The 113,392-nt window shown below is 55.2% G+C and carries 117 protein-coding genes and 1 tRNA gene (2 of these 118 only partly in view); 72 read left to right on the forward strand and 46 right to left on the reverse strand.

The window, feature by feature from the left end:
* From SYNCC9902_RS11110 to SYNCC9902_RS11150, 9 genes are all read left to right on the forward strand, one after another.
* Window positions 1-584, forward strand: partial view of an acyl-CoA desaturase gene (locus SYNCC9902_RS11110; RefSeq protein WP_011360928.1) — the 3' portion only. 340 nt of this gene lie to the left of the window's left edge; 584 of the gene's 924 nt are visible here — the last part of the coding sequence; its start codon lies beyond the left edge, outside the window; its stop codon occupies window positions 582-584.
* Between the two features lie 259 nt (window positions 585-843).
* The gene (rplI, locus tag SYNCC9902_RS11115) at window positions 844-1,302 is read left to right on the forward strand and encodes a 50S ribosomal protein L9 (protein WP_011360929.1); all 459 of its coding nucleotides are present in this window, start codon (window positions 844-846) and stop codon (window positions 1,300-1,302) included.
* 61 nt (window positions 1,303-1,363) lie between these two features.
* The gene (gene dnaB, locus SYNCC9902_RS11120; protein WP_011360930.1) at window positions 1,364-2,779 is read left to right on the forward strand and encodes a replicative DNA helicase; all 1,416 of its coding nucleotides are present in this window, start codon (window positions 1,364-1,366) and stop codon (window positions 2,777-2,779) included.
* Window positions 2,780-3,020: 241 nt separating this feature from the next.
* Entirely contained in the window at window positions 3,021-6,476 is a 3,456-nt protein-coding gene (locus SYNCC9902_RS11125) for an Ig-like domain-containing protein (protein ID WP_011360931.1), read from the forward strand.
* Between the two features lie 272 nt (window positions 6,477-6,748).
* Window positions 6,749-7,714 carry a helix-turn-helix transcriptional regulator gene (locus SYNCC9902_RS11130; RefSeq protein WP_011360932.1) on the forward strand — a complete coding sequence of 322 codons (966 nt, stop codon included), beginning with the start codon at window positions 6,749-6,751 and terminating at the stop codon, window positions 7,712-7,714.
* 7 nt (window positions 7,715-7,721) lie between these two features.
* The gene (mnmG, locus tag SYNCC9902_RS11135; RefSeq protein ID WP_011360933.1) at window positions 7,722-9,647 is read left to right on the forward strand and encodes a tRNA uridine-5-carboxymethylaminomethyl(34) synthesis enzyme MnmG; all 1,926 of its coding nucleotides are present in this window, start codon (window positions 7,722-7,724) and stop codon (window positions 9,645-9,647) included.
* Window positions 9,648-9,671: 24 nt separating this feature from the next.
* Window positions 9,672-10,370 (forward strand): pilus assembly protein PilZ, encoded by a 699-nt coding sequence (locus tag SYNCC9902_RS11140; protein WP_232179226.1) that lies wholly within the window; start codon window positions 9,672-9,674, stop codon window positions 10,368-10,370.
* A gap of 14 nt (window positions 10,371-10,384) precedes the next feature.
* On the forward strand, window positions 10,385-10,966 hold the full coding sequence (locus tag SYNCC9902_RS11145) for a chorismate lyase (RefSeq protein ID WP_011360935.1): 582 nt from the start codon (window positions 10,385-10,387) through the stop codon (window positions 10,964-10,966).
* 90 nt (window positions 10,967-11,056) lie between these two features.
* Window positions 11,057-11,515, forward strand: coding sequence for a hypothetical protein (locus SYNCC9902_RS11150; protein WP_011360936.1), 459 nt, complete (start codon window positions 11,057-11,059; stop codon window positions 11,513-11,515).
* Here the strand turns inward: SYNCC9902_RS11150 and SYNCC9902_RS11155 are convergent.
* From SYNCC9902_RS11155 to SYNCC9902_RS11165, 3 genes are all read right to left on the reverse strand, one after another.
* Window positions 11,480-12,001: a DUF1269 domain-containing protein gene (locus SYNCC9902_RS11155; RefSeq protein WP_011360937.1), complete on the reverse strand. Its 522-nt coding sequence runs from the start codon at window positions 11,999-12,001 to the stop codon at window positions 11,480-11,482. The two genes, SYNCC9902_RS11150 and SYNCC9902_RS11155, sit on opposite strands and share 36 nt — an antisense overlap.
* Before the next feature lie 47 nt (window positions 12,002-12,048).
* A complete protein-coding gene (locus SYNCC9902_RS11160; protein ID WP_011360938.1) occupies window positions 12,049-12,549 on the reverse strand; it encodes a hypothetical protein in 501 nt (166 codons plus the stop codon).
* A gap of 114 nt (window positions 12,550-12,663) precedes the next feature.
* Entirely contained in the window at window positions 12,664-13,227 is a 564-nt protein-coding gene (locus tag SYNCC9902_RS11165) for a SprT family zinc-dependent metalloprotease (RefSeq protein WP_011360939.1), read from the reverse strand.
* Window positions 13,228-13,271: 44 nt separating this feature from the next.
* Here SYNCC9902_RS11165 and SYNCC9902_RS11170 point away from each other — a divergent pair, with 44 nt between their 5' ends.
* Genes SYNCC9902_RS11170 through SYNCC9902_RS11185 form a run of 4 tightly spaced genes read left to right on the forward strand, consistent with a single transcriptional unit; the run spans window position 13,272 to window position 17,035 of the window.
* Complete coding sequence (locus tag SYNCC9902_RS11170) at window positions 13,272-13,694, forward strand: membrane protein (RefSeq protein ID WP_011360940.1); 423 nt, start codon at window positions 13,272-13,274, stop codon at window positions 13,692-13,694.
* On the forward strand, window positions 13,687-15,729 hold the full coding sequence (ligA, locus tag SYNCC9902_RS11175; protein ID WP_011360941.1) for an NAD-dependent DNA ligase LigA: 2,043 nt from the start codon (window positions 13,687-13,689) through the stop codon (window positions 15,727-15,729). Before SYNCC9902_RS11170 ends, ligA begins: the two co-directional genes overlap by 8 nt.
* A gap of 14 nt (window positions 15,730-15,743) precedes the next feature.
* Window positions 15,744-16,859: a TIGR00341 family protein gene (locus tag SYNCC9902_RS11180; protein WP_011360942.1), complete on the forward strand. Its 1,116-nt coding sequence runs from the start codon at window positions 15,744-15,746 to the stop codon at window positions 16,857-16,859.
* Window positions 16,856-17,035 (forward strand): hypothetical protein, encoded by a 180-nt coding sequence (locus SYNCC9902_RS11185; RefSeq protein ID WP_011360943.1) that lies wholly within the window; start codon window positions 16,856-16,858, stop codon window positions 17,033-17,035. The genes SYNCC9902_RS11180 and SYNCC9902_RS11185 overlap by 4 nt, the downstream gene beginning before the upstream one ends.
* Here SYNCC9902_RS11185 and SYNCC9902_RS11190 read toward each other — a convergent pair.
* Genes SYNCC9902_RS11190 through SYNCC9902_RS11205 form a run of 4 tightly spaced genes read right to left on the reverse strand, consistent with a single transcriptional unit; the run spans window position 17,032 to window position 20,213 of the window.
* The gene (locus tag SYNCC9902_RS11190) at window positions 17,032-17,652 is read right to left on the reverse strand and encodes a TVP38/TMEM64 family protein (protein WP_011360944.1); all 621 of its coding nucleotides are present in this window, start codon (window positions 17,650-17,652) and stop codon (window positions 17,032-17,034) included. The two genes, SYNCC9902_RS11185 and SYNCC9902_RS11190, sit on opposite strands and share 4 nt — an antisense overlap.
* 1 nt (window position 17,653) lies before the next feature.
* Entirely contained in the window at window positions 17,654-18,442 is a 789-nt protein-coding gene (locus SYNCC9902_RS11195; protein WP_011360945.1) for an ABC transporter permease, read from the reverse strand.
* Window positions 18,442-19,239, reverse strand: coding sequence for an ABC transporter permease (locus tag SYNCC9902_RS11200; protein WP_011360946.1), 798 nt, complete (start codon window positions 19,237-19,239; stop codon window positions 18,442-18,444). Before SYNCC9902_RS11200 ends, SYNCC9902_RS11195 begins: the two co-directional genes overlap by 1 nt.
* Window positions 19,239-20,213, reverse strand: coding sequence for an ABC transporter ATP-binding protein (locus tag SYNCC9902_RS11205; protein ID WP_041425588.1), 975 nt, complete (start codon window positions 20,211-20,213; stop codon window positions 19,239-19,241). Before SYNCC9902_RS11205 ends, SYNCC9902_RS11200 begins: the two co-directional genes overlap by 1 nt.
* A 132-nt stretch (window positions 20,214-20,345) precedes the next feature.
* On the opposite strand from SYNCC9902_RS11205, the gene SYNCC9902_RS11210 reads away from it, so the two are divergent.
* Window positions 20,346-21,419: a mechanosensitive ion channel family protein gene (locus SYNCC9902_RS11210; protein ID WP_011360948.1), complete on the forward strand. Its 1,074-nt coding sequence runs from the start codon at window positions 20,346-20,348 to the stop codon at window positions 21,417-21,419.
* A 66-nt stretch (window positions 21,420-21,485) separates the two neighbouring features.
* Here SYNCC9902_RS11210 and SYNCC9902_RS11215 read toward each other — a convergent pair whose 3' ends face one another.
* Entirely contained in the window at window positions 21,486-24,230 is a 2,745-nt protein-coding gene (locus tag SYNCC9902_RS11215) for a valine--tRNA ligase (protein WP_041425590.1), read from the reverse strand.
* Window positions 24,231-24,317: 87 nt separating this feature from the next.
* Between SYNCC9902_RS11215 and SYNCC9902_RS11220 the strand changes: the two genes are divergently transcribed.
* Both SYNCC9902_RS11220 and SYNCC9902_RS11225 read left to right on the forward strand, forming a co-directional pair.
* Window positions 24,318-25,568 (forward strand): extracellular solute-binding protein, encoded by a 1,251-nt coding sequence (locus tag SYNCC9902_RS11220; protein ID WP_011360950.1) that lies wholly within the window; start codon window positions 24,318-24,320, stop codon window positions 25,566-25,568.
* Window positions 25,565-26,860 (forward strand): mechanosensitive ion channel family protein, encoded by a 1,296-nt coding sequence (locus tag SYNCC9902_RS11225; RefSeq protein WP_011360951.1) that lies wholly within the window; start codon window positions 25,565-25,567, stop codon window positions 26,858-26,860. Before SYNCC9902_RS11220 ends, SYNCC9902_RS11225 begins: the two co-directional genes overlap by 4 nt.
* Window positions 26,861-26,994: 134 nt before the next feature.
* On the opposite strand, the gene SYNCC9902_RS11230 is transcribed toward SYNCC9902_RS11225, so the two are convergent.
* Window positions 26,995-27,645 carry a 2OG-Fe(II) oxygenase gene (locus SYNCC9902_RS11230; RefSeq protein ID WP_011360952.1) on the reverse strand — a complete coding sequence of 217 codons (651 nt, stop codon included), beginning with the start codon at window positions 27,643-27,645 and terminating at the stop codon, window positions 26,995-26,997.
* Window positions 27,646-27,647: 2 nt separating this feature from the next.
* Complete coding sequence (locus SYNCC9902_RS11235) at window positions 27,648-28,118, reverse strand: hypothetical protein (RefSeq protein ID WP_011360953.1); 471 nt, start codon at window positions 28,116-28,118, stop codon at window positions 27,648-27,650.
* Between the two features lie 61 nt (window positions 28,119-28,179).
* Between SYNCC9902_RS11235 and SYNCC9902_RS11240 the strand changes: the two genes are divergently transcribed.
* The 7 genes from SYNCC9902_RS11240 (at window position 28,180) to SYNCC9902_RS11270 (ending at window position 31,761) form a co-directional block, all read left to right on the forward strand.
* The gene (locus SYNCC9902_RS11240; RefSeq protein ID WP_006173546.1) at window positions 28,180-28,437 is read left to right on the forward strand and encodes a hypothetical protein; all 258 of its coding nucleotides are present in this window, start codon (window positions 28,180-28,182) and stop codon (window positions 28,435-28,437) included.
* Between the two features lie 6 nt (window positions 28,438-28,443).
* Window positions 28,444-29,349, forward strand: coding sequence for an oxidoreductase (locus SYNCC9902_RS11245; protein ID WP_011360955.1), 906 nt, complete (start codon window positions 28,444-28,446; stop codon window positions 29,347-29,349).
* 184 nt (window positions 29,350-29,533) lie between these two features.
* A complete protein-coding gene (locus SYNCC9902_RS11250) occupies window positions 29,534-29,938 on the forward strand; it encodes a Fur family transcriptional regulator (RefSeq protein ID WP_011360956.1) in 405 nt (134 codons plus the stop codon).
* Window positions 29,935-30,672, forward strand: a complete 738-nt coding sequence (locus SYNCC9902_RS11255) for an MBL fold metallo-hydrolase (RefSeq protein ID WP_011360957.1) — start codon at window positions 29,935-29,937, stop codon at window positions 30,670-30,672. The genes SYNCC9902_RS11250 and SYNCC9902_RS11255 overlap by 4 nt, the downstream gene beginning before the upstream one ends.
* A gap of 64 nt (window positions 30,673-30,736) precedes the next feature.
* Window positions 30,737-30,973, forward strand: coding sequence for a chlorophyll a/b-binding protein (locus SYNCC9902_RS12205; RefSeq protein WP_009788649.1), 237 nt, complete (start codon window positions 30,737-30,739; stop codon window positions 30,971-30,973).
* Between the two features lie 44 nt (window positions 30,974-31,017).
* Window positions 31,018-31,200, forward strand: coding sequence for a hypothetical protein (locus SYNCC9902_RS11265; protein WP_156771131.1), 183 nt, complete (start codon window positions 31,018-31,020; stop codon window positions 31,198-31,200).
* A 285-nt stretch (window positions 31,201-31,485) separates the two neighbouring features.
* Window positions 31,486-31,761: a hypothetical protein gene (locus SYNCC9902_RS11270; protein WP_041425225.1), complete on the forward strand. Its 276-nt coding sequence runs from the start codon at window positions 31,486-31,488 to the stop codon at window positions 31,759-31,761.
* Between the two features lie 246 nt (window positions 31,762-32,007).
* Here SYNCC9902_RS11270 and SYNCC9902_RS11275 read toward each other — a convergent pair whose 3' ends face one another.
* Complete coding sequence (locus SYNCC9902_RS11275; protein ID WP_041425227.1) at window positions 32,008-32,817, reverse strand: class I SAM-dependent methyltransferase; 810 nt, start codon at window positions 32,815-32,817, stop codon at window positions 32,008-32,010.
* A 541-nt stretch (window positions 32,818-33,358) separates the two neighbouring features.
* Between SYNCC9902_RS11275 and SYNCC9902_RS12615 the strand changes: the two genes are divergently transcribed.
* The gene (locus tag SYNCC9902_RS12615) at window positions 33,359-33,592 is read left to right on the forward strand and encodes a hypothetical protein (RefSeq protein WP_041424958.1); all 234 of its coding nucleotides are present in this window, start codon (window positions 33,359-33,361) and stop codon (window positions 33,590-33,592) included.
* Between the two features lie 76 nt (window positions 33,593-33,668).
* On the opposite strand, the gene SYNCC9902_RS11285 is transcribed toward SYNCC9902_RS12615, so the two are convergent.
* A tRNA-Val gene (locus tag SYNCC9902_RS11285) sits at window positions 33,669-33,740 on the reverse strand.
* A 71-nt stretch (window positions 33,741-33,811) separates the two neighbouring features.
* Here SYNCC9902_RS11285 and SYNCC9902_RS11290 point away from each other — a divergent pair.
* Together SYNCC9902_RS11290 and mazG are read left to right on the forward strand one after the other, a co-directional pair.
* Window positions 33,812-34,318, forward strand: a complete 507-nt coding sequence (locus SYNCC9902_RS11290; RefSeq protein ID WP_011360961.1) for a metal-binding protein — start codon at window positions 33,812-33,814, stop codon at window positions 34,316-34,318.
* A gap of 29 nt (window positions 34,319-34,347) precedes the next feature.
* A complete protein-coding gene (gene mazG, locus SYNCC9902_RS11295) occupies window positions 34,348-35,160 on the forward strand; it encodes a nucleoside triphosphate pyrophosphohydrolase (RefSeq protein ID WP_011360962.1) in 813 nt (270 codons plus the stop codon).
* Between the two features lie 6 nt (window positions 35,161-35,166).
* On the opposite strand, the gene arfB is transcribed toward mazG, so the two are convergent.
* Both arfB and SYNCC9902_RS12815 read right to left on the reverse strand, forming a co-directional pair.
* Window positions 35,167-35,607, reverse strand: coding sequence for an alternative ribosome rescue aminoacyl-tRNA hydrolase ArfB (gene arfB, locus SYNCC9902_RS11300; RefSeq protein ID WP_011360963.1), 441 nt, complete (start codon window positions 35,605-35,607; stop codon window positions 35,167-35,169).
* 34 nt (window positions 35,608-35,641) lie between these two features.
* On the reverse strand, window positions 35,642-35,827 hold the full coding sequence (locus SYNCC9902_RS12815) for a hypothetical protein (protein WP_041425229.1): 186 nt from the start codon (window positions 35,825-35,827) through the stop codon (window positions 35,642-35,644).
* A 244-nt stretch (window positions 35,828-36,071) separates the two neighbouring features.
* On the opposite strand from SYNCC9902_RS12815, the gene speE reads away from it, so the two are divergent.
* The 13 genes from speE (at window position 36,072) to SYNCC9902_RS11370 (ending at window position 50,025) form a co-directional block, all read left to right on the forward strand.
* The gene (speE, locus tag SYNCC9902_RS11310) at window positions 36,072-36,911 is read left to right on the forward strand and encodes a polyamine aminopropyltransferase (RefSeq protein ID WP_011360964.1); all 840 of its coding nucleotides are present in this window, start codon (window positions 36,072-36,074) and stop codon (window positions 36,909-36,911) included.
* 11 nt (window positions 36,912-36,922) lie between these two features.
* On the forward strand, window positions 36,923-37,786 hold the full coding sequence (speB, locus tag SYNCC9902_RS11315) for an agmatinase (protein ID WP_011360965.1): 864 nt from the start codon (window positions 36,923-36,925) through the stop codon (window positions 37,784-37,786).
* Between the two features lie 60 nt (window positions 37,787-37,846).
* Window positions 37,847-38,026 (forward strand): hypothetical protein, encoded by a 180-nt coding sequence (locus SYNCC9902_RS12620; protein ID WP_041425230.1) that lies wholly within the window; start codon window positions 37,847-37,849, stop codon window positions 38,024-38,026.
* A gap of 127 nt (window positions 38,027-38,153) precedes the next feature.
* Window positions 38,154-39,251: a glycine cleavage system aminomethyltransferase GcvT gene (gene gcvT, locus SYNCC9902_RS11325; protein ID WP_011360967.1), complete on the forward strand. Its 1,098-nt coding sequence runs from the start codon at window positions 38,154-38,156 to the stop codon at window positions 39,249-39,251.
* 49 nt (window positions 39,252-39,300) lie between these two features.
* Complete coding sequence (gene aspS / locus SYNCC9902_RS11330; protein ID WP_011360968.1) at window positions 39,301-41,133, forward strand: aspartate--tRNA ligase; 1,833 nt, start codon at window positions 39,301-39,303, stop codon at window positions 41,131-41,133.
* Window positions 41,134-41,229: 96 nt separating this feature from the next.
* Entirely contained in the window at window positions 41,230-42,363 is a 1,134-nt protein-coding gene (locus SYNCC9902_RS11335) for an RpoD/SigA family RNA polymerase sigma factor (protein ID WP_011360969.1), read from the forward strand.
* Window positions 42,364-42,429: 66 nt separating this feature from the next.
* Window positions 42,430-44,079, forward strand: a complete 1,650-nt coding sequence (locus SYNCC9902_RS11340) for a CTP synthase (protein WP_011360970.1) — start codon at window positions 42,430-42,432, stop codon at window positions 44,077-44,079.
* Entirely contained in the window at window positions 44,076-44,693 is a 618-nt protein-coding gene (locus tag SYNCC9902_RS11345) for a 7-carboxy-7-deazaguanine synthase QueE (RefSeq protein ID WP_011360971.1), read from the forward strand. The genes SYNCC9902_RS11340 and SYNCC9902_RS11345 overlap by 4 nt, the downstream gene beginning before the upstream one ends.
* 49 nt (window positions 44,694-44,742) lie before the next feature.
* Window positions 44,743-45,600 (forward strand): NAD(P)-dependent oxidoreductase, encoded by an 858-nt coding sequence (locus SYNCC9902_RS11350; RefSeq protein WP_011360972.1) that lies wholly within the window; start codon window positions 44,743-44,745, stop codon window positions 45,598-45,600.
* A 56-nt stretch (window positions 45,601-45,656) separates the two neighbouring features.
* Complete coding sequence (queC, locus tag SYNCC9902_RS11355; protein WP_011360973.1) at window positions 45,657-46,337, forward strand: 7-cyano-7-deazaguanine synthase QueC; 681 nt, start codon at window positions 45,657-45,659, stop codon at window positions 46,335-46,337.
* Window positions 46,334-47,638 (forward strand): anthranilate synthase component I family protein, encoded by a 1,305-nt coding sequence (locus SYNCC9902_RS11360; protein ID WP_011360974.1) that lies wholly within the window; start codon window positions 46,334-46,336, stop codon window positions 47,636-47,638. The genes queC and SYNCC9902_RS11360 overlap by 4 nt, the downstream gene beginning before the upstream one ends.
* Window positions 47,629-48,441, forward strand: a complete 813-nt coding sequence (locus SYNCC9902_RS11365; RefSeq protein WP_011360975.1) for an aminotransferase class IV — start codon at window positions 47,629-47,631, stop codon at window positions 48,439-48,441. The genes SYNCC9902_RS11360 and SYNCC9902_RS11365 overlap by 10 nt, the downstream gene beginning before the upstream one ends.
* 27 nt (window positions 48,442-48,468) lie before the next feature.
* Window positions 48,469-50,025, forward strand: coding sequence for an APC family permease (locus tag SYNCC9902_RS11370; RefSeq protein ID WP_011360976.1), 1,557 nt, complete (start codon window positions 48,469-48,471; stop codon window positions 50,023-50,025).
* Here SYNCC9902_RS11370 and SYNCC9902_RS11375 read toward each other — a convergent pair.
* Window positions 50,022-50,813 (reverse strand): HAD-IIB family hydrolase, encoded by a 792-nt coding sequence (locus tag SYNCC9902_RS11375; protein WP_011360977.1) that lies wholly within the window; start codon window positions 50,811-50,813, stop codon window positions 50,022-50,024. The two genes, SYNCC9902_RS11370 and SYNCC9902_RS11375, sit on opposite strands and share 4 nt — an antisense overlap.
* Window positions 50,810-52,537 carry an alpha-amylase family glycosyl hydrolase gene (locus tag SYNCC9902_RS11380; RefSeq protein ID WP_011360978.1) on the reverse strand — a complete coding sequence of 576 codons (1,728 nt, stop codon included), beginning with the start codon at window positions 52,535-52,537 and terminating at the stop codon, window positions 50,810-50,812. Before SYNCC9902_RS11380 ends, SYNCC9902_RS11375 begins: the two co-directional genes overlap by 4 nt.
* Before the next feature lie 69 nt (window positions 52,538-52,606).
* On the opposite strand from SYNCC9902_RS11380, the gene SYNCC9902_RS11385 reads away from it, so the two are divergent.
* Both SYNCC9902_RS11385 and SYNCC9902_RS12215 read left to right on the forward strand, forming a co-directional pair.
* Window positions 52,607-53,884 carry a glycosyl transferase gene (locus SYNCC9902_RS11385; RefSeq protein ID WP_011360979.1) on the forward strand — a complete coding sequence of 426 codons (1,278 nt, stop codon included), beginning with the start codon at window positions 52,607-52,609 and terminating at the stop codon, window positions 53,882-53,884.
* A 293-nt stretch (window positions 53,885-54,177) separates the two neighbouring features.
* Window positions 54,178-54,447, forward strand: a complete 270-nt coding sequence (locus tag SYNCC9902_RS12215) for a DUF1830 domain-containing protein (protein ID WP_011360980.1) — start codon at window positions 54,178-54,180, stop codon at window positions 54,445-54,447.
* On the opposite strand, the gene urtE is transcribed toward SYNCC9902_RS12215, so the two are convergent.
* From urtE to ureE, 8 genes are all read right to left on the reverse strand, one after another.
* Entirely contained in the window at window positions 54,397-55,107 is a 711-nt protein-coding gene (gene urtE, locus SYNCC9902_RS11390) for an urea ABC transporter ATP-binding subunit UrtE (protein ID WP_011360981.1), read from the reverse strand. The genes SYNCC9902_RS12215 and urtE overlap by 51 nt on opposite strands.
* The gene (urtD, locus tag SYNCC9902_RS11395) at window positions 55,104-55,859 is read right to left on the reverse strand and encodes an urea ABC transporter ATP-binding protein UrtD (RefSeq protein WP_011360982.1); all 756 of its coding nucleotides are present in this window, start codon (window positions 55,857-55,859) and stop codon (window positions 55,104-55,106) included. Before urtD ends, urtE begins: the two co-directional genes overlap by 4 nt.
* On the reverse strand, window positions 55,856-56,983 hold the full coding sequence (urtC, locus tag SYNCC9902_RS11400; protein WP_011360983.1) for an urea ABC transporter permease subunit UrtC: 1,128 nt from the start codon (window positions 56,981-56,983) through the stop codon (window positions 55,856-55,858). Before urtC ends, urtD begins: the two co-directional genes overlap by 4 nt.
* A gap of 4 nt (window positions 56,984-56,987) precedes the next feature.
* Entirely contained in the window at window positions 56,988-58,142 is a 1,155-nt protein-coding gene (gene urtB / locus SYNCC9902_RS11405; protein ID WP_011360984.1) for an urea ABC transporter permease subunit UrtB, read from the reverse strand.
* Between the two features lie 97 nt (window positions 58,143-58,239).
* The gene (gene urtA, locus SYNCC9902_RS11410) at window positions 58,240-59,535 is read right to left on the reverse strand and encodes an urea ABC transporter substrate-binding protein (RefSeq protein ID WP_011360985.1); all 1,296 of its coding nucleotides are present in this window, start codon (window positions 59,533-59,535) and stop codon (window positions 58,240-58,242) included.
* A 111-nt stretch (window positions 59,536-59,646) separates the two neighbouring features.
* Entirely contained in the window at window positions 59,647-60,252 is a 606-nt protein-coding gene (gene ureG / locus SYNCC9902_RS11415; protein ID WP_011360986.1) for an urease accessory protein UreG, read from the reverse strand.
* On the reverse strand, window positions 60,252-60,923 hold the full coding sequence (locus SYNCC9902_RS11420) for an urease accessory protein UreF (protein ID WP_011360987.1): 672 nt from the start codon (window positions 60,921-60,923) through the stop codon (window positions 60,252-60,254). Before SYNCC9902_RS11420 ends, ureG begins: the two co-directional genes overlap by 1 nt.
* A complete protein-coding gene (gene ureE / locus SYNCC9902_RS11425) occupies window positions 60,920-61,402 on the reverse strand; it encodes an urease accessory protein UreE (RefSeq protein WP_011360988.1) in 483 nt (160 codons plus the stop codon). Before ureE ends, SYNCC9902_RS11420 begins: the two co-directional genes overlap by 4 nt.
* Window positions 61,403-61,501: 99 nt before the next feature.
* On the opposite strand from ureE, the gene SYNCC9902_RS11430 reads away from it, so the two are divergent.
* Genes SYNCC9902_RS11430 through ureC form a run of 4 tightly spaced genes read left to right on the forward strand, consistent with a single transcriptional unit; the run spans window position 61,502 to window position 64,801 of the window.
* Entirely contained in the window at window positions 61,502-62,437 is a 936-nt protein-coding gene (locus SYNCC9902_RS11430; RefSeq protein WP_041425232.1) for an urease accessory protein UreD, read from the forward strand.
* An 18-nt stretch (window positions 62,438-62,455) separates the two neighbouring features.
* On the forward strand, window positions 62,456-62,758 hold the full coding sequence (locus tag SYNCC9902_RS11435; RefSeq protein WP_009788618.1) for an urease subunit gamma: 303 nt from the start codon (window positions 62,456-62,458) through the stop codon (window positions 62,756-62,758).
* Window positions 62,759-62,767: 9 nt separating this feature from the next.
* The gene (locus SYNCC9902_RS11440) at window positions 62,768-63,088 is read left to right on the forward strand and encodes an urease subunit beta (protein WP_011360990.1); all 321 of its coding nucleotides are present in this window, start codon (window positions 62,768-62,770) and stop codon (window positions 63,086-63,088) included.
* 3 nt (window positions 63,089-63,091) lie between these two features.
* The gene (gene ureC, locus SYNCC9902_RS11445) at window positions 63,092-64,801 is read left to right on the forward strand and encodes an urease subunit alpha (RefSeq protein ID WP_011360991.1); all 1,710 of its coding nucleotides are present in this window, start codon (window positions 63,092-63,094) and stop codon (window positions 64,799-64,801) included.
* A 90-nt stretch (window positions 64,802-64,891) separates the two neighbouring features.
* On the opposite strand, the gene SYNCC9902_RS11450 is transcribed toward ureC, so the two are convergent.
* From SYNCC9902_RS11450 to SYNCC9902_RS12975, 7 genes are all read right to left on the reverse strand, one after another.
* Window positions 64,892-65,566: a DUF1028 domain-containing protein gene (locus tag SYNCC9902_RS11450; RefSeq protein ID WP_011360992.1), complete on the reverse strand. Its 675-nt coding sequence runs from the start codon at window positions 65,564-65,566 to the stop codon at window positions 64,892-64,894.
* Window positions 65,563-66,813: a Zn-dependent hydrolase gene (locus SYNCC9902_RS11455; RefSeq protein WP_232179228.1), complete on the reverse strand. Its 1,251-nt coding sequence runs from the start codon at window positions 66,811-66,813 to the stop codon at window positions 65,563-65,565. Before SYNCC9902_RS11455 ends, SYNCC9902_RS11450 begins: the two co-directional genes overlap by 4 nt.
* 130 nt (window positions 66,814-66,943) lie before the next feature.
* Window positions 66,944-68,968, reverse strand: coding sequence for an asparagine synthase (glutamine-hydrolyzing) (asnB, locus tag SYNCC9902_RS11460; protein ID WP_011360994.1), 2,025 nt, complete (start codon window positions 68,966-68,968; stop codon window positions 66,944-66,946).
* Window positions 68,969-68,976: 8 nt separating this feature from the next.
* The gene (locus SYNCC9902_RS11465; protein WP_041425233.1) at window positions 68,977-70,092 is read right to left on the reverse strand and encodes an aspartate/ornithine carbamoyltransferase family protein; all 1,116 of its coding nucleotides are present in this window, start codon (window positions 70,090-70,092) and stop codon (window positions 68,977-68,979) included.
* Between the two features lie 169 nt (window positions 70,093-70,261).
* Window positions 70,262-70,414 carry a hypothetical protein gene (locus tag SYNCC9902_RS12820; RefSeq protein ID WP_198001741.1) on the reverse strand — a complete coding sequence of 51 codons (153 nt, stop codon included), beginning with the start codon at window positions 70,412-70,414 and terminating at the stop codon, window positions 70,262-70,264.
* Window positions 70,411-71,835 (reverse strand): sodium:solute symporter family protein, encoded by a 1,425-nt coding sequence (locus tag SYNCC9902_RS11470; protein WP_011360997.1) that lies wholly within the window; start codon window positions 71,833-71,835, stop codon window positions 70,411-70,413. Before SYNCC9902_RS11470 ends, SYNCC9902_RS12820 begins: the two co-directional genes overlap by 4 nt.
* Complete coding sequence (locus SYNCC9902_RS12975) at window positions 71,825-71,950, reverse strand: hypothetical protein (RefSeq protein ID WP_255346176.1); 126 nt, start codon at window positions 71,948-71,950, stop codon at window positions 71,825-71,827. Before SYNCC9902_RS12975 ends, SYNCC9902_RS11470 begins: the two co-directional genes overlap by 11 nt.
* 209 nt (window positions 71,951-72,159) lie before the next feature.
* Here SYNCC9902_RS12975 and SYNCC9902_RS11475 point away from each other — a divergent pair, with 209 nt between their 5' ends.
* From SYNCC9902_RS11475 to SYNCC9902_RS11485, 3 genes are read left to right on the forward strand one after another with little or no spacing between them, the layout of a single operon-like run.
* The gene (locus SYNCC9902_RS11475; protein WP_011360998.1) at window positions 72,160-73,668 is read left to right on the forward strand and encodes a circularly permuted type 2 ATP-grasp protein; all 1,509 of its coding nucleotides are present in this window, start codon (window positions 72,160-72,162) and stop codon (window positions 73,666-73,668) included.
* A complete protein-coding gene (locus tag SYNCC9902_RS11480; protein WP_011360999.1) occupies window positions 73,662-74,645 on the forward strand; it encodes an alpha-E domain-containing protein in 984 nt (327 codons plus the stop codon). Before SYNCC9902_RS11475 ends, SYNCC9902_RS11480 begins: the two co-directional genes overlap by 7 nt.
* Entirely contained in the window at window positions 74,630-75,532 is a 903-nt protein-coding gene (locus SYNCC9902_RS11485) for a transglutaminase family protein (RefSeq protein WP_011361000.1), read from the forward strand. Before SYNCC9902_RS11480 ends, SYNCC9902_RS11485 begins: the two co-directional genes overlap by 16 nt.
* Here the strand turns inward: SYNCC9902_RS11485 and SYNCC9902_RS11490 are convergent.
* Window positions 75,520-76,011: a hypothetical protein gene (locus SYNCC9902_RS11490; protein WP_011361001.1), complete on the reverse strand. Its 492-nt coding sequence runs from the start codon at window positions 76,009-76,011 to the stop codon at window positions 75,520-75,522. The two genes, SYNCC9902_RS11485 and SYNCC9902_RS11490, sit on opposite strands and share 13 nt — an antisense overlap.
* A 381-nt stretch (window positions 76,012-76,392) precedes the next feature.
* On the opposite strand from SYNCC9902_RS11490, the gene SYNCC9902_RS12220 reads away from it, so the two are divergent.
* Window positions 76,393-76,569, forward strand: coding sequence for a DUF4278 domain-containing protein (locus tag SYNCC9902_RS12220; protein WP_011361002.1), 177 nt, complete (start codon window positions 76,393-76,395; stop codon window positions 76,567-76,569).
* A gap of 450 nt (window positions 76,570-77,019) precedes the next feature.
* On the opposite strand, the gene moaA is transcribed toward SYNCC9902_RS12220, so the two are convergent.
* Both moaA and SYNCC9902_RS11505 read right to left on the reverse strand, forming a co-directional pair.
* Window positions 77,020-78,057 carry a GTP 3',8-cyclase MoaA gene (moaA, locus tag SYNCC9902_RS11500; protein WP_011361003.1) on the reverse strand — a complete coding sequence of 346 codons (1,038 nt, stop codon included), beginning with the start codon at window positions 78,055-78,057 and terminating at the stop codon, window positions 77,020-77,022.
* Window positions 78,054-78,647, reverse strand: coding sequence for a molybdenum cofactor guanylyltransferase (locus tag SYNCC9902_RS11505; protein WP_071818442.1), 594 nt, complete (start codon window positions 78,645-78,647; stop codon window positions 78,054-78,056). The genes moaA and SYNCC9902_RS11505 overlap by 4 nt, the downstream gene beginning before the upstream one ends.
* Window positions 78,648-78,909: 262 nt before the next feature.
* Here SYNCC9902_RS11505 and SYNCC9902_RS11510 point away from each other — a divergent pair, with 262 nt between their 5' ends.
* Window positions 78,910-80,451 carry an MFS transporter gene (locus tag SYNCC9902_RS11510; protein ID WP_011361005.1) on the forward strand — a complete coding sequence of 514 codons (1,542 nt, stop codon included), beginning with the start codon at window positions 78,910-78,912 and terminating at the stop codon, window positions 80,449-80,451.
* Window positions 80,452-80,533: 82 nt separating this feature from the next.
* Window positions 80,534-82,765: a nitrate reductase gene (locus tag SYNCC9902_RS11515; RefSeq protein ID WP_011361006.1), complete on the forward strand. Its 2,232-nt coding sequence runs from the start codon at window positions 80,534-80,536 to the stop codon at window positions 82,763-82,765.
* Here SYNCC9902_RS11515 and SYNCC9902_RS11520 read toward each other — a convergent pair.
* Window positions 82,746-83,213: a nitrate reductase associated protein gene (locus SYNCC9902_RS11520; protein ID WP_041425594.1), complete on the reverse strand. Its 468-nt coding sequence runs from the start codon at window positions 83,211-83,213 to the stop codon at window positions 82,746-82,748. The two genes, SYNCC9902_RS11515 and SYNCC9902_RS11520, sit on opposite strands and share 20 nt — an antisense overlap.
* Before the next feature lie 299 nt (window positions 83,214-83,512).
* Here SYNCC9902_RS11520 and SYNCC9902_RS11525 point away from each other — a divergent pair, with 299 nt between their 5' ends.
* The 5 genes from SYNCC9902_RS11525 to SYNCC9902_RS11545 all read left to right on the forward strand — a co-directional run bounded on the left by SYNCC9902_RS11525 (window position 83,513) and on the right by SYNCC9902_RS11545 (window position 87,180).
* Complete coding sequence (locus SYNCC9902_RS11525) at window positions 83,513-83,827, forward strand: hypothetical protein (protein WP_011361008.1); 315 nt, start codon at window positions 83,513-83,515, stop codon at window positions 83,825-83,827.
* A gap of 40 nt (window positions 83,828-83,867) precedes the next feature.
* Window positions 83,868-84,563, forward strand: a complete 696-nt coding sequence (locus SYNCC9902_RS11530) for a carbonic anhydrase (protein ID WP_011361009.1) — start codon at window positions 83,868-83,870, stop codon at window positions 84,561-84,563.
* On the forward strand, window positions 84,563-85,045 hold the full coding sequence (gene moaC / locus SYNCC9902_RS11535) for a cyclic pyranopterin monophosphate synthase MoaC (RefSeq protein ID WP_011361010.1): 483 nt from the start codon (window positions 84,563-84,565) through the stop codon (window positions 85,043-85,045). Before SYNCC9902_RS11530 ends, moaC begins: the two co-directional genes overlap by 1 nt.
* Complete coding sequence (gene glp, locus SYNCC9902_RS11540) at window positions 85,029-86,279, forward strand: molybdopterin molybdotransferase MoeA (RefSeq protein WP_011361011.1); 1,251 nt, start codon at window positions 85,029-85,031, stop codon at window positions 86,277-86,279. Before moaC ends, glp begins: the two co-directional genes overlap by 17 nt.
* 61 nt (window positions 86,280-86,340) lie before the next feature.
* Entirely contained in the window at window positions 86,341-87,180 is an 840-nt protein-coding gene (locus tag SYNCC9902_RS11545; protein ID WP_011361012.1) for an NAD-dependent epimerase/dehydratase family protein, read from the forward strand.
* On the opposite strand, the gene SYNCC9902_RS11550 is transcribed toward SYNCC9902_RS11545, so the two are convergent.
* On the reverse strand, window positions 87,177-87,623 hold the full coding sequence (locus SYNCC9902_RS11550; protein WP_011361013.1) for a molybdopterin synthase catalytic subunit: 447 nt from the start codon (window positions 87,621-87,623) through the stop codon (window positions 87,177-87,179). The genes SYNCC9902_RS11545 and SYNCC9902_RS11550 overlap by 4 nt on opposite strands.
* Window positions 87,616-87,912: a MoaD/ThiS family protein gene (locus SYNCC9902_RS11555; RefSeq protein WP_369776152.1), complete on the reverse strand. Its 297-nt coding sequence runs from the start codon at window positions 87,910-87,912 to the stop codon at window positions 87,616-87,618. Before SYNCC9902_RS11555 ends, SYNCC9902_RS11550 begins: the two co-directional genes overlap by 8 nt.
* On the opposite strand from SYNCC9902_RS11555, the gene moaB reads away from it, so the two are divergent.
* Entirely contained in the window at window positions 87,899-88,432 is a 534-nt protein-coding gene (gene moaB, locus SYNCC9902_RS11560; RefSeq protein ID WP_011361015.1) for a molybdenum cofactor biosynthesis protein B, read from the forward strand. The two genes, SYNCC9902_RS11555 and moaB, sit on opposite strands and share 14 nt — an antisense overlap.
* Here moaB and cobA read toward each other — a convergent pair.
* The gene (gene cobA / locus SYNCC9902_RS11565) at window positions 88,410-89,204 is read right to left on the reverse strand and encodes a uroporphyrinogen-III C-methyltransferase (protein WP_011361016.1); all 795 of its coding nucleotides are present in this window, start codon (window positions 89,202-89,204) and stop codon (window positions 88,410-88,412) included. The genes moaB and cobA overlap by 23 nt on opposite strands.
* Complete coding sequence (locus tag SYNCC9902_RS11570; protein ID WP_011361017.1) at window positions 89,192-89,854, reverse strand: hypothetical protein; 663 nt, start codon at window positions 89,852-89,854, stop codon at window positions 89,192-89,194. The genes cobA and SYNCC9902_RS11570 overlap by 13 nt, the downstream gene beginning before the upstream one ends.
* Before the next feature lie 27 nt (window positions 89,855-89,881).
* Here SYNCC9902_RS11570 and SYNCC9902_RS12915 point away from each other — a divergent pair, with 27 nt between their 5' ends.
* From SYNCC9902_RS12915 to SYNCC9902_RS11585, 4 genes are all read left to right on the forward strand, one after another.
* Window positions 89,882-90,097 carry a hypothetical protein gene (locus SYNCC9902_RS12915; protein ID WP_071818419.1) on the forward strand — a complete coding sequence of 72 codons (216 nt, stop codon included), beginning with the start codon at window positions 89,882-89,884 and terminating at the stop codon, window positions 90,095-90,097.
* A 254-nt stretch (window positions 90,098-90,351) separates the two neighbouring features.
* A complete protein-coding gene (locus SYNCC9902_RS11575) occupies window positions 90,352-91,893 on the forward strand; it encodes a ferredoxin--nitrite reductase (protein ID WP_011361018.1) in 1,542 nt (513 codons plus the stop codon).
* 273 nt (window positions 91,894-92,166) lie between these two features.
* Window positions 92,167-93,054 (forward strand): formate/nitrite transporter family protein, encoded by an 888-nt coding sequence (locus SYNCC9902_RS11580; RefSeq protein ID WP_011361019.1) that lies wholly within the window; start codon window positions 92,167-92,169, stop codon window positions 93,052-93,054.
* A gap of 6 nt (window positions 93,055-93,060) precedes the next feature.
* A complete protein-coding gene (locus SYNCC9902_RS11585; RefSeq protein ID WP_011361020.1) occupies window positions 93,061-93,783 on the forward strand; it encodes a HEAT repeat domain-containing protein in 723 nt (240 codons plus the stop codon).
* A gap of 65 nt (window positions 93,784-93,848) precedes the next feature.
* On the opposite strand, the gene cynS is transcribed toward SYNCC9902_RS11585, so the two are convergent.
* Window positions 93,849-94,289 carry a cyanase gene (gene cynS, locus SYNCC9902_RS11590; protein ID WP_011361021.1) on the reverse strand — a complete coding sequence of 147 codons (441 nt, stop codon included), beginning with the start codon at window positions 94,287-94,289 and terminating at the stop codon, window positions 93,849-93,851.
* A gap of 200 nt (window positions 94,290-94,489) precedes the next feature.
* Between cynS and SYNCC9902_RS11595 the strand changes: the two genes are divergently transcribed.
* Together SYNCC9902_RS11595 and SYNCC9902_RS11600 are read left to right on the forward strand one after the other, a co-directional pair.
* Complete coding sequence (locus SYNCC9902_RS11595) at window positions 94,490-94,654, forward strand: hypothetical protein (protein WP_011361022.1); 165 nt, start codon at window positions 94,490-94,492, stop codon at window positions 94,652-94,654.
* A gap of 78 nt (window positions 94,655-94,732) precedes the next feature.
* Entirely contained in the window at window positions 94,733-95,803 is a 1,071-nt protein-coding gene (locus SYNCC9902_RS11600) for an anthranilate phosphoribosyltransferase family protein (RefSeq protein ID WP_011361023.1), read from the forward strand.
* Here SYNCC9902_RS11600 and SYNCC9902_RS11605 read toward each other — a convergent pair.
* Window positions 95,770-96,231, reverse strand: a complete 462-nt coding sequence (locus tag SYNCC9902_RS11605) for a GNAT family N-acetyltransferase (RefSeq protein ID WP_011361024.1) — start codon at window positions 96,229-96,231, stop codon at window positions 95,770-95,772. The genes SYNCC9902_RS11600 and SYNCC9902_RS11605 overlap by 34 nt on opposite strands.
* 46 nt (window positions 96,232-96,277) lie before the next feature.
* On the opposite strand from SYNCC9902_RS11605, the gene SYNCC9902_RS11610 reads away from it, so the two are divergent.
* From SYNCC9902_RS11610 to SYNCC9902_RS11625, 4 genes are all read left to right on the forward strand, one after another.
* Window positions 96,278-97,510 (forward strand): tetracycline resistance MFS efflux pump, encoded by a 1,233-nt coding sequence (locus tag SYNCC9902_RS11610; RefSeq protein WP_041425599.1) that lies wholly within the window; start codon window positions 96,278-96,280, stop codon window positions 97,508-97,510.
* A 46-nt stretch (window positions 97,511-97,556) separates the two neighbouring features.
* A complete protein-coding gene (ppk1, locus tag SYNCC9902_RS11615) occupies window positions 97,557-99,698 on the forward strand; it encodes a polyphosphate kinase 1 (RefSeq protein ID WP_011361026.1) in 2,142 nt (713 codons plus the stop codon).
* Window positions 99,699-99,890: 192 nt separating this feature from the next.
* Window positions 99,891-100,877, forward strand: coding sequence for an RpoD/SigA family RNA polymerase sigma factor (locus tag SYNCC9902_RS11620; RefSeq protein WP_011361027.1), 987 nt, complete (start codon window positions 99,891-99,893; stop codon window positions 100,875-100,877).
* Window positions 100,878-100,882: 5 nt separating this feature from the next.
* The gene (locus tag SYNCC9902_RS11625; RefSeq protein ID WP_011361028.1) at window positions 100,883-101,533 is read left to right on the forward strand and encodes a diacylglycerol/polyprenol kinase family protein; all 651 of its coding nucleotides are present in this window, start codon (window positions 100,883-100,885) and stop codon (window positions 101,531-101,533) included.
* Between the two features lie 65 nt (window positions 101,534-101,598).
* Here SYNCC9902_RS11625 and SYNCC9902_RS11630 read toward each other — a convergent pair whose 3' ends face one another.
* Complete coding sequence (locus SYNCC9902_RS11630; RefSeq protein ID WP_011361029.1) at window positions 101,599-102,654, reverse strand: 3-deoxy-7-phosphoheptulonate synthase; 1,056 nt, start codon at window positions 102,652-102,654, stop codon at window positions 101,599-101,601.
* Window positions 102,655-102,751: 97 nt separating this feature from the next.
* On the opposite strand from SYNCC9902_RS11630, the gene acnB reads away from it, so the two are divergent.
* Both acnB and SYNCC9902_RS11640 read left to right on the forward strand, forming a co-directional pair.
* The gene (acnB, locus tag SYNCC9902_RS11635; RefSeq protein WP_011361030.1) at window positions 102,752-105,334 is read left to right on the forward strand and encodes a bifunctional aconitate hydratase 2/2-methylisocitrate dehydratase; all 2,583 of its coding nucleotides are present in this window, start codon (window positions 102,752-102,754) and stop codon (window positions 105,332-105,334) included.
* An 8-nt stretch (window positions 105,335-105,342) separates the two neighbouring features.
* A complete protein-coding gene (locus SYNCC9902_RS11640) occupies window positions 105,343-106,725 on the forward strand; it encodes a ClC family H(+)/Cl(-) exchange transporter (protein WP_011361031.1) in 1,383 nt (460 codons plus the stop codon).
* A 208-nt stretch (window positions 106,726-106,933) separates the two neighbouring features.
* Here SYNCC9902_RS11640 and SYNCC9902_RS12980 read toward each other — a convergent pair whose 3' ends face one another.
* Window positions 106,934-107,056 carry a hypothetical protein gene (locus SYNCC9902_RS12980; RefSeq protein WP_255346177.1) on the reverse strand — a complete coding sequence of 41 codons (123 nt, stop codon included), beginning with the start codon at window positions 107,054-107,056 and terminating at the stop codon, window positions 106,934-106,936.
* Between SYNCC9902_RS12980 and SYNCC9902_RS11645 the strand changes: the two genes are divergently transcribed.
* Window positions 107,022-108,557, forward strand: coding sequence for a B12-binding domain-containing radical SAM protein (locus SYNCC9902_RS11645; RefSeq protein WP_232179306.1), 1,536 nt, complete (start codon window positions 107,022-107,024; stop codon window positions 108,555-108,557). The genes SYNCC9902_RS12980 and SYNCC9902_RS11645 overlap by 35 nt on opposite strands.
* Here SYNCC9902_RS11645 and SYNCC9902_RS11650 read toward each other — a convergent pair.
* Both SYNCC9902_RS11650 and purU read right to left on the reverse strand, forming a co-directional pair.
* Window positions 108,493-109,728: an O-antigen ligase family protein gene (locus SYNCC9902_RS11650; RefSeq protein WP_049749465.1), complete on the reverse strand. Its 1,236-nt coding sequence runs from the start codon at window positions 109,726-109,728 to the stop codon at window positions 108,493-108,495. The genes SYNCC9902_RS11645 and SYNCC9902_RS11650 overlap by 65 nt on opposite strands.
* A gap of 52 nt (window positions 109,729-109,780) precedes the next feature.
* Window positions 109,781-110,638 carry a formyltetrahydrofolate deformylase gene (purU, locus tag SYNCC9902_RS11655; RefSeq protein ID WP_011361034.1) on the reverse strand — a complete coding sequence of 286 codons (858 nt, stop codon included), beginning with the start codon at window positions 110,636-110,638 and terminating at the stop codon, window positions 109,781-109,783.
* A 69-nt stretch (window positions 110,639-110,707) separates the two neighbouring features.
* On the opposite strand from purU, the gene psbQ reads away from it, so the two are divergent.
* Window positions 110,708-111,157, forward strand: coding sequence for a photosystem II protein PsbQ (gene psbQ, locus SYNCC9902_RS11660; RefSeq protein WP_011361035.1), 450 nt, complete (start codon window positions 110,708-110,710; stop codon window positions 111,155-111,157).
* Window positions 111,158-111,189: 32 nt separating this feature from the next.
* A complete protein-coding gene (locus tag SYNCC9902_RS11665; protein ID WP_369776188.1) occupies window positions 111,190-112,236 on the forward strand; it encodes an NAD(P)/FAD-dependent oxidoreductase in 1,047 nt (348 codons plus the stop codon).
* 61 nt (window positions 112,237-112,297) lie between these two features.
* Here the strand turns inward: SYNCC9902_RS11665 and dnaK are convergent, their stop codons facing one another.
* Window positions 112,298-113,392, reverse strand: the 3' portion of a protein-coding gene (gene dnaK, locus SYNCC9902_RS11670; protein WP_011361037.1) for a molecular chaperone DnaK. Its footprint extends 825 nt past the window's final position; only the last 1,095 of its 1,920 coding nucleotides appear in the window; the start codon falls outside the window, past its right edge; it ends in the stop codon at window positions 112,298-112,300.

Genomic DNA, 113,392 nt, shown 5'->3' on the forward strand with positions numbered 1-113,392 from the left:
GCTGCCAGCAAGGGCCGATCACCTGGGCCGGTCTGCATCGCCACCACCACAAGTTTTCCGACACGGACGCGGATCACCACAACAGCCATCGAGGCTTCTGGTGGAGCCATATGGGCTGGATGTTTGAAACGATTCCTGCCATGCAGGCAATCCCGCGCCTCAGCGGCGACCTCAGCAGCGATCCCTATTACCGCTGGCTCAACCGCAATTTTCTTTACCTGCAATTTCCTCTGGCGTTTCTGCTGTTTGTGATCGGCTCCATCACTGGCGCTGGAGGGTGGGCCTTAGTGCTTTGGGGCATCCCCTTAAGACTCGTGCTCGTTTATCACGTGACCTGGCTTGTGAACTCCGCAACGCACTGCTGGGGAACCATTGCCTACGACAGCGGCGATGCTTCCCGCAACAACAAATGGGTGGCGGCCCTCACCTTTGGCGAGGGTTGGCATAACAACCATCACGCCTTCCCTCACTCCGCATGCCACGGACTCCAGAAAGGACAGATCGACCTCACCTGGGAACATATCCGCTTGATGCGAGCTCTCGGGCTGGCCAAAAACATCCGCCTACCCATCAAGCCTGCATAACAAGAGCCAGAGACGGTGCGCTACTTAAATCACATCAGTGAGTAAATATTCATACCCTTCAATTAATAAACAAACCGTTCAACTATTGAACGGAAGCAACTTTTGTGGCGGGCAATCAACTGCCTAACTATTGAACTAGATCGAGAATCATCTGCTTTTTGTTGAGGAGATCCAAAAGCCCAAGCTTTCGATCCATCAACGGAACAGCTGAGGTCGTAATATTCCGGATCGCCCCGTAGTCGTTGTCGGTCGCAGTCCCATGCCCAAACGCGTACAAGTCGTTCTGAACGAGGACATCCTCAGCCTCGGCAAGGACGGAGATCTCGTGGACGTAGCCCCTGGCTATGCCCGGAATTTCCTGCTGCCCTTCGGCAAAGCTGTTCCCGTCACCCCTGCAGTGATGAAGCAGGTGGAGCACCGCCGTGCCAAGGAAGTTGAGCGTCAAGCGGCCCTGAAACAGGAAGCCCTGAACTTCAAGACAGCTCTCGACACCATCGGTCGCTTCACCGTGAAGAAGCAGGTTGGCGAAGACAACGTGCTGTTCGGCACCGTGACCAACGGCGACGTCGCTGAAGCGATCGAAGAGTCGACCAAGAAGGAGATCGATCGCCGCGACATCCTGGTGCCTGAAATCCACCGCACCGGTAAGTACACCGTGACGGTGAAGCTTCACAGCGAAGTGACCGCCGAAATCAACCTCGAAGTGGTGAGCTACTGATTTACCGCGAATCGGCTCGGTTCAGCCAGAGTGGGATCACTCTTAGCTGCACCTTGCCGCCATGGTGAGCGCCCCCCAGCCAGACAACGACGAATCGCCCAAAGGGGGACGCTCGGGTTACGGACGAGATCGCCGCAACCAAGAGCCGAGTTTTGAAGGCCTCCCCGATTCGGTCCCACCCCAGAACATTGAGGCCGAAGAAGCGGTATTGGGTGGGATCTTGCTCGACCCAGACGCCATTGGCCGGGTTGCCGACATCCTGCAACCTGAGGCGTTTTACCTCAATGCCCATCGGGAGATGTTCCGCACGGCCTTGATGCTGCATGGCCAGGGCAAGCCCACCGACCTCACCTCGATGACCGCCTGGCTAGCGGACACGGGATCACTTGAAAAAGTCGGTGGCAATGGCCGACTGATTGAACTGGTGGAGCGGGTGAGCTCCACAGCTTCAATCGAGCAAGTGGCACGACTGGTGATGGACAAGTTCCTTCGCCGCCAGTTGATCCGTTCGGGCAATGAAGTGATCAAGCTGGGCTTCGATCAAAGCCTGCCGATGGAGCAGGTGCTCGATCAAGCCGAACAAACGATTTTTGCCATCAGCCAGGAAAAACCCTCCAAAGGGCTCACCCCCACCGCCGAAATCCTCACCCAAACCTTCGAAGAAATCGAAAGCCGCTCCCTGGGCACCTCGGTGGCGGGCATCCCGGTGAACTTCTACGACCTGGATGCGATGACCCAGGGCCTGCAGCGCAGCGATCTGATCATCGTCGCCGGCAGGCCGGCGATGGGTAAAACCTCAATCGTGCTGAACCTGGCCAAGAACGTGGCCCAACTGCACGATCTTCCCGTTTGTGTGTTCAGCTTGGAGATGAGCAAGGAGCAGCTCACCTACAGATTGCTCTCGATGGAAGTGGGCATCGAAGCCGGGCGACTGCGGACCGGGCGACTGCAACAGGAGGAATGGCCCCTCCTCGGCCAAGGCATCAACACCCTCGGGCAACTGCCGATCTACATCGATGACAAACCCAACTCCGGTGTGCTGGAGATGCGATCGCTCTGCCGACGGCTGATGGCCGAACAGGGCAAGGAGCTGGGCCTGGTGGTGATCGATTACTTGCAGCTGATGGAAGGATCCACCCCCGACAACCGGGTGCAGGAGATCTCGCGGATTACGCGAGCCCTGAAGGGAATGGCCCGGGAACTGAACGTTCCGGTGATTGCGCTCTCCCAGCTCAGCCGTGGCGTGGAATCACGGACGAACAAACGACCGATGCTGAGCGACCTGCGGGAATCGGGATCGATTGAGCAAGACGCCGATCTGGTGTTGATGATTTACCGCGACGAGTACTACAACCCGGAAACCCAAGATCGCGGCATCACCGAAGTGATCCTCACCAAACACCGCAACGGCCCCGTCGGCACGGTGAAACTACTGTTCGAGCCCCAGTTCACCAGGTTCCGAAATCTGGCGGCGTAATAACTGCAGCACGATGAACGCAGCCATACTCAACACATTGGCCGATATGCAGACACAAGCTTTTTAGAGCTCGGTTGTTATCAGGTACAGACGAAAAAGTTTTCGAACTGAACTATCAAGCCGACCAAAGCCGAACAGGAATGCTCGATTTGGACCTTAGGTCGAGCCTAAATGCTCGATTTGGCCCCTCAATGCAGCAGCAATCTCCAAAACTGAGAGTTGCCTGTGAAGTCGATGAGACATGCCCGCCAGCACTTGCGTCGTTGCTGAAACCGGTAATGCAAAAGAAGCCGAAAGTGTTTCTTATTTAACACACGGCGCAACGAATGCAAATACTGATCAAATACAGCACATAACAAGCAGCCTCAAGGCACCTAGAGACAACGAAACAAATCACCGACGAAAACAAACAAGCCCTCTCGTTGCGACCAATCACAACATCAACGATGTTGACTGGCTGCAAGGCCTAAATGAACAGATCGCCTGGATCGAAGGTGATCCAATTCACGAAATATCGAAACAACTCAATCAGAATAAAAAAGCAGGAAAAACGATCGATGAGCTGCACATTGTTGCCCACGGCAGCAATGGTGAAGTCAAACTCGGAAATACATTCCTCACCAAACAATATCTAGAAGAGTCTTCTCTTCTCCTACAGGAGTGGAAAGTTGAAGCCATTTATTTATGGAGCTGCGAAGCAGGACGCAACACAGAACTCATCAAAACGCTGGGCAAAATCACGGGAGCTGATGTTTACACAAGCAAAAGCGAGATCAACAGCAAGCAACCCAACCTTTCATCCAGCACAGGAAAAGAGGCATCACTTGAGGCACTGATTGGCATAGCAAGGCTCAATCGATGGAGCGGGGCGCTGGCAAGCACACAAGTTCTTGATGCCAACTTTCAACAACTGAATTTCGATCACAACAATTACAACACATCCTTCAATAATCCGTACGGAAGCGCAACAGCAGGAGATGTAGTCCTATTTAAAAATGTAATCACAATCGGCGGTCAAGTCGTCGACGCTCTTTACACAGTAGGCAGCATTAGCTCAGACATAGGCATAACTTTTGTCGACTATGGAGGACTTGATGCTACATACATTTCCAGCTATTTCCCTACATCTTCAACTTCAGACCACCTGATTGAAGCTACAATTAGTTTTTACGAAGGCGGTACATTTACAGGCTCCGGAACAGGTAACAGAGTCACCCTTGAGAACGTTGCACTCAACACATATGACATCGATCTGAAGCAGTTTCAAGTATTTAAGGATTTTAATTCCTACGAATTAGCCGCCGGATCAAATACAAATCTTGACGTCACAGTACAAAGCGACGGATCAGTCAAATTCCAAGATACGTCGCTTGCAAATATCAATCCTAATGGAACAGACGATAGGGGCCGAGCTCGGGTTTATTACGACGCAATTGATACATTTGAGATTGCCATGGGCACACCTCTTAATACCAACGTAGTATTTTTCTTAGACTTTAGTGTTGGACCCTCCTGGACAGGGGACACCACAACAACAGATACTCCAGCAGCAAACTTCACCTGGAGCACCCGCAATTTAACTGAAGCGTCAGCAAATGTTGGCTCATTTACTGAAACAGCCACCATTACCTTTAACCATCCAGGGTCAACGATTTTCGCTGGATCCAATGGCGACACTATCACTCATAGTGCGACAAATGTTCCAGCAGGACTGACCACTGTTGTTACACGCGCATCCGACACAACAGCAACGATCACGGTCACCGGGAATGCTACTAACCACACGACATCCGATGACTTAAGCAACATCGAGCTGGAATTTGAGAACAGCGCATTTGTTGTTGGTTCTGTAGGAGCTAGTTCAATTACCGATGCACGAATCACCAATTTCGGCCTGAGCTTTATTGATGACACAACTCGGCCCACCATCGCCATCACCGATGACGATGCCGATAACTCCTTAAGCGCTGGTGAGTCATCCACACTCACCTTCACCCTCTCAGAAGCATCCACTAATTTCGTTGAAGCCGACGCCACTGTTACCGGTGGGGCCCTTTCCAACTGGACCGCTGTTTCCAGCACCGTTTACACCGCCACTTTTACGCCCACAGCAGACAGCACCACCAACGGCGTCATTCACGTCGCTAACGATAAATTCTCTGATGCTGCCAGCAACACCAACCAAGACGAAGACGACGCCAACAACACCGTCACCTTCACCGTTGATACCACCCGGCCCACCATTGCCATCACCGATGACGATGCCGATAACTCCTTAAGTGCTGGTGAGTCATCCACACTCACCTTCACCCTTTCAGAAGCATCCACTGATTTCGTTGAAGCCGACGCCACTGTTACCGGCGGCGAACTCTCCAACTGGACTGCTGTTTCAAGCACCGTTTACACCGCCACTTTTACACCCACAGCAGACAGCACCACCAACGGCGTCATTCACGTCGCTAACGACAAATTCTCTGATGCTGCCAGCAACACCAACCAAGACGAAGACGACGCCAACAACACCGTCACCTTCACCGTTGATACCACCACAACTCCTTCTCCTTCGCCTTCTCCTTCGCCTTCGCCTTCTCCATCGCCATCCCCTTCGCCGACTCCTTCTCCCTCAGCGACGCCGACTGCTGAAATTGAATCAGCATCAGAGAGCGCAGGAGATGTTTATCTCCTCCTCGATACCTCCACGTCCATGCGCCACAGCGAGGGTAAAGATCACAGCAAATTCCAATGCCTGTTAGCCCTTGAAGCATTCGCACAAGATGCCGAACGCGCTGGCTATCAGTTTCAACGCCGCGACACCAACAGCACCATCACATCGACGCAATTACTCCAAACCCTGGCCAATCAAACCAGCACACAAGCAATTCAAGAGCTGGATAATTACACCATCATTGATAACCCAAATGATTCAAATACTGCCGATGATCTCAACATTAATCTGATTACTTACGACTACCACGTCCAACACAACACCTTCATCCTTTCCCCCACAAATCCCAGCAGCGGCATCGATACAATGCAATCGATCCTGTCGCTCAAAATGGCAGGGCAAGTGCATGGAAATTCAATAAAAAACAACTCCAAATGGAAAGAACTTGGCCTGCCTGATCCCAATCGGTTTGACCTCCACAAAGGCCGTTCGGACAGGCCTTCCAACCTCTATGCCGGCACAGAATTACTCGGCGCCTTGGAAGGGCTCAACTATCTCCTCAACAACAAAGCCAACGACACCAGCCGGCGCGATCAATCCACCAAAATCTCCCTCATTCTCGATGGCAGGCCAGAACGACGCAGCTGGTGGGACACCAGAACGAACTCCGCTTCTGACTCCATCACCGGCCAGGCCATTCCGCTGCCCGAAAGCCTCGGCAAAGAAGACATCACCACATCAGGCCTGCTCTACGACAACAAGGGCAACCCGCATTTTTTCAAGAATAATCAGGGCCAATGGCAGTGGAAGGCGATGCAAAACGATCTCAATGCCGCCCTCGATCGCCTAGCCACTTACTCAACAGATCCCACCACGATCCAGGTGAATGCCTATGGCCTGAACAACACCGACAGCACCTCCCTCAACGCCACTTATCAAGACCTCTTCTCCAACCAAAGCTTCGACAACTCGTCCAGCAGCTGGAGTTACGCCCACCAAATCATCAACTCGCTGGGAGATATCAACTTCTAAGACAAACATGTTTAACAACTAAGAGGACAGGCATAATCTTCTTCAATAACAATAAACCCATTCAATACTTGCAGAAGGAAAAACATTTTCCATGAATCCTCGAAACAAGCCGCAAGCTAAACTACATATTAACTACTAAAATTATTGCTAGGCTCGTCGCTAAAATAAAGGATCATTCTTAATAGCCCCTGCAAACTTAATTCAAGCCATCTTTCTTTGGCTCTGCGTTATCACACTCTGGGTTCACAAAAAAGCCATCAAAACAATATTCAGTGAAAGTTCTCGACGCCACATTCCGAAGCTGCGCTGATCTACAGGAGCTCTTTCAGCCCGTTTCCCCCGACCTGAGCGCCCTTCAATTGAGCGAGGGCCCGTTAAAAGGTCGACTGCAAATCCTCAACCTCGGTTCATTTCGTCTCACCTTGCTTGAGACCAACCAAGCAATGTTTCTGAGTGGCACGAGGCGGCCCCTGCCATGCACCATTGCTATTCCCCTAAGCGACCCACAATCTGCTGACCCCATACGCGCCCAGGGAGTCGACATGCCATGGCCTGGACTAATGGGATACAACCATCAATTGCGTGACTTTGATCTACGACTGGCAGCGAACACCCCATTGGCTTCAGTGATTATTTCAAAGGAGCACTTACATGAGCGCCATCAACAACGCAAAGCTGGGGACCTCCCTCTGGAGCGCTGGGAACGCAGCAATCAACTGGAACTCTGCGAACCAATTCGCACACAACTACGCACACAACTGGGCGACATAGTTGACAACCAAAGCAGCAGACATATGAATAAAGCAACCGATCAACTGATCGACACTATTTTTCAGGCATTTCAAAGTCTAAATGCACGCACATTGCCAATTGCCAAGCGGCAAACACGCCATGCCGCAGCGATCGAACTCCTGCACTGGTGCTCTAATAATCCATCCAAAAATCTCACCATCACAGAGCTCAGTGACGTGCTCTATCAATCCCGAACATCCTTGTTCAACGGATGCCAGGATCATTTCGGACGGACGCCAACAGAACTACAACGGTGCATTCGACTTGATCTCGTACGCCAGCTTTTGCTGAATCCAAAGCGCAGCGATGCTTTGAAGTTGAAGGGCGTCGGGGCGATCGCAACTCACATGGGCTTTACCAGCCGCAGCCATTTCGCCCGCCGCTACAAGCAGCAATACAACGAGCTCCCGCAAAACACCTTGAGCCAAGGCAGCACCTGCGGATAATGAAGGCATGAGCTTCACTGCCGCCCCCACTGAATCCTTCGATGTGATCGTCGTTGGCGGTGGCCATGCCGGATGTGAGGCGGCCATCACCACGGCACGCCTGGGCTTGAACACTGCTTTGTTCAGCCTCAATCTCGACCGCATCGCTTGGCAGCCCTGCAACCCTGCCGTCGGTGGACCCGCCAAAAGCCAGCTAGTGCATGAAGTGGATGCCCTTGGGGGCGTGATCGGCCGCCTCGCCGATGCCACCGCAATTCAAAAGCGCACTCTGAATGCCAGCCGCGGCCCCGCCGTCTGGGCCCTACGCGCACAAACCGATAAGCGGTTGTACTCCAGACAAATGCTGCAACTTCTGCAGCACACGCCCAACCTGGCGCTCCGTGAAGCGATGGTGACCGGCCTCGAGGTGGAAGGAGAAGAGGAGCAACAACGCATCCAGGGCGTTCGGACCTACTTCGGAAGTGTGTATGCCGCCCAAGCCGTTGTGCTCACCGCCGGCACCTTTCTCGGTGGCCGCATCTGGGTGGGGCATCAATCGATGGCCGCAGGCCGTGCCGGGGAACAGGCTGCAGAGGGGCTCACTGAAACCCTGCAAGGCCTCGGCTTCCACACCGATCGCCTCAAAACGGGTACTCCTGCCCGGGTGGACCGGCGCAGCATTGCCCTCGATCAACTGGAGGAGCAGCCCAGCGATGCCGCCGACCGCTTCTTCTCCTTTGATCCCGCCGCCTGGGTGAGCGGTGAACAGATGAGCTGCCACATCACCAGAACAACGGCAGAAACGCACCAGCTCATCCGCGACAACCTTCATCTCACTGCCATCTACGGCGGAGTGATCGACAGCAAGGGCCCCCGCTACTGCCCCTCGATCGAAGACAAAATCGTTCGCTTTGCCGACAAAGAGAGCCATCAGATCTTCCTTGAGCCGGAAGGGCGCGACACACCTGAGATCTATGTGCAGGGCTTCTCCACCGGCCTACCGGAGCCGATCCAATTGCAATTGCTGCGCAGCCTGCCCGGCCTCGAACAAGCGGTGATGCTGCGGCCCGCCTACTCCGTTGATTACGACTACCTACCCGCCACCCAACTCAAACCATCCCTCGAAACGAAACGGGTGAGTGGGCTCTTCAGCGCCGGCCAGCTCAACGGCACTACCGGTTACGAGGAAGCCGCGGCCCAGGGCCTGGTGGCGGGGCTCAACGCCGCCCGCTTAATCGGTGAGCAAGACCCCGTCTACTTCCCCCGAGAGGGCAGCTACATCGGAACAATGATCGACGATCTGGTGAGCCAAGACCTGCGTGAGCCCTACCGCGTGCTCACCAGTCGAAGTGAATACCGCCTGATCTTGCGGGGCGACAACGCCGACCGGCGGCTCACCCCGCTGGGTCGTGACCTCGGACTGATCGACGACCGGCGTTGGCAATTGTTTGAGGAGAAACTCCAAGCGATGGATGCTGAGAAAAAACGGCTGGAATCCACACGGCTCAAGGTGAGTGATCCCATCGCACCAACCGTGGAGGAAGAAACCGGTGCACCAATCAAGGGTTCGATCACCCTGGCGGACCTACTCCGCCGCCCAGCGATGCATGCCGCCGATCTCGTGCGCCATGGCCTCGCTGATGGCGACCTGCCGCTTCCCGTACGAGAAGGCGCAGAGATCGACATCAAATACAGCGGTTATCTCCAGCGGCAGCAACAACAAATCGACCAGGTAAAGCGCCAAAGCCAACGCAAACTTCCAAGCGATTTGAACTACACCAACATCGGAACCCTCTCCAATGAGGCCCGCGAAAAGCTCAGCGCCATTCAGCCGACCACCCTCGGCCAGGCCAATCGCATTCCGGGCGTCAGCCAAGCCGACATCACCGCCCTCTTGATGTGGCTGGAACTTCAAAAGCGCCAGCCCCTCGCCCCCACCACGCAAGCTCGATAGCTTTGGGGTCCTCAAAGTTCTGCTTTGGCCGCTCGCCATCCCACATCCCACGCCTATTGGACACTGCGTGCGGAGCAGGTGATGGGTCGCGTTTTCGATAACCCATCAAGATCAACGCACCAAAATTTCCCGAGCAATCGCCACCTCGTGCCCGTGGAGGTTGCCGTCCACGAACCCATCCAGCCCCTGCCACATCCGATAACTACTCAGGTGGCACCTCAAGCTGCACCGCATGTGGCAGCGCAAGGCTCGCGATGGCAAACACCCCTCCTAACTGGCATTGCCGTAGCTGGATTGATGAGCAGCGGATGGCTGCTCTTTGATCTACAACGCTCCGCTCGCACACTCGAGCGAGAACGCAACGTGGCACTGATCGAACGGCTGCGCACCACCGAAAAAGCCATTCCTCCAACACCTGAGCCAGCGACAGTCGATCGCCTGGAGCCGCTCACCCTGCCCATCCAATCCCTGCCGATGCCACCTATTGGCCTCGCACCCTCTGAGAGCACACCGATCGCGCCGCTCCCCGTGCTTACCGGAGTAATGCAAAGCCCGGGTGGGCGCAGTTCCGCCATCTTCCAAATCAACAATGCTTCGGTTTCCGCCGAAATTGGCGAGAGCCTGGGAAGCAGTGGCTGGACACTGGCATCCGTCGGAGCGTCGAGCGCCGTGATTCGCAACAACGGACAAGAGCGCACGCTGTCGGTGGGAGGCGTGTTCTGAACACACCATCCCAATTGCTTGCATCACCTCGTCACCTTTGGCAAGCACCCGCAGCCACCGTTCTGGCCGGGGATGGACCACGGCAGCTGCCTGGCCCATGGCGGCTGATGCTGCTGGGGGATGGCAGCCCAACACGCCATCTCCGCTTGCTCACTGGTGAGCCCGTCGCCATCGACCTCATCGCGATGGAAGCCGAACAAGGCGACCATCCCGGCGCTCCTGCAGAGGTGCAGGAATTGCAAGCGCCTCTCCTACGCCGCCAGGTTTGGCTCACCTGCGGCGGTACACCGCTGGCTTGGGCTGAAAGTTGGTGGAATCAAGCTGAAGCGGAACTGCACCTCCAAGACCGCAATCAGCCAATCTGGAAAAGCCTCACCCAGGGACGATCCGAACTCTTTCGTGAGGTCGATGGTCTTGCCCTCGTTGAAGCGGATTGGCTGGACGAAACCTTTGGCTATCGCGGACCCTTTTGGAGTCGCCACTACCGCTTCTTTCGAAGTGGAACAGCGCTCACGGTGATCCGAGAAGTGTTTAGCCCGCAGCTTGAAACATGGCTGGGCTCCACCCTGCGCCAAGAACTTCAAAGGAGTTCATGAACAAATCTCCCGTTATGTAGGGATTTGTTTTTCACAACTTGCAGCTTTAGAGGTGATGAACACCATTGGCAAAGTTTGTTTCACCGTGCCATGGGGAACAGCACAACCTGGATCAGCCTCAACGACCTGGGGCGTTTTTATGGGATCTCCGCCATTCATTGCGGAAAGATCCTGCATCAACACGGCTGGCGTGATCGCCGCGGCCAGCCCAGCGACGACGCCATCAATGCTCAGGCCGCCAGACATCTTGGCCCCCATGGCCAAACGCAAAGCGTTGTTTGGAACCAAGCACTCTGCAGGGAGTTATTCGAAACCAAGGGGCTTCAGCCCGTGAGCCTCAGTCGTCAGATTGATCAATGGAGCCAATTTCTGGAAGCCATGCAATCGGGCTCCCCTTCCATTGCCTCCACAGCAGATCAAATGGCTGAAGACATGCCAAGCGAGCTGGTCGACGGCGTAAACCAACAACTCGCGGAACGGGGGTGCTCCTTTCGGGTTCCCCCCCACTCCCCATCAGGCGAGACGAAGGGCCTCAGCTTGTTGGGCTGATGTTTTGATCAGTTCCCGCAATTTGTCCTCATCGACATGGCTGAGGCTGGTCTTGACCAGCCGGGCATGGGGAGCATGACTGCGCAAACTTTCCACCACACGGTCAGGGGTTCCCTCACGCACAAGTAGTGCCAGAGCAGCACTGCCCTTCGGCAAGGTTTCACCCAGTTCTTTTAGGAACTGATCATTGATGCCGATATCGCTCAATGCACCTGATGCCGCTCCGGCACCAGCCCCCACAGCCAAGCCCACCAACGGGTTGAGGAACAGCAAGCCAATCAACATCCCCCAAAAACTGCCGCTCGCCGCCCCTGCTGCTGCAAGGTTGATCGCTTGTTTCAAATGAACATGGCCATCCTCGCCATGTTCCAAAACACAGGCGTCTTCAAGCGCGATCAAGTGCTGCTGCTGGATCGTGACCAACTCTCGACGAACCTGTTCGGCTTCCTCCACGTTGGGGAAACCGATCACAATCAAATCGCTCATCAAGGCGCGTTGAACTGCCTCAAGCTTGGCAACGCCAAGGAGCGATGTCAGGCTCTGCGACGACTCGAACGGGGCAAACCCCTCCGGGGGGAAGGTGGCTGATCTTGCGGCTCCCCTTGTGGAGAAGACCGCTGAGCCGGATCGCGCTGCCAGCGCTGGACCTGAAACAGGTCGTCATCGGGCCAGTCGTCAGGTGCTGAAGACTCTGCAACCGAAGGGGCTGCTGTTGGGGGTGGCTGGAACGCTGCAGACGGTGTCGACCGTTGACGCGACCGACGCGAAATGGCCTGCAGCGGTTGTTTCCGACGGGCCTTGGGCTCAGCGCTCTCCTGCCATGGCTCCCTCCAATCGTCGTCCTCTTCCAACAACCAATCCACCTTGTCTCCGACCCAACGTCCAACCGAATCGAGGTCTAGACCTGGACGACGTTGCCCCGGACGACGTCCGGCCACTCCATCAACAAGCTGACGTCCGGTTTCAAGCCACTGATCCAAACGGCGATCACGAGATTCTCGAGACCGCTCCAGACGTTCGTAACGCTCCTCCATACCGCGAGATTAACGACGCCTGCGGCGCAGCCAATGCTCCCGGCGGAGTCCGATCAACGCAATCGCAACGCCACTGCACTCAAGAGTGAGCCAAAAAACGTCCATTCAGCCCCATCACTCCACAGGCTCATAGTGCAACAAACAACTGGGATGCCAACGCCCCCCGTGATGCTGATTGCAACACGATCGGCAGGCCGCATGACGGGTGCGGCGGCGGCAAGGGGTCCGTCGCTTGCAGCTGGCACAAACCGCCATCCACCGCGGCGGCCGGACCGGGATCGGGTAGTTGTGACGCACGCTCACCTGAAAGCGGCTCTGCGCAGCATTGATCGCTGCCATTTGAGCCCGAAACAAGGGGCCATGGCTTTCGCGGCGGCGCTGCACCAAATCCACCCAGGCATGAATCATTTCATGGCACAACGTGCTTTCCGTGGCCTCCTGTGGCAACGGCTCCAGCACGGGCCGAGATAACACGATTTCACTTCCACGCCCCTCTCCAACCCCTGGTCCCCGCCGGTAATAGCCAGCGGTGCGGCTCATGCGGCCATCACTCCAACGCACCGCCGTCAGAGGCTGTCCGGCACGAACAAGAACACCCGAAAAGTGCTCACGGTTCAACCGATGAAAAAGGGGCAGCAAGGGCTGCAGTGGCACGGGGGAGATCCGAATTCGCGCCATCCTGCCGCGGTCAGTCAGACTCAGCCGTGCTTTGAAGGGTGGTCATGGAACTGGGTCTTGTACGCGACATTGGCATTAAGGCCTTACTAGCCGGAGGCGGATCCCTCCTGCTCTTCTGGATTTACACCGCGGTCAAGCTCGTCCTCAGCGCCCGTGGCATTAACCCGCTGATCAAACAGTTCTTCACGCAGGTGGCTGCCGGTCGCATCGATGCGGCTTACCTCCTCACCACCAAGGCCTACCGCCAACACGTGACGCGCCAGCAATTCATCCGTTTCCTAGCGGATCTGAAACTGAACAAATTCAGAAACCTCAAATCTGGACGTCCACGCATCCAGGAGGGCGATGTGATCCTCACGGTGAAGCTCAAAGCGGAAACCGGCGACGACGAAATGCCGCTCGACTTCACCTTCACGAAGGTGGATGACAACTGGCGCATCGCCCGCATTAACCGGGTCAATGCCTGATCAGAGCGAACGGGCTACGGAACTGCGCAACCTGCTGAACACGGCAGCCCATGCGTATTACGTGCTCGATACGCCAACCATGGAAGACGCGGTCTACGACCGCCTGTACCAAGAGCTGCTGGAGCTCGAGCAAAACACCCCGAGCCTAAAAACCGCCGACAGTCCCACCCAAAGGGTGGGAGGCGCCCCCGCCGAGGGCTTCACGAGCGTCGAGCACCGCATCGGACTGCTCAGTCTCGACAACGCGTTCAATCGCGACGATCTCAGCGCCTGGAATGAACGGCTACTGCGCGCGATCGATCGCCCCCTCGGCAGCCCACTGGACTTAGTGAGTGAGCTGAAAATCGATGGCAACGCGCTTGCCCTCAGTTACCGCAACGGGGTTCTCGAACGGGCAGCCACAAGGGGAGACGGCCAACGCGGCGAGGAGATCACCGCCAACGTGCGCACCATCAGCGCAATTCCGCTCCGCTTGCGGCTCGACAATCCACCGGAGTGGGTGGAGATTCGCGGTGAAGCCTTTATCCCAGACAACACGTTCGCCGAGATCAATGCGGAACGGGAGTCGCGCGGTGAAGCTCTGTTTGCCAACCCCCGCAACGCCTGTGCCGGAACACTGCGTCAACTCGATCCCAAAGTTGTGGCAGCGCGACGCTTGGACTTTTTCGCCTACACCCTGCACCTCCCAACCCAAGAGCAACCAGCCAGCCAATGGGATGCCCTGACATGGCTTGAGAACGCAGGATTTCGCGTGAATCCCAACCGAGCCCTCTGCGCCGATCTTGCGGACATCAACCGCTTCTCCGACCACTGGGAGCAGGCGCGGCATGACCTTCCCTATGCCACCGATGGCGTGGTGGTGAAGCTGAACAACTTGGTGCTCCAAGACGAAGCTGGCTTCACCCAAAAATCACCACGCTGGGCGATCGCCCTGAAATTTCCAGCGGAAGAAGCGCCAAGTCGTCTGCTTCGAGTTGTGGTGCAAATTGGCCGCACGGGCGTGATCACCCCCGTCGCGGAATTCGAACCCGTCGCTTTGGCTGGCACCAGCGTGAGCCGCGCCACTCTCCACAACGCCGATCGGATCGCTGAACTGGATCTTCATCTGGGCGACACCATCGTGGTGCGCAAAGCCGGTGAAATTATTCCCGAAGTGGTGCGGGTGCTGCCTGAACTCCGACCCAGCAGTGCCACCCCGGTGCAGCTGCCGGAACACTGCCCCGAATGTGGATCAAACCTGGTGCGGGAAGGCGATGAAGTCGCCACCCGATGTGTGAACAGCAGCTGTCCGGCAATCCTGCGGGGCGGTCTACGGCACTGGGTGAGCAAGGGCGCCCTGGATGTGGACGGCCTCGGCAGCAAGCTGATCGAACAGCTCGTCGACCAAGGCTTGGTGCGTTCGATTGCGGATCTGTATCGACTCGATGCAGCACTCCTGGGCAGCCTCGATCGCATGGGCGAACGCAGCGCCAACAATTTGATTGAAGCCCTGAAGCTGTCCCGACAACGATCGTGGGCCCGGCAGCTGTACGGCTTAGGCATCCATCACATCGGCGAGGTGAGCGCAAAAGCGATCACCGCAGAATTTTCAGATTCCAACAGCTTGATGGAGGCCGCCTGCACCGCCCCCGAACGCATCACTGCGATTTATGGGATCGGAACAGAACTGGCCCAAAGCCTGCAGCAATGGTTTTCCAACCCAGCGAACCAACATTTGCTCGACGATCTCCGCAGCCAAGGGTTTCGCTTCGCGCTGGATGACAACGACCCAGGACGTCTTGGCGCTGCCGCATCCGAACAACACCTCAAAGGCCTCACCTTCGTTCTTACGGGCACCTTGCCGACCCTTTCCCGTTCCGAAGCCAAGGAACGCATTGAAACCTGTGGAGGAAAAGTATCTGGCTCCGTGAGCAAAAAAACCGATTACCTCGTTGCCGGCGAAGAGGCCGGGAGCAAACTCACCAAAGCCACAACACTGGGCATCAAAATCCTCGACGAAGATCGCCTTCAGGCGATGCTGAAAGATTCTCCATAAGCGTTTCATTGGGAATGCAAAGTCTTTTGAGTGACGTCCTCAACAACCTCTCGGGTGAATGGAGACTCAACCTCGAAACTCAAGTTCCGCGAAATGATGTTTATCGAAGCCGCATTGCATCGTCAAAACCATCGCTTGGTTTTTTCCTACTGCTGATCTGTTCAGCCGTGATTGCCACGTTGGGACTGATCTCAAACAGCACTGCTGTCGTGATCGGCGCGATGATTGTTGCCCCCTTGATGGATCCAATTCTGAGCCTGGCTTTTGGCCTCGCCATTTCAGACCAAAGGCTGATCAAACGTTCAGCGATCACCGTCGCAATCGGCGTCATCACCGTTGTCGGTACAGCCACTCTTTTTGCCTGGCTTCTCGATGCCAGTGAAGTGAACCGTGAGATTTACAGCCGCACAGCACCGAACTTGATCGATCTGGGGATTGCCGTTGCGGCAGCGATCGCCGGAGCATTCACCCTGACCCGTGATCGACTGTCGAATTCGATTGCCGGTGTCGCCATTGCTGTTGCCTTAGTTCCCCCTCTTTGTGTCTGTGGAATCGGGTTGAGCATGGGTCCGGAGGTGATCGCGGTGTTTGGGCGAGGGAGCGTGGCTGGCCTCAGCAATCAGGTTTCAGAGGGATCATTTTTATTATTTCTGGCCAACTTGATCGGCATCACAGTTGCCAGCCTGATGGTGTTTTTAGTGCAACGCTATGGCTCCATTCGTCGCAGCTGGCGCAACCTATTAGTTTGGCTCGGCTTACTTGGATTGTTGTGCATCCCATTAGCTTCAGCCCTGCAAGACTTCAGCGTGCGTCAAAGCCTTGACGCCCAATTCTCAAACTTCAAAGCAGGTCGAATCAAACAATTTAAGGTGACAAAAAACAACCCTTACATATGGCAAAAAGTAAAATTGCTCTACAGCAATGTACGGGTTGCTGACAATGATGCGACTGTGGAGCTTGTGCTGAATGCTCAAGAAGGATTACTAACACCAGCTGTGATCAATGATCTCCAGCAGCGCATTGTCACCCGCTCTAAAAAGGAACATGGCATCGATGACATCAGCATCAACATCAGCGTGATTCCCAATCAAGTTTTTAAATACAACTTCTCGGAAGTCGAATCACCATGAATGAATTCAAGGTCGATCAATGGATCAAAACCGATTGTGGTCGGGCCAAATATGCCGATCTCTCGAGCCGTCGTGGGCTGGCAGCGAAGCTCCGCCTGGGTTGGTTTGTCTTAATCGCGTCGCTACGGGATTGGTCTCTTCCCAACCCTGATGCTCCCCCCGCTCCCAAGGATTAGAGGTCTGCTTCTTGGTCGGCCAAGGCCTTCCGAGCGGCACGACCCGCGAGCCAAACCACGGCCAGAGTGGCAAGCACGCCAACAATTCGCAGAACCCAAGCACCTGGAGACGTTTCTCCAGCTAACACCTCACCGAATCGGGCCGCGTCGCCCGCCAAAGCGCCAAGCGCGCAAAACAACACGGTGCCGGGCAGGATCGCAACCAATCCAATGGTGTAGTCCCGCAAGCTCACATCACTGAGGCCATAGGCCAGGTTCAACAAGGAGAAGGGAAACGCCGGCGACAAGCGGGTGAGCATCACCAATTTGAGCCCCTCGCGACTCACCCCTTTTTCAATCGCCTGAAGCTTGGGAAAGCGCTCCAGACGAGCACTCGTCCAATCCCGTAACCAATGGCGACCGATGAGGAAGGCAGCTTCTGCCCCCAAACAGGCGCCAATGAACACAATCAAGCTTCCCCACCAGGTGCCGTACAGCACCCCCGCCAGCATGGAGGCCCAAATCCCTGGGAGGAGCAGCGTCACCCAAAGGGCATAAACCGGAATAAACACCACTGCTCCCAAGGGAGAGCGCAGGAACGGCAAAACCAGATCCAGCCAATGGGACCAATCAGGCATCTCAACTCGAGGCAGAGGTGTAGTGACGCAAAGCAAACAACCAGAACGCCCTCGCCGAAACGAAGAAGCCACAGGCGAGAGCCAAACCCAACAACAGCATCGGTGCTGCAACACGACCCAGCAACAGCTCCGCCGGAACCGTGGTGAGAAAGGCCACTGGCAACACAAACGTGAACAGCAACCGCAGCGTGGCTGGATAGGCACTGAGTGGATATCGCCCCGCAGCCAACACGGCCCGTAGCACCTCTGTGGCGTTCCAGGTTTTGACAAACCAAATGCTGGTGGCGGCGATCAGGAACCACAGGGAGTACAAGATCACGCCCCCGGCCAGCACCATCACCAACACGGTCAGCAGTGCAGGCAGGCTGAGCACCACCCCTGCCTGGAGGCTGCCCCAGATCAGGAGCGCCAGCCCCAGGCCAATCTCCGGGAGCCCCGCCGGAGAGAGCGTGCGCAACGAGAGCCAGAACTGGCTATCGATCGGCTTGAGCAGTACGAAATCCAGGGTGCCCTCGCGCACATGGGTGACGATCGCGCCGAGGTTTGGGCGCAGCCAGGTGGTGGCCATGCCGTCAAACACGGTGTAGAGACCCTGCACCATCAGGGCCTGGGCCCAGCTCCAGCCCCCAAGGGTCTGATCGGGGCCATAGAACAACGAGAGCAAAAACAGACTGCCGCTGAGGCTCATGGCCACCGCCAGCAGCTCAATCAGCACATTGGCTTGATACTCCAACTGCACCGCGACGGCCGTGCCCCAGAAACGCCGCAATGTTTGCCAGTACCGCCGCATCAGGCCCCCATAGCGCTGTAACGACGCACGCCAGCCCGCCAGAGCAGCAGCACTAGCGGCAACAACAAGGCGATCCAGGCCAGCTGCGCCCCGAAACCAGCCATCAGGTCCACCGGCTGCCCAGCTAGCACCCGAGCCGGAAAGTCGATCAGATAAGGGAAGGGCGTCCACTGGGCAAAAGCCCGCACCTCCGGCGGGAACGCCGTGAGCGGCGCCAAAAGGCCGGAGAGGAAGACAAAAGGAATGAACTGAAGCCGCTCGAGGGCGCTGGCCTTTTCACTCCAGAAGCAAAGGGCCGCAATCAAGCTCTGAAACAGGAAAGCAATCGCAAAGGCCAGCCAGGTGGCCAGCCAGGCCAGCAGGAACCCACCAAGAGAAGGCAGCCAGAAGGCCTGGGGCTGCACCACAAAGAACACTGCAGCGATCAGGGCCGCGAAGGGCAGACGCGTGAGCTGCTCACCCAGGTGGGCCGCCACATACCGCCAGAGCGGGTGCAGAGGTTGCAGCAGATAGGGCGACAGCCGGCCGAGAAGAGCGTCCTCCTCGAAGGCGTAGACCACCCAAACCACCGTGAACTGGCGGACCAGATAGGCGCTGAGAAAGTAGCGATCAAGGGCCACACCATCGAGCCCCAAGCCGGTGCGGGCCTCACTGCCACTCCAGACGCTGAGCATGATGAAGGGCAGCACACCGGAGAGTGCCCAGAGGGCGATCTCAGCGCGGTACTCGAGCATGTGGGCGTACTGGGATCCCAACAGCACCCGAACAATCCGCCGGTTCAGCCCAAAGATCCGCATCAAACGCGCCCCTGACGGAACAGGTCGCCGATCAAGGCATCAATCGGAGGGTCGTTGACCTCAAGATCGACAACAGGGAAGCGATCGAGGAGGGCGGCGACCACGCTGGTGAGCTCATCCCGGGCAACCCGCAGATGAACCGATGATCCCTGCAAACTCTCCAAACGCCCTAAACCAACCAAGGCATCGGCCGTAACGGGGTGCTCCAGTTCAAGCCGCACCTCCCGTTCCGGCGCAAGAGCAAGGGTGAGCTGATCCAACGGGCCATCGTGAAACAAGGAGCCCTGGTGAATCAGCAGCACCCTGGGGCAAAGCGCCGTGATGTCTGCCATGTAATGGCTTGTGAGCAACACCGTTGCACCAGTGCGGCGGTTGTAATCAGCCAGAAACTGCCGCACCCGTGCCTGGGCATTCACATCCAGCCCCAAGGTGGGTTCATCGAGGAACAACACCTCGGGCTCATGCAACAAGGCAGCTAGAAGCTCTGCCTTCATGCGTTGGCCCAACGACAACTTTCGAACCGGTCGGGTGAGCTCCTCCCCGAGTTCAAGCAAATCAGCCAAAGCATTGATCCGACGCTGGGCGAGCTGATCGCTGATCCCATACACCGCCGCATTCACCCTCAGCGAATCCATCGGCGGAAGATCCCAGAGCAGCTGCTGCTTCTGCCCCATCACAAGGGTGATCCGACGCAGGAACTCCGCCTGGCGTCGTTGCGGCCGGTGCCCCGCAACCTGAACACTCCCGGAGCTGGGGTGGATCAAGCCACAAAGCATTTTCAATGTGGTGGTTTTGCCGGCGCCATTGGCCCCCAGGAAACCCACCATCTCGCCGGGCGCGATCTGAAACGACACGTCTTGCACGGCCACCACATCTCTGGTGCGGCGCCGAACGAAATGACGCAAGGTGCCTGCCAGACCGGGCTGTTTCTCGGCAACCCGGTAAATCTTGCTGAGCCCTTCGACCTCGATCAAAACGGGGGCCAAAGCAATGTCTCAACGCTACGGGAGAACAGCACCCGAGATCGATCGTTATCTAAAAGGATCGATCTGATCTTGTTGATCCAAATCGGCACACTGAGCACAGCAATGACGCAGTAATAGCCAATGCGAAAACAGCTCGTTGGAGATCTGGACTTCCTGCACTCAAACATCGGAGTCATCGAAGGAACCATCGGATTACTGCTGATCTGGCTGGCCCTTGCCCTAATCGAACGACGCGGTCGGAGCCTCGGACAATTAATCGCCAAATCCATCCGTCAACCGCTGCTCCTGGGACTGAGTGCGTCCCTCTATCTGGGCTGGCTAGGGCAACAAATTGCCAAAAATGTCACTTGGTTAGACGGCAGCAATGCGCTGAAACTATCTGCAGCCATCACGGTGATCGCGGTCATGTGGGCGATCCATCGCCTCGGCCATGCCCTGATGGAAACCCGGCGCTTTGAGAGCTGGCTTCAAATGGATGATGCGAAAGACCGGTCAATGGCCGTCAGCTTTCTCAGCCGCATCTTCACAATCTTGATCGTGATCATTGGTGTTGGCGCACTGATGCTCACCTTTGGTGTGCCGGCCACAGCCCTTGCCGCCCTTGGTGGGGGCGCCGGCGTCGGCCTGGCCTTTGGCACGCAAAACATCACTCAAAATTTCTTCTCTGGGTTCATGTTGTTTTTCAACCGTCCATTTAAGGAAGGAGATTGGATCAGCACAAACGGAATGGAAGGAACTGTTGAAAATATCGGTTGGTATCACACACGTCTACGCACATTTGATCGGCGACCGATGTATATCCCTAATTCGGTATTTGCCACCAACAGCATCACAAATCCGGGGCAAATGTACAACCGTCGAATTTTGGCAAATATTGGCCTGAGATACGAAGATCTCCCCGTGATGAACACCGTGACCAAGCAAATACGCGATCTACTGAAGACCCATCCCTCCATCGATCAAGATCAAATAATCTTGGTTCACTTCAACTCCTGGGAAAGCTCATCCCTCAATTTACAGATTTATTGTTTTACTAAAACCACGGCTTGGCAAGAATATCTTGATATTCAGCAAGAAGTATTCCTGCAAATTGCATCCATCGTGCAAGCCAACAATGCCGATTTTGCCTTCGACTGCACCACGCTCTATCCCGCACCAGAGCTGAAGCCAGAGCAGGTCTTTCCATCGTCCTAAGTAGCACTGATGGGTACTTATTTCCCATGCATGCAGCTCAAAAACAGAACGACAAACAAACGATGATTAACGCAAATCCGCCAGCCGTTTGCGTGCGAGCGCAGCCTGAGCCTCTGCGTCCGCAAGATTGGCTTTGCATTCCGCCACCACCTCTGGTGGCGCCTTATCCGCGAAATTGGGATTGCCCAGGCGACCAGCCAAACCCTTGATCTCCTTTTCAGCTTTACTGATATCTTTTTCCAACCGGCCCGCCAACGCTTCTAAATCCACCAAACCCTCAATCGGCAGTAACACCTGCAGTTCGCCACTCACCCCAGCCAACGCTTTCGCCACCGGAGCCGCTTCCGCTTGAGCGGGCGTCATCACGTCAACGGAATCAGCACGGGTCAAAGCAGTGATATCGGCCGTGCCCTGCTCCAACACAGCCTTTAGATCTGCACGGCTCGTGACGAAACGCACCGGCACGGATTGCGAAGGCTTCAGCCCAGCCACGGCCCGTAAGTTGCGCACCACACGGATGGCAGCAATCAGCTCAGCGAATGCCCCCTCCAACGCATCATCCAGCGATGTCTCATCCATGGCCGGCCAAGGTTGCAAGGCCAACAAAGTTGCCTCCCCCTCTGCCGTAACGCTGTGCCAAAGCTCCTCCGTGAGATGGGGCATCAGCGGATGCAGCATCAAGTGCATTTGGCTAATCACCTTGGCCAGCACTTGCTTCGCCGTGCGCTGATCCGCCAACGCCTCCGCTGAGGGGTTCTCACCAGGGTTGAGCCGGCGCTTGCTGAGCTCGAGATACCAATCGCAGACGTCGTTCCAGGCAAACTCGTACAGCCCTTTTGCCGCTTCGCCCAGGGCATAACTGCCGTATCGCCCCGCCGTTTCTCGGTTCACCCGAGCCAAGCGCGACAGGATCCAGCGATCCGCCAGCTGCAGGGCAGCGGGGTCGGGATCCCCAAGCTGGGCGGGGGTTTCGCCGCCCAGGTTCATCAGCGCAAAGCGGGTGGCATTCCACAGCTTGTTGGCGAAGTTGCGGGAGGCCTCCACCGTCGCGGACGTGTCCTTTTTCCGGTCGTAATCGAGGCGGATGTCCTGACCAGCCCCAGCCACTTCCCGCACCAAAGCAAAGCGCAGGGCATCGGTGCCATAGCGCTCAATCAGCAACAACGGATCGATGCCATTGCCAGCGCTTTTGCTCATCTTGCGGTTCTGTTCATCCCGCACCAAACCATGGATATAAACATCTTTAAACGGCATTTCACCGGTGAAAGCGCCGGCCATCATCGTCATCCGGGCCACCCAGAAAAAGATGATGTCGAAGCCCGTCACCAGGGTGCTGGTGGGGTACCAACGGTTCAAATCAGGGGCATTGGCATCCGGCCAACCCAGGGTTGAAAACGGCCACAGCCCGCTGGAGAACCAGGTGTCGAGCACGTCTTCGTCCTGCTCGATCTGCGCAGCCGCTCCATACTCCGCCTTGGCTTTCTGCAGTGCTTCGGCTTCATCCCGAGCCACCACATAAGGCGTGGTGTCCGTGTATTTGCCGTCGGTCTCACTGATCACAAACCAGGCCGGAATGCGGTGGCCCCACCAGAGTTGGCGGCTAATGCACCAGTCGCGGATATCGGTGAGCCAGTCGCGGTACACCTTCTCCCAGCGGTCTGGCAGGAAGCGCGGATCCTGCTCGGCGAGCGCCTCCCGACAACGGGCAGCCAAAGGCTCCGTTTTCACAAACCACTGGGTGGAGAGCAACGGCTCCACCGGCACCTTGCCGCGCTCCGAATGGGGAACACTGTGGCGGTACTCCTCCACCTTCACCAACAACCCTTCCGCTTCGAGTGCAGCAACGACGGCTTTCCTTGCCTCGAAACGATCTAAACCTTCAAACCGGCCCGCGGCGGCATTCATCGTGCCGTTCTTCCGCATCACGGTGATCTGCGGAAGATCATTCCGCTGGCCGATTGCGAAGTCATTGGGGTCGTGGGCCGGCGTCACCTTGACGCAGCCCGTCCCAAAGTCTTTTTCAACATGGTCGTCAGCGACGATCGGAATCTGGCGACCGACAAACGGAAGATCCAGGGTTTGTCCCACAAGGTGGGAATAACGCTCGTCGGTGGGATTCACGGCCACCGCCGTGTCACCCAGCATCGTTTCGGGGCGCGTGGTGGCCACTTCTAAAAAGCCATCCCCACTGCTGAGCGGATAGCGGAAATGCCAAAGATGGCCATCCACCTCTTTCATCTCCACTTCCAGATCACTCACTGCCGAGCCGGACGCCGGGCACCAATTCACGAGGTATTCACCCCTGTAGATCAGGCCCTGCTCGTGCAGCCGCACAAAGGCTTCCTTCACCGCCTCACTCAAGCCCTCATCCAGGGTGAAGCGTTGACGCTTCCAATCAACGGAATAGCCCAGACGACGCAATTGGCCAACGATGCGGCCGCCACTCTCTGCTTTCCACTGCCAGGCCCGCTCAAGAAAAGCCTCACGACCCAAGTCGTGGCGTGTCTTGCCTTCCTCTTTGAGTTGCTTCTCAAGGATGCTCTGAACCGCAATCGAAGCGTGGTCTGTACCCGGGAGACACAGAACGTTTTTGCCAGCCAACCGCTGGTAGCGGACGATCGTGTCGATGAGGGCCGTATTAAAGGCATGGCCCATATGAAGGCTTCCGGTGACATTTGGCGGCGGAATCACCACCGCAAATGGTTCACCCTCCGCAGCTGGGTCCGGATGGAATGCCCCCTGCTCCTCCCAGGCCTTTTGCCAGCGGGCTTCTGTACCCACCGGGTCATACGTTTTGGCCAGTTCGGGCACGGAAGCAATGCATTGCTTTGTCCATGCTCGCAAAACCCTGTTCTGCCCTAACCAACGCAACTAGGATCGATTCATCAATTGAGCGCCATGCATCCAATCCGGATTCGACATCTGGCTTTGGGAATCACGCTGGCAGCGCTCACATCCGGCTGCGGCAATTGGCGCCCACCGGTTGTGATCACTGTGGTTCGCACGATCGACAATTCAGAAACAGTGTCCGCGGAGGACTACGAACGTCTTCGTGAGATCACGGAAGAAGCGATTGATCACATCAAAAGCGTTGATCCAGCGATCCGTCCTCAGCTGACGCTGTCGTCTCAGAAAAACTTCGTTGAAGAGATTGAGGGTCAAACCCGCAGTGGCTTTGGCCCGGATCTTCTGATCACCGATAGCGATACGGCATTGGAGCTCTACCAGCGCAACTTGGTGGATCCGATTCAACTTGACCCGGAAGATCGCGCTGATACGCCGAGCTATCTATTCGACCTAGTCACAAGTCAAGACGGCCAACTGGTGGGCCGTCCAGTGAACCAATTCGTACAGCTGGCCTGCTTCAACAAGGAGCGCATGGCCTCACCTCCCATGACTCTGGAGGAGATGGAAAAAGAGAGCGATGACAATAACTTTGGTATGGCGCTTCAACTCAAGGATTTGTTCTGGAGTGCCGAATCCTTCGACGCCGGGGAGGCCATGGAAGCCGCCCTCTCGAAGCTGCCCCCCAATACTGAGCGTCAGGCCAACGTGACCAACTGGCTGCGCTGGCTCGAAAAAGCCAGTTATCAGCAAAACATTCGTTTCCTCAACGACCAGCGCAGCCTCCGCGATGCCTTGATCAGTGGTGAGCTGGACTGGATCACCTGCTGGAGCAGCAGCCTGCGGGACCTTCGACAACAAATGCAAGGCAAGTTGGCTCTCGCTCCGCTCCCAAAAGGTCCTTCCACGCAACGCAAAGCCACCACCAAATTGCAGGTTTGGTCGCTGGGACGCAATTCCAGTCGGAACCAACGCGAAAAGGCTTTGGTGATGATCGACTTCATCAGCAAACCTTGGGCCCAAAAAACCTATGCCCTGGCAGGGCGTAACTCGTTACCCGTCAATCGCAAGGCCGCCAAAATCGTGGCCGCCAAAATTCCCGGTGGAACGGAAGCATTGGTGATGTATGCCAAGCAATCGCTTACAGAAAACGCCGCCAAAGGGCAATCCAAAGCGCGTGTGTTCCGCGATCCAGAGCGGTATGAAGCCATTTCAGAGGCTTTGCTGGACACCATCTACGACGTCAGCTCTCCAGAGGAATCGAGCCAACACATCCTCAAAAGCTTGCGGGAGAGCGATTCATGATCACCGAAATCACCGCTGAAACCACCGCCTGGCTGGGCTACTTGCAGCGCGGATCCGTGCTCCTCCAGGTGGGACTGTTCGTTGCAGCCCTAAGCAGCGAATCCAGGGTTAAACGCAAACTCAGCACTCCTCTAATCGCCAGCCTCAACCCTCTGATCGTGCCGGGGGTGCTCTTTCTCAGCGCCACCAGCCTGACCCTGGCTGGAGTCACCGCAGGCTATCTGCAGTATCTGGCCCTGATCTGGCTGATCTGGCGCTGCGTGGAACCCACCAAGCAGTTAATCAACGGCCGTTTTCCAAAGGTCCCCGTCGAAGAAATCGACAAGTCGTTCTTCCGACCCATCCTGCTGGTGGTGTCGATCCTCACCTTTTTCCAGATGCTGGGAAGCCGGGAATCGCTGTCGTTGATCTCCATTGGCGATGTTTTCGGAGTCACACTCACCATCGGCAAATTGTTCACGGCATTGGTGATCGTTTATCTCGTCATCACCATGGCCAGTCGCCCTGCCTCATTCGCAGCTTGGCTTGGGGGGGGCTTTTTTGGGATCAAACCCCAGGGGCGCAAGGCACTGGAGGTAATTCTTCGCTACTCGGTGATCGGCATCGGAGTAATTGGGGTGGCCTATTACATCGGCATCAATGGCACCGCTCTGGTGGCCGTTGCCGGTGGCCTATCGGTGGGAATCGGCTTCGGGATTAAAGAAATTATCTCCAACTTCATCAGCAGCCTCTGGCTGTTGTTCGAAGGTTCCGTACGTCCAGGCGAAATCCTGATGATCAACGGTGACCCCTGCACCGTCCGAAAACTGGGGTTACGCGCCACCCAACTACGCCGAGGTCGTGATGGTGCCGAACTCCTAATTCCCAATCAAAACTTCTTCACTCAAGAGGCCGAGTCGTACACCGCAGAAGAAACATCCCGACGTGATGTGGTGGCGGTGGGAGCTGCCTATCACCACGAACCGAAGCAGGTGATTGCCATTTTGGAAGAGGTGGCCCGACAGCACGAGAAGGTTCTGCAGTACCCACCACCAGCAGCCTTCACCGTTGATTTCGCTGATTCTTCGATCAACTACAAGTTGCTGTTTTGGGTGCGAAATCCCCTGGAAGCCTTCGCAGTCGGGAGCGATCTGCGCCAAGCGATCTGGAATGCTTTTGACGAAAACGGCATTGGCATTCCGTTCCCACAGCGGCAGGTATACCCAATGGAATGGCCCCCGTCCAAAGAGCAATCCCTTCGCCTTGGCGATGCACGCCATCAATTACAAAGCGAAGCCGAAGAGGCGGACTAAATCGATCCAACCAATAAAAAATTCTTAGGAATTACTAAAAAATCACTAAATAACAGTCCATACAATTGATGCGCTAGGTGCTCACAATTTTGAATCTCAATACTGCATCAAAATAATTAAAAGCCAATCATTTTCTATTGCATAGGAGGGCTAGGTACTGCGCCCTTTGCTAAGCGCTGGATATAACTTTGACGTGCCCCCGCATTGATCCAACCAGTCGCAATTGTCTTGCTGAACGTTTGATTGACTCGTCCACGATGAATGTGGGATGGACCTGCCGGAAAAATCACTAATTTGCCTCGTACGGCCGGTTCATGATGCTTCTGCCAATGGAATTCTGTGCCCGCTTCCTCGACTGAGTTGCAGTACAAAATCCAAGCCAACACACGATGAACGGGTTCAGTTGCTTCATCACTCATCGTCCAGTCGCAATGCCACCGTTTAAACCCCTCTCCAGGCGCGTAGCGCTGCAAATTAAAGATCGGCATCACAAACAACTCTTGGTCCGGACAAACGGAACGGAAGAGAGGCCGTTCTTGGAGGTAGCGCTCTAATCCCGCAGCGACTCCACGCAGGATCACATCGGATAAGGCAAAAGCATCGAGATCAGTTTTATCAATGGCCACCAAACTGATATCCGTCGACACTTTGTCTGGTTCCTCTCCACCCCCAGAACCAAAGGCCACCCCAGGCCGTTGCAGATCCGTACGGCGATCGAAAAATGCCATCACGCCATCAGCGACCGCTTCAAAGCCAGCGTTCTGATAACGAGCAATGAGGTCCATGGCTAAGGGGATTCAGAGCGTTTCCAAGGGATCGCTACCACTCCATCAAGAGCTTGCCAGCGACTGCGATCGGCGCTGACCAACTCCAACAGATCAATGCGCTCAAGGGCACGGGTGAGACGTTCTGGCGCAAGAACCGATGGATCCTGAGGTGCCTGGGACAGCACCAACACCTGAGCATCAGCTGGATCCGCCAAAACGTGAAGCTCCAGATCGGCCAACTCGCGTTCAAAAAATGAACGGCGTAGTCGCGTAGTGATCCGTTCACCCAGCGACTGAGCGAAGTGCTCAAAGTTGTCTTTATCGCTGGAAAGCCCGCAATTCAGGGCCAGCCAAATCATTAATTTGGCCCAACTATCCACGGTCCATAGCGGTTGAAAGCTGAGTCGGTGCTGACGAATCAGCTCGATCAGAGCGAAGTCGACCAGGGTTCCCTGCAGCTGATCGGAATCCGGAAGGCTCATACCGAACATCTGCTGGGGACATCTTCCCTCTTGAAGGTCAAACTGGGTGTGCGAACGATTGGCTCAGACCATGGCCCTGGACCTCAACGATCCCGAACTCGAGTTCTCGGATCTGGTGTACGCCTACCAGAGTTGGGTAATGGCCGTCATCAATGACGAAAAACTCGAGGGTGAAGACAAGCTGCTCACCGACGACATCACGGAGGATGCGCTTAATTCCATGCGTTTCTTGCCTGGCGAAGTCACCAGTGCGATCGAAACTTCCCTCGCGCGCGTTTACGACGTTGATCCTGATGAGCTAGCCGAACTGCTCTTCCCGGAAGACTGACGCCCTATGGGATGGACGGTTGACGACATGCCCTCCCAGGAGGGCCGCATTGCCGTAGTGACCGGAGCCAATATTGGCCTCGGACTAGAGACCACCCGCGCCCTCGCACAAAAAGGCGCGACGGTGGTCATGGCTTGTCGAAGCAAAAGCCGAGGCGAAGCAGCTCGTCGTCAATTGCTTGACGAAGGCCTGACTGGTCTTGATCTGTTGGAGATGGATCTCGCCGACCTGCGCTCCGTTGAGCGGGCCATTGACGTTCTGAGTGATCAATACGGCCATCTTGATCTGCTGCTCAACAACGCCGGCGTGATGGCACCGCCACGCCAATTAAGCCCCCAAGGCCATGAGCTGCAATTTGCCGTCAACCATTTGGGCCATATGGCCTTAACGCAGGGCTTATTGCCACTGATGGCATCTCAAACAGATGCCCGGGTCGTGAGTGTCACCTCCGGCGCCCAATACTTCGGGGCCATCCGCTGGGACGACTTGAGCTGGGCCAAGGGCTACGACCGCTACGGCGCCTACGGCCAAAGCAAGTTGGCCAACGTGATGTTTGCTCTTGAGCTGCACAACCGTCTTCAAAGCGAGAACAGCTCGGTGAAATCCCTCGCGGCGCACCCCGGCATCGCACGCACCAATTTGCAACCGGCAGCCCTCGCCAGTGGTGGCAACCGTTGGGAAGCAATGGCCTACCGGTTGATGGATCCGCTCTTCCAAAGTGCAGGCATGGGGGCGTTACCTCAACTCCATGCCGCCACAGCTGCGAGCGCACAAAGCGGTGAGCATTACGGGCCTTCCCAACTTGGCGGCCTGCGCGGTTCACCGGGTCAATGCCGGATCGCACCAACAGCCTTGGATCCAAGCAAGCGACAAAGATTATGGGACCTGAGCGATCAGCTCATTCGTGCCTGATTCCGTTGAGAACCGGCAATGCCTTGCACCCTTTGCCATGGGACGGCTTAAGCGGTCGGCCGACCCCACGTGATCGGCTTTTGCCAAACCAACGTCGTCGGAATCGGTGGATCAGCGCGATGATTCTGACCTGGCACTTGTTGGCGCCCAACCCCTACCCGTTGGTTGGTAGCCACGTAACTCCATGACTGCTCCCTCCCCTTCCACCAACGCTCGCCAGCAGGTGCTCCTACAGGCGCTGCAGGCGAGCCACGATGAAATGAGTGGCCAACAGCTGCACCGGAGCTTGAACGAAGACCACACCATGGGGCTCGCGACGGTGTATCGCAATCTCCGCCAATTGCATCAACGGGGTTTGGTGCGATGCCGACACCTACCCAACGGTGAAGCCCTCTATGCCCCTGTCGAACGGGACCGACACCATCTCACCTGCGTTGATTGCGGCGTCACCAAAGCGCTGGATCACTGCCCAATCCACGACATCGAAGTGCCCAAAGACAGCCGAGGAGACTTCGATCTTCTGTTTCACACGCTTGAATTCTTTGGACTCTGTAGCGCTTGCCGCACCCGGCAGCATTCCTCGCAATGACACTGGCCACCACTTATTTCGGCGCAAACGGCTGGCTCCTGGAATTCGATGACCTTCGGGTGCTTGTGGATCCATGGCTGCAGGGAAGCCTCAGTTTCCCCCCAGGCGGTTGGATGCTGAAAGGTGAACTGCCTGAGCAACGGCCAGCCCCCGACCATCTCGACCTCCTGCTCCTCACCCAAGGGCTCGCCGATCACGCCCATCCCGAAAGCCTTGATCTTTTGCCGCGCACCCTGCCGGTGATTGGATCGGTCGCAGCAACACAAGTGGTGAAAAAGATGGGCTTTGAAACCGTTCAAGCCCTGAAACCCGGTGAATGCACAACCCACAAGGGACTCACGGTTCGTGCAACCGCTGGCGCTCCTGTGCCAACGGTGGAAAACGGATATCTGCTCGAGCATGCATCGGGATGCCTCTACCTGGAACCCCACGGCTTTTTGGATCCTGCCCTACCTCCCCAACCCCTCGATGCCGTGATCACACCCATGGTGGATTTGGGACTACCAGCTCTTGGCGCCTTCGTAAAAGGGTGCAGCGTGGTGCCACAGCTGGTGGAGCGCTTCCAGCCTTCCACCGTGCTAGCGAGCACATCCGGCGGAGACGTGCGCTTCAGCGGTGCCCTCACTGGACTTCTGCAAATGCAAGGGTCTGTCGCCAGCACCGGAGCGACGCTGCCAGACAGCAGCCAATGGATTGATCCAACGCCGGGAGAGCGGCTTGTGCTTAAGGGCTAAATATCGCGAGAGGGGGAATCACCAGAAATGGGTTTACAATTCGTTACAACAGATCGATCACACCATGAAGCCAAGCCAAGCAAGCGATACGTGGTTCCAAAGCGCTGCAGCTCGCGACATCCACATGGAGCAACTCAAGCGTGTTGAGCTCTTTAACGGCAGGGCTGCCATGCTCGGCATCGTGATCGGCATTGTGACCGAAGGGCTCACCGGTGCTGGAATTGCTCACCAAATTGGCCTCGGGGCTTTGGTTGATGGCTACGCCGCATGCCGCACCCAATACTTGCCGTTCTGCTTCTGAAGAAGCCTCGCCTCTTCATGGTCGCTAGATGTTGATCGAGAGGCTTGAGCAAATCGCTGCTGTCGTTGTCACTGCCGGCCTTGTCGCCGGCAATTTTTTTCTGTTTACCCCGTGGAGAAGCGGCCATGACCCACGAGAACGGCATGGTGAGCCACAAACATCCCAGCCAAACACCACCTCAGAAGCTGAGACCCAAAGTCACCCTGTCAGCAAAGGCCCATAGCTGATTTAGTTGTCCCCAAAAAGGGGTGTCACATCATTCAAAGCCCGAGGAAATTAATTGACAGCAGAGTGATGTCGCCTGCATTGATTTCCAGCCATGAAACTCGACCTAGCTCACGCGCACCCCATGGGCAGCCTCATTCTTGAGGGGCATCACCAGCCGTTCCATGCCCTTGCCTGTGCTCTAAAACCCTCCGCCATCAAGATCCATAAGAAAAGACTGCGCTAGATAGCGACTCACCCAACACATGGGTCCAAGGTATGGACACCTCGGCAGCATCCATGGCCCCATGACAAGACCCAACGATGACCGAATCAAGCATGCCTTCAATCGGGTGCTGGAAAGCGTCGTCGGCCAGCACCATGCTGCTGCAACCACAATGTTGCAGGACGATCCCAAAGGCCGCCTGAATCGCTGTGTTGAACGGGTGCAAGCAGAAGCATCAGAAGGTGCAGCCCTTGTGGCGGAATGCGCTCCCCACGGTCGGGTCATGCTCACCCAAGCGCAGCACAAACTCGCGACCCTTGAAGCCTTGCAAGTACTGGCAGAAGCTGCGAACGCTTAGAGGCTGTGAAAAGGGGAGGCCGCCCCTCTCGGACTCAGAGCAACTCTCAACTCCACGACTAGTCGCATAAGTCAATAGTCTTTTACTCCTCCAAAAGCCCCTCTCTAATACTTAACCAGAAGAGATTCAAGCAAAATAATAGGCCCAAGCGGCCAAGCCTCTTAGCCTGCCAAGCAAATAGACAACTCATAAATCAACCAGCCAAAAGCACATATTTGAGAATTGACTTAAGACATATGATTTTGATTATCTAAATTGCTTACTTGCTGCTATCCAGCATTGACGGCCAGGCCTTCCCTCTGCACCGATCACTACTTGCTCTAAGAACGAAAGTTCTGACCTTGAATCCACAAAACGATTCGATGGTTTCTGCTTGATCATTGACTCGATAGACCATCCTGACCGTACCAATCCAGAAATCAATTCGGGAGTGTTCTGGCGACCCAACTGTTGATCGTCACTTTCAACTAGCAGCAAAACACTTTCCAAAGAAGAAGATTGGTCAAAGGCTAAATTGAGAGAACCAAGCACATCAAATTCGGAGCCGTCGACATCGACTAAGCAGAGCAATTTACCGGAAATAAAGTCCTCAGCAGAGGAGAGGCTGCTTGAAAATGAAATAAGATTTTCTAATTTATTGGCTGCAGCTACATACTCAACTGCCTTTTCTGATACTGGATCAATATCAATACCGTAACAAGGAATTCCCTTCCAACTCGCGATACCAGACAAGTAAAAGCCTTCTGCACAGCCGACATCCAGGAACCGCTCAAAAGCTTCTGAATGCTCTATCAAAAAATCCTGTACTTCTTTCTCGTAAGTGCCTTGTATCTTTGGCATCACTTGAGAGGCCAATGCCTGTGGGTACAAGCTCATTCCCCTAAACAGACCAGACTCAACTATCGAACGCCCATCATTTGCAGCCTCTTCTTCTAAGGCTAGGCGATAAAAAGTATATGCTGCACGAAATAATTCTTGCGGAGAAAGTCCTTTGTTAGCCAGGTCACAAATCGCCTTATGCTCAATAGGCGCAGAATCCGGAACTTTATACGCCAATTAAACAAAGATGCAAGATGCCTTTCATATTAGCCTCAGCAAGGTCGTAAAATTGCAACCAGGCCAAAGACGTCTCATTCACAAAATATTTTACCTCCCCATAAATGGCTTTAAATGATCAAAACAATGTTAACTGCATTGGCTATACATAATTTCAAGCATCTGAATTCTTATTTACAGCCCCACAACCACTGCCCACTGCCTGAAACCAATCCACTGAAATACAACAATCCTCCGGTTCTTAGCGAAGTACTAAGAGCTGGAGGACTGCAGAATCTTGACTTATTAGGCCGCCCCTCCAGGATGGAAGAGACGGCCTATCTCGCTCGTTTGTTCATGTCGCTACCCACTGTTCAGTGAAGCTGGTTTCGTGAAGCGTTAATGGCTTAATCGAACAACAGTGAACTGAAAGAAAGTGAACTGAAAGAAGAAGAAGAGCGAAGCGACTGGCTTGGTGGCAAACCCTGGGGCCATTGCTACCAGGTGTGAAACCTCGTTTCCTTCAAGGGCACCTCAACGATGCGGAGGAAACTCGACTGGGTTGACGCTCTGCTTTGTCGCGCCAGACGAACGGTTCACGGATGGGTTGAAAGTTGGAGCAGGGGCCAGAAAAGTCAGCGTGCTTCTAGTGCTTGCTCAGGTGGAGTTTCGGCCGTCATGGGCTCCTCCGATTTCGATGCCCATACTTTTGCCCAGTACGGCTCCTTTGCCATCGGTGTTAAGGCGCATTGCCCTCTCAAGCAAAACCTCCGACAGTGGAAACGGCGTGCTTTGAAACCTCAGCAGAGGGAAACCACTGCCTTAAGCAGCACGTCTGCGGCCCCATAGGGACTGCAATCGAACTTTTGAAATGGGCGATACTGGGATCGAACCAGTGACAATCTCCTTGTAAGGGAGGTGCTCTACCGCTGAGCTAATCGCCCGTCATTTCATTCTGCCTGACTGCTGTCCGCTGTGACCAGCTGGGGCATAACCCACCCCGAACCAACAACCCTTGGCCCAAGGCCGCGAACACGACCGCGCCACTGCACTCGTGAGCCTGCCTGTTGGACTAGGCACTGCTCTGCTGTTGAACTGGCACTCAGGCCTGATTGCTGCTGCTGCCTTCAGCTTCGGTGGGCTGTGGCTCTCCCCCGATCTCGATACCCGCTGTCGAGCCCTCCAACGTTGGGGCCCCTTGCAATTCATCTGGTGGCCCTACCGACGCCTCATCCCCCATCGATCCCTGCTCTCCCACGGACCACTGATTGGAACAAGCCTGCGGCTGATGCTGTTGTTCCTCTGGGCCAGCGTGTTGTGCGGAGTGATGCCCCAGATCACGATCGATCAGTTGTGGCGAGCCCTCAACCTCTGGAGCACGAGCAACCCAGATCAAGCAATCGCTGTAGCCGTAGGTCTGGAGGGAAGCGTTTGGCTGCATCTCATCCAAGACGGGGATCCACTCCCCACCGAATGGCATGCCATTCAACGGATCAGGCGAGGGTTCAGGCGACGGCGATGAGAGGGTGAGCCTGGTTCTGAAGCTCGACCATGCCTTCCTCCAGCACCGACGCCTTACAAGAACTCATTAAAGTGGTGGCACGCCTCCGCGAACCCGATGGGGGATGCCCGTGGGACCTTGAACAAACCCATGCATCCTTGGTGCCCTACGTCTTAGAGGAAGCCCACGAAGTTGCAGACGCCATTCGCCATGGCGACGACGCTCACCTCAAAGAAGAACTGGGAGACCTCTTGCTGCAGGTGGTGCTCCATGCCCAAATCGCCAAGGAGGGAAACCGCTTCGCTCTGAGCGACGTGGCGGACGGCATCAACGCAAAATTGATCCGTCGCCATCCGCATGTGTTTAGCGATGCGGTCGCCAGCGATAGCGCCGCTGTGAAAGAAACCTGGGAAGCGATCAAAGCCGCCGAACGCGGAGAACAGGCGCCTTCAGCGAGTCCTCTCAGCGATGCACTGACCGCAAAAGTACGGGGGATGCCTGCCCTCGCGGGAGCGATGACCATCTCGAAAAAAGCGGCGAAAGCTGGCTTCGAGTGGGACGACATGGCCGGGGTGTGGGCCAAGGTGCATGAGGAACTCGATGAACTGAAGGAAGCCGTGATCAGCGGTGACCAATCCCATGCCCAAGAGGAGCTGGGAGATTTGCTCTTCACCTTGGTGAACGTGGCCCGTTGGTGTGGGATCGCGCCTGAAGAAGGTCTTGCCGGCACCAACCGACGCTTCCTCGATCGGTTTTCAAGGGTCGAAGCGGCCCTGCACGGCAATCTGCAAGGGCAGAGCATCGATGAACTTGAAGCGCTCTGGCAACAAGCCAAAGCCGACATCCGCGCAGAACAAGCCTGATCCCAATCATTCGTCGATCGATGATCTGTTACGGCGTTGCCGTTTGAGATCGCCACGCTGTTTCTTGCTTTCAAGCCTGCGCTTCACAGCCCCTCGCCCAGGCCGGGTGGCCTTTCGTGCTGGTGGCGGGGGCTTGATCCCTTCTCGAATCAAATCTGCCAAGCGCTTCAGCGCAATCTGACGATTTTGATATTGAGAACGCTCGTCGGAAACACACACGCGCAAACAACCATCAATGAGCCTCGAGCCATAGAGCTCTAATAAGCGTTGGCGACGAAAAGGCCCTAAACATTCTGATTGCTCGAGATCCCAAGAGAGAACGACGGCAGTTTCAACTTTGTTGACATTTTGCCCGCCAGCACCAGACGAACGAGAGAACTTCCAAGACAACTCAGATGCTGAAATTCTGAGCCTTGCATTAATCACTAGCTCTTGTTCAAATGCCATCCACGCCGATCTCTACAGCAGCCAAAAGAAACATTTAATCGTCTGTCGAAGATTGCGTTTCTGCCGCTACTTGCCTTGCCCGTCGCTCAGCTAATTGTTGCCGACGCATCTGACTTTCATAGTTTGAGTTACTGGTGAATGAGTAAAACAAAACAACAAAAACCGCGGCCACGCCAAGCCCTAGCGCAACGAGATACACAGGAGGAAGCAAATCAAGCATTGACGACGCTGCTGGCGTGAACGAATTCAACTTCTATAGCGTTGTTTTGACCGACCCTCAGCGCAGCCTGGATGATCGGGTCTCACAAAAAACGGGCTCCGGAGTTGCCCTCTTCCACAGCAACTCCATTCCCGCCGTCAGTCAAGCACTAGATCTGGTCATCGTCAACGCCTTGCACACTATCTGTAGCGCCTTGTGCGCAACCCTTGGGGTCCCAAGCTGAAGGGACGCAGCACAGCACGGCATGAGTGGCTGGATTGATGAACACCATCGGGGCGTCCGCTATGGCCTTATCGGCGAGGTGCTGGTGGAGGAAACCAGCCCTTTTCAGCGAATCACTGTGATCCGAAGTGAGCGCTACGGCCGTGGGCTCTTGCTCGACGGCTGCTGGATGACGGCGGAACGGCAAGAGAGGCACTATCACGAATCCCTGGTTCATCCCGCCCTGTGTGGAGCCACCAGCGTGGCGCGCGTGCTCGTCATCGGCGGCGGTGATGGGGGTACCGCCCGTGAATGCCTCCGCCACCAAGGCGTCGAACACCTCGACCTCGTGGAAATCGATGGCCGAGTTGTGGAGTTAAGCCGCGAGTACCTCCCCAGCATCGGTGGATCCGCCTGGACCGATCCGCGTCTCCGACTCACGGTGGGGGATGGAATCGCTTGGGCCGCCGCCGCGGCCGACAACAGCTACGACGTGGTGCTTGTGGATGGATCGGACCCGGCAGGCCCAGCGGAGGGATTATTCAATCGATCATTTTTTGAACACTGTCGCCGCATCCTTCGCCCTGGCGGGATTTTCGCGACACAAAGTGAATCTCCAGAAGCCTTTCAAGAGGTGCACCTCGCCATGGTGAAGCTTTTAAAGGACGTGTTCGACCACGCTGATCCCCTCTACGGATGGGTACCGATGTACCCAAGCGGCTGGTGGAGCTGGACGTTCGCGGCCATGGACCAACCTCGCTACCGCCAACCCAACACGAACCGAGCCGCTGCGATCGCCGATGGTTGCCACATCTGGAGTCCGCGCTGGCAACGGGGAGCCTTTGAAGCCATCCCAGCCTTCATCGCACGGGAGCTGAGCTGATCACCAACCTCATGAACACCAATTTGTTTGACGCCGATGGTGCGATCTATATGGGGTCGCAACGGACCCCCGAGCACTGTCGTGTGGGACTTTTCGGCGTGCCCTACGACGGCACCACATCGTTCCGACCGGGCACCCGGTTTGGACCCGCCGCAATTCGAGACGTCAGCAGTGGACTAGAGACATACTGCCCGCAATTGGATCGGGATCTCGAAGATCTCTCCTTCGTCGATCTCGGGGCTGTCGAGATCCCCTTCGGCGCCCCTGAACCGGTCATCGCCAAGGTGCAACAGGCCACCCAAGCGATTCTTGAGCTCGGCCTGAAACCGTTGATGCTCGGCGGTGAACACTCCATCAGCTCCGGAGCCGTGGCTGCCGTAGCGCAGCAGCATCCTGATCTGGTTCTCGTGCAACTCGATGCCCACGCTGATCTGCGCCATGAGTGGTTAGGCAGCCATCACAGCCATGCCTGTGCCATGCGCCGCTGCCTCGAGATCCTGCCCAGTGGCGACCTCTTCCAACTCGCCATCCGTAGTGGAACGAAAGCGGAATTCCAAGAACTCCACAGCAGTGGCCGTCTGATGCCAACAGTGGATGCTTTGCGCGAAGGCCTTGCACCCCACAAGGGGCGCCCGATCTACGTCACCGTTGATCTGGACTGGTTTGATCCTGCCGTTTTGCCGGGTACAGGCACCCCTGAACCAGGAGGATTTTTTTGGCCTGATTTCGCCAATCTCATCAGCCTGCTCCAAGAGCATCGGCTAGTGGGCGCAGATGTTGTTGAACTCGCACCACAGCTCGATAGCAGCGGTGTGAGTGCTGTTCTCGCCGCAAAAGTGACGCGTAGCTTGCTGCTGCTCCTCGGCAATGGCTAAGCCAAAAAAGTGGCTAAGCCAAAGCGCGATCTAGCTCCAGCTGGCACTCCACATCGTCCGATGGCAACGCGTGCAAACGGGGCAGCTGTGGAGCCCGCGCCGTCCAGTGATGACACACCACAAGATCGGCGACTTCTGCATTCACTTCCAATTGCCGCAGCCGACACCACCCACCTGCTGCAACTGCTGAGCAGTGCTGGCAAGAACGGCAGCAAAGCCTGTTGGCCAAAAAGAGAATGAATTAGAGAGCTTCAAGGCTAAGGACGGTCCCAGAAATGGACCATGAACTACAGGAGATCTCCGGTTTCGCTTCAACCAGCCGAAGCACTCCATAAGATTGCGCCTCGCCACCCCCTCGGCCAAAGCCATGCTGCGTACGCCTCTCTATGAGCTCTGCCGCACTGGAGGTGGCCGAATGGTGCCCTTCGCTGGCTGGGAGATGCCGGTGCAATTCAGTGGCCTAATTCAGGAACACAAAGCCGTACGCAACAGCGTGGGCATGTTCGACATCTCCCACATGGGAGTGCTGCGACTTGAGGGGGCCAACCCCAAAGACACCCTGCAACAACTGGTGCCCAGCGACCTGCATCGAATCGGGCCCGGCGAAGCCTGTTACACCGTTTTGCTCAACGACCAGGGCGGCATTCGAGACGACTTGATCATTTACGACCTCGGCGCCATCGACGAAAAACGAGGCGCCCTCGTGCTGGTGATTAACGCTGCCTGCGCAGACAGCGACACCGCCTGGATTCGCGAACGCATGGAACCGGCGGGCCTCACCGTGACCGATATCAAAAACAATGGCGTTTTACTGGCGCTCCAAGGCCCCCAAGCCATTCCCCTGCTCGAACAACTCAGTGGAGAGGATCTCAGCGGCTTGCCCCGCTTTGGCCATCGAGACCTCCAAATTCAAGGCCTGAGCAATTCCGTCTTCACCGCCCGCACGGGCTACACGGGTGAAGATGGCGCCGAGCTCCTGCTCACGGCAGAAGATGGTCAACTTCTCTGGAGCCAACTCCTCGAGAAAGGTGTCGCTCCCTGTGGTCTTGGCGCCCGTGACACCCTGCGTCTCGAGGCCGCCATGCACCTCTATGGGCAAGACATGAACGCCGACACCAACCCCTTCGAAGCGGGCTTGGGCTGGCTCGTACATCTAGAAATGCCGGCCGACTTCATTGGTCGTCAAGCCCTGGAAAGGGCTGCAGAGACGGGTCCAAACAAACGGCTCGTCGGCCTCAAATTGGAAGGACGCGCCATCGCGCGTCACGACTACCCAGTGCTTCACAACGGCGAGCCGGTTGGCGTGGTGACGAGCGGAACCTGGTCTCCCACGCTGGAGGAGCCGATCGCCTTGGCTTCCATCCCAACCGCCCTGGCCAAACTGGGTACCAACTTGAGCGTCGAGATCCGAGGCAAAGCCCAACCCGCCACGGTTGTTCGGCGTCCCTTCTACAAACGCCCGTAACCAGAACCGGGGCTATGGGAAACTCGCTTCTCATTAGCTGAGACATTCCATGCGCAGCAACGGTTGCGGCGACCTGCGCAAAGACAGCATTGATGCGGTTGTTCAGCTTTGTGGCTGGGTGGATCGTCGACGGGATCACGGTGGTGTGATTTTCATCGACCTGCGAGACCGCAGCGGCACCGTTCAAATCACCGTTGATCCGGATCTGGGTGCCGAAGCCTTCGCTGTGGCCGAACACCTGCGCAGCGAAACCGTGCTGCAGGTGCATGGAAAGGTGCGAGCCCGACCCGCTGAATCGCTCAACGACAAACTCGCCACCGGGGCCGTGGAGGTGCTGGCCAGCGAGATTGTCGTGCTCAACAAGGTGACCGGGAATTTGCCCTTTCCCGTGTCGGTCCACGACGAAGAAAACACCCGCGAAGAACTCCGCCTCCGTCATCGCTATCTCGATCTGCGCCGCAAGCGCATGAACGACAACCTGCGACTTCGGGCCCGCACCATTCAGGCCGCCCGGCGCTTTCTTGAAGACGAGGGCTTCATCGAAGTGGAAACGCCGGTACTGACCCGCTCCACCCCTGAAGGTGCCCGCGACTATGTGCTCCCGAGCCGCGTCTGTGGCGGGGATTGGTTTGCTTTACCCCAATCGCCGCAACTCTTTAAACAGCTTCTGATGGTGGGAGGCATTGAGCGCTATTACCAAGTGGCTCGATGCTTCCGAGATGAAGACCTACGCGCCGATCGCCAGCCGGAATTCACCCAGCTGGATATCGAAATGAGCTTCATGGGTGAGGAACAGATCCTCCAACTCAATGAAGATCTGATCTGTGCGATCTGGAAGTCGGTGAAAGGGATCGAACTTCCCCGTCCCTTCCCACGCATGACCTGGCACGACGCCATGGAGCGGTATGGAACCGACCGTCCGGATACGCGCTACGGCATGGAGTTGGTGACGGTGTCCGACATCGTCCAGGACATGGGCTTCAAAGTCTTTAGTGGAGCCGTGAAGTCCGGCGGATCGGTGAAAGTCATCGCCGTCCCTGGAGGCAACGATGCCCTGTCGAACGTTCGGATCAAACCTGGTGGGGATGTCTTCAGCGAAGCGCAAGCTGCTGGTGCGGGGGGCTTGGCCTTTATTCGTGTCCGCGACGGCGGCGAAATCGACACCATTGGTGCGATTAAGGACAACTTGTCGGACGAACAGAAAGCCGAATTGTTGAAGCGAACCGGCGCGACCCCGGGCACCCTCTTGCTGTTTGGAGCTGGCGAAACCGCCATCGTGAACAAAGCGCTCGACCGGGTGCGGCAGTACCTGGCAAAGGAACTCAACCTGGTGAAACCCGACCGGCAAAACGACGCCTGGAACTTCCTCTGGGTCGTTGACTTTCCAATGTTCGAGTTCAACAGCGATGAAAACCGATATGAAGCCCTGCACCATCCGTTCTGCGCCCCCAACACCGACGACCTGGGCAGTGATCCAGCGCAATGGGCAACGACCCTCCCCAAAGCAAGAGCGCAGGCCTACGACCTTGTGTTGAACGGTCTTGAGCTCGGCGGCGGCTCCCTACGCATCCACGACTCCGCCCTACAACGCCAAGTGCTGCAAACCGTGGGATTACCCCTGGAAGAAGCCCAAGCGCAATTTGGCTTCTTGATTAACGCGCTCGATATGGGCGCTCCCCCCCACGGTGGCCTTGCCTTTGGTGTGGACCGGATGGTGATGTTGCTGGCCGGAGAAGATTCGATCCGCGACACCATTGCATTCCCGAAAACCCAACAAGCCCGCTGCCTGATGACCGACGCCCCCAGCAGCGTTGCCGAAAAACAGCTGCAGGAGCTCCATGTGTCGAGCACCTGGGTGGATCCCGCCGAGGATGAAAACTGAGCACAAGCCTTAAGCAGATCCCGAAGGGAATCAGCACTTTTGCCCACCAACCTGAACAACGAGGAACCCTGAAGGGAGAACTTTCGCGTTCAGCCTTTGCCGCGCTTACCCCGACGGACTGGGGAAACCCGTAGTCGCCGCTCCAGCGGGACGGCGGATCTGTTGCGGCTGTATCTGCAAGACATTGGCCGCGTTGACCTGCTCACCAGCGAGGAGGAAGTCACGCTGGCTCGGCTTGTACAGCGACGCGAGACGCTTTTAAAACAGCAGCGCGAGCTGTCCGACACCAATCAGGCCATTGGTGAACTGCATCGCTTGGAGGAGCTCCAACGCCGCGAAGCCAATCACCACAGTCATTGGCCCACCAAACAAGAGTGGGCCCGCGCCGCAGCATTAACCCTCCAGGAGCTGCAAAACCGCATCGATGCGGGCTACGAGGCTTGGGCTGAAAAAGCCGCCATTGACGCCAAAGAACTCAAGCTGAGCCTGCGCAACGGACGACGGGCGAAGGACCACATGATCCAGGCCAACCTCAGGCTTGTGGTGGCTGTGGCCAAGAAGTACCAGCAGCGGGGGATGGAAATCCTTGACCTGGTGCAGGAAGGAACCCTGGGTCTCGAACGCGCTGTCGAAAAATTCGATCCCACCCGGGGCTTCCGCTTCAGCACCTATGCCTACTGGTGGATCCGCCAAGGCATGACTCGGGCGATTGCCACCCAAAGCCGCACCATTCGTCTCCCTGTGCATGTCACAGAGAAGCTCAACCGGATCAAACGGGTTCAGCAGGAGATCGCAAGCAACGAAGGGCGAATCGCCTCCATTGCCGATTTAGCCCGCGAACTGGGCATCAGTGAAGACACGGTGCGACAAACCCTGGAGCGTGTCCCCCGCTCGGTGTCACTGGATAGCCGCGTTGGCAAAGATCAAGACACGCAGCTCGGGGATCTGATCGAAGACGGCAAGGCCACACCTGAAGAAACCTTGACCCACGACGAACTCCATAACGACCTTGAAGGTCTTCTCGATGAACTCACCCCCCGAGAAGCCTCGGTGCTCCGGCGACGGTTTGGTCTCGAGGACGACACTCCACAAACCCTGGCGCAAATCGGAGAGGAACTGAAGCTGTCGCGGGAACGGGTGCGTCAGATCGAAACCCGTGCCTTACTCAAGCTGCGCCAACCCCAAAAACGCAGCAAAATTCGGGACTACATCCAAGGTTTGGATTCCTAAAAACGTGTCCATTGCGATGGTGCAGGTCGCCAACGCCAAGTAATTTGAAAAATCGCCCGTCAGGTCATGGCCAAGTTCGTCTTCATCACCGGTGGTGTCGTCTCAAGCATCGGCAAGGGGATCGTGGCCGCCAGCCTCGGCCGACTGCTGAAGTCGCGGGGCTACAACGTCTCGATCCTGAAGCTGGACCCTTACCTGAACGTGGATCCAGGAACGATGAGCCCCTTCCAGCATGGAGAGGTATTTGTCACGGAGGATGGCGCTGAAACCGACCTTGACCTGGGTCACTACGAGCGCTTCACCGACACCGCCATGTCACGGCTCAACAGCGTGACCACCGGTTCGATCTATCAATCGGTGATCAACAAGGAGCGACGTGGTGCTTACAACGGCGGCACGGTGCAGGTGATCCCACACATCACGGGAGAAATCCGCGAAAGGATCCATCGCGTGGCCGCGAATAGCGGCGCCGATGTTGTGATCACAGAAATTGGCGGCACCGTTGGCGACATTGAGTCGTTGCCCTTCCTCGAGGCCATCCGTGAATTCCGAGGCGATGTTGGCCGCCAAGATCTCGCCTACATCCACGTGACCCTCCTGCCATTTATCGGCACCTCAGGCGAGCTCAAAACAAAGCCCACCCAACATTCCGTGAAGGAGTTGCGTTCCATCGGTATCCAACCCGACGTGCTGGTGTGCCGCAGTGATCGTGAAATCAGTGAAGATCTCAAACGCAAAATTGGCGGCTTCTGCGGCGTGCCAAACCGGGCCGTGATCCCCTCCCTTGATGCAGACACCATCTACGCAGTGCCCCTAACCCTTGAAGAAGGGGGGCTATGCCGCGAAGTCCTGGATGTACTTCAGCTCACGGATCATGAAAGCGACATGACGGCCTGGTCGCAGTTGGTGCACAACCTGCGCAATCCAGGGCCATCCGTCAAAGTCGCGCTCGTCGGCAAGTACGTCCAACTCAACGACGCCTACCTATCTGTTGTCGAGGCGCTTCGCCACGCCTGCATTGCCCAAGATGCCTCCCTCGATTTGCATTGGGTGTGTGCCGAACAGATCGAAACCGAAGGTGCGGACGCGCTCCTGCGAGGCATGGATGCTGTGGTGGTGCCGGGGGGCTTTGGCAACCGGGGCGTGGACGGGAAAATTGCAGCGATTCGCTGGGCCCGCGAACAACGCGTGCCCTTCCTTGGCCTCTGCCTCGGCATGCAGACGGCCGTGATCGAGTGGGCACGCAATCAAGCTGGGCTTCCCGAAGCCACCAGTGAAGAGCTCGACCCCGGCACGCCACATCCGGTGATTCATCTCCTGCCCGAGCAGCAGGATGTTGTCGACCTCGGCGGCACCATGCGACTCGGGGTTTACCCCTGTCGGATAGCCCCGGACACCCTGGCGGATCGGCTCTATGGCGAACAGGTGGTGTATGAGCGCCACCGCCATCGTTTTGAGTTCAACAATGCCTACCGGAGCCTGTTCCTTGAAGCGGGCTACGTGGTGAGTGGCACCTCCCCCGATGGTCGGCTTGTGGAGTTGATCGAACTGAAGGGGCATCCCTTCTTCACTGCCTGCCAGTACCACCCAGAATTTTTGTCGCGGCCCGGTCGTCCCCATCCCCTGTTCCGTGGCCTGATCGAAGCCGCTCAACAACGGTTACCCGATTCACCCGCCCAGGCGATCCGTAACCAAGGAGAAGTCACTACTCCATGAGTGATGCAAGGTCCATCCCCGTGGTGGAAACCTTCCATTCCCTCCAGGGAGAAGGCCATCACTACGGTCGTAGTGCCTTTTTTATTCGCTTAGCGGGCTGCAATGTGGGCTGCACTTGGTGCGACACCAAGCATTCCTGGCCGATGGCCAACCATGCCAAACAAGATGTCGACGCTCTCGCCGTCCAAGCAACGCAAGCCAAAGACGCCGGAGCAGCATTTGTGGTGATCACCGGGGGCGAGCCCCTTCATCACAATCTTCAACCGTTAACGGATGCCCTGGATCGCAGCTGTGGGTTGCCAATCCATCTCGAAACCAGTGGCGTGGATCAACTGAGTGGTCGTTTCGATTGGGTCACCCTGTCGCCAAAGCGCCATCACCCACCGCAACAGGCGTTGCTATCACGCTGCGATGAATTGAAAGTTGTGGTTCTAGACACCGACGATGTGAGCTTTGCCCACGCCATGGCAAACGACACATCCACGGCAGCCCATCTGCTTGTGCAGCCGGTTTGGGACAGCGAAACGGCCCAAGAACTAGCGATACACCACGTCAAACAACATCCCCGCTGGCGCCTGAGCCTTCAAAACCACAAGTTTCTCCAAATCCGCTGAACCAGCTCCATTACGTTCATCGCACAAGACCTTCCCCTTTGCTTGAACCATGAAGTCTGTAGCGGTTCTCGGTACTGGGCTCCTCGGGGAAGCCATCGCCCAACGGTGTTTAAGCCAGGGCTCAACCGTGCACGCTTGGAACAGAACTAGAGAACGCATCCAACCACTGCTCGCGCTGGGGGCCAGAGAAATCGGAGATCTCTCCGAGGTGTCCACCACATGCGACACAGTCATCACGGTGTTGCGGGATGGTCCAGTGACCGCAAACGTTGTGGCTGAACTTGGGGCACTCCACAACACCACCGTGATCCCGATGGGAACGATGGGTGTGAGCGAAAGCAAAGCCCTCGCAACACAAGTTCTGCGACAAAACGGCTCCTATCTCGAAGCACCAGTACTCGGCAGCAAGCCCCAGGCCCTCAACGGATCCCTACTGGTGATGGCCGGCGGCGATGCCGACGTCTTTGAGCAGCAGCTCAGCCTGTTGATGCATCTCAGCCAACAACCCAAGCTGGTGGGCCCCGTGGGGAGCGGCGCGGCCACCAAAATCGCCTTGAACCAATTAATTGCAAGCCTCACCCACAGCTTTTCGTTATCACTCCGTTTGATTCAGCACGCAGGTGTACCGGTCGAGACGTTCATGGAGATCCTGCGACCCTCAGCCCTTTACGCACCCACATTCGACAAAAAGCTCGAACGCATGCTCGGAGGTCACTACGACGATCCCAACTTCAGCACCGCCCTACTCCGCAAAGATCTCGAGTTATTCCTGCAGGAAACCAGCGAAGCAGGCGTGCAAGACCTTGGCCTGCAAGGACTGGCAGAACTCCTGCACAAAGCCAACGGGACACAACTGGATCAACAGGATTACTGCGCCCTGCATGAGCTGACACAAGCCACGACCTAAGCCAAACCATCGCCGCAAACAAACAACAACGCTCCACGAAGTTTTTTAATGAGGGCATGGCCCAACGCACCGCAATTGCCCTGCTTTCCGGGGGACTGGATTCCGCTACGGCTGCCGCGCTAGCGCAGGAGGCCGGTGATCGTGTGATCGGACTGTCCTTCGATTACGGACAACGTCATCGGCGTGAACTCAAAGCTGCCGCCAAGGTGGCTGCCCATCTCAACTTGGCGGAACATCACCAAGTGGATGTGAATCTCGGAGCCTGGGGAGGATCGGCCCTCACGGATCCCAACCAAACCGTTCCCACCAGCGGAGTGGAGGAGGGTGTCATCCCTGTGACCTACGTCCCAGGACGCAACACGGTCTTCATTGCGATTGGGCTCAGCCTTGCCGAAGCCCGAGGGGCCGAACGGTTGGTTCTTGGCGTGAATGCGGTTGATTACTCCGGATATCCCGACTGCCGTCCGGATTACCTCGACGCTTTTCAAACGTTGGCAACTCTGTCCAGCAAAGCTGGACGGGAAGGACATGGACCTCAGCTCTGGGCACCACTGGTGCAGTGGAGCAAAACCAAAATCGTGGACGAAGCACTCCGGCTGGGGGTCCCTATCGGTGAAACGTGGAGTTGCTACAGCGGCGGCAGCCGTCCCTGCGGCGTCTGCGACAGCTGCCGCATTCGGGATTCAGCCCTTCGCGAAGCCGGCCGACCAGACCTATGCAGCAACGCCGAGGGATGAATAAGTTGCAGCGCCGAGACGTGCCCTGGCGCGAACCAGTGATGGTGGCCACGCAACTCGCGGCTCTCTACGGGGAAGAAGGTCTGATCTGGCTGGATGGAGACGGCAGCGCCCTGGGGCGTTGGGTCACCCTTGGAGTCGCTCCGGTGGAAACCGTGTGCTGTCGAGGATGTCCGGGAGAGCCAGGGGCAAGCAATCCATTCGAAGCGCTACGACAACTCGACGATGGTCATTGGACCGGATGGCTGAGCTATGAAGCCGCCGCCTGGTCTGAACCCAGCAATGTCTGGCGTGCTGATGCCATGCCAAGCCTTTGGATCGCAAGGCATGACCCAATTCTTCGTTTCGATCTCCAAAACCAGCAGCTCTGGATCGAAGGAACCAACCCCAGCACCATGACGGCCTTGCTGGATGCTCTTGCCACAGCGCCCACCACGATCAATCCAAGTGCGCCTCCCATCGCCCTTGATGCTTGGACACACCACACTGATCGCAGCGGTTTTGCCAATGGCGTTCGGCGGATTCGCGATCTGATCGCCGTGGGCGATCTCTTCCAAGCCAATCTCACCGCCTGCTGCAGCACGAGCTGGCCATCCAACACCAGCGCACTGGACCTGTTTCGCCGGATTCGACAACGCTGCCCAGCGCCTTTCGCTGGCCTGGTGATCACCGAAAATCACGACGCTTTGCTCTCCTCATCTCCGGAACGATTTGTCTCCGTGGATTGCTCAGGCCGCGTTCAAACCCGTCCAATCAAAGGCACCCGGCCCCGGCATAGCGATCCTGAACTGGATGCCGATCTGGCAGCTGAATTGGTCTGCAGCGACAAAGATCGGGCCGAAAACGTGATGGTGGTCGACCTGCTTCGTAATGACCTGGGCCGCGTCTGCACTCCCGGCAGCATTCATGTGCCTCAACTCGTGGGATTGGAGAGCTACGCCTCCGTTCATCACCTCACCTCTGTCGTGGAGGGGCAACTGCGGGATGGACTGAATTGGGTTGATCTGCTGGAAGCGAGCTGGCCTGGTGGATCGATTAGTGGGGCACCAAAACTGAGGGCCTGCCAGCGTTTGCATGAACTGGAACCCACAAGCCGCGGCCCTTACTGCGGCTCATTGATTCACATCGATTGGGATGGCCGCTTCGACAGCAACATCCTGATTCGATCCCTGATCCGATCAGGCCACAGCCTGAGGGCCCATGCTGGCTGCGGGATCGTTGCCGACTCCGATCCGGAAGGGGAGGCTGACGAACTGAATTGGAAATTGCAACCTCTGCTGGAGGCTCTGGCATGCCAGTGACAATTGCCTGGATCGACGGATGCTGGGGGGAGCCCGACGACCTGCAACTTCCGCTGAGTGATCGAGGCCTGCAACTGGCGGATGGCCTCTTCGAAACCGTGCTGGTCCGCAACGGCCAGCCACAACTTCTGCAGGAGCACCTGCTGCGATGGAGCGACAGTGCTGCGCTGCTGGGCATGGACGTGCCTCCACAAAGGTCGACATTGCAGCCGCTCATCCTTGCTGCCATCCAACGCTGCGCTCTCGCTCAAAGCGACGGTGCCCTTCGCCTCAACTGGAGCCGTGGCAGCTCACCCCAGCGCGGAATCGGGCTTCCGGCCTCAGGACACCACCGCTTTTGGTTCACACTTCAGCCCTGTACGCCGACGTTTTCACCCGTCAACACCATCACTAGTAGCCATGAGCGCCGCAATGCCTCCAGCCGACTGAGCCATTGCAAAACATTCGCCTACGGACAAGCCATCCAAGCCCGCAGGGAAGCGCAGAAGCAAGGGGCTGACGATGCTCTGCTCTTGAACACAGCAGGGGCCCTGTGCTGTGGAACGGCAGCCAACCTGTTGATCCGACGTCGCGGACAGTGGATCACGCCAGCACTCAGCAGCGGCTGTCTTCCGGGCGTGATGCGGGGCCGCGCTCTGAGCCAGGGCCTTGCCGTGGAAACCGAGCTGGAGGCCGAGTTCCAGGCAAATGATCAGGCCGTTCTGATCAACAGCCTCAGCTGTCGACCAATCGCATCCCACAACGGCAAACCCATGGCTTCAATGACTAGTGCATTGGAGGTATGGCAATCCCTGCTCCACTGATCAAGATGAGGCAAACGGCTGGACGCCATGGCACTGCAACGTGACCTCAGCCTCACCAACCTGATCTTGGCGGTGGTGACAGGCACCATCGGTTCAGGTTGGCTGTTCGCGCCTTACTTCACCGCCAAACTCGCGGGGGGAGGAAGCCTGCTGGCGTGGAGTGTCGGCGGATTCATGGCCTTCCTGCTGGCACTCGTTTTTGCAGAGCTGGGATCGGTTGTCCCCAGTTCCGGGGCACTGGCGCAGATTCCGTTGCTGAGCCACGGCCGCCTATCTGGTTTCATCGGAGGCTGGGCCGTTTGGCTGTCGTACGTCGCACTTCCGGCGGTTGAACTGCTGGCTCTGCTCGAATACCTCTCATCGAGCCTTCCTTGGCTAACCGTCCAGAACAACGGTGGCGAAGAACTCAGCCTTGCTGGCCATGCCGTAGCAGTGCTGCTGCTGATCCTGCTCTGCTGGATCAATCTCAACGGCGTCCGTAGCCTTTCGCGGTGGATCGACAGCCTCACCTGGTGGAAGCTGATTGTTCCAGTGGGCGTCGCGATCACTCTGATGCTGATTAGCGGTCACTGGGGCAACCTGCGAATTCCTGTAGGTGGAACACAGGGCGCCGATGTTGTGCAGGCCGTTGGCAGTGGTGGAGTTCTGTTCAGCCTGCTGGGCTTTCGCACCGCCATGGATCTGGCCGGGGAAGCGCGCAGGCCCAGTCGCGATGTACCCCTCGCCATGGGGCTCGGCTTGAGCATTTGTCTGGCGATTTATCTGTTGCTGCAGCTCAGCTTTCTGGTCAGCGTTCCGCCTGATCAGCTAACCAACGGCTGGCACAGCCTCAGCCTGAGCGCCCATGGAGGCCCCATCGTTGCTCTTGCCATGGGGCTCGGTCTGAGTTGGATGGTCACCCTGCTGCTGATTGATGCTGTCGTGTCTCCGGGAGCGACAGCCCTCACCTATATCGGTGTATCAGCCCGAATCAGCTGGATGATGGGGGAATGCGGCCTCGTCCCTAAAGCTCTAGGGCAGCTAAATCGCCAAGGGGTTCCCCACGTTGCACTAATCCTGAGCACCATGGTGAGCGCCCTAATGCTGGCGGTAGGCCCTGGATGGCAGAGCATCGTGAGCTTTCTCACCTCAACGTTGATCATCGCTCTGGCCACTGGCCCGATCAGCTTGATGGCGTTGCGGCGACAGCTCCCGAATGCCCCCCGCGGCTACCAACTCCCCATGGCGTCATGGTTGTGCCCCCTGAGCTTTGTGATGGCCACCTGGGCCATCAGCTGGTGTGGACGAAGCGCCCTTGAAGGAGCTGTGCTCTGCATCGGCATTCCAACGCTGCTGTTCGTCATCCATCGCCGTTGGACAGGCATCGACATGGACGTTCGTTCGGCCCTCTGGTGGCCGCTGTATTTAGGACTTCTGGTGCTGAACACCGAGCTCTTTGGCGACGGAGGCCTGCTGCAACTACCGCAGGCGGGGCAACTGCTGGTGCTGGCGGGCATAGCACTTGGCGTTATGCCCTTAGCGGTCTTCTCCGCCCTGGCCGAAGCATCTCCCCACGCCCAGCTGGAAGGCACCTCCACGATCTAGATCCTGAGAATCCGGCGCACAGCCTCATCCCAACCGGTGGCATGGGGGGCGCCGGCCAACTGAAATCGTCCTGCGGCGATGCCGGCACACAACTCCTGGTGGGGGCCATCGGCCCCAGGAACAACAACAGCGACATCGGCCACCTCGAGCAGCGGCAGATCGTTGGGGGAATCTCCCAAGGCCAGGACCTTCACCTGCTGAGCACCCAAATGTCGCTTCAGGGTTGCCAAGGCTTTGCCTTTGCTGATGTCTGGGCCCAACAGATGCCCCATGCGATTGCCCTGCACCACCGTGAGATCCATCCGCTGCGCTAAGGCTTCAAGTCGGCGCCGCCCCTCCGCCGAGGGCGGAACGAACGGCACACTGCAGCAACGCCGCTGGGCCTGGCGCAAGGACTCGCCGCCGAGCCCCAACAACTGCTGACCTTCTTCCTCGCTGAGTTCGTCCAACGGACGTAGGGGCTCACCCAACTCACGCTGGAGATGCTGCAACTGGGGTTTCAGCGCCGACCAACCAGGGCCCAGCGGCAACTCCCAGACATCCCCCTCAGGGGTTTCACCGTGCACGGCTCCACCGTTTTCAACGATGTACGGATCATGAAGCCCAGCTTCTGCGCGAAAGCCACGCACCTCCTCCGCCGTTTTACTGGTGCACGGAATGACAGGAATCCTGCGCTGTTGCAGCTGGCGGATCAGATCCTTTGCGGGAGACCAGTCGTAGGTGTGATCCAGCAACGTGCCGTCGAGATCGGTCACCACCCACCACGACAACTCAAGCTTCGCGGTCATGGCTGAACCAACCAATGAACCGCATAAGGCTCTAGCGAATGCAACTGATGTGGTGCGAACACATGACCGCTCAGGCAATCGGCCCATGGCTGGTTCACATCACCCCCCAAGCGACCAAGGCGCAAGCTCAGCCGCGATGCCGTGATGTTATGGACAGCCACCAACGTTTCCCCCCCGTAGGAACGCTGCAGGATGACGCGATCAAGACGGTCAGCGCTCAGCACCTGCATGGAGGCATCAGGATGCAAAGCCAGATGAACAGCCCTTTCAGAAAGCGCCCGCTTCAGCACCGGAAGCAGCGCCGATACATCCGCATCAGGATCCGCCAGGCGTCGCTCCAAGGCCTGGGCCGTGAACTGGGGCCGATTGAGATCCCGTCGATGACCCGTCCGACGAAAGCGAGTTAGATCATTGGGAGCCGCCAAAAGCGCCGGCAGATAGAACGCGGGAACCCCTGGCAGGGCCATGATCATGAGTTGGGTGAGCAGAAACCTCTCCCGTTGGAGATAGGTGGGATCAATCCCGCCATCGGCCATGGCACTCCACCAACTGATGTTGATTTCATAGGGAACCTCCTCACCGTTGTTGAGACGTCGATGGCTGATCAAACCGCCTCTGCGCTCGCAACCCACCAAGAGCTGAAGAACGCGTTGATCAGCCATCAACCCCTCAAGAGGCCGTAAGCCCACACCGTCATGGCACGCGGTGAAATTCAACAGTCCGGTCTGGTTCGGCAATTGGGGCCAGCGGGTTAACCAACCATTGAGAAGATCAGCTCGGCCACTCATGGCTGCCTCCAACAAAAGCGGCGGCAGGGGGAAGTTGTAAGCCAAATGCGCCTCTTGACCATTGCGCAAATAGGAGAGATTTTCCTGCTCAGGAACGTTTGTTTCTGTGACCACAACCCCATCAGGACCATGGCGATCCAACAGATAACGCAACACCTGAACGAGGCGATGGGCCTGCGGCAGATGAATACAGCTTGTGTTGGGCTCTTTCCAGACAAAACCCACAGCATCGAGTCGAATCCAACGAACCCCGTGGCCCAACAATCGATTCAGTAATTCGATGAAGCCAATCAGTACCTGGGGGTGGTGCCAATCCAAATCCACCTGATCAGGACCAAACGTGGTCCAAACCTGACGGCGCCCATTGGGACCACTGAGCTGCGTAAACAAGGCGGAACTACGCGGACGAACCACATCGTTCCAACAAGGATCTGGACTCGCTTCCAGCACACATGATTCGCCAGGTTGCTCGTTTCGGAGGAACTGCTGCACCCAAGGATGAGATGCAGAAACATGATTGAGAACAAGATCTGCCATCAAGCGACGCCCCTCAGCCAATGCACTGAGATCCGACCAGTCGCCGTACTGTTGCTCAATTTTTTGATAACTCGAAACAGCAAAACCACCATCACTCGTGGACTTTAGAAATGGCAAAACATGAATCACCCGAGCAAATGGCTCCAAATGGCGATTCACCAATCCACGAAGACTTTGCAGTCCAAAAGCTGCATCATCCGCAACAGTATTCGCATAAGTAATCAAAACAGCGTCGTCCCCTTTCCATCGGGGCGACCCAATTGGAACGTCATGATCCTCTGACGATTGGCTCAGAATCTGCAGCAATTGCGACGACAACTTCTCGAGATCACCGGGAGAATCATCCCGGTAGAGATCACTAAGAAGAGTCCGCAGCGTTTCATCGCTTGAGGGCTGCATCACTTCTCTCCTGAACACCGTTCAGGTATGGAACAGGTCTTCTGCCTCTGTTGTCGCATTGAACACCACATGGATTTTCAACAGGGATTGATCAGCACAGTTCATGACTACAGCCTTGGCAATCACAACGCCATCGCCTTCAACCAAGAACTAGGCCAAAGACCAACAACTCTGTTGATCCCATGCCTCATGGAGGAATTCAGCAGGCCTGCGCTTGCCCTCATCCGCGACACTCTCGCCCCGCTCACAGGCTTGAGTTCACTTGTGATCGCACTCGCTGCAGAAAACGCAGAAGACGTTGCAGCAGCTGAAGCCTTTTTTGCTGGAATGCCCTTTCCTGTGCATGTGCACTGGACCAATGGCCCAGCAGTCCGAGAACTACTCGAGTCGGTCGGAAATCTCGATTTAGACGTGACAGGTCCACCAGGAAAAGGTTGGGCCGTTTGGCAAGGCCTTGGGGTGGCCTGCCAAGACGCAGAAGTGGTGGGACTATTCGATGCAGACATTCGCACCTTTGGCGCGGCATACCCAGAGCGGATGCTTCGGCCACTTCTCGACCGATCCCATGGCATCGCCTACGTCAAAGCGTTTTACAGCCGGCTGTCCTTAGAAACCCAAGCGTTACAGGGGCGAGCGACGCGGCTCTTTGTGGGCCCGCTCCTCGCCAGCCTTGAACAAGTCTTCGGACCATTGCCCTATCTGCGCTATCTCCAGTCCTTTCGCTATCCACTAGCAGGTGAGTTTGCATTCACCAGCGACTTAGCGATGAATCTGCGCATCCCCTCCGATTGGGGCTTGGAGGTTGGCTTGTTGTCCGAGGTTTATCGGCATGTCGCTTCCAGTCGCATCACCCAAGTGGACCTGGGATTGTTTGATCACAAGCACAAAGGTTTGGGCAATCAACCATCAGAGGGCCTGCAGAGGATGGCAGGGGAAATTTTCGGCACCGTGCTCAGAGGCCTCATGGAGCATGAAGGCTGCGTGATGTCGATGGATCAACTACCCACCCTGGAAGTGCTGTACCGCAGGGTTGGGGAAGACCGCGTGCGTCAATTTGGCCTCGACTCCGCCATGAACCGATTGCCCTATGACCGGCACCAAGAAGAGCTCACTGTTCAAAGCTTTTCTGGTTTACTAAGGCCTGGACTGGCGAAACTGATGGAATCGCCCATCGCCCATCAACTACCGAGCTGGTCACGACTCAAAAGCTGTAATTCAGCTCTTCAAGGAGACTTGGCCGAAGCAGGACGCGCCGATCGCCGGCGTTCTTTCACCACAACGCTGGCCAAACCTCCACGCAAACCCAATTGGAATTCAAATATTCATACAGCACAGATTGCAGCATAGATTTAACCCAGGAAGCGTCTAGCTCATTAGCTCTAATTGATGACTTCCACCATCAAGATTTAACTTTTACCGCAATCTCAACAATCAATATCTCGATGCATGGGGGCATTCAAGACCACGCAAACCTCGAATCCTTGGGCCTAGAAAATCACCAACAGTATGAATGGATACCGAAATGAAGACTGAGGCCTTGGCTTATCTAAACAAAATCTAAACTCAAGCTTTTTTGTGATCAATCGAACACTTGCTTTATTCTAGAGAACCCATATTGGCTGTCCTCTTGTGAAGACGTCATGGTCGAATGCATTTACCAAAACGACACCAGTCGCATGGTGATTGTGAAATGCATTGGCAGCAGTCAGTTTTACCTCGAGAAGGTCATCATGCCAAGCGAGATATTTTTATTTAATGCACCCAAAGAAGCTCGCCTTGAAATCTGGCGCATGTCTATTTCGGGACAGATGCTGCACATTCGCGCAGACGTTAGTGACTACAAAACGTCTGCGCGCAATTCAAACACTGAGGAATTGATCAACAACCGACTGACTGAGCTCGCTGGTTGATCCACTCGCGACAATCCCTCCACGCTGCATGGCGTAATAGCGATCTGCTTGACGGACAAAGTGAAGGTGTTGTTCAACAAGAAGCACACCAATGCCCTTCTCAGTAATAATTCGCCGCACAGCTGTTTCAATATCTTGAACAATATTGGGCTGAATACCTTCTGTCGGTTCATCCAGAAGCAACAACTGTGGCTGGCCGAGCAATGCCCTTGCAATCGCTAACTGCTGCTGTTGTCCACCACTGAGATCTCCCCCTTTGCGCGGCAAGAAGTCTGAAAGGACAGGGAACAGTTCATACACAAAAGGATCAATCCTGGAGTGACGTGCCAAACCACCAGGCAAAGCCTCCATCCCCAGCATCAAGTTTTCCTCAACGGTGAGTTGCGGAATAATTTCACGACCCTGTGGGACATAACCAACACCAGCTCGAGCCCGCCGATGAGGAGGATGACGCTCCAATCCCTCCCCATTCAGCACCAGCTCGCCCCCACGTGGCTTGAGTAATCCGATCACTGTTTTCAACAGCGTGGTCTTGCCCACACCATTGCGACCGATCAGGCAAACCATCTCACCTTTCTTCACGGTGAGATCAACATCCCGAAGGATGTGACTTTCGCCGTAGTACGTGTTGAGTCCGCGAATCTCAAGAAGCATCGTCATTTGCTGTCGTCCTCGGTAGTTCCCAGATACACCTCAATCACCCGTGGATCCACCTGAACCTGATCCATGGTTCCCTCACAAAGAACATGGCCTTGGTGCAAGACCGTGACAGGACTATCGAGGCGACGAATGAACTCCATATCGTGCTCAATCACCAGAACGGTGTGGTCACCTGCCAATGATTTAAGGAGATCAGCCGTGAGATCAGTCTCTTCATCGGTGAGACCAGCGACGGGTTCATCAACCAACAACAAGTCCGGATCTTGTCCCACAAGCATGGCAATTTCCAACCACTGCTTTTGACCATGGGACAAAGCCCCAGCAAGCCAGTCGGCCCGCTTCTGCAAATTAACGATGCTCATTAAATGTTGAACACGGTCGCGCTGATCACCCCGAAGGCCACCAATCAAAAGCGTCCAAGGCTGTTTCGGACGACTCACGGCCAGCGCCAGGTTTTCCCGAACCGTGAGCTGTTCAAACACCCGTGGACTCTGAAACTTGCGACCAATCCCCAAACGAGCAATGCGGTGTTCTGGGCGCCCCAGCAACGAACGCCCCTTAAACAACACATCACCCTCACTGGGGGCGACTTTTCCTGTAATCACATCCAAAAACGTGGTTTTACCTGCGCCATTGGGGCCAATCACAGCTCTGAGTTCACCGGGCTGAAGATTGAGGTTGAGATCACGCAATGCGAGAAAACCATCAAAGCTGACGGTGATTCCACAGAGTTCAAGAAGTCCTGAGGTCATGGCTGAATCTCCTCTTGTCCATCGAGTTCAAGACGGGGATAGGTTCCACTGCGACGGGACATCCCCAAGCGGTTCAGCAAGTTGCGGGGGCCGTCCCCTTGGAACCAACCGATCACACCCTCCGGCAGGGCTGTCACCACAAGAATGAACAACCCACCCTGGATAAACAGCCAGCTCTGGGGCAAGGCTTCGCTCACCAGGCTCTTGGCGTAATTGATCGCCACGGCTCCGAGGATTGCACCCACAAGGGTGCCGCGACCACCAACTGCCACCCAAATCACCATCTCAATTGAGAACGGCACCGTCATGAATTGGGGGGACACAATTCCGGATTGAACGGTGTACAACGCGCCACCGATGCCAGCCAAACCGCCAGCAATCGCAAACACCAATGTTTTGAACAAGGTGGGGTTGTACCCCGCGAAACGAAGGCGCGGTTCATCGTCTCGAATGGCAATCAACACATCACCAAAGCGACCACGCACCACCCAGCGCACGAATAGCCACGTGAAAATCACCATCACAGCAGTGACCCAGAAAAAGCCCCGCTGCATCTCCGGCGAGCCCACCATCTGACCGAACAACTGAGTTACATCAGTTTTGAGACCATTGGTTCCATTGATCAATTTCTGCTGACCGTTGAAGAAGTTAAAAAACACCAACAAGGCAGCTTGCGTAAGGATTGAGAAATAAACACCCTTAACGCGATTTCGAAAAACAAGGTTGCCAAGCAGAGCAGCCAACACCCCCGGGATCAGCCAAATCGCCACCAGGGTGAACAACGGCGAATGAAACGGTTGCCAAAACGCCGGTAGACGATCCACCCCATAAAGGGTGAAAAATTCAGGTATGCCGTTGAGTAAGTCTTCCGAGCTATTCAATTGCAAATACATCGCAGCGGCATATCCACCGAGTGCGAAGAAAATGCCCTGGCCAAGGCTGAGCAGACCTGTAAAACCCCAGATCAGATCGATGCCCAAAGCAACAATGGCCAACGCCAGGAAACGGCCCAAAAGATTGAGTCGGAACACAGGCAACACCGATGGAGCTGCAACGATTGCCGCAATGATCAGCACCCAAAAAATCACCAGGAGCCAACGGCGTTGTTGAAACGCTTTCATCATTGTTTTACGCCTCCACCATGCGTCCCTTCTGCGGGAAGAGACCCGCTGGACGGAACTGCAAGAACACCACAATCAAGGCGAACACCAAAACCTGAGCCATGCTCGTTGTGGCAAAAAAGTTGACCGCCCCAGCGAGAGGAGCCGGCATCTCTGGCCAAATCGTGAGCAACCGTCCGGCTCCAATGAGATCTGTCAACAAGCCGATCGCAAACGACGCCAGAACGGTGCCGAGCAGATTTCCAACGCCACCGAGCACAACAACCATGAAACACCCAACGATGTAAGACCCACCGACGTTGGGACCCACCGACCCCAAAAGTGACACCGCGACACCCGCGACACCCGCCAAGCCTGAACCAATGCCAAAGGTGAGCACATCAACAGTGTCGGTTGGAATCCCAAGGCAATCACTCATCGAACGGTTTTGAGTAACGGCGCGAATGCGCATCCCCCAGACGCTTCGATTGAGGAACCAGGTCACTCCGAGTACCGCCAAAATCGTCATCACGATGATCACGAGGCGTGGCACAGGAAATGTGATATCCATCCACTCGATCCCACCACGCATCCACTTCGGAGCTGTCACGTCCACGTTGCGAGACGTGGCGCGGGCAATGCGGCTGATCTGGGATGCAAGCCCGCCCGCCAGTAGTACACCTCCGAAAGCCGACACCGCCCAAGTGATGGCGCGGTTGATCCGTGCCTTAGGTCCTTCGAAAAGACGCTGCGGCAACACCAATGGCAAACCAAATCCGAGAACCAACGCCAAAATCAGCCCGGCCGCGTGCGCAAGGGGAACACTGCGCACAAACTGCTGCAGTATCAAACTCACCCCCCAAGTGGCTAACAACGTCTCCAACGGACTCCCGTAAAGACGTCGAATCACTGTGCGTTCAAGCAAGATGCCAACAACTCCACTGACGACGAACGCCAAAGGAATAGCAACTAATACATAAAGGCTATAAATCGGCTGAAAAGCAGGAAGCTTAAACACCATTTGCACCACATAAGTGGTGTAAGCACCGAGCATAATTAACTCGCCGTGGGCAAGATTAATCACGCCCATCAAACCAAAAACGATGGCTAATCCAAGAGCAGCCATCATCAGCACAGAGCCGATTGCGACGCCATTAAATAGGCTTTCTAGCAGCAGTTGCACGAGCTGAAATCAGGAACAAAAAGACAAGAAGGGAGGAGTCCGTTACCGAACTCCTCCCTTGAATTACAAGAAAATCAAAATGTCTGAGAATCAGGCATCAGAGCTTGTACTTGCCACCTTTATTTGCATCAGTCCAATCACAGGCGAAGCCTTTGGAATCGGGGTGAATTTGATTCCAGGCCTGCGGTGCAATCGGGCCGTCGGTGGATTCGAGAATGTCGAACTGACCATCAGCCGTGATTTGGCCGATACGGACAGTTTGTGACAAGTGATGGTTAGGCATCACTTCCACAGGGCCCTGAGGTGCATCAAAGGTGATGCCCACGAGAGCTTCACGAACCTTGTTGTCGTCGAAGGAGTTGGCCTTCTCGACAGCTGCTTTCCACAGGTACACCATGTTGTAGGCAGATTCCTGTGGATCTGCGACCTGACGATCAGCGCCATACTTCGCCTTGAAGTCTGCAGCGAACTTCTTGGATGCGGGCGTGTCGATCGACATCATGTAGTTCCAAGCGCCGTAATGGCCTTCAAGGAACTCAGATCCAATCGTGCTGATTTCTTCTTCAGCGATGGAGTAATTCATCACGTAGTAGCCATTGGCTGGTGTGATGCCGGCATCCTGAATCTGCTTGAAGAAAGCAACGTTTTGGTCGCCGTTCAGGGTGTTGATGATCACGCCACCATCAGGAAGTGCCTTCTTGATTTTGGCGATGATTGGAGCAACTTCTGTGTTGCCGAGGGGCAGGTAGTCCTCACCAACAACGGTGCCGCCAAGTTGTGCAACTTGGGATTTGGTGATCGTGTTGGACGTACGCGGGAACACGTAGTCGGAACCAACCAGGAAGAAGGGCTTGCCAGCGGCAGGCGACTTCTCATACATGAATTTGGTTGCTGGCTCCGACTGCTGGTTTGGAGTTGCGCCCGTATAGAAGATGTTGTTGGAACACTCCTGAGCCTCGTACTGAATCGGGTAGTAGAGGAAAGCGTCCTTCGACTCATAAACCGGAAGCATTGCCTTCCGGCTAGCTGAGGTCCAACCGCCGAAAACAACAGGCACTGAATCCTGATCGATCAGCTTCTTAGATTTCTCAGCGAAGGTGGGCCAATCGGAGGCACCGTCTTCGACGATGTAATCAATTTTGTATTTTTTGCCATCGACTTCAACACCGCCAGCGGCGTTGATTTCGTCGATTGCCATTTTTTCCGTATCCACCAAGGTGGACTCGGAAATCGCCATGGTTCCGGTCAACGAATGCAGGATGCCGACGGTGACGGTGTCGTCGTACTCAACATTCGAAGCTGTCTTGTCGTCACCACCGCAGGCAGTTACGGCCAGACCCAGCGACGCAGCGGCCATGCCGGCGAAAAGACGCTTAGAGAGAGAATTGCTCATTCAGTCCAAAACACGGGAAACTCGCCTGATGGCGATCGAAGGAAGGTACGGATCAACAGCACCCTTCTTTCGTATCAAAACGAACTAAACGAGTGAGTCACTAAAAAAACATCAGACATTTGGTAGCTGTTGCAACACAAATTCCACGACTTGGTTCAACCCCACACCGTTTTTAAGGTTGGTAAAACACCAAGGGCGATCACCTCGCATGCGCTGGGTGTCGTGTTCCATCACCGATAAATCAGCTCCCACCAAAGGAGCTAAATCAATTTTGTTAATCACCAAAAGATCCGAACGGGTGATGCCAGGCCCTCCCTTGCGAGGAATCTTGTCCCCGGCCGCAACATCAATCACATAGATACAAAGGTCGACTAGCTCGGGACTAAAACTGGCCGCAAGGTTGTCTCCTCCGCTTTCGACGAGAACTAAATCAAGGCCTGGAAACTGTGCCTCCAAATCACCCACCGCTGCCCGGTTGATCGAACAGTCCTCGCGGATCGCGGTGTGAGGACACCCACCGGTTTCCACGCCGCGAATCCGTTCTGGCGGCAGCACCCCAGCCCTTGTCAAGAACTGGGCATCTTCCTGGGTATAGATGTCATTGGTCACAACAGCCAACTCGAGACGTTCGCAAAGCTCACGACAGAGGGCCTCCACCAAAGCCGTTTTGCCGGAACCAACCGGTCCGGCAACCCCCAAACGCAACTTGCTCGCCATCAGCTTCGAAACAGACGCGAATACAGCTCAGCATGGGCCAGCTGGGTGAGCGAAGCCCCAACCCCAGCGCTCCACATCTGCTGAGGGTCCATATCCCGCAATTGCAGAGCCTGCTTCTGCACCAACGGTAAGAGTCGCTGTTGCAGCACCTGGGCTCGGGTTGGGCCCAATGGCACCAGTCGCACTGCAGCACTGAGCTGATTGGCAACCCAGCCGTAGAGATACCCCTCGAGCATGTCGAGCACTGGAATCTTCATCGCCGAAGCCGCCCAAGCCCAGGCCGCTGGCCAGCTCAAGCGCACCGGCTCCGGCAAAGGATGGCCTAGGTCGTTGAGCAATTGCACCAGCGACTGGCCCATTTGACGCTGTTGAGCCCGGAGCTCTGATGCCTCCCGAGTGGCCAGGAGCCAACCATCCAAGTTTTCGACTCCATAACGCCCCTGAACATCACCCTGATGCACCCAAACCTCAAGTTGATGGCGGAGCTTGGGCAATGCCGCCACTTCAAGGCGAAGAGCACCGCGGATGAGCTCCGCCGTCAACCAATCCTGCACGGCTTGTTCATCGTTCAAGCCATTGGTTTGGACGAGAACCTCTAATCCTTCGGAATAACTAAAAGCACCAACTGGCAGTGCTGGACTCACCAATTGCAACAGCGCCAGAGACGTCATGGCGAAGAATGGTGATGGGAGTGGCTGGCATAGGCGCCACCCTCAGGAAGGAACGGTCGACGGCATTGAGTCACCACCAAACCACGTCCCTTCAACATCGAAGCCAAAACCGAATCATCCAAAAGCAGCAGCTCCTGGTCGTGAAGCTCCAATGCCACATGACGATTACCAAGGTGATAGGCCGCCGCAAGCAAATCCAATGATGTGGGCGCTTGGACTTGGAGCAAATCTTCTAGAGCAGCCACAACTTCAACCCGCACCGAAACCTCAGCATCTGAGAGCTGATCCCCAGGCTCGAGGGGCCCATGCCGTGGCAATTGCAGCAACACGTCATGCCCACACGCCGTAGAGCGGCGACCACGCAGCACCGTTCTCTCTTCAGCCGTCAAAGGCAGGAACCAATCCACCTGCTTGCCATGGTCTTGCTGCCGATCGACGACTGGCAAACGCTGGTTCAGCACGGTTATCGCATCGCTCACCGAAGCACCCCAAGCTCAAACCACCCTGCCGAAGAGCCTTCACTGAATTTGGTATGAATGGCTACAAAGTGGCGAGCAGGCTGCGTCGAGCGTGGGGAGATGCAGCGACTCAACCCCTGGCACGGCACCTGCCGGTTGCAGTTCAGCGCCGACGCCGACACCACCCATCATCAAGGGGGCTGCACCGCACCCTTCAAATTGATGCGTGCCGAACGCGGCAACGACGGCCGATGTGAACTCCCTCTTCTCCACAGCGCCGGCGGGCTCGTGGGTGGAGATCAACTGAGTGTGGACCTGGAGCTGGGAAGGAACAGCCGAGCCCTCATCACCAGCGTTGCTGCTCAAAAGGTGTACGGCTCCATTGGACGAAGTCGCCTGCATCCAAAGGGAACCTGGGCCAACCAATCGGTGAGCTGCCGACTGGGCTCCAACAGCGATCTGGAATGGCTCCCCCAAGAGCTTGTGGTGTACGCCGATGCACTCGTGGAACAAAGCCTCGACGTGCAACTGGCCGACGATGCGTCATTTCTGAGTGCTGAAATCGTGCGACTAGGTCGTACCGCGGCTGGGGAAGACCTCGGACAAGGTTGTTGGCGTTCAGCCGTGAGCCTGCGTCGAATTGGTGAGAACGGGACACGCTGGGAGCAGGTGGATCGCTTGGAACTCAGCGGCGATGCACTGCATCACCGCCATGGTCTGAATGGAGATGCAGTGTTTGGAACATTGATTTGGGCAGCCCCCGCTCCTCTCACCAATCCAACGCTCAAGTCGTTGCTCACCAACGCCCGGAACGACCGCGCCGGATTGGAAGGGCAGATGCAATGCAGCAGATTAGAGCAGGGATTGATTGCCCGTTATGTCGGCCCATCGAGCCGAGATGCCCGCTTCTGGTTCAGCCGAATCTGGGCCCGCACAAGGGCCCAGCGTCAGCTCAGTGAGCCTCGTATTCCCCGGGTATGGCCCCTACAGGAACAGCCCTTACGACAACAAGTGTTCATAGAGAACATTGCGTCGTCGAATGCGGCGACACACTGAAACTGACTGCCGTCCCCCATGCATCTCAGTCCCCAAGAAAAAGACAAACTCCTCATCGTGACCGCCGCATTACTGGCGGAACGACGACTCAACCGTGGGGTCAAGCTGAACCATCCCGAAGCGATGGCGTGGCTCAGTTTTCTCGTCCTCGAGGGCGCTCGCGATGGACAAACCGTCGCTGAACTCATGCAGGCAGGAACCACATGGCTTCGCCGTGATCAAGTGATGGAAGGGGTACCGGAATTGGTGGAGGAGGTGCAGATCGAAGCGGTTTTTCCTGACGGCACCAAGCTCGTCACCCTTCACGACCCGATCCGCTGAGACTTCACCATGGCTCCCCTTATTCCCGGCGAACTCATCCCGGAACCCGGCGAACTTGAACTTAACGCTGGCCGGCCCGTCACCACCATCAGTGTTGCCAACGGTGGAGACCGCCCCGTTCAGGTGGGTTCACACTTTCACTTCGCTGAAGCGAATGCAGCCCTGCAATTTGATCGCGATGCAGCCCGCGGACAGCGGCTCGACATCCCAGCGGGTACCGCAATCCGCTTTGAGCCCGGCGACCATCGCGACGTGAACCTCATTCCCTTCGCTGGTCACCGCAGGGTGATCGGCTTCAACGGCCGCATTAACGGTCCCATCGACGCCTGATTTATGCCCTACCGCATCTCCCGCCAGGCCTACGCCGAAACCTACGGACCCACCACCGGTGACCGCATCCGCTTGGCCGACACCGAGTTAATTCTCGAAGTCGAAAAGGATTACACCGTTTACGGCGATGAAGTGAAATTCGGCGGCGGCAAAGTAATCCGCGATGGCATGGGCCAAGCCCAAACTCCACGCTCTGAAGGTGCCGTCGACACAGTCATCACCAACGCTTTAATCCTGGATTGGTGGGGCATCGTGAAAGCCGATGTGGGCCTTAGGGACGGCCGCATCGTTGCCATCGGAAAAGCTGGCAACCCCGACACCCAAGAGGGGGTGACGATCGTGGTGGGACCAGGAACGGAGGCCATTGCTGGGGAAGGGCAGATCCTCACGGCGGGTGGCATCGACAGCCACATCCATTTCATCTGCCCACAGCAGATCGAAACAGCCTTAGCGAGTGGGGTCACAACGATGCTCGGCGGTGGCACCGGACCCGCCACTGGAACCAACGCCACCACCTGCACCCCAGGTGCATTCCACATCGGCCGCATGCTTCAAGCCGCTGAAGGTTTGCCGGTGAATCTGGGTTTCTTCGGCAAGGGCAATGCCAGCACCCCCGAGGCCCTGGAAGAACAAGTGAGGGCTGGGGCTTGCGGCCTCAAACTCCACGAAGACTGGGGAACAACACCCGCTGCCATTGACGCTTGTTTGTCGGTGGCGGATCAAATGGATGTGCAGGTCTGCATCCATACCGACACCCTGAATGAAGCGGGGTTTGTCGAAGACACCATCGCGGCGATCAAGGGGCGCACCATCCACACGTTCCATACCGAGGGTGCGGGCGGGGGGCACGCTCCAGACATCATCAAAATCTGCGGCGAGGCCAACGTGCTTCCCAGCAGCACAAACCCCACGCGCCCTTACACCCGCAACACCCTCGAGGAACACCTCGACATGTTGATGGTTTGCCATCACCTCGACCCCAAAATTCCAGAGGATGTGGCCTTTGCAGAGTCACGAATCCGCCGCGAAACCATCGCTGCGGAAGACATCCTTCACGACCTGGGCGCCTTTTCGATCATCGCCAGCGACTCCCAAGCGATGGGCCGTGTCGGTGAAGTGATCACACGCACCTTTCAAACCGCGCACAAGATGAAAGTGCAGCGTGGAGCACTACCGGAAGACTCCAGCCGCAACGACAACCACCGAATCAAGCGCTACATCGCCAAGGTGACGATCAACCCGGCTCTAGCCCACGGCATCAGTCGCGACGTGGGATCAATCGAAACCGGCAAGCTTGCCGACCTCGTGTTGTGGAAGCCTGGCTTCTTTGGCATCCGACCCGAACTCGTGATTAAGGGAGGTTCGATTGTCTGGGCTCAGATGGGAGATGCCAATGCATCGATCCCCACACCAGGCCCGGTGCACGGCCGCCCCATGTTCGGAGCCTTCGGCAAAGCCTTGGCGCCCAGCTGCCTCACTTTTTTAAGTGCAGCGGCCATGGATGCCGACATCCCAAAACATCTCGGCCTCGAACGCACATGTCGTGCGGTGAGCGACACCCGCAGCGTGGGGAAAAGTGCACTCAAACTGAATTCCGCGCTACCCAACGTGAGCGTTGATCCGCAAACCTATGAGGTGTTCGCCGATGGTGAACTGCTCACCTGTGAACCCGCTGAGGTACTCCCGCTTGCGCAGCGTTATTTGCTGCTGTGAGCACAAAACCGTTAAGCAGTAACAGCAGATATTGAAGAACTATTGATCCCTGTGAAGTAGTTCAATCCATCATTTTAACGATAGAAGAAACTAAGCAACCAAACGATTCAGCATCGGGATCTCAGCCATTTCATCGCGCCATTGTTGAATCCAAAGATCTTGACTGCGCTCATAGATCTCGGTGAGTTCTTGTACAGCATCATCGCGAAAATCAACGCGCAAATCGAGCAGAGGAAAGGCAACATCGCCACTAATTTGTAAGGCCGCCGATGTTGCCGCCCTAGCGCGACGATCACCACCAGCTGCCTCACCAGCCCTTAGGGCAAACATCAAGCGACGACCTAATTTCCAGGAGGGATCACTCATTAAAAAGGCCTGTTCCATGGCCTCTAACACCTCCTCTCCGACGAGAAAATTACCGGCTACTGAAAGATGCGACTGGGAGCGATGACCCGCCCAATCTCCACATTCTGGACCCGTCCAACTTGCGGTACGACCATGCAAGTCGATCAAATGAAACTGACGCCGATCACGAAGAACATCATCAGTTAGCAGGGTTTCTAATACATCCTGAGCATCACCATTCTGTTCCAGTCGCTCTAAGCCACAGATCCCTAAATAAGGATTGGTATGTGCTTGCGTCGCCACTGCTCCAACACCCGAACGAATGTGAGGAACAGTTGAACCGACGGCCAAATGACACGTGGCAACGGCCACACCAAAACGACCATTTTGAGGATCACGAGCAACGATTGAGAACGTCACAGTTGCTGATCGAGACGCTGCAACGCCCCCAATAAAACTGCTGTTCCAGCCCAACATTCATCGTCGCTGGTGAACTCGGCAGATGAATGGCTTAACCCACCTTGGCTAGGAACAAAAATCATTCCCATCGGCCAACGACGACCCATTTCTTGCGCATCGTGACTGGCTCGACTGGGCAAACGACTATGGGAGAAACCCAGGGCAGATGCCGCTGACGTAATTGCATCCATCACCTTGGAATCTGCGGGCGTTGGCGCAACATCAAACTGGGGGTCAAGACGAATACAGCAACCACGTTTGAGACCAATGGACTCAAGGGCCAACATCAACGATTCGACCAATTGTTGAAGAACTGCCGGGCTGAGATCGCGCAAATCAACCGTCAGCTTCACTGAGCCGGGCACCACATTGGCGGCATTCGGCCACACCTCAAGACGACCCACCGTTGCGACCGGTTCATTCACGTGGTGAAGCGCCATCGCTTCTACCGCAAGCACAACCTCCGAAGCCGTGACGAGGGCATCCTGTCGATGCTCCATCGGGGTCGTACCGGCATGGTTGGCTTGACCGTCAATCACGATGCTGAAACGACGTTGACCAACGATTCCTTCGACAACACCAATGGAATCGCCTCGCGTCTCGAGAATGCCGCCCTGTTCAACGTGCAATTCCAAAAAGGCGGCAATCGATGCATCGGAACGTCGTGCTGAAGCAAGGAACGGCCAATGCCCCCCAATGCGCTCGAGATTTCGCTCAATCGATTCGCCATTGCTCGTGGCATAGGCGTCTGGATCCGGAGAAGCAGTACCCACCATGGCTTTGCAGCCAACCATCGTGGATTCCTCATCCGCGAACACAACAAGCTCAAAAGGATGGCGCAACTGCTCACCACTGGCTTGAAGAGTCCTTGCCACCTCAAGGCCAGCCAGAACACCAAGCACGCCATCAAAACGACCGCCGGTGGGAACAGTGTCGAGATGAGACCCCGTGACCAACGCTGGAAGGGACGAATCCAACCCAGCCAAACGGCCGATCAGATTCCCAGCAGCGTCGATGCGGACCTGCATCCCCGCGTCTTGCATCCAAGCCGATAATTGATCCCGCCCCTGACGATCCTCGAGGCTGAATCCACGGCGACAAACACTTCCATCGGGGCACAACCCAATGGAGGCCAGCGAATCAAGCGTGGAAATCAGACGCTCACGATCAGGACGAAGACCTGGCTTTGTATCAACGAAATCCCCCACGACAGCATGCGGACGCCTTGAAAGCAGCGAGGTCAATGTCGTGTCCTTCAGTTCAAAAGATGCCTAATTTTCACTCAAACATCAAAAACAACTTGTAGTCACCGAAACGATTTCACACTCAAGAGAGGATTTAAACCTCTACTGGAATGCGCCAACCCAAGCGCTCTGCTTCTTGCCGCGCTTGCTGTGGAACATCGGTTGCTACGAACATTCGGTGCAGCATCTGCACACCAAGCAGATGGTTAATCACTGCATCCATCTGCACCCGATCAGCCTCGGTTGTCTCTGGGCTGTCGTGACGATCAAACAAGGCTTTCACACCGCTCTTGCTGAGCAAACCCGCCGCATCAATGGCTTCGTCACTGAGGTAATCAGCCGCCAAGTTCTGCATTTGTGCCCATTTTTCAGGCTCTGTATGGGCCGGAGGTGCCATAAATGCAAATTTCTCGCGTTTGTAGAGAACATCAGGCAGGAGACCCGCCATCGCTTCCCTCAGGACGTATTTCTCTGTTTTCCCCTTAATCCGAAGCTCAGGAGGTACTTGCACAGCCACCGCCGCGAGATGGTGATCAAGGAAAGCCGGTCGCGCTTCCATCGAATTGGCCATATCCACCCGATCACCACCCCAGGTCAAAATTTGACCTTCCAGCATCGTCTTAATCCATACATATTGAGCTTTATCGAGGGCATGACGGCCATCCAGTTGATCGCCATCCAACTGAGCCGCAATCGCCTTCCCTGGGGAATACCCCTCAACGGCAATACGATGATGCTCCGCCAACAAATCGGGCACAAGAGGTACACAGGCCAACCAAGGTTGCAAACAGCTAGGCGTAAAACCCACGACAGCCTCAAGATCAGGGTCATCAACCTGAGCAGCAGACAACATCGCTCCTTGGACTAATGAATTGGAGTCCTGTAGCAAGCACTCACAGGCTTCCCGCTCTTCCTTCGGAAGATCATCCAAACCGTGCAAAAACATGTCGCGCCGGAAGGCGGGGTATCCACCAAACAACTCATCGGAGCCTTCCCCAGTCATCACCACCTTGTAATCCACGCTATTGACATGACGACTCATCAAAAATTTCGCTACAGCCAATGTGTTGTAAATAGTGCGTTCGGTATGCCAAAGCGTTTGTTCCATATGGCCATACAACTCATTTCCTGAGAGCCGCATTAGATCCTGTTGAGCCCCGGTGGCCTCAGCCATCTGCTGAGCAATCGGAGATTCGTCATAACGAACATCATCAAAACCAATCGTGAAAGCTTTCACAGGGCCTTGGCTCACAGCCGACGCCAAACCAAGAATCGAACAACTATCAATTCCCCCAGAGAGGTAACAACCAACGGGGACATCAGCGACCATGCGCAACTCCACAGCCTCCAGCAAGGCAGAGCGGACAGCTGACACATGATCAGCTTCATGACGCGTGAAATCCCGCTCATCCATCCGAGGAAAATTGATATCCCAGTAGGTGGAATCCGAGACTTCTAAGCGCCCATTACAACGTTGCACCTTCAAGATGTGGCCTGGTTGTACTTGGTATACGCCCTCAAAAGCGGTGCTTCCAGGCACCATCGTTTGCATGAGTTGATGAAATAACCCCTCCGACGTAAATCGACGTTCAACAGCTGGATGGGCAAACAGCACTTTGAGCTCAGAGCCGAAAACCAAGCCTTCCGGCGTCATCGTCCAATACTGCGGCTTAACTCCAAAACGATCCCGAACTAAATACAAACAATCTTGATTGCGGTCATAGAGAGCAAAGGCAAATTCTCCACGCAAAAGCGGCAGCGTTTGCTCCAAGCCCTGTCGCTGATAAAGCCTCAACAGAATTTCAGAATCGCTCTTGCTGGCGAAACGAACGCCTTGCGCCGTGAGATCAGCACGGATGCGCTGAAAGTCGTAAAACTCACCGTTGTGCGCCATCAACACCTGGTTGTCCTCGCTGAGGAACGGTTGACGCGCCCGATTGCCATCGAGATCAATAATCGAAAGACGGGCATGGCAAAAACCAACACCACTACCCTCAAGCGATTCAATCCCAAAGCCATCCGGACCACGATGAGCCTGAATTGCTGCCATGTTCACCAGCAATTGCTGGTCGACACGATGTTCTGAATGCGTACGAAAGACGCCGCCGATACCGCACATGATTCTGCTCAGACCACATCCATCACACGATCGGCTCGATCCACCATGCAGGTGAGCAGAGCCATTCGAAGAAACACAGCGCCTCGGGCCTGGCTGAAATACCAATTGTGAGGAGTGTCATCGAGGCAGGTGCTCAATTCAGGCCCCCGCGCCAGCGGATGCAACACAATCGCCTCGGGCTTAAACGGCAGATCCCGCGTAAGACGAAACCCTCCACCATGCACCTCATAACTATCACCAACCCAAGCAATAGCGTTGATGTAAACCACATCAAGCTCAGGCAACTCCGCGCGTAAATCAGTCGCACAACGCAGAGACAAACCAGCCTTCAGCAACTCTTCTCGCTGACCGGGATCGAAGAGTGAAACATCATTTTCGATACCCGGCGCGTGAATCACTACCACCTCCTCTACCATCCCAGGGAATTTGGCGAGAATCCTTAGAAGAGACCGAACTGTTCGCATTCTCGATGGAATGCCAATAATTCCAATACGAATTCGATCCGACTCTGCAACGTTCGGAGCAGCAAGACTGGGTCTCCACTTCAAAATTGTGTAGAGATCAGCCATCGCCTGGGTGGGATGTTCATCAATCCCATTTCCTGCATTAATGATCGGAATACGAAGCGTGGAACTCATCGCCACGACGGCTTCAGGATTGCTATCTCGGAGTACGACGCAATCTCCATAGTTATTAAACATATGGGCAACATCCTCGAGCGATTCACCCTTCGCGATTCCAGTTGTGCTTCGATCCGTGATGTTGATTGAATCGCCCCCTAAGCGGTGCCAAGCACTATCGAACGACAGACGTGTTCTTGTACTGGGCTCATAAAAGGCATTAATGAGGATTTTTCCAGTTAGAGGCGTGTTGTGTCGGATGTAGCGATCAGGATTGCTCTCGTACTTAGCCGCGAGACGGAACAGCTGTAAGAGGGTCTGTGCGGAGAAACTTTGAATCGAAACCACATGCTGGTTGGTCAAATCAATCAAGGGCTCAACAGCCTCATCGATCGAAGCCAACAAACACTGGGGCTGCGTCCTACCAAACACATCTGGGCCCAACGGTTGAAACCGAATCGGCTCTATACACACATCAGCAGAAACAGACTGGACGATGGCCATGGCATAGGTGCATCGACATTCGATCATTCAGACCGAACAAAATGCGGCAATACCAATCCCTAACAAGGCCTGGAATGACTGTCCACAAAACAGCCACTTCTTCATCAAATTAATCGACATTTGGTATCACAGTATATCATTTTTCCTCAAAAGTGTTCGCCGCAAACATTTACCAGATTCGTTTCTTGCGCCATTCGAAACACCAGATAGCCAGCAACATGAGCACGGCCAAAACAAGGGCTACCTGGCTCACAGCAATCACAGCCCCGAACCAAGACGCGTCGACATACCAGGCGAGAAAAACAAAGGGAATGCAACTCATAGAGCCTCCTTCAGCAGAGACCACTGAAAGCGTTCAGGCCATCGAACACTCCCCACCACCATCACCAAAGCCGACACCGCTGTTGAGAAAACTGCAGCGCAGTACGGCGCAATCCAGACATAGGCCGACAAGCCAACAACACTCCCCGACACCATCGCCACGATCGCAGCATTGCGATTGGCGTGAGGCCAGTACAGCCCGCAGGCCACAGGCCAGACGGTTGAAGCCACTAGGGCACCCGTAAAGAACAACACCGAAGCCAAGGAATCCAACCGTGGCCATGACAACAACAACGTCAAAACAGCTAACCCAACCACCGTGACCCGAGCGGCCTGCTTGAGCTGAGCATCGCTCGCCTGGGGACGCAGCAACCTGAAATAAATATCCTCTGCCACAAGATCCGCGGTGGAGGCCAATAAAGAATCGAGTGTTGAGGTGAGCGAGGCAAAAACAACAACAAAAACCAATGCGGCTCCACCGACCCCCAGGAGATCAGCAGCCATGACGGGAAACACCATGTTCACTTGAGGAAATTCAAGGCCTCGAGCCAACGCCACCAATCCGATCGAGCCCGTCACAATCGGAACACTCATCCATGCCAGGCCACCGAGCACAAACGAGGTCATCACAACTGAACGGCGGCTCGCAAACACGCGTGACCACCAGATGTTGTTGTGAAACACCTCTCCCATTGAAAATAAAGCTGAATTCCATGCAATCAGCAGCCCTGCGGGGAGTAAAAGATTCAGATGATCAGCATGAGAGTTGATCAAACGAGCATGAACAGCGGGTGCAGGGAATTGACGAAAAGCCAGCACAGCCACAACAGCTAATAACACCATGATCAACACTGACTGAATAAAGTCAGTGCCAATCACCGCACGCATTCCTCCATACAGCGTGTACAACATTGCGACACCAATCACCACAATCATCCCAACGTGATAATCAAATCCTGAAAGAGATTGAAGGAGAATGCCTGCTCCCATTGCTTGGGTCATCAGAAATCCAAGCGTATAAATGGCAGTAATCACCATGAACACCCACCAAGCCAAACGCCCATAACGCAACCGGATGAAATCACCACTCGTGCGTCCATTGGGCATTAACTGCTTAATTCGTAGTGCTAATGGCGCGAACAGAATTAAACCAAGACCTGCCAATGCATAACTAAACATTCCCCAAAGACCCGTTTTGTAGCCAAATTCAGGTGCAAGAAGGGTTGTATTTCCGGTCACCCAAGACGCCATCAATGTGGCAGTACTCAACGCCAGACCAATATTCCGACCAGCGAGCATATATTCATCTGCATCGCTCTTACCTTTCCTCCCCCAAGCAACACCGAGTGCAATCCAAAGCACTGAGAAGAGAACAACCAGAGCCCACGCCAGGCCCGGAGCTAGAAACGGTTCAACCTTCATCGAACGGTTCCCGTCCAAGCCAACTGAAATGGCCTTGAAGCACCACAAAAATTGTGGCAGCAGTCACCAAGGCCCCGAGGGAAAAGATCAAGCGAGACCACAGAACATCATCCAAACCAAGCTCCAGAAGCTTTTGGCAACATACAACTCGACAAATACGTTCTTACTCATACTGCGAACGATCACTAATCCAGTAAGGGTATTAACCGAGACCAAAAACCCTATCCCTGCAACCAGCTAATTGCCCGATCAAGCGATCGGTAACAAACAACACCTAGTTCAACAGACAGACGGATCTTTGATGAGTTGCCCATTGGTGAGCCAATGTTCACTGAGTATCGGCCAACCCATGGTTACGACGAATATTTTTGTCGGGAACAATCTGCTCCCAGAGCAGACCTGGAGCCACTGCTGTCGTCGCTTGGACAGATAGGACTCACAGAACTCAACCGCAATCACGCTTCCGCCGGGAACCTTTTAAGACGACTCGGGGCCACCTTCCGACTCAACGACGCTGGACTGCATGGAGGCGAAAGGATCCTGCCCTTCGATCCCCTTCCACGACTCATTCACCAACATGAATGGTCCAACCTCGAACGTGGTCTCCTGCAGCGCCTAGAAGCAATTGATCGGTTCTTAGCAGACATCTATGGACCACAGAAAATCCTCAAGGATGGCGTGATTCCACGGGAAGACGTGGAAAGTTCGCAAGGCTGGAGGCCACAGATGCAAGACATCAAGCTGCCCCTAAATCGCTGGTGTCATATTTCAGGACTGGATCTAATCCGCGATGAGGCAGGCACTTGGCGCGTACTCGAAGACAACCTGCGCTGTCCATCCGGTGTGGCCTACTTCCTCGAGAACCGACAGGTCATGAAGCGATTGTTTCCCAGCCTGTTTGCTGGACGAACCGTTCAACCCATCGACGACTATCCCTCCAGGTTGTTACAGACACTGCAAGACTTAGCTCCTTGGGCAGATAAGCCACGCGTTGTATTGCTCACACCAGGAGTATTCAATAGTGCCTACTTCGAACACAGTTATCTCGCACAACAGATGGGCATCGCTCTGGTGGAAGGGCGTGACTTGATCTGCGAAGAAGGCCGCGTTTGGATGCGCAGCACAACTGGTCGTGAAGTGGTGGATGTGATCTACCGACGAATCGATGACGATTTTCTCGATCCAAAGGTGTTCCGTCGCGATTCAGCGCTGGGCGTACCTGGATTGATCGATGTTTTGCAGAGTGGCAGGGTCGCCATTGCCAATGCACCCGGCACCGGGATCGCCGACGACAAGTTGATCTACGCCTACATCCCGAAAATAATTCGGTATTACCTCAATGAAGAACCGATTATCGAAAATGTTCCCACCTATCTCTGCTCCCGCCCAGATGATCAACAGTACGTTCTAGAAAACCTTGAAAAGCTTGTGGTTAAGTCTGTAGCTGAAGCAGGAGGCTATGGAATGCTGATCGGCCCACAATCAAGCCGAAGTGAGATCTTAGAATTTGACACAAAGATTAGATCTAATCCACGCAATTACATAGCCCAGCCCACGCTTCAACTCTCCACCATTCCTGCACTGAGCCAGGGAGAACTATTTCCCTGTCATGTGGATTTACGGCCCTATATTTTACGCGGAAAGTCCAACTGGGTCAGCCCAGGTGGGCTGACCCGCGTCGCCTTAAAGCGTGGCTCTTTGGTGGTGAACTCATCCCAAGGTGGTGGCTGTAAAGACACATGGGTTGTGGGTGACAGCCAGGTTGTGGGTGACAGCCAGGTTGTAAACGACGGTGACGTTGAACCAACACTTCAGGAGGCAATGCCGTGCTGAGCCGGGTTGCCGACTCCCTCTACTGGATTAATCGATATGTAGAACGCGCTGAAAATATTTCTCGCTTTCTGGAAGTAAGTGAAGCCATGGCTTTGGATTGCCCACCCGGCAGTGCAGAACCATGGATCCCACTCATTGATGCCAGTGGAGACAGGCAGAGTTTCGATCAGGGCTACCCACTGCGATCTCCGCGAGATGTCGTGGGGTTTTTATTGCTAGACCGCGATAACCCCAACAGCATCCTCAGCTGCATTGCCACTGCCAGGGAAAATGCACGCCAAATCCGCGATGTTATTACCACAGAAATGTGGGAGCAATTGAACGACCTCTACTGGAATGTTCAAGATGGAGAAGCCATCTGGCAGGAACCAGATCAAGAGCAACTCCGCAGCATCCGAAGAGGTTGCCAACTGTTTTATGGCATTACGGATGTCACCCTGAGCCGCGATCAAGCCTGGCTCTTCAGTCAACTAGGCCGTTGGATTGAACGCGCCGACAAAACATCCAGAATCCTTGATGTGAAGTATTTTCTTCTTCTGCCAACCCCAAAAGAAATTGGTGGCGTTCTTGATGAACTTCAATGGATATCTCTACTTCGTACAGCTGGGGCTTACCAGATGTACCGCCAAAGTGTTCAACAGGCGATCACTCCATCCTCTGTGGCCAGGTTCCTTTTACTGGATCCAATTTTTCCAAGGTCAGTGCGCTTCTGTTTGCAACAAATCAACGACACATTGCAACTCATCCAACGGCAACCACAACTGGGCCCTCCTGACGATCTCGAATGCCTACGCGGGCAATTGCTGGCCAAGTGGAGCTATGTGCGGATTGACGCCCTAATTGAACGGGGGCTACACGAAGCCATTGACGAATTACAGGGAGATCTCAATCAACTGCATCAACTCATCCACGCCCGATATTTCGTCACCACCGACCTTGGCTCCATTCCCACTGACCCGTCATGCGCGCTGAGCTAACCCACTGCATCACCTACCACTACGACGCTCCGGTCAGCTTGAGCGAGCACAGGCTCTGCATGCGACCTCGGGGTCATGGTCATCAGCGCCTGCTGAATTACCAACTCAATATTTCGCCAAAGCCTTGCCACAGCCATGAACTCGTAGCAGCCAGTGGCGATGCCATTCAACGCGTGCGGTTTCAAAACGCCACCGATGAACTCCGCTTTGAAGCTTGCAGTCGCCTCGAAACCACAACTGCAGCACCCCTACTGAATTGTCTAGATGGCCGCGAACCACTTCTCCCTTATCCACGGGGTCGTCTGAATCCAGATCTTCAAGGTGCACTGGAGGGCTGGCTGCCAAACGGCCAACACGATCCCTCAGCTGTTGCTTTGGCTCAAGACGCCTTAATGGGAACCAACCAACAAGCACTGTCGTTTCTCAATCAGCTCATCGAGATGATCCAAGACAGGGTGAAATACACCCAGCGTCATCAAGGAGCCGCCTGGCCGGCGGGACGAACACTGCGGGAACGAGTTGGTTCCTGTCGCGACCTCGCAATGTTGATGGTCGAGTGCTGCAGAAGCATTGGGCTACCGGCACGATTTGTAAGCGGATATCACTTAGCGAACCCAGCGCCCGAGTCGTACGACCTACACGCCTGGGCAGAGGTTTACTTACCAGGTGCCGGATGGCGTGGATTTGACCCGAGCGCCGGAGGAGAAACAACCGATCGCTACATCGTGCTGGCAAGCTCCTCAAGTCCAGAGCTCACGGCAGCGATTACTGGCAGCTTCAGCGGACTGGCATCAACGCAAAGCCAACTGAGTTGGACGATCCAAGCGACCGTTGACGACAACACCAATCAACCTGGGGAAAAGAAGACCCTGATTCAGGCAGCTTGAAGAAGAGGCTCAACACCATGCAACACAGGACGGCTAGCGCCCAGAGACGTCGCAAATTTCAAAGCGGGGATGCAACCACTGTTGTAGACGCGGAATTCACGGGTCAACGATGCTCCCTGGTCACGAACCGCTTGATTGAGCACGACAGATCCATCTAGATCAGAAATAGATCGATGAAATGTTCCAGGAGGGATACGGAGGATGTCGCCTCCAGCCGCCAGACGAACAATATGAAAAGGCTGATCCCAAGAAAGATTAACGAGATAAAATGTACGTCCTCCACTTGCAGCAAGGAGATTATCTTCTTGGTGGGGATGTAAATAAAATTGCCAGTCTCCAGTTTTCAGATCATTTGGAGGGCTGATTGCAGGCCCACTGTGGATGACGAGATCACGAGCATTCGACGTACCTATCGTGACATCAAAAAAGCGCACGGCTGGTGTATCCCTAAATCGTTCATACGGAATTAACTCAAACATGCAGCAATGGGATTTTTAAATTCATAACCATTGTTTTTACAGAGAAACCAATGGATTTTTAGTGACAACAGCCACGCTTTAAGCAATACAGTTCAATCCAAGCCAAAGCGATGAACATCACTCGTGCTCTAGAGAGCATCCCCTAGGGCAATTTGAAGCATCAAGAAAAGCCGCGGGAGGGAACAGAAGCTGATGAACACAAACAGGCACTGATTTCATAAGAAATCCTAAAGATGTATCGAGACGAACTCCGACTTTGTTTTTGGTTAGTGAAAATCTTGCTGTAGCAACAGCTACACAACGTTCACTTCGCTACGGCGCGAAGCGCATCACACCTCAGGCCATGGAACGGGGACCTGGGAGCTTGCTTGAACAATCATCATGACTTCCCTTCTATACAGAGGACATCAGTACCAACAACCTCACGTGACTGGACAGCCCTCAAGCGTTCAGCTCACCTATCGACGCAACATCTACAAAACGCTCCAACAACAAGCAAAGAGTGAGCACTCAGTTGTGCTGACTTACCGCGGCTTGCAATACGTGCGCTGCAGCTGAGCATCACCCTTCTGCCTGCCAAGGTTCTTGTGAGCCTGAGCAGGCAGAAGCGGCTCCCCTAGCAAGCCTCAAAGATGGGCAAACTCGCATCCTCCACGTTTTTACAGGAGTGATCCCGAGTTTTTTCCGAAGTTTCTGAACAACTGGTCGCCATCAGAGCCATGGTGCAAGGGTTAGGTCCCACCATGTTCACAATCGAGAGAAAGTCAGGCACTCACTGGCAGCCTGAAATCCAACGCAAAACGGAATTTAAAGCTTTCGTGGATGCCCGAACGAAATGCATGGCCACTGGTCAGACCTATCGCGTGGTGAATCGAGACCAAGGCGTTGAGTGCGTGATCACTCTTGATGACTGCAGGAAGCACTTTCACGCGCTTTAGGGCAACCAAAGGAAAAGGTTTCTAAAACTAAAAACGATTTCATTGACAGCCAATAAACAGCATCAGGCAGTCATCCCCCCAGATAAGCCATTTCGGCATGGGATTTCTCTTTATCAATCTGCAGACTTCGCTCTTCACTAAAACGATCAGAGCGCCGAGTCCACAATTCAGACAAACATTCACGAAGTTGAGTCTCTGATTCGTCAGTTCTTAAATAAGGCCGAAGATCTACGCCCTGCGATGCAAATAAACAAGTAAATACTTGACCATCTGCAGTAACCCTAATCCGATTGCAATCTCCACAAAACGGCGCGCTAATTGAACTAATCACACCGATATAGCCAGCGCCATCGCGATACCGCCACCGCGATGTCGTGGAGTTTGATGAACGGCCAACCGGATCTAGGGGCCAGTGCGATGACACGCACTGCACCATCTCCATGGCAGGCATCACCTGAGCAAGCGACCAACCGTTACGGCTTCCCACATCCATATATTCGATCAGACGCAACTCCAACCCGCGATCACGGGCCAGCCGGGCCAACGGAATCAACTGATCATCATTCCGGCCTTTCTGAATCACCGCATTGAGCTTCAAAGCACCGTGAGACGAATTGAAGCCAGCCGATCGAGCCGCCTCTAGTCCCACCAACACCTGATCCAACAAGGATTGGCCAGCTGGAGTCCCACCTTGCAAACCAGCCATGCGAGCAACACTGGCTGCATCCGCACCATCCAGGCTGATCGTTATACGGTCCAAACCAGCACACTTGAGCCTCAAAGCCCGCTCAGGCGACAGCAGAACCCCATTCGTCGTCAGAGCTAATTCCTTCAAACCAGCGGGTCGATCCAAGGCAATCGCAGCCAGCAACGGCTCAAGGCGATCACTGAGCAATGGCTCCCCGCCGGTCAGCCTGACGGTATGAACTCCCAAAGAACAAGCGACACGAATTAAACGCAACTGATCCTGCAAATCGAGCATTCCCTCTGGATCGCGAGAATCAGGGCAGCAGTAGGGGCACGCCAAATTGCAGCGGGCCGTCAGCGACAAACGCAACACACCCAGTGGGCGCCCATGCGAATCCAAATTGGATGTCGCATCAGTCATTCCGACAACACCAACAGATCCTTCGGCTTGTTGGCATTCAGCAAACACCCCGACGGCAGCACCACTGACTCATAGGGCACCCGGTCCAACCAGTCCAACCAGCGATAGCAACCTCGGGACAGCTGCTCTGACAAACACGTTTGGAAGGGAGTTCCCGAAGGAATAATGGCCAAAAGCGGCTGAAGCTGCTCACCGTCATGGGCCACAGCCACCTTGTTGGGGTGTCGTCGCCAAGCCTCAATCAATTGGCGAAAAACCGCGGTCGTGAGCTTGGGCATATCGACCGGCAGCACAAGCCAAGCACCATCTGATCCCGATGACAAAACACAGTCGAGAGCTTGCAATGGGCCATTCCAGGGAGGTGGCTCCAACACAAATTTCAGCCCAGATTGATGCGCCAAGACGTCCGCATGAGCCTGATGCCGGCTGACCACAACAACCGGCAAGCCCAATGGCATCAACTGTTTAATCATTGCCGTTAGCCACACACCACCCTTCTGATGCGGCAGCAATGCTTTATCGCGCCCCATCCGCCGGCTCGTCCCACCACTCAGAAGACAAACCCGGAGTGATCTAACCAAACAATTCATCCTTCTGAAAGAAATCTCGAACCAAGGCAGCACCAAAAACTGTCGCAACAACTACTTAATCAAAGCTATGCGGAATGACTGATGAATCCCATCAGCAAGGTAGATGTAACACAGGATACAAAAATAAATTTATTGGTAGCTATTTGCACCAAAAATATCATCCGTTATTGATTAAATAGTCCCATAAGCGGATGTTTTTAGACCGTTTCATCATCCTCGGGCACTTTTTTTTGAAGCCTGCGGCGTAACTAACCACTCCCTAATGCTTCGCGACCTTTGGTCGTTCCAAGGTAGGTATCGGACTCTCCACCTCACCTGGTTCGCCTTTTTCCTGACCTTCGTGGTCTGGTTCAATCTGGCCCCTTTAGCCACCACCGTCAAAGCGGATCTTGGACTCACGCTTGGTCAGATCCGCACCGTAGCCATTTGCAACGTGGCCCTCACCATCCCAGCGCGCGTGCTCATCGGCATGTTGCTGGATAAATATGGGCCTCGGCTTACTTACTCAGGGATCCTGGTCTTTTCAGCCATCCCCTGCCTGCTATTTGCGTCCGCCCAGGATTTCAACCAACTTGTGGTGGCCCGTCTTCTGCTCTCCATCGTCGGCGCCGGCTTCGTAATCGGGATCCGCATGGTGGCCGAATGGTTCCCACCGAAAGAAATAGGTTTAGCCGAAGGCATCTACGGCGGCTGGGGCAACTTCGGCTCCGCCTTCTCCGCCCTCACCATGGTGGCCCTCGCCGGATTCCTCTCATTCTCAGGTGGGTTTGAACTGCCCTCCGGTGCTGTTTTGAACTGGCGTGGGGCCATTGCACTCACCGGAATTATTTCCGCTGTGTACGGCGTTTTCTACTTCTTCAACGTCACCGATACGCCTCCAGGCAAGACCTACCAAAGACCCTCAAAAACCGCAGGCTTAGAAGTCACGTCGATGCGCGATTTCTGGGGTTTGCTGGGAATGAATGTGCCCTTCGCTGCAATCCTGTGCGTCCTTTGCTGGCGTCTTCAAAAGGTGGGCTTCCTCAATGCCGGCACCTACCCACTGGCCATTGGAGCGGTGGCAATTTGGTTTGCTTTCCAAACCTGGGGAATCGTCCGGACTAACAGAGAACTCATCCTTGGCACCAAGGTTTATCCCAAAGAAGATCGCTACGAGTTCCGCCAAGTGGCGATTCTGGAGCTCACTTACATCGTGAACTTCGGCTCCGAACTCGCAGTGGTTTCAATGCTGCCAACATTCTTTGAAACCACCTTCGACCTTCCGAAGGCCACGGCAGGCATCCTGGCGTCCTGTTTCGCCTTCGTGAACCTGGTCGCTCGTCCCGCTGGAGGCCTGATCTCCGACAAGGTTGGTAGCCGGAAAAACACGATGGGCTTCCTCACTGCTGGATTGGGAGTTGGCTACTTGGTGATGAGCATGATCAAACCCGGTACCTTCACCGGTACTACCGGAATCGTCATAGCCGTGGCGATCACGATGCTCGCGTCCTTCTTCGTGCAATCTGGCGAGGGGGCAACCTTCGCATTAGTTCCTCTTGTTAAACGTCGCGTCACTGGACAGGTGGCCGGACTCGTCGGTGCATACGGCAACGTTGGTGCGGTGACTTACCTCACGATTTTCAGCCTTCTACCGATGTGGATGGGCGGTGGCGGAGAACCAACTCCCGAGGTGATCGCTGCCTCCAACAGCGCCTTCTTCCAGATCCTTGGTGTAGCTGGTCTAATCGTCGCTTTTTTCTGCTTTTTCTTCCTTAAGGAACCAAAAGGCTCCTTCGATGAATTGCATGAAGGCGAAGTCGCCTAATCAGTTCAAATCTGCAGTGGTCTGACATTGCAGCTGTGCCCGGGGCATCGACCCCGGGCTTTTGTTCTTCTTTTGTTTCCATATGACCCAAAGCCCCCGCAGCGTGCGCAGCCAATGCCCCTACTGCGGAGTGGGCTGCGGCCTTGAACTCCTACCCCCTGCTGAGAAAGGTCGACCTGTCCGTAGGGATGCGGAAGGCAACCCAATGTGGACAGCCCGTGGCGACCGGCAACATCCCTCCAGCCTCGGTCAGGTGTGCATCAAAGGTGCCACCGTCGGCGAAACCCTCGCCAGTGGTCGGCTCCGCCAACCACTGTTCCGCAGCAACTTCAGTGACGACTTTGAACCCATTGGTTGGGATGACGCGCTTGAGCGAATCACCAAGCAAATGACTTGCAGCTTGGAACGTCGAGGCCATGCCAATGGCATTGCGATGTATGGCTCTGGTCAGTTCCACACAGAGGACTACTACGTCGCCCAAAAGCTGATGAAGGGTGCCCTTGGCACCAACAACTTTGATGCCAACTCACGTCTATGTATGAGCTCAGCCGTGGCTGGGTACACCCGAAGTCTCGGATCTGACGGCCCTCCCTGCTGCTACGACGACCTCGATCACTGCAGCGTTGCATTCCTCATTGGCACCAACACAGCCGAATGCCATCCAGTGTTGTTCCAGCGTCTGCTGAAACGCAAAAAACGCAATCCCGGAAGCGTAACGATCGTTGTGGTCGATCCCCGCCGAACCGATACCGCTAAAGCAGCAGACATTCACCTACCAATCGCACCAGGAAGTGATCTCGCCTTGCTTCATGGCATTGCTCACCTGATTCTTCGAGAAAATGGACAAGATCCAGCATTCATTGATGACCACACCGAAAACTACGAAGCCTTTTTCGACGTCGTAGCCCGCTGGACGCCAAGACGCGTAGCGCGCTTCTGCAACCTCCCCGAAAAGCGATTACGGGAGGTCGCGCAATTGTTCCACCGGCGTGAAGACGTCCTCAGTCTTTGGTCGATGGGGGTGAACCAGCGGCAAGAAGGCACCGCTGTGGTGTGCGGCCTAATCAACCTGCACTTACTCACCGGACAAATTGGCAAAGAGGGAGCTGGCCCCTTCTCTCTAACGGGACAACCCAACGCCATGGGCGGCCGTGAAGCAGGTGGTTTATCCCACCTGCTTCCGGGTTATCGATTCGTCGCTAACGGGCAACATCGACAGGACGTTGAGCAAGCTTGGGATTTTCCAGCCGGCAGCATCGCAGCAACACCAGGGCTAGCGGCTTGGCAACAGATTGAAGCGATGGAGAGGGGCGAGCTCGACCTCTGGTGGGTGGCCGCAACCAATCCCCTCGTCAGCATGCCTGATCTGGACAGGGTGAAAGCTGCCATGAGCAAATGTCCTCTGGTCGTGGTGAGTGAGGCCTACGCCGATTCCGAAACCTCCCATTACGCACATTTGCTGCTTCCCGCGGCCCAATGGAGCGAGAAGGCGGGAGCCATGACGAACTCGGAACGCAGAATCACTTATTGCCCCGCTTACCGCCGCCGGTTTGGCGAGAGCCGACCGGATTGGGAGGTGTTTGCAGAGGTGGGGCAACGGCTTGGCTTTGAGAAGCAGTTCCACTTCAACTCAGCCGCGGACGTCTATGCCGAATTTGCTGAGCTCACCCGAGGTCGGCTCTGCGACATGTCTGGCCTAAGCCATGCCTTGCTTTCAGAGGAGGGGCCGCAGCAATGGCCCTATCCAAGTGAAAGCACCACCCCCTGCGAATCCAAACGGCTCTACACCGACCATCATTTTGCAACGCCTTCCGGGCGGGCGCGCTTCAGCATCGACCAACCGCTGGGCCTCGCTGAACCCCCATGCGACACCTTTCCACTCGTGCTGACAGTGGGTCGCTACCTCGGACAGTGGCACACGATGACGCGAACCGGAAAAGTGGAACGTCTTCACACCATGCACCCCGAACCACTCCTAGAGATTCACCCCGGCGATGCCCAAGAGCTCAAAGTTGTGAACGGTGAGTTGGCAGCGATCAGCTCTCGCCGTGGACACATCACCGCAACAGTGAAGGTGACCGACAGGATCCGACGCGGCTCAGTGTTCTTGCCGATGCACTGGGGCTTTACCCAAGAGAACGCCTGCGAAGCCAACACATTGATGCATGATCAAGCCTGTCCTATTTCCAAGCAGCCGGAATTGAAAGCCTGTGCGGTGATCGTGGCGCCAGCGGTGTCGATGGTGAAACCCATCGAACAAGAAAAAGGCCGACTGGAGGCACTACGACGCCTGCTCACCCCAACACTTCGCTGAAGGCTGCTGCCAGGTTGTGGTGATCATGCCCCGGTCGGACCAGCTTGCAAAGACAAAATCGATCCAGCTCAGACAAATCTGCCCACTGCGCTGCGGTCAGCCGCACCCCGCGCGCTTGAGCAGCATCAGTCACCTCAACCGGCATGGAATCAGCTTGCTGCCATGGAGCATCCACGGCCGGAGAAAGATCCTTCGCCATGCCATCAGCCATCGATCGAGTCAGCAATCGCAAGTGCTCACGACACTGCTCCAGGTCATCTGGAGCATCCGACCAATTGACTAACTCTTGGCGCTGATCCTGAGACAACTCCAACCAGTGACTCAACTTCAGCTTGAGCCCCATTAAATCCAATTTGCGCCGCACACAAAGTGGAATGCAACGCCAAGTTCCCACAAAATCCCGCTCGAAAGCGAAGCAGTGATCGGCAGAGATAGACGAGCGTTTCATCACACCAGCATCAGCCATAAAGCGATCAATTTCACCAATGGTGTGAATGGTGACAACAGCTTTGGTTTGCATCAGCGATGTTCACCTTGTTACATAAATTGCATTGTGCGTCTCGCGATTTGTTTAGGAATGTTCCTCGGTATGTCCCACGGCTGGGTCATGGCAGAAACACGCTCAACTCAACATTCGAGCGAGTGGAATATTTTAAAAACCGTTAATTCTGATACCAGTTTTTTCCCAAACCGTAGCCATTCATACCCTTCATTCGCATACTGAAGCTCTGACAACAGAGTTCAGGCGTGACAAGCAGCATCTCTTCCTCCAGCCGCAGTGCGGTTTCCATCGCAGCTGGATTCCTTGGGGCCTTCATCGTTGGCTCCCTGGCTGTGCAACTTGTGCACACTCAATCTCGCCCACTGAACAACGGCCAAGCTGATGTTGACCCTGTGATTGCCAGCCCTGCAACGCTATGGGCAGCATTGGGCGAACGCGATGCCGTGATGGAACCCAACGTGGCAGCAAGCAACGTCGTGGCATCACCGACTCCTGCCATCAATGTCGAACCTGTAGTGGGCTCCGAAGCAACGCTTTGGTCCACTCTGGGCGAACGCTAAAGAACACTTAAAAACAGACTCGATTTAATAGTCTGTTGGCATGCTCTTGCATCGCCGAAAACTGCTCGAAACCTCTGCAGGTTTGGCCTTCACAGCCTTCATCGGCGGGCAATCTGCAGCGGCTTCAACCGAGGAATCCTGTCAACCGCGAGATCCCTTAAAGAATTTGATGGAGGGCAACCACCGCTTCTCAAATGCTTGGCAAGAGGCAGGTCGCAACCCCTCCACCAATCTCGGAAGCGAACTCCAAAACAACCGCTGCTTCAACGCTCCACAAACGCTGATCAACGAGCAACATCCCTGGGCCACTCTGCTCACTTGTGCTGACTCACGCGTCTCTCCTAGCTGGATCTTCGACACCACACCTGGAGAACTTTTTGTAATTCGAAGCGCGGGCAACACTGCTTTTGATGCAGCAATCGCTTCGATCGAATACAGCGTGAGCATTCTTCAAACACCCCTCGTAATGGTGATGGGGCATAGCGGTTGTGGCGCCATATCAACGGCCATGGGAGAGGCTGCGTTAACCCCCTCTTTGGAACGCCTGATCACCCCAATCCGCTCTCAAATCGCGGATAGCACTGACTTAGCAGCAGCCGTGCGTAGCAATGCTCTGGGAACAGCCACAACCTTGAGAGACAACAGCCCTTTGCTGCGTAAAGCGGAAGCCACAGGCGCCTTGAAGCTGGTCGTGAGCTACTTCGATCTCCAAACAGGTGCAGTGACCTTGATCTAATGCAAAGCGACCGCAATCTGAGCCACCTCAACAGCAAAGGCGACGTGCACATGGTGGATGTCGGAGATCGACCCTCCACCTTTCGGGAAGCACATGCCCAAGGCAGCATCCAAATGGATAGAGAAACCTTTGACTTAATTCTCCGCGGAGAAACGCCAAAAGGTGATGTATTAGCTGTGGCTCGAATTGCAGCAATCCAAGCCGCCAAACGCACCTGGGAACTCATTCCCTTATGCCATCCAATTTCCTTGAGCGGAATGGACGTCGACATCCAACCCGCCGAACACCTACCTGGACTAAGGCTGAATTGCCGATGTCGGACCACTGGGCCGACCGGCGTAGAAATGGAAGCCATGGTTGCGGTGTCCGTCGGACTACTCACCCTCTACGACATGCTTAAAGCGGTCGATCCAGCCATGACGATTGGTTCGATTCAACTCATCCACAAGTCAGGGGGACGCAACGGTGTCTGGAACCGCTGAGCCCTACGGCATCGAAGGTATGCCGCTCTTGGAGGCGCAAAAAAAAATCCTCTCAGCCATCACGCCAACCCATAACACCGAAACCGTTGCACTGAACCAAGCGCTGGGTCGCGTCAATGCCGAACCTGTTGTTGCTCTGGAGGCTGTGCCTGGATTTAGAGCCTCAGTGATGGATGGCTACGCACTTGGTCAGCACACGCAACCGCAACAAGGTGACCAATGGACACTTCAAGGGCGATCCGCACCAGGTGCTCCTTTCCAAGGTTCTTTAAGCCGCGGAGAAGCGATCCGAATTCTCACAGGGGCCCCATTACCCCCCGGGGCCGGATGGGTACTGCCGCAGGAACTTGTGAGCACAAGAGATACGGAACTCACCCTTAAAGGCAACGCATCTGACAACCCATGGATCCGTGCAGCCGATGAGGAATGCAAAGCCAAAGATTGCCTTTTAAATCCAGGCCAACGCCTCACCCCAGCACTCCTCGGGCGTCTGGCTAGTTGCGGCGTTGCCCAACTCTTGGTGTATCAACAACCCCGGATCGGCCTCATCATTAGTGGTGACGAACTGGTGCCAGCTGGAACCACAAGACCACCAGGAGCCATTTGGGAGAGCAATGGAACGCTGCTCATCGCACTATTTCAACTGCTTGGCCAAGACGTAGTGCAGAAATCCGTTGTCGCTGATGAACCCCAAGCACTCCGCCAAACGCTTCAAGATCTAAGCAAGCAATGCGATGTGGTCGTCAGCACAGGTGGCGTCTCAGCAGGAGACAGCGACTGGATTCGACCGCTAGTGGCCGAACTTGGTGTCGTCGAGTTCTGGAAGCTATTCCTCAAGCCAGGGCGTCCCTTTGCCTTCGGCAGCCTCGGGGACGGCGTCCCGTTCTTCGGTCTCCCGGGAAATCCGGTCGCCGCAGCCATAACCGCCATCCAGCTGCTCTGGCCTGCGTTACAAACCATCGAAGGCCAAGCCACGCCCGAACTGTTCCCACGCGTGCGTGTCGAACTCGCAGATCAGCTCCAGCGTCGCCCCGGTCGCCCCGAACTGGCACGGGCTCAGTTGGACGTCGGCTCTTCAGGCCAGTTGCTGGCACGACTGAATGGATCGCAGGCTTCCTCACGGATCGGATCCCTTGAGGGCGCGGATCTACTCCTCGAACTGCCAGCAGAAGCTGAACACCTCAAGCCCGGGGAGCAGCTATGGGCACAATTGATCCGACGAACCGTGTTCTGAAGTCGTCCACCACCTCAAGCCTGTTACCAGGCCTAACCTGAGCGATAAGAACGTTGCCGGCATGCATCTCACGATCGTCGGTTGTGGCTTTGTCGGTCTCGCCCTGGCGCGCCAACTTCAAGCTGAGCGATCGCAACTCACCCTCACTCTCACCACAACAAGGGAAGAGCGATACGCGGAATTACAACCTCTTGCTGATCAAGTGAAGATCTGCGATGCCGCTGATCCAATCTCCCTCAAACAAGCCTTATCCGACGCAGAGATCGCTGTGTTCTGCCTTGGGCCTAAGGGGGATCGTCAAGTGGATGAAGATGGCTATCGAAACACCTTTATCGACAGCTTCCAATGCCTAACGAGCTTGCTCCCGCAACTCCCACAACTGCGTCAAATCATTTATACGAGTAGCTGTTCGGTCTATGGCGACGCACAGGGAGAGTGGGTCAGTGAATCAACGCCGACTAACCCCGGCAATGGTCATGGCGCTGTGTTGGTAGACAGTGAATCTCTGCTCCAAGCGATCCATCAACCATCTCGTCTGGTCTGCATTCTTCGCCTTGGCGCTCTGCACGGTCCAGGTCGTGAATTCAAAGACCGCTTTCAAAACCTCGCCGGACAGACACGGCCTGGACGTGGGCAACAATTCACCAATTGGGTCCACGTCGATGATGTAGCAGGTGCCATCAAGGCTGCAATGACCGAGATGTGGAGTGGTGTCATCAATGTCGTCAACGATCAACCGATCCGCATAGCGGATCTAATCGACAGAACCCTCTCAAGCGAAGGACTCGAACCGATTCGATGGGGTGATGATCCCAAAACCGCAAGCAGTGGTCGTCGCGTTCGAAATACTCGTCTCCATGCACTCGGCTACGTCCTCAAGCATCCAAAAGCGACGTTTTAAAGCGGCGTATTCCCACTCAACCAAGTGCCTTGATCTGAAAACCACTCCCTCTTCCAAAAGGGTGCCTGATGCTTCAACGCTTCTAAAAGGTCACTACAACAACGCTGAGCACAACCACGGCGGTCTGCCTCAACGGCCACTAGAACAATGAGCTCACCGGGTAGCAAAGTTCCAACGCGATGGACGACAAACGCGCGCATCGCTCCGTGGTGCTGCAGCTGTTCTCGAGCCAACTGCAAAAGCTGACGCTCACAAAAACCCGGGTAATGCTGCAACTCCAACGCCTGTAGAGGCTCACCATCAAGCGTCTGCGGACGCACCCGTCCAAGAAAAACTGCACTTGCAGCCGCAGCTCCAGCCCAACCCTCCAACGCCTCAAAAGCGGAAAAGGGATCAGGCTGAATTTGCACCTGAATGGAATCATCCTGGCCGATTTCAACCACCGGTAAAGGGTGGAAGAAAGGCCAATTCGTCACCAGCTCGGAGGGGCTGATCTGATCGAACCAACTCCTGGTTAACAGCCACACAGACAGACTCCAGAGGACCGAGCTCCAACTGATCCCACACCTGGGCTGCTGTGATTCCGGCTTCTGAGACCGGGATGCTTCGCTCCTCCCAACCAGCACGATCTCGCAATGACGCGAACAACAGCACCCGAAGCACAGAGGCCAAAACCGACTGATGCGGTTCTAGCGTCCAAATCACTTGCTGCCAGCGCGTGAGTTTGGCCATCGCACTTTTAACCATCTCCGATAGCAGAACCCTCGCGGATGATCCCAGTGGGGATTTGCTGCAGCAGCGGTTGGAGACGGCGGGCCATCGTCTCAGTGAACGCTGCCTCTGCCCCGATGACCGCTACATCATTCGAGCGGAACTCAGCCGTTGGATTGCAGACCCTGCCGTGGATGTCGTGATCACTTGTGGTGGTACTGGCCTAACGGGACGAGATGGTTCTCCCGAAGCAATTACACCCCTTTTAGACAAAACGATCGATGGTTTCGGGGAGCTCTTCCGTGTGTTGTCGTTCGAGACGATTGGCACCAGCACGTTGCAAAGCCGATGTCTTGCTGGTGTTGCCAATGGCACTTTTGTATTCGTACTTCCCGGCTCCCTTGATGCGGTCGAAACCGCCTGGACGAAACTGATTCGCTCTCAGCTCGATGAGACCACAAGGCCTTGCAATCTGGCCCAACTTCGATCTCGACTCCGGGAACCCGCAACAATGCGAGTCAAAAAGGAATCGGCATCGTGACCGCAGCAGGCTGGGGCCGACAGGCCTCAACCTGCTGATCAATCACGTCTCCCACCACCACGATCGAAGGAGACTTGAACTTCTGCTCTCGCGTCGCAACAGCCACCTCCGACAACGCAGCCTTGAGACACCGCTGGCCCTCCACGGTGCCTTGCTGAATCACGGCAACCGGAGTTGTTGGCGCAAGGCCACCCGCAATTAATTCTTCAGCGATTTTGGGCAAGTTGTGAAGCCCCATGTAAATCACAAGTCCATCACTGGCCTTCGCCAGGGCACGCCAGTCAACAGAGGGCCTGCGTTTGTCAATCTCTTCATGGCCGGTGACAAAGGTCACCGACGACCCTGATCTGCGATGGGTGACAGGAATTCCGGCATAGGCCGGGGCCGCAATCCCAGCCGTAACTCCTGGAACGACTTCAACAGGAATATTGCGTGCTGCCAAATATGCAGCCTCTTCACCGCCACGACCAAACAGAAACGGATCACCACCCTTCAAGCGCACAACGCATTCGTGTCGTTTTGCCATGTCCACAAGCACTGCATTGGTGCTGGGTTGTGGCACGGAATGATGTCCGCGTCGTTTTCCAACGAATTGGCGTTCGCAATGCGGAGGAACGAGATCAAGCACTTCCTTGGGCACTAGGGAGTCGTAAACCAAGGCATCACATCGCGTCAGCAAGCGATGGGCCTTCAGCGTGAGCAGTTCAGGATCACCAGGGCCAGCACCCACTAAATACACAGTTCCTGGCTTGGATTCGGTCACGGCAAGCATGCAAGCAAATCGAGAAGGCCCTCACGAATCGAGGAGTGTTCCAGCAGCGGTGGTGGGGCACCTACCTGACGCAACGACTCCGTCATCCGATTGGGCGCAAGTGCAAGAGGAATTGGTCGAGCATCAGCGTGCTGAGTCTGATACTCAGGCCAGCGATCGAACGAAACCAACGGAAGCGTCAAAGAGACCGACAACATCGTTAAAAAACGATCAGCGACCCCTTCTCGCAGGGGGTGGTGCACCAAAACAGAACCTGGCTCCAGTTGACGCTGAACAGAAGACGCCACCAGGCCCCACCAAAGAGGCCATGCACCAAGAAAGGGCAACATCGTGACCCTCGCGCCGTCGGTACACAAGCGCTGACGAATCGCCGGCACATCAGCTCTCGCATGGGCCCCAGGCCAAAGAAGCAACGGAAGCAAAAGAAGTGGATAATCCGGAGCCAGTGGGCACTCTTCTGCCGTGAGTGCTTGCAGTTGAACGGGTGCTGAGCGCTTGCCCTGCAGCTCGTCGACAAAAGACGACAAACACGACGGCACCACTCCACCCGCACGACCATGCACAACCATCCGAATCGCAAACTGCTGCGAAGCAGAAGAACGATTCCGTAACAACGGCCACGGATCAACTACCAGGTCCCCTGGTGTCATCAGCCTGGTATCTCCGCTGTCGAATCCATGACGCGCCGTCGCTACACCGATCGTGCTCCATTGACGAGCCAGTCGTATCGGAGCCATTCCGATAGGGACTTCGTCCAACGCAGGCGCTACCCCTCCGACGAGCCTCGAGTTCCCAGTGAGCTGGATCGAGACATTGCCGCCATGAAACGCGTCTGGCAGATGGTCCGAGCCGGAGCGATTCGGATGGTTGGCGAAATAGGACGCCAATACTGAACCAACGACAAGCTGCCTTCTACGTCTCCACGCCAGCCACAAGATGTAGCCAAAGCAACCAAAATCATGGGCAATGAAGCAAGTTGAAGGCGAAAGTCAAACGGTCTAATTCGCTACCGACTGAAAGGGATACGCACGGTTAATTGTGTGAGTCCGGCACAACAACTGATCTAGATGCTTTGCCAAATACGTAAATGAGCTTCCCGATAAGCATTCCTAATTCAAGCAATTAATCCCTCTATACGACAGATCACATGACAGCCAGCTCCCCATCCAAGCCCTATCTAGATGGCAAGAAACTGAACAAGATTGAGCAAAAAAAAGCCGATAAGGACGGCCTACTCATCGGAACCGAAATTGATCAGTTTGCTGAGCTGGGTTGGGAGAAAGTAGACGAGACAGATTTACAACTCCGACTGAAGTGGTACGGCATGTTTTGGCGCCCCAAAACGCCGGGCAAGTTCATGCTTCGACTCAGAGTTCCAAACGGTGTGTTGTCGTCTCAACAGCTAAGGGTCGTTGCATCAATTGTTGAGCGTTACGGAGAGAATGGAAGCTGCGATATCACAACACGCCAGAATCTTCAGCTCCGTGGTGTCTTGCTTGGAGATTTTCCTGAAATTCTCAAACGCTTAAAAGAAGTAGGCTTGAGTTCGATCCAGTCGGGGTTCGACAACCCTCGCAATGTCACTGGCAATCCACTAGCGGGAATCGATCCACAAGAAATTGTCGATACACGCCCATACACAACTGAACTTCAAAACTTCCTCACAAACAATTGCGCAGGAAACCCAGAATTCTCCAACCTTCCACGCAAATGGAACACCGCAGTTGCAGGCTCAAAAGATAATTTTTTACTCCATAACGACATTATTTTTCACCCCGTAGAACATAACGGCGTAATGGGATTTGGAGTTTGGATTGCTGGAATCCTCTCCTCACAACTGAATGCTTATGCACTTCCACTGAATGCTTGGGTAAAACCCGACCAGATTTGTGACATGACTGCAGCAGTCATCAAGATCTGGCGTGACAACGGTGAGCGTGACAAACGACCAAAAGGCCGATTCCGCTTGTATCTCGATGAAGTCGGACTCGATGCCTTCAGGGCAATGGTGGAAGAACGCTTTGGGCCACTGATCCCTGATCCAGGTTCTGTATTTAATACCGAGCCCCGTTCTCATTATGGAATTCATCCACAAAAACAAGAAGGTCTTTCCTTTGCAGGCTTGCACATTCCCGTTGGACGCTTAACAGCACAAGATCTACATGATTTCGCCACCGTTAGCCTGCAATATGGCAGCGGTGAAATCCGTCTTACTGAAGACCAAAATGTCATTCTTGTGGGCCTCACAAATGACACCATTGATGGCCTAAAAGAAGATCCTCTACTTCTACGCTTCCCATTAGAACCTGGCAGCATTGCAGCAGGCACGGTGTCGTGCACAGGCAGTACCTATTGCAGCTTTGCACTTACCAACACCAAGGATCAGGCTCTCAAAGCAGCCAAGGAGTTGGATGCGGAATTAAATCTTCCGGAAGAACTGAAAATTCATTGGACAGGTTGCCCAAATACATGTGGCCAGGCCTACATGGGTGCAATCGGCCTCACTGGAACCAAAGCAAAAAATAGCAATGGTGTAATGGGTGAGGGGTACACCATCACCATTGGCGGCTCACAAGGAGCCAACCCAACGCTTGGTGAGCTCCATCAAAAAGCTGTACCAGCTGAAGAAATCAAATCGGTCTTGAAAAACGTATTAATCGAACAATTCGGTGCCACCGCAAAAACTTAGGCACCAATCCAACATCCTCCGGTCTTGATCGTGGCGCTTTCTTATGAAGCCACGGCTCCACCCAAGGACTCTTCATTTTCCATCTCTTTCAACCATCAATATGGCTTTCCAAAACGATCTCTTCTCGCGTTTCGTTAACTGGCTGAGCTCCAGCGGACCAGACAAGAGCGCCATATCTCGCGGAGGCGGAAACTCAGATCTTTTTTCACGCTTTATGAACCGCATTAGCGGTTAATTAACGCGACCTTACTCAATTAATATCACCACAAATCTATGGATTACGTTCTTCCAAATGAACTTGTCGACGGCATGATTACTGCCGGCGGCAAAAAAGCAACAGTCAGCATTAAAAATTTGCTGATTCGTGGCTTCTACTCCGGCGCGATTCTTGGACTCGCTGTGATTCTTGCGCTCACAGTTGGAATCCTCACTAAATTGCCGTTTGTTGGCTCTTTACTCTTTCCTTTCGGTTTCGCCAGCATCGTGCTTTTTGGCATGGAGCTCGTCACCGGAAACTTTGCTCTACTTCCGATGGCAACTTGGGCGGGCAAGAGCACCTGGGGCGCTACTTTCCGCAATTGGACTTGGGTGTGGATTGGTAATTTTATTGGCACCGCTGTTGTGGCGCTGATCATGGCGATCAGCCTCACCAGCGGTTCGATGGATGCGGCAGCAGACAACATTGGACCTCCAATTTGGGACCTGGTTGCTCAAAAAATCGTTGCTCTCAATCAAATTAACGTTGAGAAAAAGTACGAAGCGCTGGGCAGCATGGGTTTCTTCCTCGCATTCCTCCGCGGTGTTGTTGCGAACTGGTTGGTGTGTCTTGGCGTCACCATGGCTTTGGTTAGCAAAAGCGTTCCAGGCAAACTTCTTGCCTGCTGGCTGCCGATCACGGCTTTCCAAACAATGGGAATGGAGCACATTGTGGTGAATCAGTTTTTACATACAGCTGGTCCAATTCTTGGATCTGGAGTGCCTTTTACGAAAGTAATTTTCTGGAACTTCCTTCCTGTTACCCTCGGCAATATCATTGGTGGAATGGTGTTTATTGGAATGCTCTTCTACAGCACCCATCGCACCACCATGGAAAACGTGCTTCCCACCGAGCACGATGACAAACTAGAGCGTGAACTGGCAGCCGAGCTTGGTGCCCGCTGACGAACCATGCACAGTGACGAGTCGATTCTTTGGGAACGACTCGCGCAATCAAGACGGGCTCCTGTAGAGCCTTCCTGGCTGGGGGAGATTTACTCCCCCAGCCTTTCGATTGATCTGCGTCGAGCGGTCTGCGAAAAACTAGGGATGTTCGCTGAACGAGGCTGGCCCATCATCCAACTGTTGTTGGATCAGCATGGCCTAACGCCAGATTTAGTCATGGCTGCAGGGCTCTGCCACCAACCTGAATCTCGCGATTGGCTGGTTCAACAACTCCATAACGATGAACAGCACAACGATGCTCTTCAGCTCAGTCTTGTGGAAGCACTGTCGTGCTGGGGTGCCGATGTGCCCCAGAACATTGTGGTGGATTGCCTTAATCATCCAGCGCAGCAACAACGGCTTGCTGGATTGCAACTTTTGATCTTTCGCGCCTACACGTTGAGTGATCAGGACCTTCTCCATCTTTGCGAGCCAGCCCTGCAGGACTTTCGTGATCCCGTGGTGATTGCTGCGATTCGTTTACTTCAACGCCGCGATGGTGTCGTCATTGCTGAACGACTCTCCCAGCTATCTGAAACTGATTCTGAATCCATTGCCGAAGCAGCAATACGCGCTCTTGGCTGCATTGGAACATCAACCAGTCAACGCTGCTTGCTGGAGATCAGCCAATCACTGAAGAATGAACATCGTCGAACAATGGCCTGCCAACAGCTCGCCCAACAATTCTGAAAGAAAAAGCCCGGCATTTGCCAGGCTTTGAAAATAAGATATAAAGTACTCTTATCTTAAACAATTTACCACTTTTTATAGGGAAGAAATTTTCCGCACATTGTAATTTTTACGCGATCACCCTTGGGGTCTTCAACTTTATCAACATCAAGGGTAAAGTCGATTGCGCTCATAATACCATCACCAAAATGCTCTTGAATTACATCTTTTAGGGGCATTCCATACACCTGCATGATCTCGTAGAAACGATAAATCAAAGGATCAGTGGGAATAACAGGATCCAAGCTCCCTTTCACAGGAAACTCCTGCATTGCAGCAGTTGTGGCAGCATCGAGTGACAAAAGACCAGCCAACTTCTCTGCTTCTTCTTTGGACGCTGTGGCCTGGCCATAAAACAATGAAGCGATCCATACTTCATCCAGTCCCATCGCAGACTCAAGGTCAGCAAAACTGAGGCCTTTGGCTTTTTTGGCCGCCATCAACGATGCAGTCATGGAAACAGTCATGAAAAATACAAAGGAACATCACACTGCACTAAAAATTGCATCCCTTTCAAGGAACGTCTGAGCAGTTGAGTAACTGTTGCGTCCTTCTAAGCCAAGATATGCAACCGCTGCTACAAAAATAGAGACGTTTTTTGCAGCTTTGATCACAACGTGGCTGAACCATTTCAGTAGAGAATATAGATATAGATCGAAGACAGAACATGAGCCAACTACTGCGGTCGCTTTCTTCCTTGCTGGGCAGCCAGAAATCCGACAATGCAACGTTGACGAGCTTGGTGCTCGAACGCCTGTACTACGCCGATGGACGTCACCACCCTGAACATCCAAACCATGGAAGTTTTCAAGGCTTAACAACCTTTAGCTAAGAGTGGCCAATCAGTAACAACGGCAACATCTTGGTGGGTCATTGCTGCAGAACACTCTGATCATCTGGAGAACCCCGTTTGACGATCGCAGAGGGTTCCGGCAAAGAACGGTTCAAAAACCACCTGCGCAAGGTGGGCAGCGGTGAACACACCAGCAAAGGTCTGAGTCGTGAAGAAGCTGCAGAAGCTCTCGATCTGATGCTTCAGCAGGAAGCAACCCCCGCTCAAATCGGCGCTTTTCTGATTGCCCATCGCATCCGTCGCCCTGAGCCGCAGGAGCTCACGGGAATGCTGGACACGTATCGACACCTTGGGCCGAAACTCCAATCCAAAGCTGGCCAGACTCCGCCGGTGTGCTTCTGCATGCCCTTCGATGGACGCACCCGGACCGCCCCCATCTATCCCCTCACAACGTTGGTGCTTCTGGCGTTAGGTCAACCCGTGGTGCTCCAAGGCGGGAATCGCATGCCAATCAAATATGGCGTGACCGCCATCGATCTGTTTCGAGAATTAGGCGTGGAGCTGAGCGGACTCCCCCTTGAAACAGTGCAAGACGGGCTGCAAACCAACGGCTTCGCGTTGGTGCATCAACCCGATCACTTCGCTATCGCCGAGAGCTTGATCACCTATCGCGAAGAATTGGGCAAACGACCCCCCGTCGCCAGCCTTGAGCTGCTCTGGACCCCTCATCAAGGCGCACACCTCTTGATCAGCGGTTTTGTTCACCCTCCAACCGAAAGTCGAGCATGGGAAGCACTCCGCCTTGCGGAAGAAGCCCAGGTGGTCACCGTCAAAGGCTTAGAAGGCGGAACCGACCTGCCAATTGGGCGCGCCTGCATCACCGCAAAGGTTGATGGCGGTCACGCACAACGTTTAATTCTTCACCCGCGAGACCACGACTGCTATGAAGCAGATCTGGAATGGACCGATCCTGCAACCTGGGCCCAACAGGCCCTTGAAGCGCTCAACAACAGTGGTCCCCTGCTCAGTGCCTTGCGTTGGAATGCTGGGGTCTATCTCTGGTTTGCTGGTCAGAGTGCAACCCTCGAGGCTGGTCTTGAACGTGCGCAAGAAGCCCTCGAAGGCGGCACAGCGCTAACGGCCTTGCATCAACTTCAGGCGTGGAGCAAGGCCTTGGCCATGCGATAGCGCTCAAATTCCACACCGCCAATCGCAATGGTTTCTGGTGCCACCACCCACCAGCCACGGCGTTCAAGCAAGGGCCGACTGAATTGGCTGGCTTCCGTGGTGAGCCAATCGATGCCATGGCCACGCGCGTCCTCTTCCACCTGCGCCAAAAGTTGAGAGGCATGGCCTTGGCGCGCCGCTGACCCTCGGCAATACAACAGCGCCAATCGCGTTGATGGGTAGCGGATCGCAAACGCAGCGTCCTCACCACTGATCCAACCAGACCCCTCTTGAAAGGTGCGATCCAGAATCCCCGGCAACCACGCCAGCGCCGCCCAAGCCTGAATCTGCTGCTCCGAATAGAGCAGCCCAGCCTGTGACTCAATCGAATCGGCGTAGATGTCGCGCAAGAGAGAATGATCGCCTGGAACGATCCGGCGCAGGGCCATAGGACGGGCCTGTGGGAATGTGAGTCTCCTCCGACCACTGGTCGACTTGCAGCGTCCTCGCATACCAACTCTGCTGAGCGCATTTTTAACGCTGCTCAACGATCGGCTGAGCGAAAGCATCGTCTTTCCTCTGCTTCCTTTTCTACTGGCGCAGTTCGCGCCGAATGGGCGAACGCTGGGGCTCTTAGCGGGCAGCTACGCATTATCCCAATTTCTCGTCACTCCACTCATCGGTGCCTTGAGTGATCGCTATGGCCGACGACCGGTGATTGCCATTTGCGTGGGGGGATCCGTCGTTGGACTTGGACTCTTTGCACTAACCCTGAGCCTGCCCTGGCCAGAAGCGAGTTTGTGGCCCTTGATCTTGTTATTCAGCGCACGCGTCATCGACGGGATCAGCGGAGGGACAGCAGCAACCGCCTCAGCGGTTCTGGCCGATATCAGCTCCCCGGAACAACGGGCCCGCACCTTTGGCCTCATCGGAGTGGCCTTCGGCCTCGGCTTCATTTTGGGACCCTTCCTCGGAGGACAACTGGCACAAATCGCCGTTCCACTCCCCCTGTGGGTTGCCACCGGCTTCGCTTGTCTCAACTTGGGTGTCGTTCTCACGTTGCTCCCCGAAACCCACCCGGTTGAGCAAAGACAAAATCTGCCAAAACGCCGAGACCTCAATCCATTTCGTCGCATTGGTCAGGTTCTGATCAACCCGAGTGTTGGACGACTCTGTGGCGCATTTTTTCTGTTCTTCCTTGCCTTCAACGGCTTCACAGCGATCCTGGTGCTGTACTTCAAGCAACGCTTCGATTGGGGGCCAGAGCTCGCCACAACAGCCTTTCTCGTTGTTGGTGTCGTAGCGACAGTCGTCCAGGGAGGCTTGATCGGTCCATTGGTCCAACGCTTTGGTGAATGGAAACTCACCCTGTTCGGACTTGGCCTCGTGATCGCGGGTTGCCTGTTAATTCCAGCCGTCGGAGCAGCCGATCGAGCGCCCGCCATTTTCTGCTCAGTCGGGATCCTGGCCCTTGGAACCGGCCTCGTCACCCCAAGCTTACGAAGCCTGGTTTCACGACGACTCAGCAGTGAAGGACAAGGAACGGCACTCGGCAGCTTGCAAGCACTGCAAAGTTTGGGAAGTTTTTTAGGCCCACCGATTGCAGGAATCAGCTACGACCTTCTTGGCCCGACCAGCCCTTTCGTACTCGCCGCATCACTCCTCGTCATCGTCATCGCACTAGTGGCCAGAAGTCCACTCACCAAAAACCTTCAACTGAGCACTTGATTGCTACCTTTCAACACTCAGCGTTGGCTCTTCATCCTTTCGCCCCATGTGCGCAGCTGCCCTAAGCCAAGATCAATACATCAATAGGGAGCTGAGTTGGATTGCCTTTAATCAGCGCGTCTTAGCCCAAGCGATCGATCAGCGCACTCCATTACTAGACCAAGCCAAATTCAGTGCAATTTTTAGCAATAACCTCGATGAATTCTTCATGGTGCGCGTTGCATCTCTGAAGTCACAAGTAGAAGCTGGGATCAGCACACCAAGCGAAGATGGCAAAACACCTTTTGAACAACTTCAAACGATTCGCGAGCATTTATTACCACTTTTAAAGCAACAGCAAGAACACTACCGATACCAACTAAAGCAGCAATTAAAAGATAACAACGTTCAACTGCTTGATTACGCGCAACTCAATCAACCCCAATGCGCCTGGGTTGATGACTATTTCCAAACCTCGATCTTTCCGGTTCTCACCCCCCTGGCTGTCGATCCCGCCCATCCATTTCCATTCGTTAGCAACCTCAGCCTGAACGTGGCAGCGGTAGTGAGAGATCCCGAAACTGACCAACGGCAACTGGCAAGGATCAAAGTTCCGAAAAAAAATCTCCCACGCTTTGTGGCCATTCCATCGCAACTCAGCAATGACAATCCGCAACCAATCCACACGGCAATTCCTGTAGAACAGGCGATCGCCTTCAATCTCGAATTGCTGTTTCCTGGCATGACCATTGAAGGACATTATTTTTATCGAGTCACCCGTGATGCCGACCTTGAACTTAGGGATTTAGAAGCAGACGATTTAATGCTTGCCCTTGAACAAGGTCTTCGAAAACGTCGAATGGGTGGCGAGGTTGTGCGCTTAGAAGTTGCCAATGAAATGCCAGATGATGTGATCGATATGCTGATGACAGGACTCAATGTTGAAGAGGACGATCTCTACAAAATTGATGGTCCTTTAGGACTCGATGATCTCTTTGGCCTAACAGGTCTGCCGATTTCAAAACTAAAAAGCAAGTCTCACACTGGACAAACACCAAGCACCCTTGCAAGAACTCAGCAAAATTTGATTGACGAAGGTGCGATTAAACCAGAAGAATTTGAAACTATTTTTTCTGTGATGCGTCAACAGGACATCCTGTTGCATCACCCCTACGACCTCTTCTCAACAACAGTTGAAGAGTTCATCAACCAAGCGGCCGACGACCCAAAAGTGATGGGGATCAAAATGACCCTCTATCGCACCTCAACCGATTCACCAATCATTGCGGCCCTTATTCGCGCTGCAGAAAATGGAAAACAAGTGATGGCTCTGGTGGAGTTGAAAGCCAGATTTGATGAAGACAACAATATTCAATGGGCGAGGCATCTAGAGCGATCTGGAGTGCACGTTGTCTATGGAGTTTTAGGACTCAAAACACATACCAAGATCGTGCTTGTTGTTCGCAAAGAAAAGGATAAACTCCAGAGCTACGTTCATATCGGAACTGGAAACTACAACTCAAAAACATCAAAGCTATACACAGATCTTGGGCTTTTATCGACACGTCCGGAGCTAGGAAAAGACCTAGTGGAGTTATTCAACTACCTCACGGGCTTCTCCAAACAACAAAGTTTTCGGCGGCTCCTGGTGGCCCCAGTCACCCTACGAAAGGGCATGGAATCTCTCATCCGCCGCGAAATCGATCACGCCAAGGCAGGTCGACAAGGAGTGATTCGAGCAAAAATGAATTCCTTAGTCGATCCAGATATCATTTCCTTGCTCTATGAGGCATCACAAGTTGGAGTTCGAATTGAACTCATTATTCGCGGCATGTGCAGTCTTGTTCCTGGCCGCACAGGGCTTAGCGACAACATCCAAGTGATCAGTATTGTGGGCCAGTTCTTGGAACATTCACGCATCTTCTGGTTTGCCAATGGTGATGAGCCAGAGGCTTATATCGGAAGCGCCGACTGGATGACACGCAACATGGATCGGCGCGTCGAAGCCATTACACCGATTGAAGAACCTGCTTTACGTCGCAAGCTTGAACGCTTGCTCGACCTCTATATGCAAGACAATCGAGGTGCTTGGGATATGCACGCTGATGGAAGCTTCACGCAACGCATGCCAGGAGATGATCAGCCCGAATGCAATTCCCAAATTCAACTCACAAGCCTGTGGAGCCGAGGACTTCACCCAGGGCAGTAAAACGCAAGGAAACAATAAGTAATCTGTGATTTTAGCTACAGACTATTTTTTGCTCTAGTGAAATCCAGCTTTTCAAAGCCTTGAATAAGGGCAAGTCGTGAAATATTGATTCCGGAAATTCTTCCAATTCAATTCAGTTACCGTTCAAACGTAGTGCTAAATTCTGAGCAAATTTAATAGGAGACCAGGGTGATGGGGATCCCTCTGGAGACTTCCAAGTCGACAACTCAGTCGACCCGGAAGCAACCTGCTTTGCCGTCCACCGGACGTCGCTCAGCTTCACGTCAAAGTGGACGCTTGGCAACAGACTCCATTGGCTTTTATCTGAGCAGTATTGGACGCGTTCCACTGCTCACCGCAGCCGAAGAAATTGAGCTCGCCCATCATGTCCAAGACATGAAACAGCTCAAAGAGTTGCCCCAAGAGGAACTCACCTCGCGACAAAAGCACAAGATCCGGATGGGAAAACGTGCCCGCGATCGAATGATGGCAGCCAACCTGCGACTGGTTGTGAGCGTGGCCAAGAAGTATCAAAACCAAGGTTTGGAATTGCTCGACCTCGTTCAAGAGGGAGCGATTGGCCTCGAGCGTGCTGTCGATAAATTTGATCCGGCCATGGGATACAAGTTTTCAACTTATGCCTACTGGTGGATACGCCAAGGCATGACGCGCGCCATTGATAACAGCGCAAGAACGATTCGACTACCGATTCATATCAGCGAGAAATTATCAAAAATGCGCCGGATCTCTCGGGAGCTGTCGCATCGCTTTGGCCGTCAACCCAACCGGCTTGAGCTGGCCAGTGCCATGGGTATTGAACCTCGTGAACTGGAAGATCTGATCACCCAAAGTGCACCATGCGCATCCCTCGATGCCCATGCCCGAGGTGAAGAAGACCGCAGCACTCTTGGTGAACTCATTCCTGATCCCAACGGGGAAGAGCCGATGGAAGGCATGGATCGCAGCATCCAGAAGGAACATCTTGGTGGCTGGCTCTCTCAACTCAATGAGCGCGAACAAAAAATTCTTCGACTGCGTTTTGGTCTCGGAGGAGAAGAGCCGTTAACCCTTGCGGAAATCGGTCGACAGATCAACGTGTCCCGCGAACGCGTGCGTCAGTTGGAAGCGAAAGCAATTTTGAAACTCCGCACAATGACGAACCATCAGCAAGCCGCCTGATTGCTTTGTCAGCATTCGGCGGGCCTCTCATCATTGTGATCTGGTTGGTCTTTGTGGTGGGATTAGCGCTGACATCACGTCAGCTCTGGCCCCATCAACAAGAACTCAGCCGGAAGGTCATCCACATCGGTACGGGGGCAGTTGTGCCCCTGGCCTGGCTTTTTGCAATTCCTGCAGTCGTTGCAATTCCTTGTGCGGCAGTCATCACCTTGATCACTGCCATGAATCATCAATGGCGATTCATCGCTGCCATTGAAGAGGTTGATCGGAACAGTTACGGCACGATTGCCTATGGCTTTGCCATCACAGTTTTATTGGTGCTGTTTTGGCCACATCGCCCCGATGCCGTCACCGCCGGAGTGTTGGTGATGGCCCTGGGGGACGGACTCGCAGGACTCATCGGACGGCAACTCAAGACACCTCAATGGATCATCTTTAAGCAAACGAAATCGATTGGTGGCACCGCAACCATGGCCATGGTTTCAATACTGGTGCTCATGATCCTGTCTAATGTCACGAGCAACATAATCTCGCTGCCGATTGCGATTGCCATTGGATTAGGGGCAACAGGCCTAGAGCAAATCAGCATGCGAGGACTGGACAATCTCACCGTCCCCTTAGGGGTAGGCCTTGCATGGTCAGCGTTAATTCCATAGCTCAATAACACACTAAAAATATCCGCCTTCAAATCACTCAATCTGCTTCATTCAAAGAATTGAAGCTATTTCTGGCAAGCCCCAACAGCATCTGCCAAGTCATTCAAAATCTTTTCTGTCGTCTCAAGGCTAATGCAAGCATCCGTAATGCTTTGCCCGTAGGTGAGTTGCGACAAATCTGCCGGTATTTTCTGATTTCCCTCAACCAAATGACTCTCAATCATCACTCCCATCAAATGCTTTGAGCCGGAGCGCAATTGATCAGCAATCGAGGCCAATACATCCGACTGACGACGGAAATCCTTATTGGAATTAGCATGGCTGCAGTCAACCATTAAGCGGTCTTCTAGACCATATTTCTTGAGTTCAGCCGCGGCCTCAGTGACAGCATCAACGTGATAATTACTACCTCGGTTACCACCACGCAACACAAGATGTCCATCAGGGTTACCAGTTGTACTCACAATTGAAGCCTGTCCATCTCGATTAATACCAAGAAAGTGATGGGGCTTAGACGCTGATTGCATCGCGTTAATAGCAATCGTGGCACTGCCATCTGTGCTGTTTTTGTATCCAATCGGCATCGACAATCCAGAGGCCATCTCCCGATGGGTTTGGCTTTCAGTGGTCCGAGCGCCAATCGCGGTCCAACTGATCAAATCAGCGATGTATTGAGGGACAACAGGATCTAGCAACTCTGTTGCGGCAGGCATGCCCTCATGGGCCAAATCCAACAGGAGTGCACGAGCGCGACGAAGACCTGTATTGATGTCGTAGGAACTATCAAGGTGAGGATCGTTAATCAGACCTTTCCAACCAACAGTTGTTCTCGGCTTCTCGAAGTACACCCGCATCACAACTTCCAATCGATCCTTGAGACGCTCTCGGATCGGAGCCAGGCGTTCCGCGTACTCCCGCGCCGCTGCAACATCGTGAACGGAACACGGCCCCACCACCGCCAGCAATCGTTGATCATCCCCACGAAGGATCGCTTGAATGCGCTTCCGCGCTGATGTCACGGTGTTCAGAGCGCTCGCATCAGGCGCCAGGTCTTGATGCAGTAAAGCGGGTGCGACCAAAGGACGGGTCTCCACCACATGCAGATCTGAAGTGGTGGCCATAACCAAAAAGCCAGATGAAACCAAGGTTACGCATCGGCATTCGATCAACCGACCCGTGTCCATGAAGAATGGACATCTGCCACGCACTTTGATCACCATGCTGAACGCCTACAGCAAGCTGGCCGCAGAACGAGAAGCCCAGGGCGTTCCGGCGTTGCCGCTGACTGCTGAGCAAACCAAAGACCTCACTCAACTGCTCGAAAATCCGCCGACAGATCAAAAGCAGATCCTGCTGGAGCTGCTCAGTGATCGCATTCCACCTGGGGTTGATGAAGCGGCCTACGTAAAAGCAACCTGGCTTAGCGCTGTGGCCCAGGGCAATGCGAGCAGTCCTTTCGTTACGCCCCTTGAAGCAACACGGCTCCTGGGAACGATGGTTGGCGGCTACAACGTGGCTGCCCTGATCGAACTGCTGAACAACAGTGATGAGGAACTGGCCAAATGTGCAGCCCAAGGACTAAGCCGCACGCTGCTGGTTTACGACGCCTTCAATGAAGTGATGGACCTGGCCACCAGCAATCGCTTCGCCAAGCAGGTGGTCGACAGTTGGGCAGCTGCTGAGTGGTTCACAACAAAAGCCGAGCTAGCCGAATCGATCACCGTGACCGTGTTCAAGGTGGACGGAGAAACCAACACCGACGACCTCTCCCCAGCCACCCATGCCACAACACGGCCTGACATCCCCCTGCATGCTCTGGCGATGCTGGAGACGAGAGACCCCAACGGGCTCAACACCATTGCGAAGCTGAAAGAGAACGGCCATCCAGTGGCCTACGTCGGCGATGTGGTGGGTACAGGCAGCTCACGAAAAAGTGCGATCAACTCCGTTCTTTGGCATACGGGTAATGACATTCCCCACGTGCCAAACAAACGCGCTGGAGGCGTAATTCTCGGCGGCAAAATCGCCCCAATCTTTTTCAACACCGCGGAAGATTCCGGCGCGCTTCCGATCGAATGTGATGTCAGCCAACTGAACACAGGTGATGTGATCACGATCCGTCCCCATGCCGGCACGGTCGAACGCGATGGAACGGTGATCAGCCACTTTGATTTGAAACCCAGCACGATCAGCGATGAGGTGCGGGCTGGCGGCCGAATTCCTCTCATGATCGGCAGGGCCCTCACCGACAAAGTTCGCAACCAGCTGGGACTTCCTCCCTCAGAGGTATTTATTCGCCCGAGCACCCCTCAGGACAACGGCAAAGGATTCACCTTGGCCCAAAAAATGGTTGGCAAAGCGTGTGGACTCCCCGGTGTACAGCCCGGAACGAGCTGCGAACCCCTCATGGCCACGGTCGGCTCTCAAGACACCACAGGTCCGATGACCCGTGACGAGATGAAGGAACTGGCTTGTCTGGGCTTCTCCTCCGACTTAGTGATGCAGAGCTTTTGCCATACAGCGGCCTATCCGAAGCCTGTCGACCTCCAAACCCAACAAGACCTTCCCGATTTCTTTGCTCAGCGCGGCGGAGTTGCCCTGCGACCAGGAGACGGGATTATCCACAGCTGGCTGAATCGCATGCTTCTGCCAGACACCGTGGGTACGGGGGGGGACAGTCACACCCGATTCCCCCTCGGTATTTCGTTCCCGGCAGGTTCAGGCTTGGTGGCATTTGCCGCGGCCATCGGCGCCATGCCTTTGGATATGCCGGAATCTGTTTTAGTGCGATTCAGCGGCGCACTGCAGCCGGGCGTGACCTTACGAGATGTGGTGAATGCCATCCCGTGGGTGGCCATTCAACGGGGCCTGCTCACGGTGGAAAAAGCCAACAAAAAAAATATTTTCAATGGCCGAATCATGGAAATCGAAGGTCTTCCTGATTTGAAACTCGAACAGGCCTTTGAACTCACCGACGCCACAGCAGAGCGATCGTGCGCGGGCTGCACCATCAAACTCTCCGAAGCAACGGTGAGTGAATACTTACGCAGCAATGTGGCTTTGCTGAAGAACATGATCGCGCGGGGCTACAGCGATGCGCGAACCCTCGCGCGACGGGTGAAAGCGATGGAGGACTGGCTGGCGAATCCCCAGCTTCTTCAGGCAGATGCCGATGCGGAATACGCCGAGATCCTTGAGATCAATCTCGATGAACTCACCGAACCGGTTCTGGCCTGCCCCAACGATCCCGACAATGTGAAGCTGCTGAGCGAGGTGGCTGGAAACGCCGTTCAGGAGGTCTTCATTGGTTCGTGCATGACCAACATCGGCCATTACCGCGCCGCCGCGAAAGTGCTGGAAGGTTCCGGCAGCAACAAAGCTCGACTCTGGGTTTGTCCACCCACAAGGATGGACGAACAAATGCTGAAGCAAGAGGGGTACTACGCCACCTTCGAAGCAGCTGGTAGTCGAATGGAAATGCCTGGATGCTCCCTTTGCATGGGAAATCAGGCCCGTGTGGACGACGACACCACCGTGTTCTCCACCAGCACACGCAACTTCAACAATCGTTTGGGGAAAGGCGCCCAGGTGTATCTAGGTAGTGCAGAGCTAGCAGCCGTTTGTGCACTTTTAGGCCGCATTCCCAACCCCGAGGAGTACCAACGCATCGCCGCAGAAAAAATCAATCCTCTGTCGGATGAGCTTTACCGCTACCTGAACTTCGACCAAATTGCTGGATTCGAGGACCAAGGGCGTGTGATGAGCGCCGACGACGAAGCCGCAGTTTTGGCACAAGCCTGAAACCAACTTTGCAAGGCAACAACGACCAAAACCCAAAAAACGATCCTCTGATCTCAAGTCGCAGTATTCGACGGCTGCTCGAACGCCGCTGGTTTGTTGTGGTTCTGGCCCTGTCTTTAACAGGACTTGGAGCCACGATCACCGGTTTGTTATTTCAAAGCGGTATTCATGTTTTAAGTGATTGGCGGCGTGATCTCCTTCACGAGGTTCCTGCCTGGATTGTTCTACCCGTCTTAGGCACATTCGGAGGCTTCGTGTCCGGGTGGCTGATTAGCAACTTTGCGCCAGCTGCCGCAGGCGCAGGGGTCACCCACATCATGGGTTTTCTGCGTCACAAGTCGGTTCCCATGGGCTTGCGCGTGGGTCTTGTGAAGTTGGTGGCGGGAATCATTGCTATCGGCTGCGGCTTCCCCCTTGGCCCAGAGGGTCCAGCCGTTCAGATGGGTGGATCCGTCGCCTGGCAAATGTCGCGATGGCTGAAAGCACCCATCGCATTTCGGCGCGTCATCGTTGCGGCCGGCGGCGGTGCTGGCATCGCTGCCGTGTTCAGCGCACCGCTCGGTGGCTTCATCTATGCGATCGAAGAGTTACTGCACTCGGCAAGACCGGTGGTGCTGTTACTGGTTTTAATCACCACCTTTTCTGCAGACACATGGGCAGATGTGTTGGGTGTATTCGGACTGGGTTCTGGTGCGAAGGGATTCCAACCCAATCTGGGATTTTTACTCGAACGCAAATTTCCAATTGATGTGGAATTTTTTCCCATCGATGTGATTTATCTAATCAGCCTTGGCGCCTTAATTGGTGTCTTAGCGGAGCTTTACACCCGCTATGTGCTGATGATGCAACGCCAAGGACAGCATTGGTTTGGCAACAGACTGATTTTGCGCATGAGTCTGAGCGGACTCGTTTTAGGCAGCGTCTATGCCGCCTTGCCATCGAGCTTCCACAACCTCGATGAACTGTTCCACATGATTGGCTCAAGCGAAACGGGGGTGTCGCAAGCGTTGGCAGGATTCGTAGTGCTGTTTTTCAGCACTGGTCTGGCAGCGGCTTCCGGCGCACCGGGAGGGCTTTTTATGCCCATGCTCACCCTTGGCGGAGCCATGGGCTTGGCCTGTGGCGATTGGGTCCAATCCCTCACCGGCCATCTTCCCAATACCTACGTTTTCGCAGGTATGGGCGCTTTCGTCGCGGGCTGTTCACGCACACCCATCACCGCAATGTTCCTGGCCTTTGCGTTGGTGAAAGACCTACTGATCCTGAAACCAATCCTGGTGGCCTGTCTCACTAGTTTTCTGATCGCCCGACTCTTCAACCCTCATTCCATATATGAACGCCAAATGAGCATGGAGAGTGCAGACGAAAAGCGAATTAAGCACAGCAAATAATTAACCCAAAAGTATCAAGCTAAATCTCATTAGTACCATTAAAATTACCTATTGGCGCAAGATGTATCAGTTAAATATTGCAAAATTTCCACCATTTATTGGCTTTGATTAATTTGTTGACTTCAAACCAACAAAACCATGCGTCCTCAACGTCACGCTGACCAGCAAAGCTGCAGGATGAGAAGACAGCCAATCTTGATCTCCTGAATCAGGAAACCCTCCTATTTGATCCAGCACCGCCGGATCCTGATGCACTGCGGGCCGTACTGGCCTTCCCAAGCACGTATTCCGTTGGGATCACAAGCCTTGGGTACCAAATCGTCTGGGCCACCCTCGCCCAACGGCATGACGTCGACGTTCGCCGCCTGTTTACCGACCAAGGCGATCCACTACCGCGACACTGCGACCTCTTCGGTCTGTCCCTGAGTTGGGAATTGGATGGGCCGGTGCTTCCTGAGCTCTTACGCAACCAACGCATTCCGATCTGGGCCGCCGAGCGCAGTGACGATGACCCCATCGTGTTCGGCGGGGGCCCAGTGCTGACCGCCAACCCAGAACCACTCGCTCCCTTTTTCGATGCCGTGCTCCTTGGAGACGGTGAATTACTGCTGCCCGCCTTCATCGATGCACTGCAGCAGTGCCGCCACAGTCCACGCAACGAACGCTTGCGGCACCTAGCCCAAGTGCCCGGGGTGTATGTGCCTTCACTCTATGCGCCCCGCTACGACACAGACGGGACCTTGATTGCTGTGGAACCGATTGATTCAGCTATCCCTGCGCTGGTTGAAAAACAAACCTGGCGTGGAAACACGCTCAGCCACTCCACAGTCGTGACACCAGAAGCAGCTTGGCCCGACATCCACATGGTGGAAGTTGTACGCAGTTGCCCGGAGCTCTGCAGATTTTGCTTAGCCAGTTATCTGACCCTGCCCTTCCGCACTCCATCGCTTGATGACGGCCTCATCCCCGCCGTTGAAAAAGGATTAACCGCCACCAAGCGCCTGGGGCTTCTAGGGGCATCCGTCACCCAACATCCCCAGTTCTCAGACCTTCTGCAGTGGCTGGATCAGGATCGCTTTGATGGAACCCGCATCAGTGTGAGCTCCGTACGGGCCGCCACCGTGACCCCCGAACTCACAAGGATCTTGTCGAAACGCGGCAGCCGCTCGCTCACGATTGCCATCGAAAGTGGCAGCGAACGCATGCGAGAGGTCGTCAACAAAAAACTCACCACCGAAGCCATCCATGCAGCTGCGCGCCACGCCAAAGAAGGCGGTCTGACCGGACTCAAGTTGTACGGAATGGCCGGGCTACCCACCGAAACCGATGACGACATCGAAGCCACTGCAGAACTCCTTTTGGCACTGAAACGTGACACCAAAGGGCTGCGGTTCACCCTCGGGGTGAGCACGTTTGTTCCAAAAGCCCAAACACCGTTCCAATGGCAAGGCGTCCGACCAGAAGCGGAGAAACGGCTGAAACGTCTGGCGAAACGGCTGAAACCCAAAGGGATTGAATTCCGTCCGGAAAGTTATGGCTGGAGCGTGATTCAGGCCTTGCTCTCCAGAAGTGATCGCCGCTTGGCGCCCGTGATCGCTGCCGTGGGAGACGGTCGGGAAAGCATGGGCGGATGGAAAAAGACTTACCGCGCTGCGTTGAACGGTGAACTGAAACCAATGCCCGGACCGACACAGCCGCTCCCACCTCCATGGGCAGACGTGGTGCATGACCCATGGGACTCCCAGCGCACCTTGCCTTGGACGCATCTCAGAGGTCCGCTGGCTCCCCAGAAATTGCGAGAGCATCACGATCAAGCTTTGACGGTTGACTGACTGACGGTTGACTGACGTTCGCCAATCCAGCGAGCAACACCCAGCCAAGAATGTTCATCCTGCTGTCAAACAGTGGCAGATCGGTGGCATGCATCATCACCATCACGAGCGCGGCCGCCCACCAAGCCCGCTCGAGCGGGTCTCGCCGCAATATTCCACGTTTCAGCGCAACGACCAACAGGAGAAACACCGTGCCAACAATCAGAACAGCTACCGGCAACCCATGACTGATCGCCAACTCCAGCGGCAAATTATGGGAATGGCCATGCCACCGTTTCGCCGCATAGATGGGGTACAGCACGCTGAACGCAGCCGCACCCCATCCGAACCAAGGGCGGGCCGCCACCAGTTCGATGCCATAAACCCACTGGCCTAGGCGGGTGTGCTTCCAAGCCGTCGGCGTTCCTTGATCCAACAGGCGCTCTGCAATGCGATCAGGCAAGAGGGCAACGGACCAACTTTTTAAACCGATCGGAATGCCCGGCAACACCGCCAAAGCCAAGGGCACGGTTAACACCGCCAAAAGCGGCAGCAGCCAAGTCCACTGCAATGGCCCGACCACCAATGGCAACGCAAGGGCAAGAGCGCCCATGGCATTTCTGGACTGGGTAAACAACACCGCAACAGCCGTCGACAGGGCTAAGGCCAATGCACCACTACGCCGCCACCAACCATCTGGTCGGAGCACACACGCCAACATCAGAGGCCACACCACCCCTAACCAAGCCCCAGCAATGTTGGCGTAATCAAATAAGCCAGAAAGACGGCCACTGGGTTCTCCTCCAGGAGCAACAAACCAAACAATCGCGCCACCCCCGAGTTGCCAAGGACCAGACCAACCCAACAGCATCTGCCCGAACCCTGTGACCACGACAGGCACCGTGCCGGCCACGAGCATCCAAGCCGCCTGACGACGTTGTTTCACCGTCTCGAGGTGAGGTCGACAAGCCCAGTAAGCCCAAAAGAAGGGCAGCCAATTGGCCAGGCCCGCCCAGGCCAAAGCTCCTGACTGGGCAAAACAAGCCCCCCCCAACATCAGCAAACCAGCCAACAACAAAGGCTGCGTCCATGGATCGCGCCAGATCGGCTGCTCACGGCCTTGGCTGCCGCTGATGCAAGCCACCAGAAAGCAGAGCCCCCCCAACAGAGCACTGGAGGGAAGCAAAAACATGCCCAATCGAAATGTCTGGCCTCCAGAGAGCTTTCTCACACCACCAACCCCATCACGCGAACACTGCTGTACGGCCGCGATACACCATCACCTGGCGTCGCAAATGCAAACGAAGGGCCCTCGCAAGTGCCAGCCGTTCGGTGTCGCGGCCCTTCCGAATCAGGTCACTCACTTCATCCCGATGACTGACGTGAACAGTCGTCTGCTCAATAATCGGTCCGTCATCAAGATCTTCAGTGACGTAATGCGCTGTGGCACCAATTAATTTGACGCCTCGTTCCCAAGCACGGTGATAGGGCTGAGCACCCTTAAAAGCCGGGAGGAAGGAGTGATGGATATTGATCACATTGGGAAAGCGCTCTAGGAATCCAGAGCTGAGCACCTGCATGTACTTGGCAAGAACAACAAGTTCAATCCCGTGTTCTTCAAGCAAACGAAGGATCGTGAGCTCTGCCTCGGACTTTGATGCCGGGGTCACTGGAACACAAAAGAAAGGGACGCCAAAACCCTTGCATAGCTCTTCTAAATCAGGGTGATTGGCAATTACCAAAGGCACTTGCATCGCCAATTCACCGCTCTGCACGCGCCAGAGCAGGTCAAACAAACAGTGGCTCTGCTTACTGGCAAAAATTGCAACTTTTGGCAGATCATCAGAAAAATGAAGCTGGACCTGACCCTTGAGCCGATCTGCAAGGGCACAGGCCGCTTCCGGCAGAGCCTGTCGAGGAATTCCAAACCCGTCGAGCGTCCATTCAATCCGACTCAGGAACAAGCCAGCACCCACGTCGGTGTGATGGTCGGCATGGCGGATGTTTCCACCATTTGCTGCCACCCACCCCGCAAGATCACTCACAAGACCAGAACGATCGGGACAGATCATCTGAAGGATGACCGTGGCCTCACTCACCATCACACTTTTAAAAACAAATTCTCCCGCAACAAAGCCTCTGGTTAAAGTCGCAGAAATTATTTTCTAATCATGCTGAAGGCCATACGCCGCCTCGCCGCGTTCTGCCTCTGCATCGGCCTTTGTTGGGGTTTGATGATTCCGGCCAGCAGTGAAGCCGCATCCAGCAAACCCGACGATCTGAGCGTTCTGAAGCGTCAAGCCGAAGCATTCACGAATACGAAAGCACGTTTGCCTGAACTCGCTCGTCTTGTGAGTAATGAAGATTGGACCTTCACCCGCAACCTGATTCATGGCCCCATGCAGGAAGTGGGTCGCGAAATGTTGTTCATCAACAAATCCCTCGATCGCACTGAGCGCAAAAACGCCGACAAGCTGTCACGCTCCTTGAAAGATGCCTTGGCAGGCCTTGATGAAGCAGCACGCCTGCAGGATGCCGGTCAAATGCAGAAGGCCTACGGCAATCTTGCTGCAAGCTTTGATGCCTATTCCGACGTCATTCCAGCTGAGGCATTGAGCTGACGCATTCCGTCGCTGTTATTGGTGCTGGAGCCATTGGCCTCAGCACTGCTTGGCAGCTGTCTCAAGGGGGACATCAGGTCGCTCTCTTCGATCCGAGGCTGAATCAGCCCAGCGAAACGGGGATTCCTAACAGCAGAGGGAATGGCACCAGTGCGTCCCTGGGTGTGCTGATGGGGCATGTGTTCCGTCGCACCAGTGGTCGCGGATGGAGACTGCGCCAGCGCAGCATGGCGCTCTGGCCGCAGTGGATTGCGGACCTGCAACGGTTCGAACCAGCGCTCAGCCTGAATCGATCCCTCATTCAAATCGCAGAGGACGCCTCCGCCTTTGAGCGCATGCGGACGCTCGCATCCGACAGAAGTCATCTGGGTATACAGGCCATCCCGCCTGGCGACATTGAGACGATTTGGCCAACCGCTCAGTTCGGAGCACTGCGATCCAAGAACGATGGCCGAATCAACCCAGTGCTGTTGCAAAAAGCTCTTCGCTTAGCCCTTGCATCAAGTTCCGTCGAGCTTGTCCCAGAGCCCATCAATGCCCTAACTCGCAAAAATCCTGGCTGGCAGCTCAACGGCAGCGGAGGTCACAAAAGCGTTCACGATGCTGTTGTGATCTGCGCGGCACTGGCAAGCCCAGCTCTCATCGAACCGCTGGGCCACAGTCGTCCGATCAGCCCAGTCTTAGGACAAGCCCTTGCCCTCCAATGCGCCGATGGACCCTCCAATTGGCAAGGATGGCCCAGTGTGCTGGTGGACCAGGGATTTAATTTGATCCCGAACGGCCCAAAACGGTTGCTTCTGGGAGCAACCGTCGAGCCAGGAGATTCAGCGGCGCACAGCCCCTTAGAACTGATGCGATCTCTGAACGACAGAGCACCAACCTGGTTAAAAAACGCCGAACCGATTGACCAATGGAGCGGTTTACGCGCACGTCCGGTGGACCGCCCCGCTCCACTGCTCGAAGCACTCGAACCAGGACTCATTTTGGCCTCGGGCCATTACCGAAACGGCGTTTTACTCGCTCCCGCAACGGCTGAATGGATCGCCAATGGCTTCGCTAATGATGCGAACGGTTTTTGAACAATCCCAATAAAAAAGGGCCCTGAATGGGCCCTTAACTCAAGAAAGTGAGATCGAGAAATTATTTGGTTTCGGTGAATTCCGCATCGATCACGTCGTCAGCGGCGTTTCCGCCACCAGCAGCAGCATTGGCACCAGCTGCGGCGTCGCCTTCAGGCGCTGCACCGCCGGCTTGGGCGCCGTCTTGTTGGTAGACCGACGCACCCACGGTGTAGAGCTCCTGCTGCAATTCCTCCAGCAGAGTCTTCATCGCGTCGTAATCCTCTGCTTCGACAGCGTCCTTGAGCTTGATGCGCTTCTCTTCCACCTTTGCCTTGGCATCGGCATCAACCTTGTCGCCCAGTTCGCCCATCTGCTTTTCAGCCTGATAGACGAGGGTTTCGGCCTGATTCTTCAGGTCGATCTTTTCACGCTTCTCCTTGTCAGCGCTGGCGTTGGTCTCGGCGTCCTTCACCATCTTGTCGACCTCAGAATCCGACAGGGTCGAAGCACCGGTGATCGAGATGGACTGCTCCTTGCCGCTGCCCTTGTCCTTGGCAGTAACGCTCAGGATTCCATTGGCATCGATATCGAACGTCACTTCAATTTGAGGAACACCCCGAGGAGCAGGGGGAATGCCATCGAGCCGGAAGGTTCCGAGAGACTTGTTATCCGATGCCATTTCGCGCTCACCCTGGAGCACGTGAATTTCCACGTTCGTCTGACCGTCTACAGCCGTGGAATAGGTCTCCGACTTCTTGGTGGGAACAGTGGTGTTGCGGGTGATCATCTTGGTCATCACACCGCCCAGGGTCTCCACACCCAAGGACAACGGCGTGACATCCAGGAGAAGAATGTCCTTCACCTCTCCGGCAAGAACGCCCCCCTGAATCGCAGCACCAACAGCCACCACCTCGTCAGGGTTGACCGTTTGGTTCGGATCTTTACTCGTGGTGCGCTTAACCAGTTCAAGGACGGCTGGGATGCGGGTGGAGCCACCCACCATCACGATCTCGTCGAGTTCACCTGAAGACAATTTCGCGTCTTTCAGAGCCTGCTCCACGGGAACCCGGCAGCGGTCGATCAGATTCGATGCCAATTCCTCGAATTTGGCCCGCGTCAAAGTGAGATCGAGGTGCTTTGGCCCCTCAGGGGTCGCCGTAATAAACGGCAAATT

The organism is Synechococcus sp. CC9902, assembly GCF_000012505.1.
In the GTDB taxonomy this organism is placed as follows: Bacteria; Cyanobacteriota; Cyanobacteriia; order PCC-6307; family Cyanobiaceae; genus Parasynechococcus.

Excerpts from the sequence above, each read along its gene's own strand:
- SYNCC9902_RS11155 (WP_011360937.1), bottom strand. The coding sequence starts at position 12,001 with ATGAGCGATTTGATTGTGATCGGTTTCCCCAACGTGGAGGAAGCCGAA.
- urtE (WP_011360981.1), bottom strand. The coding sequence starts at position 55,107 with ATGACGATGCTTCTTGAGATTCGCGGACTCAACACGTACTACGGCGAA.
- moaA (WP_011361003.1), bottom strand. The coding sequence starts at position 78,057 with ATGACTGATGCGACATCCAATTTGGATTCGCATGGGCGCCCACTGGGT.
- gcvT (WP_011360967.1), top strand. The coding sequence starts at position 38,154 with ATGCTGCGTACGCCTCTCTATGAGCTCTGCCGCACTGGAGGTGGCCGA.
- SYNCC9902_RS11580 (WP_011361019.1), top strand. The coding sequence starts at position 92,167 with ATGGATTACGTTCTTCCAAATGAACTTGTCGACGGCATGATTACTGCC.
- SYNCC9902_RS11555 (WP_369776152.1), bottom strand. The coding sequence starts at position 87,912 with ATGGCCAAACTCACGCGCTGGCAGCAAGTGATTTGGACGCTAGAACCG.
- SYNCC9902_RS11230 (WP_011360952.1), bottom strand. The coding sequence starts at position 27,645 with ATGGACCTCATTGCTCGTTATCAGAACGCTGGCTTTGAAGCGGTCGCT.
- SYNCC9902_RS11245 (WP_011360955.1), top strand. The coding sequence starts at position 28,444 with ATGGGATGGACGGTTGACGACATGCCCTCCCAGGAGGGCCGCATTGCC.
- SYNCC9902_RS11200 (WP_011360946.1), bottom strand. The coding sequence starts at position 19,239 with ATGCGGATCTTTGGGCTGAACCGGCGGATTGTTCGGGTGCTGTTGGGA.
- mazG (WP_011360962.1), top strand. The coding sequence starts at position 34,348 with ATGCCTTCCTCCAGCACCGACGCCTTACAAGAACTCATTAAAGTGGTG.
- SYNCC9902_RS11255 (WP_011360957.1), top strand. The coding sequence starts at position 29,935 with ATGACACTGGCCACCACTTATTTCGGCGCAAACGGCTGGCTCCTGGAA.
- SYNCC9902_RS11370 (WP_011360976.1), top strand. The coding sequence starts at position 48,469 with ATGGCACTGCAACGTGACCTCAGCCTCACCAACCTGATCTTGGCGGTG.
- SYNCC9902_RS12815 (WP_041425229.1), bottom strand. The coding sequence starts at position 35,827 with ATGCTTGATTTGCTTCCTCCTGTGTATCTCGTTGCGCTAGGGCTTGGC.
- SYNCC9902_RS11510 (WP_011361005.1), top strand. The coding sequence starts at position 78,910 with ATGCTTCGCGACCTTTGGTCGTTCCAAGGTAGGTATCGGACTCTCCAC.
- SYNCC9902_RS11210 (WP_011360948.1), top strand. The coding sequence starts at position 20,346 with ATGCGAAAACAGCTCGTTGGAGATCTGGACTTCCTGCACTCAAACATC.
- psbQ (WP_011361035.1), top strand. The coding sequence starts at position 110,708 with ATGCTGAAGGCCATACGCCGCCTCGCCGCGTTCTGCCTCTGCATCGGC.
- SYNCC9902_RS11585 (WP_011361020.1), top strand. The coding sequence starts at position 93,061 with ATGCACAGTGACGAGTCGATTCTTTGGGAACGACTCGCGCAATCAAGA.
- SYNCC9902_RS11380 (WP_011360978.1), bottom strand. The coding sequence starts at position 52,537 with ATGCAGCCCTCAAGCGATGAAACGCTGCGGACTCTTCTTAGTGATCTC.
- SYNCC9902_RS11650 (WP_049749465.1), bottom strand. The coding sequence starts at position 109,728 with ATGTTTTTGCTTCCCTCCAGTGCTCTGTTGGGGGGGCTCTGCTTTCTG.
- urtC (WP_011360983.1), bottom strand. The coding sequence starts at position 56,983 with ATGATGAAAGCGTTTCAACAACGCCGTTGGCTCCTGGTGATTTTTTGG.
- ureG (WP_011360986.1), bottom strand. The coding sequence starts at position 60,252 with ATGGCGAGCAAGTTGCGTTTGGGGGTTGCCGGACCGGTTGGTTCCGGC.
- purU (WP_011361034.1), bottom strand. The coding sequence starts at position 110,638 with ATGGTGAGTGAGGCCACGGTCATCCTTCAGATGATCTGTCCCGATCGT.
- SYNCC9902_RS11195 (WP_011360945.1), bottom strand. The coding sequence starts at position 18,442 with ATGCGGCGGTACTGGCAAACATTGCGGCGTTTCTGGGGCACGGCCGTC.
- SYNCC9902_RS11605 (WP_011361024.1), bottom strand. The coding sequence starts at position 96,231 with ATGGCCCTGCGCCGGATCGTTCCAGGCGATCATTCTCTCTTGCGCGAC.
- SYNCC9902_RS11240 (WP_006173546.1), top strand. The coding sequence starts at position 28,180 with ATGGCCCTGGACCTCAACGATCCCGAACTCGAGTTCTCGGATCTGGTG.
- SYNCC9902_RS11235 (WP_011360953.1), bottom strand. The coding sequence starts at position 28,118 with ATGTTCGGTATGAGCCTTCCGGATTCCGATCAGCTGCAGGGAACCCTG.
- speE (WP_011360964.1), top strand. The coding sequence starts at position 36,072 with ATGAGTGGCTGGATTGATGAACACCATCGGGGCGTCCGCTATGGCCTT.
- SYNCC9902_RS11570 (WP_011361017.1), bottom strand. The coding sequence starts at position 89,854 with ATGACACCAGGGGACCTGGTAGTTGATCCGTGGCCGTTGTTACGGAAT.
- SYNCC9902_RS11485 (WP_011361000.1), top strand. The coding sequence starts at position 74,630 with ATGCGCGCTGAGCTAACCCACTGCATCACCTACCACTACGACGCTCCG.
- SYNCC9902_RS12215 (WP_011360980.1), top strand. The coding sequence starts at position 54,178 with ATGGTCGAATGCATTTACCAAAACGACACCAGTCGCATGGTGATTGTG.
- SYNCC9902_RS11505 (WP_071818442.1), bottom strand. The coding sequence starts at position 78,647 with ATGAATTGTTTGGTTAGATCACTCCGGGTTTGTCTTCTGAGTGGTGGG.
- SYNCC9902_RS11475 (WP_011360998.1), top strand. The coding sequence starts at position 72,160 with ATGTTCACTGAGTATCGGCCAACCCATGGTTACGACGAATATTTTTGT.
- SYNCC9902_RS11220 (WP_011360950.1), top strand. The coding sequence starts at position 24,318 with ATGCATCCAATCCGGATTCGACATCTGGCTTTGGGAATCACGCTGGCA.
- urtD (WP_011360982.1), bottom strand. The coding sequence starts at position 55,859 with ATGACCTCAGGACTTCTTGAACTCTGTGGAATCACCGTCAGCTTTGAT.
- SYNCC9902_RS11515 (WP_011361006.1), top strand. The coding sequence starts at position 80,534 with ATGACCCAAAGCCCCCGCAGCGTGCGCAGCCAATGCCCCTACTGCGGA.
- mnmG (WP_011360933.1), top strand. The coding sequence starts at position 7,722 with ATGAGCTTCACTGCCGCCCCCACTGAATCCTTCGATGTGATCGTCGTT.
- ligA (WP_011360941.1), top strand. The coding sequence starts at position 13,687 with ATGCCTGATCAGAGCGAACGGGCTACGGAACTGCGCAACCTGCTGAAC.
- SYNCC9902_RS11185 (WP_011360943.1), top strand. The coding sequence starts at position 16,856 with ATGAATGAATTCAAGGTCGATCAATGGATCAAAACCGATTGTGGTCGG.
- SYNCC9902_RS12620 (WP_041425230.1), top strand. The coding sequence starts at position 37,847 with ATGGCAACGCGTGCAAACGGGGCAGCTGTGGAGCCCGCGCCGTCCAGT.
- SYNCC9902_RS11180 (WP_011360942.1), top strand. The coding sequence starts at position 15,744 with ATGCAAAGTCTTTTGAGTGACGTCCTCAACAACCTCTCGGGTGAATGG.
- SYNCC9902_RS11360 (WP_011360974.1), top strand. The coding sequence starts at position 46,334 with ATGAATAAGTTGCAGCGCCGAGACGTGCCCTGGCGCGAACCAGTGATG.
- acnB (WP_011361030.1), top strand. The coding sequence starts at position 102,752 with ATGCTGAACGCCTACAGCAAGCTGGCCGCAGAACGAGAAGCCCAGGGC.
- SYNCC9902_RS12220 (WP_011361002.1), top strand. The coding sequence starts at position 76,393 with ATGACTTCCCTTCTATACAGAGGACATCAGTACCAACAACCTCACGTG.
- SYNCC9902_RS11375 (WP_011360977.1), bottom strand. The coding sequence starts at position 50,813 with ATGACCGCGAAGCTTGAGTTGTCGTGGTGGGTGGTGACCGATCTCGAC.
- SYNCC9902_RS11440 (WP_011360990.1), top strand. The coding sequence starts at position 62,768 with ATGGCTCCCCTTATTCCCGGCGAACTCATCCCGGAACCCGGCGAACTT.
- SYNCC9902_RS11340 (WP_011360970.1), top strand. The coding sequence starts at position 42,430 with ATGGCCAAGTTCGTCTTCATCACCGGTGGTGTCGTCTCAAGCATCGGC.
- SYNCC9902_RS12820 (WP_198001741.1), bottom strand. The coding sequence starts at position 70,414 with ATGAGTTGCATTCCCTTTGTTTTTCTCGCCTGGTATGTCGACGCGTCT.
- moaC (WP_011361010.1), top strand. The coding sequence starts at position 84,563 with ATGCAAAGCGACCGCAATCTGAGCCACCTCAACAGCAAAGGCGACGTG.
- arfB (WP_011360963.1), bottom strand. The coding sequence starts at position 35,607 with ATGGCATTTGAACAAGAGCTAGTGATTAATGCAAGGCTCAGAATTTCA.
- speB (WP_011360965.1), top strand. The coding sequence starts at position 36,923 with ATGAACACCAATTTGTTTGACGCCGATGGTGCGATCTATATGGGGTCG.
- SYNCC9902_RS11270 (WP_041425225.1), top strand. The coding sequence starts at position 31,486 with ATGACAAGACCCAACGATGACCGAATCAAGCATGCCTTCAATCGGGTG.
- cynS (WP_011361021.1), bottom strand. The coding sequence starts at position 94,289 with ATGACTGTTTCCATGACTGCATCGTTGATGGCGGCCAAAAAAGCCAAA.
- SYNCC9902_RS11545 (WP_011361012.1), top strand. The coding sequence starts at position 86,341 with ATGCATCTCACGATCGTCGGTTGTGGCTTTGTCGGTCTCGCCCTGGCG.
- SYNCC9902_RS11170 (WP_011360940.1), top strand. The coding sequence starts at position 13,272 with ATGGAACTGGGTCTTGTACGCGACATTGGCATTAAGGCCTTACTAGCC.
- SYNCC9902_RS11595 (WP_011361022.1), top strand. The coding sequence starts at position 94,490 with ATGAGCCAACTACTGCGGTCGCTTTCTTCCTTGCTGGGCAGCCAGAAA.
- SYNCC9902_RS11350 (WP_011360972.1), top strand. The coding sequence starts at position 44,743 with ATGAAGTCTGTAGCGGTTCTCGGTACTGGGCTCCTCGGGGAAGCCATC.
- SYNCC9902_RS11465 (WP_041425233.1), bottom strand. The coding sequence starts at position 70,092 with ATGGCCATCGTCCAGTCTGTTTCTGCTGATGTGTGTATAGAGCCGATT.
- SYNCC9902_RS11225 (WP_011360951.1), top strand. The coding sequence starts at position 25,565 with ATGATCACCGAAATCACCGCTGAAACCACCGCCTGGCTGGGCTACTTG.
- SYNCC9902_RS11470 (WP_011360997.1), bottom strand. The coding sequence starts at position 71,835 with ATGAAGGTTGAACCGTTTCTAGCTCCGGGCCTGGCGTGGGCTCTGGTT.
- SYNCC9902_RS11530 (WP_011361009.1), top strand. The coding sequence starts at position 83,868 with ATGCTCTTGCATCGCCGAAAACTGCTCGAAACCTCTGCAGGTTTGGCC.
- SYNCC9902_RS11165 (WP_011360939.1), bottom strand. The coding sequence starts at position 13,227 with ATGGCGCGAATTCGGATCTCCCCCGTGCCACTGCAGCCCTTGCTGCCC.
- SYNCC9902_RS11190 (WP_011360944.1), bottom strand. The coding sequence starts at position 17,652 with ATGCCTGATTGGTCCCATTGGCTGGATCTGGTTTTGCCGTTCCTGCGC.
- urtA (WP_011360985.1), bottom strand. The coding sequence starts at position 59,535 with ATGAGCAATTCTCTCTCTAAGCGTCTTTTCGCCGGCATGGCCGCTGCG.
- SYNCC9902_RS11160 (WP_011360938.1), bottom strand. The coding sequence starts at position 12,549 with ATGGAGGAGCGTTACGAACGTCTGGAGCGGTCTCGAGAATCTCGTGAT.
- SYNCC9902_RS11345 (WP_011360971.1), top strand. The coding sequence starts at position 44,076 with ATGAGTGATGCAAGGTCCATCCCCGTGGTGGAAACCTTCCATTCCCTC.
- SYNCC9902_RS11420 (WP_011360987.1), bottom strand. The coding sequence starts at position 60,923 with ATGACGTCTCTGGCGCTGTTGCAATTGGTGAGTCCAGCACTGCCAGTT.
- queC (WP_011360973.1), top strand. The coding sequence starts at position 45,657 with ATGGCCCAACGCACCGCAATTGCCCTGCTTTCCGGGGGACTGGATTCC.
- rplI (WP_011360929.1), top strand. The coding sequence starts at position 844 with ATGCCCAAACGCGTACAAGTCGTTCTGAACGAGGACATCCTCAGCCTC.
- SYNCC9902_RS11435 (WP_009788618.1), top strand. The coding sequence starts at position 62,456 with ATGCATCTCAGTCCCCAAGAAAAAGACAAACTCCTCATCGTGACCGCC.
- SYNCC9902_RS11520 (WP_041425594.1), bottom strand. The coding sequence starts at position 83,213 with ATGAAACGCTCGTCTATCTCTGCCGATCACTGCTTCGCTTTCGAGCGG.
- asnB (WP_011360994.1), bottom strand. The coding sequence starts at position 68,968 with ATGTGCGGTATCGGCGGCGTCTTTCGTACGCATTCAGAACATCGTGTC.
- ppk1 (WP_011361026.1), top strand. The coding sequence starts at position 97,557 with ATGTGCGCAGCTGCCCTAAGCCAAGATCAATACATCAATAGGGAGCTG.
- ureC (WP_011360991.1), top strand. The coding sequence starts at position 63,092 with ATGCCCTACCGCATCTCCCGCCAGGCCTACGCCGAAACCTACGGACCC.
- SYNCC9902_RS11630 (WP_011361029.1), bottom strand. The coding sequence starts at position 102,654 with ATGGCCACCACTTCAGATCTGCATGTGGTGGAGACCCGTCCTTTGGTC.
- SYNCC9902_RS11490 (WP_011361001.1), bottom strand. The coding sequence starts at position 76,011 with ATGTTTGAGTTAATTCCGTATGAACGATTTAGGGATACACCAGCCGTG.
- aspS (WP_011360968.1), top strand. The coding sequence starts at position 39,301 with ATGCGCAGCAACGGTTGCGGCGACCTGCGCAAAGACAGCATTGATGCG.
- SYNCC9902_RS11365 (WP_011360975.1), top strand. The coding sequence starts at position 47,629 with ATGCCAGTGACAATTGCCTGGATCGACGGATGCTGGGGGGAGCCCGAC.
- SYNCC9902_RS11575 (WP_011361018.1), top strand. The coding sequence starts at position 90,352 with ATGACAGCCAGCTCCCCATCCAAGCCCTATCTAGATGGCAAGAAACTG.
- SYNCC9902_RS11125 (WP_011360931.1), top strand. The coding sequence starts at position 3,021 with ATGCCCGCCAGCACTTGCGTCGTTGCTGAAACCGGTAATGCAAAAGAA.
- SYNCC9902_RS11620 (WP_011361027.1), top strand. The coding sequence starts at position 99,891 with ATGGGGATCCCTCTGGAGACTTCCAAGTCGACAACTCAGTCGACCCGG.
- dnaB (WP_011360930.1), top strand. The coding sequence starts at position 1,364 with ATGGTGAGCGCCCCCCAGCCAGACAACGACGAATCGCCCAAAGGGGGA.
- SYNCC9902_RS12205 (WP_009788649.1), top strand. The coding sequence starts at position 30,737 with ATGAAGCCAAGCCAAGCAAGCGATACGTGGTTCCAAAGCGCTGCAGCT.
- SYNCC9902_RS11430 (WP_041425232.1), top strand. The coding sequence starts at position 61,502 with ATGCAGCGACTCAACCCCTGGCACGGCACCTGCCGGTTGCAGTTCAGC.
- SYNCC9902_RS12915 (WP_071818419.1), top strand. The coding sequence starts at position 89,882 with ATGACGCGCCGTCGCTACACCGATCGTGCTCCATTGACGAGCCAGTCG.
- SYNCC9902_RS11385 (WP_011360979.1), top strand. The coding sequence starts at position 52,607 with ATGGATTTTCAACAGGGATTGATCAGCACAGTTCATGACTACAGCCTT.
- SYNCC9902_RS11250 (WP_011360956.1), top strand. The coding sequence starts at position 29,534 with ATGACTGCTCCCTCCCCTTCCACCAACGCTCGCCAGCAGGTGCTCCTA.
- cobA (WP_011361016.1), bottom strand. The coding sequence starts at position 89,204 with ATGCTTGCCGTGACCGAATCCAAGCCAGGAACTGTGTATTTAGTGGGT.
- SYNCC9902_RS11150 (WP_011360936.1), top strand. The coding sequence starts at position 11,057 with ATGGGGAACAGCACAACCTGGATCAGCCTCAACGACCTGGGGCGTTTT.